Origin of the sequence: Klebsiella sp. K4, assembly GCF_014596785.2 — a bacterium.
Taxonomy (GTDB): Bacteria; Pseudomonadota; Gammaproteobacteria; order Enterobacterales; family Enterobacteriaceae; genus Klebsiella; species Klebsiella pneumoniae.
The window spans coordinates 1,941,237-2,054,659 of sequence record NZ_CP115021.1; the positions used below are offsets into that span (position 1 = coordinate 1,941,237).

The following is a 113,423-nucleotide window of genomic DNA, read 5'->3' on the forward strand; positions in this document are numbered from 1 at the left end:
ACAACCACAGGCAGGAAATAGCGACGATCAGGATCGCGCCATAGGTCAGACCGGTGAGGAAGAAAGGGGTGGCAGAATCTTTGCCATACAGCAGAATGAACTGGCCGGGAATAAACGCCGCGAGGAAGTTGGCCAGCTTACCAAAGATAGCTTTATAGCCGGTCAGTTTTGAACGCAGTGAGAAATCATCGGTCATCTCTGTCGCCAGCGTTTCATAAGGCACCATGATAGAGGTGTAGATGATCTCAAACACCACATAGGTGCTAAGGTAGTACCAGAAACTCAGGCCTTCCACCCACAGCAGCGGGTAGAACATCATCAGCGGAATACCGATTAGCAGAAAGAAACGCCGGCGGCCGAAGCGCTTGCCCAAGCGCGTTTTGCCAAAATTATCCGTCAGATAGCCCATCAGCGGGTTGCTGATAGCGTCAATGATGCTGGCGACGGAGAAGATAAATGAGGCCTCGATCAGCGTCAGGCCGCAAAAGGTCGTATAAAAATAGAGTAGCCATGCGCCGCTTATCGCCAGTGCGCCGCTCCCTAACAGATTTCCGCCGCCGTAGGCTAACTGATGGCGTAACAAGATCGGTCTTCCCTGCAGCCCTTCAGAGGCTGAAGCCGTGTATCTAGCCATAAAAAATAAACCTCGTGTTTTATATTTTTGAAACACTGTTTTTATATTTCTTTATGGTTCGTCAAAAAGTGACCGCGCTCACTAATCCCCCTTATGGGGTAACGGTGATGAGGGAATGGGATCGAGTTAAAACTTTTTTATTCTTGAAAGGAATAATAGGGGAGAAAAAATAGACGTAATGGATTAATAAACCGGGCGGGGCAGCGCAGACGCGCTCCCCCTGGCAGAGCGATAAAGGCTTGATTAATGCGCTTTCTGCGCTTCTCCAACGATAGCCATCAGACGCCGATCGGTCTGCTCCATCCCGAGACCGGCTTTATCGGCATTACGAATTTCCTCAAGCACGCTTTGCAATAGCAGGCCATCCTGCTGCTGCTCTTCCGCCAACAGCGTGAGAAACCGCCAGGTGCTGTCATCGCTTTGCGCTTTGGCTTCCTGAGCGAGACCGCTCAGCAGACGACTGCGCTGTTGGTAATCGCTCAGGGTTTGGGTAAACAGATCTTCCAGCGAGGTGCACTCAGGGTTACAGGCGTGGTCGGGATTGACGATCGGCCAGCTGCCGGCTTTTTTCAGGTAGTCAAATACGCGCATAGTGAGGGTGATGCTGCTTTGCGCGCGGGTGCGCAGAAACGTCGCGGCGCCGTCGAAGCGATGTCGGGCGCACCACTCACTTAAGTTCAGGTAAACGTTAGAGGCGTGAAACTCAAGATTCATTTGGGTGTTTAGCTTTTGTGCCATTCCTGGAACTGCCATAAAAAATATCCTTATTAACCGGGAAGGGGTTACTGGTGCGCGTCAGCGGATCCTGCGGATAACTACAAGATAAAATAGTGACACGCGGCACTGTTGCAGAATAATAAAACTCTACACATTCCGTATGAGTCGGGTATTTTTTCCATTTGCCGACGATTTAAGAATACTCGCTCAACGAAATTAAGAAAACTCTCAAGCGCGGTAATTTACGTTTTGTTACACCATTATTTGTGCAAACTACCAGGGCTGAGATTGTGCGCCGTTGGCAGGGGCTCGCTGGTTTCAGATTGGTTATAAGATATAAGTATTTGACTACGAGATTCGTCGTAGAAGAGAACGGAATAAGTTATTTCATTAGTAATGTTTCAGGTTGATGATCATTATTTTTATTTTTTGTTGCAGGCGCTTTTATCAAGAGGAATATATTTTTTCTATTCGGAATAAATTACGCCAAAGATCCGTTTTTTCGCGATATTAAGCGGGCCATGTGGCTCAGCGGTGCGAGGTGGGTTGCCATTTGAGTGGCGCACAGGCGATCGCCCGCAGCAACGCCGTCAATCGCTGATGATAACAGTGCTGTAACCCACCGTTAAACATCCTCTGACAACACAAGGATAAGCCTGCTGATGGTATAGATGATCCTGCTATGCCCCGGTAAAATTGTATGACAATTGTGTCATTTTTTATGTCATTTTTTGCTAAATGTATGTACGCAATTACTGTAATTCCGCGATGTGATAATGCTCTCGTATGGAGAAATAATTTCCGGGTATTACTACTCTAACAACGGCAGTGGGGAATGCGATTTTTCTAATGCCTTGTTTTGATGCCGATTAAATTGTTAATTCCGATTTTTCCCTACATGAAAGCGAATTAAAGCTGGAGTTTACCATGCACAAATTTACTAAAGCGCTGGCGGCCATTGGTCTCGCTGCGGTTATGTCACAATCAGCTATGGCGGAAAATCTTAAACTGGGTTTTCTGGTGAAACAGCCGGAAGAGCCATGGTTTCAGACTGAGTGGAAATTTGCTGATAAAGCAGGAAAAGATTTAGGCTTTGACGTTATTAAAATTGCGGTTCCGGATGGGGAGAAAACCCTGAATGCCATTGACAGCCTGGCGGCCAGCGGCGCGAAGGGCTTTGTCATCTGTACCCCCGATCCCAAGCTCGGGTCGGCGATTGTCGCCAAAGCGCGTGGCTATGACATGAAGGTGATTACCGTCGATGACCAGTTCGTCAATGCGAAAGGCAAACCGATGGAGAGCGTACCGCTGGTGATGATGGCGGCGAGCGAAATTGGCGCCCGTCAGGGGCAGGAACTCTATAAAGAGATGCAAAAGCGCGGCTGGGATGTCAAAGACACCGCCGTAATGGCGATCACCGCCGATGAGCTGGATACCGCGCGCCGTCGCACCACCGGCTCCATCGATGCCCTGAAGGCGGCCGGCTTCCCGGACGCGCAAATCTACCGCGTGCCGACAAAATCCAACGATATCCCGGGAGCGTTCGACGCCGGTAACTCGATGCTGGTCCAGCATCCGCAGGTTAAACACTGGCTGATCGTCGGGATGAACGACAACACCGTCCTCGGCGGCGTGCGCGCGACCGAAGGTCAGGGCTTTAAAGCTCCCGATGTGATTGGCATCGGCATCAACGGCGTGGATGCCGTTAACGAACTGTCGAAGGCGCAGCCGACCGGCTTCTATGGTTCTCTGCTGCCAAGCCCGGATATCCACGGCTACAAAACCAGCGAAATGCTCTACAACTGGGTCACCAAGGGCGTCGAGCCGCCGAAGTTCACGGCGGTGACCGATGTGGTGTTGATTACCCGCGATAACTTCAAAGAAGAGCTGGCGAAAAAAGGGCTGTAACAGCCTGATTAAACTGGCCCCCGCCGCGGCGCGGGGGCTGAGTGCAGAAGAGCGGAGTCGTTATGCAACAGTCTACCCCTTATCTCTCATTTCGCGGCATCACCATGACGTTCCCTGGCGTAAAGGCCTTGTCCGATATCAGTTTTGACTGCTACCCAGGACAGATCCACGCGCTGATGGGCGAAAATGGCGCAGGCAAATCGACGCTGTTGAAAATTCTCAGCGGCAACTATATCCCGACCGCGGGCCATCTGCAGATCGGCGGCCAGCAGATGGCATTCGCCAATACCATGGAGGCGCTGAACGCCGGCGTGGCAATTATCTACCAGGAGCTGCATCTGATCCCGGAGATGACCGTCGCCGAAAATATCTATCTCGGTCAGCTGCCGCACAGAGGCGGCATCGTCAATCGCTCGCTGCTCAACTATGAGGCCCGCCTGCAACTGGAGCATCTGGGTCTGGATATCGACCCGGAGACGCCGCTGAAATATCTCTCCATTGGTCAATGGCAGATGGTGGAGATTGCCAAAGCGCTGGCGCGTAACGCCAAGATTATCGCGTTCGATGAGCCGACCAGCTCGCTCTCCGCCAGAGAGATCGACAACCTGTTTCGCGTCATCCGCGAGTTGCGGGAGGAGGGAAGGGTCATCATCTATGTTTCACACCGGATGGAAGAGATTTTTGCCCTCAGCGATGCCATCACCGTCTTTAAAGATGGCCGCTACGTTTGCACCTTTGACGATATGCCGAGCGTCAGCCACGACGCCCTGGTCCAGGCAATGGTAGGCCGCAATCTGGGCGATATTTATGGCTGGAAGCCTCGCCCCTATGGCGAGGAGCGGCTGCGCCTGGAAGAGGTCAAAGCGCCGGGCGTGCGCACGCCGGTTAGTCTCTCGGTGCGCAGCGGTGAAATTGTCGGTTTGTTCGGACTGGTAGGTGCCGGGCGCAGCGAACTAATGAAAGGCCTGTTTGGCGGCACGCAGATAACCGGCGGTCAGGTGTATATCGATGGCCAGCCCGTCTCCATTCGCAAACCGGCCCAGGCCATCCAGGCCGGGATGATGCTGTGCCCGGAGGATCGTAAAGCGGAGGGGATTATTCCGGTGCATTCCGTGCGCGATAACATCAATATCAGCGCCCGGCGCAAGCATATTCACGCTGGCTGCCTGATCAACAACGCCTGGGAGGCGGACAACGCCGATCAACATATCCAGTCGCTGAATATTAAAACGCCGGGCCCGGAACAGCTGATTATGAACCTGTCGGGCGGCAACCAGCAGAAAGCGATCCTTGGCCGCTGGCTGTCGGAAGAGATGAAGGTGATCCTGCTTGATGAGCCAACCCGCGGCATCGACGTCGGCGCCAAACATGAAATTTACAATGTGATCTATGGCCTCGCCGCCTCCGGTGTCGCCGTGGTGTTTGCCTCCAGCGACCTGCCGGAAGTGCTGGGCGTCGCTGACCGCATCGTGGTGATGCGCGAAGGACAAATCGCCGGCGAACTGCTGCATGAAGAAGCCAATGAACAGCAGGCGTTAAGCCTTGCGATGCCAACAGTGAGCCAGGCTGTCGCCTGAGTAAGGAGTAAATGATGTCATCAGTGACTACGTCCGGGGCTACCCGCTCAACCTTTAGCTTTGCCCGCATCTGGGATCAGTTTGGCATGCTGGTGGTGTTTGCGGTGCTGTTTATCGGCTGTGTGATTTTTGTGCCCAACTTTGCTTCATTCGTCAATATGAAAGGGCTGGGGCTGGCGATCTCGATGTCCGGGATGGTGGCCTGCGGCATGCTGTTTTGCCTGGCCTCCGGCGATTTTGACCTGTCGGTGGCGTCGGTTATCGCCTGCGCCGGGGTCACCACCGCGGTGGTGATTAATCTCAGCGAATGCCTGTGGCTGGGGATCGCCGCAGGCCTGTTGCTGGGGGCGCTTAGTGGTCTGGTTAACGGCTTTGTCATTGCGCGCCTTAAGATCAACGCGCTGATCACCACGCTGGCCACCATGCAGATGGTCCGCGGCCTGGCCTATATTATCTCCGACGGCAAAGCGGTGGGGATCGAAGATGAACGTTTCTTCACCCTCGGCTATGCCAACTGGTTTGGTTTGCCGGCGCCGATCTGGCTGACCGTCGCCTGCCTGGTGGTTTTCGGATTATTACTAAACAAAACCACCTTTGGCCGTAATACGCTGGCTATTGGCGGCAATGAAGAGGCGGCGCGCCTGGCCGGCGTCCCGGTGGTGCGCACCAAGATTATTATCTTTGTGCTCTCCGGTCTGGTATCGGCCGCAGCGGGTATCATTCTGGCGTCGCGCATGACCAGCGGCCAGCCGATGACCTCGATTGGCTATGAGCTGATTGTTATTTCGGCCTGCGTGCTGGGCGGGGTGTCGCTGAAGGGCGGGATCGGCAAGATCTCCTACGTGGTGGCCGGGATCCTGATCCTCGGAACCGTGGAAAATGCGATGAACCTGCTGAATATCTCGCCATTCTCACAATACGTCGTGCGCGGGGTGATCCTGCTGGCGGCGGTGATCTTCGACCGCTACAAACAAAAAGCCAAACGTGCGGCCTGAATTTAAACCGAACTTTTTAGTTTACAGAGTAATTGCCGCCAGCGCCCGTTTCGCTGGCGGTAACTATCAAAAATGGCGAGGTTGGTCACACTGTCTATACTTACATGGCTCACATATAATTAACAACCAGCTTCGGCTGGCCATGATAAGGAGGAAACAGGGTGGATAACCAGATATCTGTACCGCCTGCGCTAACCGGAAACTACGCTTTTTTCTTTGACCTCGACGGTACTCTTGCCGATATCCAACCGCACCCCGATCAGGTGGTGATACCCGACAGCACGCTGCAGGCGCTCAATGCGCTGGCCCAGCAGCAGGGGGGCGCGGTGGCATTGATTTCAGGGCGCTCAATGGCTGAACTTGACGCGCTAACCCATCCCTGGCGGCTACCGCTGGCCGGCGTTCACGGGGCCGAGCGCCGTGATATCAATGGTAAAACCTACATCGTCTCTCTGCCGACAGCGCTGCGCGATGAGATCGCGGCTGAGCTGACGTCGGCGCTGGAAGCGCTCCCGGGATGTGAGCTGGAGAGTAAAGAGATGGCTTTCGCGCTCCACTATCGCCAGGCCCCGCAGCAGCAGAGCGCCGTGCTGGAGCTGGCGCAGCGGATTGTTCAGCGCTATCCGCTGCTGGCGTTACAGCTTGGCAAGTGCGTGGTGGAGATTAAACCCCGCGGCGTCAACAAAGGGGAGGCGATTACCGCGTTCATGCAGGAGGCGCCATTCGCCGGCCGCGAACCGGTTTTTGTCGGCGATGATTTGACCGACGAGGCGGGATTCAGCGTCGTTAATCAACTGCAGGGAATGTCGGTAAAAGTTGGCGCCGGGGAAACTCAGGCGCATTGGCGGTTGGCGGATGCCGCCGCTGTAAGGACGTGGTTGCAACATCTGGCGTATGACGCGCAAACCGAAAGGAGGGATGACCATGAGTCGTTTAGTCGTAGTCTCTAACCGTATCGCCTTACCGGACGATAAAAAATCGAGCGCTGGCGGTCTGGCCGTCGGCATCCTGGGGGCACTGAGAGCGGCGGGGGGTCTGTGGTTTGGCTGGAGCGGCGAGATTGGCGATGACCAGCAGCCGCTCAAGCAGGTCTCCCGCGGGAATATTTCATGGGCGTCGTTCAACCTTAATGAACGGGACCATGATGAATACTACAACCAGTTCTCTAACGCCGTGCTGTGGCCGGCTTTCCACTATCGCCTTGATCTGGTCAGCTTTCAGCGCGAAGCCTGGGAGGGATATCTGCGAGTTAACGCCATGCTGGCGGACAAGCTTCTGCCGCTGATTGAGCCAGACGATACGCTGTGGATCCATGATTACCATCTTCTGCCCTTCGCCAGCGAGCTGCGCAAGCGCGGGGTGAACAATCGCATCGGGTTTTTCTTACATATTCCGTTCCCGACGCCGGAGATTTTTAACGCTCTGCCGCCGCACGCTGAGCTGCTGGAGCAACTGTGCGATTACGATCTGCTGGGCTTCCAGACCGAAAGCGACAGAACCGCTTTTCTCGACAGCATTGCTATGCAGACTCGCCTATCCGACCTCGGCGATAAACGCTATCAGGCATGGGGTAAGGCGTTCAGTACCGAGGTTTATCCGATAGGGATCGATCCGGACGAAATTACGCGCAACGCTAAAGGTCCGCTGCCGCCGAAGCTGGCCCAGCTGAAGAACGAGCTGAAAAATGTGAAGAATATCTTCTCCGTGGAGCGTCTTGACTATTCGAAAGGGTTGCCGGAGCGATTCCTCGCCTACGAGACGCTGCTCGAGAAGTACCCTCAGCACCACGGCAAAATCCGTTATACCCAGATCGCACCGACCTCCCGCGGCGATGTGCAGGCCTATCAGGATATCCGCCACCAGCTGGAAACCGCAGCCGGACGCATCAACGGACAGTTTGGTCAGCTTGGCTGGACACCGCTCTACTATCTGAACCAGCATTTTGATCGTAAGCTGCTGATGAAGGTCTTCCGCTACTCTGACGTCGGGCTGGTGACGCCGCTACGCGATGGTATGAACCTGGTGGCGAAGGAGTACGTCGCGGCGCAGGATCCGGATAACCCTGGCGTACTGGTCCTGTCGCAGTTTGCCGGGGCGGCGCAGGAGCTGACCAGCGCCCTGATCGTCAATCCTTACGATCGCGACGAGGTTGCCGCCGCGCTGGATCGCGCGCTCAGCATGCCGCTGGCGGAACGTATCGCCCGTCATTCAGCGATGCTGGACGTGATCAGAGAAAATGATATTCATAACTGGCAGGCGCGCTTTGTCGAGGATCTGCAGCATATTTCACCGCGCAGCGAGGAGAGCCGTCTGCGGGGGAAGATAGCCACCTTCCCTAAACTGGCCTAGTTCAGGAAAAGGGCTAACCGGCGTTAGCCCTTTTCAAGGGAAACCAACAGGACATCAACGCCGCAGCTGCCGACGATACTTTTCGCCGAGCAGGTGGCGCGTGAGAAGAGGGAATGGTTGTGATTGCCGCAGATCACCAGATCAACACGGTGCGAGCGGCAGAAGTCCTTAATATGATGGCCTAGCTCGCCGCAGGCGATGGTCATTCTTTCTATTGGGTAGTCCGCGTGGCGAGCCAGCTCATTGAGAAACTCCCGCGTCTCTTCCTGCATCACTTCGCGCAGATTTTCCATCATCGGTGCGGCGAACTGGTTATACAGCTCCGGATCCGTAGCGAGGGTGATTAAGCTCACTTTCGCGTTAACGGGGCGGGCTATTGACACCGCTTTTTTAATTAACACCTGACTCTCCGGCGTTGGCGCGACGGCAACCAGCAGATGGGTATAAGGCATCTGGCCTCCTTGAGATACGCGGAATAACCCTTTCTTCCATTCTTTACTCCTGTTTCCCCGACTGCGCAAGGGCCGATCCCGTGATTTGCGAGCCTGTTCGTTAGTCGGCGACCTTCCAGCCAGATCACATCAGTGAACCTGTCTTTTGATTAAAAAGAAATGCCGTTTTATAAATGAGTGAAGTGGCGACGTCATCTCTTTGTCATTTTGCCACCGGCGACTGTTCCGTGGCAAAAGTACAAAGGTAACCTCCTTTCACAGCTTTTAGTGTAGCCAGGTACCCACTCCCTTCCGGTGGCAAATCCGGAACGATTGTCGGCGTTCTTTTAAAAAAAGACACAGGATCACGGCGATGAAAACACGAAAAATTGGACTGGCTAACTATCTGGCCTACGGCGCGGGCGATTTTCTCGGCGCCGGCACGACGGCGTTAACCGCCGCATGGCTGCTCTACTTTTACACGACCTTTTGCGGACTGACCCCGATTGAGGCCACGCTTATTTTTGCTGCCGCCCGCGTGCTGGACGCGGTGGTAAGCCCGCTGATGGGCTTTCTCACCGATAACTTTGGCACCACCTGGCTTGGTAAGCGCTTCGGCCGCAGAAAATTCTTTATTCTGCTCGGCATCCCCTGCGTATTCAGCTATTCAGCGATGTGGGTCGGCGAGATGGGCTTCTGGTACTACCTGGCGACCTATCTGCTGTTTGATATGGTCTATACCATGATTCTGGTGCCCTATGAGACGCTGGTGCCGGAGATGACCGATGACTTTAAACAGAAAACCAAATTCTCCGGCGCGCGCATTTCGATGGCGCAGATGTCGGCGATTTTAGCCTCCTTCCTGCCGGGGATCCTTCTCTCCTGGCTCGGCAAAGATAATGCCAGCTCGTTCTTCTATGCCAGTCTGGTGTTCTCGGTGCTGTGCGCGGTGATGCTGACTCTGGTCTGGTGTTTCACCTGGGAACGACCCCGGGAGGCGTGGTCGGAAGCGGCCCTGCGGGCGGAAGCGGAAAAACAAAACTTAACCCTTGCTCAGAGCCTCAATCGCCTGGTGATTGAGCTGAGTTCTACGCTGCGGATAAAAATTTTCCGCCAGCACCTCGGCATGTATCTGGGGGGCTATATCGCCCAGGACGTCTTCAATGCCGTGTTTACCTATTACGTAGTCTTTGTTCTGATGCAGGAAGCCGCCGTCGCCTCGAACCTGCTGGGGACGATGGCCATCTTCCAGTTTATTGCAGTAATCGCCATGATCCCGCTGTGCATTCGTTTTGGCCCCGCGCCGTCGTACCGCATGGTGGTGGTCCTGTTTGGCCTGAGCTCACTCTCCTACGCGCTGCTCTATTACGCCGGACTGAGCGACGTCTATTCCTTATTGCTGCTCATCTCTGCTGTCGCCGGACTGGGACGCGGCGGGATAAATTACGTACCGTGGAATACTTACACCTATATTGCCGACGTCGACGAAGCGATCACCGGCCAGCGCCGGGAGGGGATTTTTGCCGGCATCATGACCCTGACCCGCAAAGCCTCGCAGGCGGGGGCGGTGATGCTGGTGGGGATCATTATGCAGTTGTCGGGGTTTGTTTCCGGGCAAAAAATACAGCCTGAAGGGGTCAGCCATACCATTCTGCTGATCCTCAGCGTCGGCACTCTGGTGGTGTTAGCCTGCGGCTTCCTCGTCTCGCTGCGCTTCAAGCTCAACCTGCACACCCACAGCGTCCTGCGCAGCGAGACCCTCAGAATGCGCGAGCTCGGCTACGCTCAGTCGGAACAGACCAGTGCGGAACACCGTGCGGTGGTCGAGCTGCTGGCGGGGATGCCTTACGACTGTCTGTGGGGCAATAACAATATTGGCTATCTGAATCGTCATAAACCTGCTGCCCCGGCGCTCATTAAGGGCGGCGCTTTGAATTCGACATATACCCGAGGTTAACAACATGAAAGTTTGGCCGGTCAAACATAGCCCATTACTGCGTCAGCCTGAGCGTTTTATCGCCCGCAGCGAACTGCAGGCGCTGATCCGCAACGTGACGCAAAACCTGGTGAATATTAAGGATGAGAGCGGGCAATTTTTACTACGCCTGGATGACGGGCGCGTGATCGATACCAAAGGCTGGGCCGGCTGGGAGTGGACCCACGGCGTTGGGCTGTACGGCATCTATCAGTATTACCAGCAAACCGGCGATATCGAGATGCGTGATATCATCGATCGCTGGTTTGCCGACCGCTTCGCCGAGGGGGCAACGACCAAAAACGTCAATACTATGGCCCCGTTTCTGACCCTGGCTTACCGCTTTGAAGAGACCGGCCGTATGGCGTATCTGCCGTGGCTGGAGAGCTGGGCGGAGTGGGCGATGCACGAGATGCCGCGCACCGAGCAGGGCGGTATGCAGCACATGACTCTGGCGGAGGAGAACCATCAGCAAATGTGGGATGACACGCTGATGATGACCGTGTTGCCGTTAGCCAAAATTGGCAAGCTGCTTAACCGCCCCCAGTATGTGGAGGAGGCAACCTACCAGTTCCTACTCCATGTGCAGAACCTGATGGACCGGGAGACCGGGCTGTGGTTTCACGGCTGGAACTATGAGGGGCGGCATAACTTTGCCCGGGCGCGTTGGGCGCGGGGCAACAGCTGGCTCACCATGGTGATCCCGGATTTTCTGGAACTGGTGGATCTCCCCGAGGGGAACGCGGTACGGCGCTATCTGATTACAGTCCTCGACGCACAGATTGCCGCCTTGGCAAAATGCCAGGACGACAGCGGCCTGTGGCATACCTTGCTGGACGACCCGCACTCTTATCTTGAGGCCTCGGCGACCGCCGGCTTTGCCTACGGGATTCTCAAAGCGGTGCGCAAGCGTTACGTCGGGCAGCACTACGCCGGGGTGGCTGAAAAAGCGATTCGCGGAATTGTGCAGAATATTTCGCCGCAGGGGGAGCTGCTGCAGACCTCATTTGGCACCGGGATGGGGTCAGACCTCGACTTTTATCGCCAGATCCCGCTTACCTCGATGCCCTACGGTCAGGCGATGGCGATCCTTTGTCTGACGGAGTATCTACGCAAGTACTTCTGAGCAGGGCGCCCCGCTGGCGAGGCGCCGAATAAAACTAACCCGGCTTTCGCCGGGTTGCTTGTTACATACGCTCGACGGTTTCGATACCGAGGGTATCGAGACCCAGCTTGAGGGTTTTCGCCGTGAGCAGCGCCAGCTTCAGACGGCTGTTGCGGGTCTCTTCGCTTTCCGCGCTGAGGATCGGGCAGTGCTCGTAGAATCCGGAGAACAGGCCCGCCAGATCGTAGAGGTAGGCGCACATCACGTGCGGCGTCCCTTCGCGAGCGACCACGGAGAGGGTCTCTTCAAACTGCAGCAGGCGCGCGGCCAGCTGAGCTTCGCGATCTTCGGCGATGACCACCGGCGCGTCGATCATCGCGTTTTCGTCGATGCCGGCTTTGCGGAACACGGAGAGCACGCGGGTATAGGCATACTGCATATACGGCGCGGTGTTGCCTTCGAACGCCAGCATATTATCCCAGTCGAAGACGTAGTCGGTGGTGCGGTTTTTCGACAGGTCGGCATATTTAACCGCGCCGATACCCACCACTTTCGCCAGATTTTCCAGCTCGTCAGCCGACATATCCGGGTTCTTCTCGGCCACCAGGCGACGGGCGCGCTCCAGCGCTTCGTCCAGCAGATCCGCCAGCTTCACGGTACCGCCGGCGCGGGTTTTAAACGGCTTGCCGTCTTTCCCCAGCATCATACCGAACATATGGTGCTCCAGCGGCACGGAGTCCGGCACGTAGCCTGCCTTGCGCACGATGGTCCACGCCTGCATCAGGTGCTGGTGCTGACGAGAGTCGATGTAGTAGAGCACGCGGTCGGCGTGCAGCGTTTCATAGCGATACTTCGCACAGGCAATATCGGTGGTGGTATAGAGGTAGCCGCCATCCTTTTTCTGGATGATGACGCCCATCGGTTCGCCTTCCTTGTTTTTGTACTCATCAAGGAAGACCACGGTAGCGCCTTCGCTCTCAACCGCCAGCCCTTTGGCTTTCAGATCGGCGACGATCCCCGGCAGCATCGGGTTGTACAGGCTCTCACCCATCACGTCATCGCGGGTCAGGGTGACGTTCAGGCGATCGTAGGTGATCTGGTTTTGCGACATGGTGATGTCGACCAGCTTACGCCACATCTGCAGGAAGTACTCATCACCGCCCTGCAGCTTAACCACGTAGCTGCGCGCGCGCTCGGCGAAGGCTTCGTCTTCGTCATAGTGCTTTTTCGCTTCGCGATAGAAACCTTCGAGGTCGGCCAGGGCCATTTCGCCGGCGTTTTCCTGCTGCTGTTTTTCCAGATACGCGATCAGCATCCCGAACTGGGTGCCCCAGTCGCCGACGTGGTTGGCGCGGATCACCTTATGACCCAGGAACTCCAGGGTACGGACTGAAGCATCGCCAATGATGGTCGAACGCAGATGGCCGACGTGCATCTCTTTCGCTACGTTGGGTGCCGAGTAGTCGACGACGATAGTCTGCGCCTGCGGTTTCGTGACGCCCAGGCGCTCAGACTGCAGCGCGCGGTTGACGTTGTCCGCCAGAAACGCGGGGTCGAGGAAAATATTGATAAAGCCCGGCCCGGCGATTTCAACCTTGTTGGCAATGCCGTTGAGGTCAAGATGAGACAGTACCTGCTCTGCAAGTTGTCGCGGCGCCATACCCAGCTTTTTGGCGACAGCCATCACGCCGTTGGCCTGATAGTCGCCGAACTGAACTTTTGCTGACTGGCGGACCTGGGGTTCGCAATCGGCAGGCGCGCCTGCCGCGATCAGGGCCTGGCTGACTTTTTCTGAGAGAAGAGCCTGAATATTCACCGGAATACCTTACGTGTAATGCGCCTGCCCCCGAGGGAGGCGGCGCCATAATGTGGACAAATTAGGGCGGGAGTATACTGCATTTGTCCCCGTCCGTCAGCATTGCGCGCGGCGCGCCGGCGTGCGCAATCCATCGCCGGTCAGTTGCCCATCAGCGGGGCGGCGGTTGGTCCGCAGGCCGAAACACGGTAAATTACCTTTTCATTACTGACGAGCATTATTGACGAGCAAACCCATGGCAAACTGGCAGCAAAATGAACAACTGGCCGATATTACGGCGGATCTCCCGCGATTTTCCGATGCGCTTCAGCGCTTCACTGCGCGACTGGGACTGGAGATCGCCGGGCTCGACGCCGACCATATCTCCCTGCGCTGTCATCAGAATACCACTGCGGAACGCTGGCGCCGCGGTCTGGAGCAGTGCGGCACCCTGCTGTCGGAGAATATGATCAACGGCCGGCCCATTTGCCTGTTCAAACTGGCGGAGCCGGTCTGCGTGGCGCACTGGCGCTTCCATATCGTTGAGCTGCCGTGGCCGGGTGAAAAGCGTTATCCCCATGAAGGCTGGGAGCATATCGAAATCGTCCTGCCCGGCGATCCGGCAACCTTAAATGCCCGCGCGCTGGCGCTGCTGGCCGATGACGGACTCAGCCAGCCGGGGATCGTGGTCAAAACCAGCTCGCCGAAAGGGGAGCATGAGCGCCTGCCGAATCCTACCCTGGCGGTGACCGACGGCAGCGTGACAGTCAAATTTCATCCGTGGTCTATTGAACAAATCGTCGCCAGCGAGCAAGCCGATACGTAACAGTGTGAAGCCGCGCGGCGTCTGCCGCGTGAAATTGTGACATGCTGCAAAGGTTGTCTGGATCAGGGAGAGAGGAATGGCGGTACTGGAAGTGTGTTGCTACAGCATGGCGTGCGCCCGGGAGGCTGAGCGCTGCGGCGCCGATCGTATTGAGCTCTGCGCCGCGCCGCAGGAAGGGGGATTAACCCCCTCTTATGGGGTGCTGGTCTCGGCCCGCGAGGCGATTACTCTCCCGGTGCATCCGATCGTTCGCCCGCGCGGCGGCGATTTCTGCTACACCGAGGAAGAGTTCGCCGCGATGCTTAACGATATTCGCATGGTGCGGGATCTGGGCTTTCCCGGGCTGGTGACCGGCGTGCTGGATGCTGATGGCCAGGTCGATATCCCGCGGATGAAAAAAATAATGGCCGCGGCGGGGCCGCTGGCGGTGACCTTTCATCGGGCGTTCGATCTGTGCGCCGACCCGCGTCAGGCCTGGAAAACGCTGGGGACGCTGGGGGTCAAACGTATCCTGACTTCCGGTCAGCAATCCTCGGCGGAGAAAGGTATTTCATTAATTACGGAACTTATTGCCGCAGGGGATACTCCAATCATTATGGCCGGTGCGGGAGTCCGCGCCGCGAACCTGCCGCTGTTTCTGCAGGCGGGGGTGAAAGAGGTCCATAGCTCGGCTGGCCACTGGTTGCCGTCGGAAATGCGCTTTCGTCATCCGGGCGTTTCGATGTCAGCCGATCCCGATGCCGATGAATACAGACGCTACGCCGTGAATGGCGCAGCGGTGGCGGAGATGAAAAGGGTTATCTCCGCCTGGAGAAGTTAAACGGTTTTTTGCTGCACATCATGTCGCCCAATATGATGATTGCCCGTACCAGGCCCCTGCCCATTAAACAGGGGCCTTTTTTTATCTCGCTTTTTTCGCCAGCGACTGCTGGGTTTCCGGTTTGGTGGCAATGATCACAGCTCGTAATGGCGCCGGATAGCCTTCCACCGTTTTGCGCTGATCCTGTGGGTCGAGGAAATCGGCCAGCGATTCGGTCGTCATCCATTCGGTGCGTCGCTGCTCCTCTGTCGAGGTGACGCAGGCGTCGACGATGCGCACGTCAATAAACCCGCACTTCTCCAGCCACATTTTCAGGGCCGCCGCCGAGGGGATAAAATAGACGTTGCGCATTTGCGCATAGCGGTCGCCCGGAACCAGCACCGTATTTTCATCTCCTTCAACCACCAGCGTCTCCAGCACCAGTTCGCCCCCTGGCGCCAGCTGATCTTTCAGCTGCCACAGATGGTCCAGCGGCGAGCGGCGGTGGTAGAGTACGCCCATCGAGAACACGGTGTCGAAGGCCTCCAGCGCCGGCAGCTGCTCGATGCCCAGCGGCAGCAAATGCGCCCGCTGGTCGTTACCGAGCAGCTTACGCACCGCTTCAAACTGGCACAGGAACAGCTGGGTGGGATCGATACCGACCGCCAGATGTGCGCCGGCGCCGATCATCCGCCACATGTGATAGCCGCTGCCGCAGCCCACGTCGAGGATAGTCCGGCCAGTGAGATCGGACAGGTGCGGCAGAACGCGCTCCCATTTCCAGTCGGATCGCCATTCGGTATCGATATTGATGCCGTACAGCGAATAAGGGCCTTTGCGCCACGGCATCAGGTTTTTAAGCAGATTTTCGATCCGCCGCTGATGGCCTTCGCTGAGCGGCGTTTCGCTCTCGGCGGTGACGCTGTGCAGAAGATCCAGACGCCAGGGCGTTAGCTCCGGCAGAAATTCTACGGCGCGCTCCCATTCACGAAACTTGCCGTGCAGGGCATCGCGCTGCCAGGCGGCTACCTGGGCAGGCAGCGTCTCCAGCCAGTGAGACAGCGGGCTTTTGGCGATCAGCTGATAGAAGTTACTGAAGTCGATCATGCCTGCTCCCCGGCTTTCACGGCCACCAGCGAGCCAAAGTTAAAGCACTGGAACCACAGTTCGGCATGTTCAAACCCAGCCTGACGCAGGCGGGCTTTATGGGTTTCGACAGAGTCCGTCAGCATCACATTTTCCAGCATGCTGCGTTTCTGGCTGATCTCCAGTTCGCTGTAGCCGTTGGCGCGCTTAAAGTCATGATGCATATTGAACAACAGTTCGCCAACGTGGGCGTCTTCGAAGCTGAATTTTTCCGAGAGCACCAGCGCGCCGCCCCGATTCAGCCCCTGATAGACTTTATTGAGGATCGCCTGGCGATCGCCCGGCTCAAGGAACTGAATAGTAAAGTTCAGGATCACCAGCGAGGCGTTTTCAATGGTCACGTCGCGGATATCCCCTTCAATCACTTCGACCGGCGTCGGCGCTTTATAAGCGTCAATATGGCGACGGCAGCGCTCCACCATCGCGGGAGAGTTATCGATGGCGATAATGCGACAGCCCGGATGGCTAATATTGCGGCGCACGGAGAGGGTGGCGGCGCCCAGCGAACAGCCAAGATCGTAAACCTGAGTGTTGGGCTGAACGAAGCGCTCGGCCAGCATGCCGATCATCGAGATGATATTGGAGTAGCCGGGCACAGAACGCTGGATCATATCGGGGAAGACTTCAGCAACCCGTTCATCAAAGGTCCAGTCGCCGAGGCTGGCAATCGGCGCGGAAAAAAGCGTATCGCGGTGAGACATAACGTTAAACCCGAAAAAACGAAAACGGCGTATTGTGCGCTAACGGAGGGAGAAAACCAACTCCCAGGGCATATACCAAAGATTGGCCAGCACCATTAGCAACAACGCGCACCAGGTGGCGCTCATGCCGGAGCGGCGCCAGTAGTAGACGCGGTGATGAAAGCCCCAGGAGTGCATCAGTCGCCCGACAATCAATAAAATCCCGCAAACGTGCACCATCCAGGTCTGAGCGCCGTTCATCTCCATAAATAACAGCAAAATGAGGCCAATCGGCACATATTCGACGGCATTGCCGTGAACGCGGATGGCAACCTGCAGCTCGCTAAAGCCGCCGTCACCGTAGCCTACATGGTATTGGGTGCGCAGACGCACCACGTCAAATGAGAACTTCACTAACAATAACGCACCTAAAACGGCATACAGCGCGCTGACCATACGAAAACTCCCTTTAACTCTGGCAGATGGCTCCGGATATGATAGCAGGATATCAGAAAAGAGAAGATTGCTGCGGAATCGACGGCGCATTTCCTGCCGCCGGCAGGGCAGCGCGCAGGTCACCCCACAGGGTATCCACCAGCGCCGGGGCGAAAGCAATGTCCGGGGTATGCAGGAACAACCACGGGGTCCCCGACTGATGCCACTTCGCCAGGGTCTGAAGCCAGACGCGAAACAGTTCCCGGTTATGGGCCATATCGTCACCGCCGATAAACCGCACCATTGGCTGCCGGGCGGTCATCACCGCATGTACCGGCACCTTCGGTTTCTTTTGTTGGGCATCGAACATCGCCGGACTGGTGGCCGCAGCGCTATGGACAGGGCGGCTGTCGAGGATCACGCGGTTGACGTTACGCTCGTGCAGCCCGCGGTTGAGCTGCTGTTCCGCTTCCCCTTTGGCGAAAAACTCGGGATGACGAACTTCGACGCCGTAGGTGAAATCCTTCGGCAGTCCGTCGAGAAAATGCCATAGCGCGGGGAGATCGCGAGGACCGAACGTCGCCGGCAGCTGCAGCCAGTACTGGCCGATGCGCGAGGCCAGCGGCGCCAGGCGGGCAAAAAATTCACTGCTTAACTCGTCGCAATGGCGCAGGGCGGCCTGGTGCGAGATGGTGGCCGGAAATTTGAAGCAGAAGCGGAAGTCATCGTGAGTCTGTTCATACCAGCGGGCGACAATCTCCGGCTTCGGTAGCGCATACAGGGTGGTGTTGCCCTCCACGCAGTTAAAGTGGCGGGCGTACTCTTCAAGGCTGGTGATGCCAAGGCGCACCCATTTCGGGTGCGACCACTGGGGAAGCCCAATATAAATCATAGCGCCGTGAGGATCTCCTCGGTACTGCGCACCCGGCCGATGCGCGGGAAAATATGCGTCATACTGCCCTGATGCTGCTCGGCGGAGGCGGCGCTGCAGGCATCTTCGGCGATGACCAGGTTAAAACCCAGCTCCCAGGCATTGCGGGCGGTGGATTCGACGCCGATGTTGGTGGAGATGCCGCAGAGAATAATGGTGTCGATCCCGCGGCGGCGCAGCTGAAGCTCAAGGTCGGTGCCATAGAACGCGCCCCACTGGCGTTTGGTCACTTCGATATCGCTCTCCTGCTTACCCAGCGTGGCCGGGTAGGTCCACCAGTTTTCGGGCAGCGTATGCGCCCCGGCCTGAGCGTCGACAGGCTGTTTCAGCGCTTCGGCGAAATCGGCCGACCAGCCCACGCGGACCATGATGACCGGCGAACCCTGTTGCCGGCACTTGTCTGCCAGGCGAGCGGCGCGCGCCACCACCTCGTCAGCCCGATGCGGGCCGCCGGCGAAAGGCAGAATGCCTTCCTGCAGATCGATTACCACCAGCGCCGTGTTTTTTGCATTGAGTTCTAACATGGTATCCCCGTATCTTCATCTGTTGTCAGGCGGCTACAATACCTTTGCGGCTTCAGCAAAAGAGTAACAAATTTTGTTAATTTATGTGAGTGTGGACGTTAAGCGCGCAGCAAAGCAGCGTACATCGTGCGTCGGACTTATCGAACGACAGAATTTCCAGTATAATAGCCGCCTTTTTTCATTCAGTTGTGACATCAGCTAAAGCTGCGACCTCGTCGCCTGCAGGGCAGACGACAATCCGCCGACGGCTAAGTTAAGGGATATCTCATGCGTACAGAATATTGCGGACAGCTTCGACAGTCCCACGTTGGGCAGCAGGTGACTCTGTGTGGTTGGGTCAACCGCCGTCGCGATCTCGGTAGCCTCATTTTTATCGATATGCGCGACCGCGAAGGCATCGTTCAGGTGTTTTTCGATCCGGATCGTGCGGATGCGTTGAAGTTAGCCTCTGAACTGCGTAATGAGTTCTGCATTCAGGTCACTGGCACCGTTCGCGCGCGTGAAGAGAAAAACATCAACGCGGACATGGCCACCGGCGCTATCGAAGTGCTGGCTTCCGATCTGACGATCATTAACCGCTCAGAATCGCTGCCGCTGGACTCCAATCACGTCAACACCGAAGAAGCGCGTCTGAAATACCGCTACCTCGACCTGCGTCGTCCGGAGATGGCGCAGCGCCTGAAAACCCGCGCGAAAATTACCAGCTTTGTGCGCCGCTTTATGGACGACCATGGCTTCCTCGACATCGAAACCCCGATGCTGACTAAAGCCACCCCGGAAGGCGCCCGCGATTACCTCGTGCCTTCCCGCGTGCACAAAGGCAAATTCTACGCGCTGCCGCAGTCTCCGCAGCTGTTCAAACAGCTGCTGATGATGTCCGGCTTCGACCGCTACTATCAGATCGTCAAATGCTTCCGCGATGAAGACCTGCGTGCCGACCGTCAGCCTGAATTCACCCAGATCGACGTGGAAACCTCCTTTATGACCGCGCCGCAGGTGCGTGAGATCATGGAGGCGATGGTGCGTCAGCTGTGGCTGGAAGTGAAAGGCGTCGACCTGGGCGAGTTCCCGATCATGACCTTCGCCGAAGCCGAACGTCGCTATGGCTCCGATAAACCGGATCTGCGTAACCCGATGGAGCTGGTGGACGTCGCCGACCTGCTGAAGTTTGTGGAATTCGCGGTCTTTGCCGGCCCGGCCAACGATCCGAAAGGGCGCGTGGCGGCCCTGCGCGTCCCGGGCGGGGCCTCTCTGACCCGCAAGCTGATTGACGAATACGGCAACTTTGTGAAGATCTACGGCGCGAAAGGGCTGGCCTATATTAAAGTGACCGAGCGTGCCAAAGGCATGGACGGGATCAACAGCCCGGTGGCCAAATTCCTGACCGCTGAAATCGTGGAAGCGATCCTTGACCGCACCGGCGCGCAGGATGGAGACATGATCTTCTTCGGCGCCGACAACAAGAAAGTAGTGGCCGACGCGCTGGGCGCGCTGCGTCTGAAGCTGGGTAAAGACCTGAGTCTGACTGACGAGAGCAAATGGGCGCCGCTGTGGGTGATCGACTTCCCGATGTTCGAAGACGACGGCGAAGGCGGCCTGACGGCGATGCACCATCCGTTCACCTCGCCGAAAGATATGACCGCGGATGAGCTGAAAGCCGCCCCGGAAGAGGCTGTAGCCAACGCCTACGATATGGTTATTAACGGTTATGAAGTCGGCGGCGGTTCGGTGCGAATCCACCGCGGCGAGATGCAGCAGACCGTATTTGGTATTCTGGGCATTAACGAACAGGAACAGCGTGAGAAATTCGGCTTCCTGCTGGATGCGCTGAAGTACGGTACGCCGCCGCATGCAGGTCTGGCCTTCGGTCTTGACCGTCTGACCATGCTGCTGACCGGTACCGATAACATCCGCGACGTTATCGCTTTCCCGAAAACCACCGCGGCCGCCTGCCTGATGACCGAAGCGCCAAGCTTCGCCAATCCGGCGGCGCTCGGTGAGCTGGGTATTCAGGTTGTGGAGAAAGAGGCAAAAGCGTCTCTGGAGAACAAGTAATATGTCATTTAAGCTGCCCGTTTCGGTGCTGGTGGTCATTTACGCCGAAGATACGAAACGGGTGCTGATGTTGCAGCGGCGCGACGATCCCGCGTTCTGGCAGTCGGTCACCGGCAGCCTGGAAGCTGGAGAGACCGCGCTGCAGGCCGCCGCGCGTGAAGTAAAGGAAGAGGTCGCCATTGACGTTGCCTGCGAGCAACTGACCTTAATCGACTGTCAGCGCACGGTGGAGTTCGAGATATTTTCTCATTTGCGTCATCGCTATGCGCCGGGTGTAGAGCGCAATACGGAATTCTGGTTCTGTCTTGCGCTGCCTCATGAGCGGGAGATTACTTTCACCGAACATCTGGCCTATCGCTGGGTCAGCGCGACGGAAGCCGCTGCGCTGACCAAGTCGTGGAGCAACCGGCAGGCGATTGAAGAATTTGTAATTAACGCCGCCTGAAAGGGCGCGCTTTTTGGAGAGTTTTTTATGGCAGGTCATAGTAAATGGGCCAACACCAAACACCGCAAAGCGGCACAGGATGCCAAACGCGGTAAAATCTTTACGAAAATCATTCGCGAGCTGGTCACCGCCGCGCGTCTGGGCGGCGGCGATCCGGCTTCCAACCCGCGTCTGCGTGCGGCCGTTGATAAAGCGCTGTCTAACAACATGACTCGCGACACCCTGAACCGCGCCATCGCGCGCGGCGTCGGCGGCGATGAAGACGCGAACATGGAAACCATCATTTATGAAGGTTACGGCCCTGGCGGCACCGCGGTGATGGTGGAATGTCTGTCCGACAACCGTAACCGTACCGTTGCGGAAGTGCGTCACGCCTTCACCAAAACCGGGGGTAACCTCGGCACCGACGGTTCCGTCTCCTACCTGTTCAGCAAGAAAGGCGTTATCTCCTTCGAGAAAGGCGATGAAGACACTATCATGGAAGCGGCGCTGGAAGCAGGCGCAGAAGACGTGGTGACCTATGACGACGGCGCCATCGACGTCTACACCGCCTGGGAAGAGATGGGCGCTGTGCGCGACGCGCTGGAAGCCGCCGGCCTGAAAGCCGACGCTGCCGAAGTCTCAATGATTCCGTCCACCAAAGCGGATATGGATGCCGAGACGGCGCCGAAGCTGCTGCGTCTGATCGATATGCTGGAAGACTGCGACGACGTGCAGGAAGTGTACCATAACGGCGAGATCTCCGACGAGGTCGCAGCCACCCTGTGATGCAGCCGCATCCACGGTTAACCGGAGGCGCGTGATGGCTATTATTCTCGGCATTGACCCGGGGTCGCGCGTTACCGGTTATGGCGTGATCCGCCAGGTTGGGCGGCAGCTGAGCTATCTGGGCAGCGGATGCATCCGCACCAAAGTGGACGATCTGCCGTCGCGGCTGAAGCTGATCTACGCCGGGGTGACGGAGATCATCACCCAGTTCCAGCCCGACTATTTCGCCATTGAGCAGGTCTTTATGGCCAAGAATGCCGACTCGGCGTTAAAGCTCGGGCAGGCGCGCGGGGTGGCGATCGTCGCAGCGACCAATCAGGCGCTGCCGGTGTTTGAATACGCCGCCCGTCAGGTCAAGCAGACCGTGGTCGGGATTGGCAGCGCCGAAAAGAGCCAGGTCCAGCATATGGTGCGCACCTTGCTCAAGCTGCCCGCCAATCCGCAGGCGGATGCGGCGGATGCGCTGGCGATCGCCATCACCCATTGCCATGTCAGCCAGAATGCCGCTCAGATCAGCGAGACCCGGCTCAATCTGGCGCGGGGGCGCTTACGATAATCGCAAATCAGGCTGGATATCTATCCAGCCTTTTTTTATGATACCGCCAGATACTTAGACCATAACGCAGGAGCCCCACGTGATAGGCAGACTCAGAGGCATCATTCTCGAAAAACAACCCCCGCTGGTGTTGCTGGAAACGGCGGGCGTCGGCTATGAAGTGCACATGCCAATGACCTGCTTCTATGAGCTGCCGGAGGCCGGGCAGGAGGCGATCGTCTTCACCCACTTTGTGGTGCGTGAAGATGCCCAGCTGCTGTATGGGTTTAACAACAAACAGGAACGTACCCTGTTTAAAGAGTTGATTAAAACCAACGGCGTGGGACCCAAGCTGGCGCTGGCGATCCTCTCCGGCATGTCGGCGCAGCAGTTCGTCAACGCCGTTGAACGGGAAGAGGTCGCCTCGCTGGTGAAGCTGCCGGGGATTGGCAAAAAAACCGCTGAACGTCTGATCGTTGAGATGAAAGATCGCTTCAAAGGGCTGCACGGCGACCTGTTCACCCCGGCGGCCGATCTGGTGCTGACCTCGCCGGCAGGCCCAACGGCGGACGATGCCGAGCAGGAAGCGGTTGCCGCGCTGGTCGCGCTGGGCTATAAACCGCAGGAGGCCAGCCGGATGGTCAGCAAGATCGCGCGTCCGGACGCCAACAGTGAAACGCTAATTCGCGAAGCGCTGCGCGCTGCGTTGTGAGGTAAGGGATGATTGAAGCAGACCGGCTGGTATCGGCAGACAGCAGCGGCTTTGAAGAGGCCGCTGACCGCGCCATCCGCCCAAAATTGCTGGCAGAGTATGTCGGCCAGCCGCAGGTGCGTTCGCAGATGGAGATCTTTATCCAGGCGGCGAAGCTGCGCGGCGACGCCCTCGATCACCTGCTGATTTTTGGCCCGCCAGGGTTGGGGAAAACCACCCTGGCCAATATCGTCGCCAATGAAATGGGGGTGAATCTGCGTACCACCTCCGGCCCGGTGCTGGAGAAGGCGGGCGATCTCGCCGCGATGCTCACCAACCTCGAACCGCACGATGTACTGTTTATCGATGAGATCCATCGCCTCTCGCCGGTGGTGGAAGAGGTGCTCTATCCGGCAATGGAAGACTACCAGCTGGATATTATGATTGGCGAAGGTCCCGCGGCGCGTTCCATCAAGATCGATCTGCCGCCGTTTACCCTGATCGGCGCCACCACCCGCGCCGGTTCGTTGACCTCGCCGCTGCGCGATCGCTTTGGCATCGTGCAGCGTCTGGAGTTCTATCAGATCCCCGATCTGCAGCATATTGTCAGCCGCAGCGCCCGCCATATGGGGCTGGAGATGAGCGACGAGGGCGCGCTGGAAGTAGCCCGCCGTTCACGCGGCACGCCGCGCATTGCCAACCGTCTGCTGCGCCGGGTGCGTGACTTTGCGGAAGTGCGCCACGACGGCACCATCTCCGCCGATATTGCCGCCCAGGCGCTGGATATGCTTAACGTCGATGCGGAAGGGTTCGACTATATGGACCGTAAGCTGCTGCTGGCGGTGATAGATAAGTTCTTTGGCGGCCCGGTGGGGCTGGACAACCTCGCCGCCGCGATTGGCGAAGAGCGGGAAACCATTGAAGATGTACTGGAGCCCTACTTAATTCAGCAGGGCTTTCTGCAGCGTACGCCGCGGGGAAGAATGGCGACGGTGCGCGCCTGGAATCATTTCGGGATTACGCCGCCGGAAATGCCGTAGCGCGTTGCGGTTGAGCAGTTTATGGTGAAGCCCGGTCAGCAGCGTGACCGGGCTTTTTCATTTTCAGCTGGCGGCTTTTTTCGTCATGCTGAGAATAAACAGCACCGCGGCGCAGAGCACCACCGACGGCCCGGCCGGGGTATCGTAGAAAGCCGAGAAGGTTAACCCGCCGGTAACGGCCAGCATGCCCACGCCCACCGCTACGGCGGCCATCTGCTCCGGCGTACGGGCAAAACGGCGGGCGGTGGCGGCCGGGATAATCAGCAGGGAAGTAATGATCAGCGCCCCGACGAACTTCATCGCCACGCCGATAGTCAGGGCGGTGACCAGCATCAACAGCAGCTTGACCCGCTGCAGCTTCACGCCGTCGACAAACGCCAGGTCCGGACTGATGGTCATCGCCAACAGATTCCGCCACTGCCAGAGCAGAATGCCAATCACAATCACCACGCCAATGGCAATGGCGATCAGGTCCTGCGGCGTAACCGCCAGCAGATCGCCGAACAGGTACGCCATCAGATCGACGCGGACGTTAGACATCAGACTGACCACCACCAGCCCCAGGGACAGCGCGCTGTGCGCCATGATGCCCAGCAGGGTATCGATCGCCAGATGCGGTCGTTTTTCCAGCCACACCAGCCCGCCGGCCAGCAGCAGGGTCACGGCGATCACTGCATAGAACGGATTGACGTTAAGCAATAAACCGAAAGCGACGCCGAGCAGAGACGCATGCGCCAGCGTGTCGCCGAAATAAGACATGCGGCGCCAGACCACAAAGGAGCCCAGCGGACCAGCGGCGCAGGCCAGCATCATCCCGGCAAGCCAGCCAGGTAACAGAAGTTCAATCATTAGCGGCTGTTTCCCCGACGCAGTACAATTCGCCCCTGAAGGTCGTGGCGGTGATTATGGTGGTGGCGGTATATCCCCAGCTGTTCCGCGCCGCGCGGGCCGAACATGGAGATAAACTCCGGGTGCATGGAGACCACCTCCGGTGCGCCAGAGCAGCAGATATGCTGGTTCAGGCACAGAACTTCGTCGGTTTTGGCCATCACCAGATGCAGATCGTGGGATACCATTAGCACCGCGCAGTCCAGTTCATGGCGCAGCTGGTTGATAAGATCGTAGAGCGCCACCTGGCCGTTGACGTCAACACCCTGGGTCGGTTCATCCAGCACCAGCAGCTGCGGACGGTTGAGCAGGGCGCGGGCCAGCAGTACGCGCTGCGTTTCGCCGCCGGAGAGCTTTTGCATCGGCGCATCGATCAGATGCCCCGCCTGCACGCGCTTCAGCGCCGGCAGGATGTCGTCTTTACGGGTGCCCGGGCGCAAACGCAGGAAGCGGCTAACGGTCAGCGGCAGCGTGGCGTCCAGATGCAGTTTCTGCGGCACATAGCCGATGCGCAGGCGTGCGTCACGCTTGATAACACCCTCTGTCGGTGCTACCAGCCCGAGGACCACCCGCACAAGGGTCGATTTGCCGGCGCCGTTGGGGCCCAGCAGGGTTAAGATTTTGCCTGGCGTGAGAGCCAGCGAGATGTCAGACAACACGCGGCGTTGGCCAAAGGCCACCGAGACATTTTCCAGCGTTACAAGGTTTGTCATAGTAATTTAGGGGTTGCACAAGCTAGTGAATGTTATAATATCACATCACACTCACTTATTTCGATGACTAGACGCATTATGTTACATAAAAATACGCTTCTTTGCGCTGGACTTGGCGCTGTTTTTTTGTTCGCGCAGGTACCGCTGGCCAGCGCCGCCGTGGTGACTTCTATGAAACCGCTGGGCTTTATTGCGGCGGCCATCGCCGATGGGGTGACCGAGACCCAGGTGCTGCTGCCCGATGGCGCCTCCGAGCATGATTATTCCCTCCGTCCTTCTGATGTAAAACGCTTACAGAACGCAGACTTAGTGGTGTGGATTGGTCCGGAAATGGAAGCCTTTATGGATAAGTCGACGCAAAGCATTGCGGCGAATAAAAAGGTGACGATTGCCGAGCTGGATGGGGTCAAACCGCTGCTCATCACCGGGGCGGACGACGATGACGATCACCATGGTCATGGCCATGGCGCAGCAGAAAAAGGTGACGGCGATCACCATCACGGTATTTACAATATGCATCTGTGGTTATCCCCAGAGATAGCGCGGCTTTCGGCGGTTGCAATCCACGATAAATTATTGGAACTTATGCCGCAGAGTCGAGCCAAACTCGACAGCAACCTGCAGCAGTTCGAGACCGCGCTGGCGGCGACCGACAAGCAGGTGAGCAATGAGCTGGCACCGCTGAAAGGGAAGGGCTATTTCGTTTTTCATGACGCCTACGGTTACTTTGAAAAACACTACGGTTTGACCTCGCTGGGGCACTTTACCGTCAACCCTGAAATACAGCCCGGTGCGCAGCGTTTACACGAAATCAGAACACAACTGGTTGAGCAGAAAGCCACTTGCGTTTTTGCTGAGCCACAGTTCAGGCCAGCGGTTATCGAAGCTGTTGCCCGGGGCACGTCTGTGCGCATGGGGACCCTGGATCCACTGGGGACAGGAATTACGCTGGGTAAAACGAGTTACCCGCAATTCCTCACCCAACTGGCGAATCAGTATTCGAGCTGCCTGAAAGGAGATTAACGAGGAAGTGAATACGTGCAACAGATAGCCCGCGCTGTCACTCAGGCATTCAACAATTTGCCACGACCTCATCGCGTCATGCTGGGGTCGCTTAGCGTTCTTACCTTAGCGGTCGCCGTCTGGCGACCCTACATTTACCACCCGGAATCCGCCCCCATCGTCAGAACCATTGAACTGGAAAAAAGCGAGATCCGCTCCCTGCTGCCGGAAGCCTCCGAGCCGATCGACCAGGCCCCGCAGGAAGAAGAAGCCATTCCTCAGGATGAACTCGACGAGAAGGCCGATAGCGATGCCGGCGGTCACGAATATGTGGTGTCGACCGGCGATACGCTCAGCAGCATCCTGAACCAGTACGGTATCGATATGGGCGATATCGCCCAGCTCTCCTCCGCCGATAAAGAGCTGCGCAACCTGAAGATTGGCCAGCAGCTCTCCTGGACCCTGACCGCCGACGGCGATCTGCAGAGCCTGACCTGGGAGATGTCCCGCCGCGAGACCCGCACCTATACCCGTGTGGATAACGGTTTTAAAATGAGCAGCGAGCTGCAGAAAGGCGATTGGGTCAACAGCGTGCTGAAGGGCACCGTCGGCGCCAGCTTTGTCTCCAGCGCGCGTGATGCCGGGCTGACCAGCACGGAAATCAGCGCGGTGATCAAGGCCATGCAGTGGCAGATGGATTTCCGTAAGCTGAAGAAAGGCGACGAATTCTCGGTATTGATGTCGCGCGAAATGCTCGACGGCAAACGTGAGCAAAGCCAGTTACTCGGCGTGCGTCTTCGCTCTGACGGTAAGGATTACTATGCCATCCGCGCCGAAGACGGCAAATTCTACGACCGCAACGGGACGGGTCTGGCGAAGGGCTTTATGCGCTTCCCAACGGCGCGTCAGTTCCGCGTCTCCTCTAACTTTAATCCGCGTCGTCTGAACCCGGTCACCGGCCGCGTCGCGCCGCACCGTGGCGTCGATTTCGCGATGCCGCAGGGAACGCCAGTGCTGGCGGTGGGCGATGGTGAAGTAGTCGTGGCCAAACGCAGCGGCGCTGCCGGGTATTACGTCGCGATCCGCCACGGTCGCACCTATACCACTCGCTACATGCACCTGCGTAAGCTGTTAGTGAAGCCGGGGCAGAAAGTGAAGCGCGGGGATCGCATTGCGCTGTCGGGGAATACCGGACGCTCTACCGGGCCACACCTGCACTACGAAGTGTGGATCAACCAGCAGGCGGTCAACCCGCTGACGGCTAAGCTGCCGCGTACCGAAGGGCTGAGCGGTTCCGACCGGACCGACTATCTGGCGCAGGTCAAAGAGGTCGTTCCGCAGCTGCGGTTTGACTAACCACCGGTCAGTGGAAAGCCGGTGCCCCAGGGCGCCGGCTTTTTCTTTTGTAGGATACCCGACGTCTCGCTACACTATCCCATTATCTTGATTAAGCAGTCGATCTGCGGATTGGGCATGGAAACGAAAAAAAATAATATTGAGTTTATCCCTAAGTTTGAAAAATCCTTTTTACTGCCGCGCTACTGGGGCGCCTGGCTGGGGGTCTTTGCCTTCGCCGGTATTGCGCTGACGCCGCCATCCTTTCGCGATCCGCTCCTCGGCAAACTCGGTCGTCTGGTAGGGCGTCTGGCGAAAAGCTCGCGCCGCCGGGCGCAGATTAATTTGCTGTACTGCTTCCCGGAAAAAAGCGAGTACGAGCGGGAAGCGATTATCGACGCCATGTATGCCTCGGCGCCGCAGGCGATGGTGATGATGGCCGAGCTGGGCCTGCGCGATCCGCAGAAAATCCTTGCCCGCGTCGACTGGCAGGGGAAAGCGATCATCGACGAGATGCAGCGCAATAATGAGAAGGTGATTTTTCTCGTTCCGCATGCATGGGGTGTGGATATCCCGGCGATGCTGATGGCCTCCGGCGGGCAGAAGATGGCGGCGATGTTCCATAACCAGGGTAACCCGGTGTTCGATTACGTGTGGAATACCGTGCGTCGTCGTTTTGGCGGGCGTATGCACGCGCGCAACGATGGGATCAAACCGTTTATTCAGTCGGTGCGCCAGGGCTACTGGGGCTACTATCTGCCCGATCAGGATCACGGCGCCGAACACAGCGAGTTTGTGGATTTCTTTGCTACCTACAAGGCCACGCTGCCGGCGATTGGCCGCTTAATGAAAGTGTGCCGCGCCCGCGTCGTACCGCTGTTCCCGGTCTACGATGGCAAGACGCACCGCCTGACGGTGCTGGTGCGCCCGCCGATGGACGATCTGCTGGACGCTGACGATACGACCATCGCCCGGCGGATGAACGAAGAAGTGGAAGTGTTTGTTAAGCCGCACACCGAGCAGTATACCTGGATCCTGAAGCTGCTGAAAACGCGCAAGCCGGGTGAAATCGAGCCCTATAAACGCAAAGAGCTGTTCCCGAAAAAGAAATAAAAAAAGCCTCCGTCAGGAGGCTTTTTTATCTCTACCGTGCTTACTCGACGGTGAGGATACGGGTGGTGTTGGTGCTGCCGATGGTGCTCATCACGTCACCCTGGGTAACGACCACGAGGTCGCCGGAGACCAGATAGCCTTTGTCCCGCAGCAGATTGACGGCGTCGTGCGCGGCGGCCACCCCGTCATTCTGGCTGTCGAAGAACACCGGCGTCACCCCGCGGTAGAGGGCGGTCAGGTTCAGGGTGCGCTCGTGGCGGGAGAGGGCGAAAATCGGCAGACCGGAGCTAATGCGCGAAGTCATCAGCGCGGTACGGCCCGATTCGGTCATGGTGATGATGGCGGTGATGCCTTTCAGGTGGTTGGCGGCATACATCGCCGACATGGCAATTGCTTCTTCCACGTTGTCGAACTGGACGTCCAGACGGTGTTTGGAGACGTTGAGGCTAGGGATTTTTTCCGCGCCCAGACACACGCGCGCCATCGCGGCCACGGTTTCCGAAGGATACTGACCGGCAGCGGTCTCCGCGGAGAGCATCACCGCATCGGTACCATCCAGCACGGCGTTGGCCACGTCCATCACTTCCGCGCGAGTCGGCATCGGGTTGGTGATCATCGACTCCATCATCTGGGTGGCGGTGATGACGGAACGGTTCAGCTGACGGGCACGACGGATCAGCGCTTTCTGGATGCCCACCAGCTCAGGATCGCCGATCTCGACGCCGAGGTCGCCACGGGCAACCATTACCACATCGGAGGCGAGGATCACGTCGTCCATCGCATCCTGATCGCAAACCGCTTCGGCACGCTCAACTTTGGCGACGATTTTCGCATCGCAGCCGGCATCGCGCGCCAGGCGACGGGCGTAGTTCAGGTCTTCGCCGCAGCGCGGGAAAGAGACGGCCAGGTAATCGACGCCGATTTTAGCGGCGGTGACGATATCAGCTTTATCTTTGTCGGTCAGCGCTTCGGCAGACAGGCCGCCGCCCAGCTTGTTGATCCCTTTGTTGTTGGACAACGGGCCGCCGACGGTCACTTCAGTGAACACTTTCATCCCCTGAACTTCGAGGACTTTCAGCTGCACGCGACCATCGTCGAGCAATAAGATATCGCCCGGCACGACGTCCGCCGGCAGGCCTTTATAGTCGATCCCGACTTTCTCTTTGTCGCCTTCGCCTTTGCCAAGGTTTGCGTCGAGCAGGAATTTATCGCCGACGTTGAGGAAAATTTTGCCTTCTTTGAAGGTCGATACGCGAATTTTTGGTCCCTGGAGGTCGCCGAGGATGGCCACATGACGGCCCAGTTTTGCCGCAATCTCACGCACTTTGTCGGCACGGAGCTGATGATCTTCCGGGGTGCCGTGAGAGAAGTTCATACGTACTACGTTTGCGCCCGCGGCGATAACCTTTTCCAGGTTGTTATCGCGGTCAGTTGCCGGGCCTAAGGTAGTAACGATTTTGGTTCTGCGAAGCCTTCTGGACATGTAATACTCCGTTGACTGATACAACTTTGGTGTTGCGTGAACATGGATTCGGTAGCGCCAGCCTGCAACGTCGCACAGCCGGATCGTTATCGAAGGTGTAATGGGGTACTGCTTGTTATCAACTTTTATTGATTATCACTGGGTACGAATGGTTCTTTATCAAAACGCGATTCCTTCAGCGCTTCCTTGACCCTCTTCAAGTTATCTCTGAATTTTGCCCCCCGACGCAAGGTAAAGCCAGTCGCCAACACGTCAATGACGGTCAACTGGGCCAAACGGGAGACCATCGGCATATAGATGTCGGTATCTTCCGGCACATCAAGGGTAATGGCGAGCGTGGCTTCCCTGGCTAGCGGCGTACCGGCGGAGGTGAGAGCGATCACCATGGCATCGTTTTCACGAGCCAGCTGCGCCAGCTCCACCAGGCTCTTGGTTCTTCCGGTATGCGAGATAATCACCACCACATCATCGTCATCGCAATTCATACAGCTCATCCGTTGCAGGACAATGTCGTCGGAATAGATGACCGGCACGTTAAAGCGGAAAAATTTGTTCATCGCGTCGTGAGCGACCGCCGCTGAGGAGCCGAGGCCGAAAAAGGCGATTTTTTTGGCCTGAGTCAGCAGATCCACCGCGCGATTTACCGCCGACATGTCGAGAGAATGGTGCACCTGATCTAAACTCGCCATGGCCGATTCGAATATTTTTCCCGTGTATGACTCAACGCTGTCGTCTTCATCGACATTCCGGTTAACATAGAGCGTGCCGTGCGCAAGGCTCTGGGCCAGATGCAGTTTGAAGTCAGGGAATCCGCGGGTTTCGAGACTACGGCAGAAGCGATTGACGGTCGGTTCGCTAACCCCGGCCTCAAGGGCGAGGGCGGCGATGCTCGAATGAATGGCCTGCTCGGGGGTGGCGAGGATCACTTCCGCCACTTTGCGTTCAGATTTGCTAAGGTGTTCCAGTCGGGACTGGATTTTTTCCAGCATGTTCATTAGTAACAGGGCGCTCATCAATGGAAACGATTTCATTAATGGGTGAAATCATTGGGCGTTTTAGCAAGAATATACCCCTCCGCAAGCGCAAGCGGTGAGGAATGACGTGAAATGATGTTGTTTTTTTTCATTACATGATCAGGGTCGTATTTTACTGACCTGAACCAGGTACAAACAACGAACAATAACGGCCGAATGCCCAAATCATCGCCGAATGTTTTCACCCTGTGCGGTTTTACCGCCGCAAACGAAGGGGAAGGCTTTCGGGAAATACGTAAACACAGTACAGTGCAGTGTAAGAAAATTACAAATATAGCCTGGCAAAAGCACCAGACTATCAACTGAGGAGAATGACATGGCGGTAACGCAAACGGCCCAGGCATGCGACCTGGTCATTTTCGGCGCGAAGGGCGACCTGGCGCGGCGTAAATTGTTGCCTTCCCTGTATCAGCTTGAAAAGGCGGGCCAGATCCACGCTGACACCAGAATCATTGGCGTCGGCCGTGCCGACTGGGATAAAGCGGCTTATACCAAAGTCGTGCGCGAAGCGCTGGAAACCTTCATGAAGGAAAAAATTGATGAAGGTTTGTGGGATACCCTGAGCGGACGCCTGGAGTTCTGTAATCTTGACGTCAATGACACCAGCGGCTTCACCCGCCTGGGTGAGATGCTGGATCAAAAGAACCGTGTCACCATCAACTATTTCGCTATGCCGCCGAGCACCTTTGGCGCGATCTGTAAAGGGCTGGGCGAAGCGAAGCTTAATGCCAAGCCTGCGCGCGTGGTCATGGAAAAACCGCTCGGCACCTCGCTGGAAACCTCCCGTGAAATCAACGACCAGGTCGGCGAGTTTTTTGAAGAGTGTCAGGTCTACCGTATCGACCACTATCTCGGTAAAGAGACGGTCCTCAACCTGCTGGCGCTGCGCTTCGCCAACTCCCTGTTCGTCAATAACTGGGACTGCCGCACCATCGATCACGTCGAAATCACCGTCGCGGAAGAGGTGGGTATTGAAGGGCGCTGGGGTTACTTCGACCAGGCCGGGCAGATGCGCGACATGATCCAGAACCACCTGCTGCAGATCCTGTGCATGATTGCCATGTCGCCGCCGTCCGATCTCAGCGCCGACAGCATCCGTGATGAAAAGGTCAAGGTGCTGAAATCCCTGCGCCGTATTGACCGCTCCAACGTGCGCGAGAAAACCGTTCGCGGCCAGTATACCGCCGGCTTTGCCCAGGGCAAAAAAGTGCCTGGCTATCTCGAAGAGGAGGGGGCCAACAAGACCAGCAACACCGAAACCTTCGTGGCGATCCGCGTCGATATCGATAACTGGCGCTGGGCTGGCGTACCGTTCTATCTGCGCACCGGCAAACGTCTGCCGACCAAATGCTCAGAGGTAGTGGTTTACTTCAAAACCCCGGAACTGAATCTGTTTAAAGAGACCTGGCAGGAGCTGCCGCAGAACAAGCTGACCATTCGCCTGCAGCCGGACGAAGGGGTAGATATCCAGGTACTGAACAAAGTGCCGGGCCTCGATCATAAACATAACCTGCAGATCACTAAACTGGATCTGAGCTACTCCGAAACCTTCAACCAGACGCATCTGGCCGATGCCTATGAACGTCTGCTGCTGGAGACCATGCGTGGCATCCAGGCGCTGTTCGTTCGCCGCGACGAAGTAGAAGAGGCGTGGAAATGGGTTGACTCCATTACCGAAGCCTGGGCAGCCGACCGCGATGCGCCGAAACCCTATCAGGCCGGGACCTGGGGACCGGTTGCGTCGGTGGCCATGATCACTCGCGACGGTCGTTCATGGAACGAGTTCGAGTAAGGCTGGAGGCTAATCCGTCAGGGTTATTTTACCGGTAACATGATCTGACGCAGAAAGTCGCACGCTTTTTAATCTTTTAAGCCCCGTGAGGATTCACCCACGGGGCTTTTTTTATTACACTGCCTGCAGACATTTTGCCCCTGAGCGCTGGTGTTTGTGGCCTTTACCACGTCAACACGTCATCACGCAGCGGCCGGACAGATAAAAATTTGAGGAGCCTTTATGAATTCGACAATGTTACGGGTAACAAATCGCATTATCGAACGGTCGCGTGACACCCGCGCGGCTTACCTCGCAAGGATTAACCAGGCCAAAACCGACACCGTGCATCGTGCGCAACTGGCCTGCGGCAATCTGGCTCACGGATTCGCGGCCTGCCAGGCTGACGACAAAGCCTCCCTGAAGAGCATGTTGCGCAACAACATTGCCATCATCACCTCCTACAACGACATGTTGTCCGCTCACCAGCCCTATGAACACTACCCGGAGATCATCCGCAAAGCGCTGCACAGCGCCAATGCGGTCGGCCAGGTCGCCGGCGGCGTGCCGGCGATGTGCGACGGCGTAACGCAGGGGCAGGACGGGATGGAGCTTTCACTCCTGAGCCGCGAGGTGATCGCTATGTCCGCCGCCATCGGCCTGTCGCATAATATGTTCGACGGGGCCCTGTATCTCGGGGTCTGCGATAAAATTGTTCCCGGTCTGACCATGGCGGCGCTCTCATTTGGCCATCTGCCGTCGGTCTTTATTCCCTCCGGTCCGATGGCCAGCGGCCTACCGAATAAAGAGAAGGTTCGCATTCGCCAGCTGTATGCAGAAGGGAAAGTTGACCGTATGGCGCTCCTGGAGTCCGAAGCCGCCTCTTATCACGCGCCGGGGACCTGTACTTTCTACGGAACGGCGAACACCAACCAGATGGTGGTCGAATTTATGGGCATGCAGCTGCCGGGCTCGTCCTTTGTCCATCCGGATGCTCCGCTGCGGGAAGCGCTGACCGCCGCCGCCGCGCGCCAGGTCACCCGCATGACCGGCAACGGCAATGAGTGGATGCCGCTGGGCAAAATGTTTGACGAAAAAGTGGTGGTCAACGGCATCGTGGCGCTGCTGGCGACCGGTGGCTCCACCAACCACACTATGCACCTGGTGGCGATGGCCCGCGCGGCGGGAATTATCATTAACTGGGACGATTTCTCCGACCTGTCAGACGTGGTGCCGCTGCTGGCGCGCCTCTATCCCAACGGCCCGGCGGATATCAACCACTTCCAGGCGGCAGGCGGCGTTCCGGTACTGGTGCGCGAGCTGCTGAAAGGCGGCCTGCTGCATGAGGATGTTCACACCGTGGCCGGCTTTGGCCTGTCGCGCTACACCCTGGAGCCATGGCTGAATAACGGCGAGCTGGACTGGCGCGAAGGGGCGACAGCGCCATTGGACGACCAGGTCATCGCGACCTTTGAAAAACCATTCTCCCGCCACGGCGGCACCAAGGTGCTGAGCGGCAACCTGGGACGCGCGGTGATGAAAACTTCGGCGGTCCCGGTGGAGAACCAGGTGATTGAAGCGCCGGCGGTGGTATTCGAGAGCCAGCACGACGTGTTGCCGGCCTTTGAAGCGGGGCTGCTGGACAAAGACTGCGTGGTGGTGGTCCGTCATCAGGGGCCAAAAGCGAACGGGATGCCAGAATTACATAAACTTATGCCGCCACTTGGTGTATTATTGGACCGCCGTTTCAAAATAGCGCTGGTGACCGATGGCCGACTCTCTGGCGCCTCCGGTAAAGTTCCGTCAGCCATTCACGTCACGCCTGAAGCGTATGATGGCGGCTTGCTGGCGAAAGTGCGCGATGGCGATCTTATTCGCGTGAACGGACAGACGGGGGAACTGACGCTGCTGGTGGATGAGGCCGAACTGGCGGCGCGTCAGCCGCATATCCCTGACCTCAGCGCGTCGCGCGTGGGAACCGGTCGGGAGATGTTTGGGGCGCTGCGTGAGAAGCTCTCTGGCGCGGAGCAGGGCGCAACCTGCATCACTTTTTAAGACGATTTAATTTCTAGATCTGGCGAGAGAAAATCCTGATGAAAAACTGGAAAACAACAGCAGAAGCAATCCTCACCTCCGGTCCGGTTGTCCCGGTTATCGTAGTGAAAAAGCTGGAACACGCGGTACCGATGGCGAAAGCGCTGGTGGCGGGCGGCGTTCGCGTGCTGGAAGTTACCCTGCGCACCGAGTGCGCCCTGGAGGCGATCCGCGCGATTGCCAAAGAAGTTCCGGACGCGATTGTCGGCGCGGGCACGGTTACCAACGTTGAGCAGTTGAAAGCGGTAACGGAAGCCGGCGCGCAGTTCGCTATCAGCCCGGGTCTTACCGAATCCCTGCTGAAAGCGGCGACCGAAGACGGCACCATCCCGCTGATCCCGGGGATCAGCACGGTATCTGAGCTGATGCTGGGTATGCAGTATGGCCTGAAAGAGTTTAAATTCTTCCCGGCGGAAGCCAACGGCGGCGTGAAAGCCCTGCAGGCGATTGCGGGTCCGTTCGGCCACATTCGTTTCTGCCCGACCGGCGGTATCTCTCCGGCCAACTACCGTGACTACCTGGCGCTGAACAGCGTACTGTGCATCGGCGGTTCCTGGCTGGTGCCAGCCGACGCCCTCGAAGCCGGCGACTACGAGCGCATCACCACCCTCGCGCGAGAAGCGGTGGAAGGCGCGAAATAAACCACGCCTCCAGGTCAACAACCCGGTCTGCGGCAACGCGACCGGGTTTTTTGTCTTTACCCTTCGACGATGACCGCCGCGGCGGCGGCTTTAGCGCGCGCCACGGCCTCCTCAACCGAATCGGCGACGGCGAGGGTTACCCCCAGGCGGCGGGTACCGTCAATCTCCGGCTTGCCGAACAGACGCAGCTGCAGGCCAGCCCCGACGGCCGACTGCAGCTGGCCAAAGCTGACGTTCTGGCTGGACAACTGCGGAAGGATCACCGCGGAGGCGGCCGGACCATACTGGCGGATAGCGCCGACGGGTAGCCCGAGGAAGGCGCGAACGTGCAGGGCGAATTCCGAGAGATCCTGGGAGATAAGCGTCACCATCCCGGTGTCGTGTGGTCGCGGGGAGACTTCGCTGAAGATCACCTCGTCGCCGCATACGAACAGCTCCACGCCAAACAGACCATAACCTCCCAGCGCCAGCACCACCTTGCGGGCGATGGTCTGGGCACGCTCGAGGGCCAGGTCGCTCATCTGCTGCGGCTGCCAGGACTCGCGGTAGTCGCCGTCTTCCTGACGATGACCAACCGGAGCGCAGAAATGCACGCCATCGACAGCGCTGACGGTGAGCAGGGTGATTTCGAAATCGAAGTTCACCACCCCCTCGACGATCACCCGTCCGGCACCAGCGCGGCCGCCCTGCTGCGCATAGCGCCAGGCTTCGCTGAGCTGGTCAGCCGAGCGGATAAAGCTCTGGCCTTTGCCGGAGGAGCTCATCACCGGTTTAACGATGCATGGCAAACCGATCTCGGTAACCGCCGCGCGGAAGCCTTCTTCGCTGTCGGCAAAACGATAGCGGGAGGTGGGAAGCTGCAGCTCTTCCGCCGCCAGGCGGCGAATGCCTTCGCGGTTCATGGTGAGCTTTGCCGCCCGCGCCGTGGGGACCACTTTCTGCCCGGCCTGTTCCAGTTCGACCAGGGTGTCGGTAGCGATAGCTTCGATCTCCGGCACGATGTAATCGGGTTTTTCCTGTTCAATCAGGGCGCGCAGGCTCTCGCCGTGCAGCATATTGATGACGTGGGCGCGGTGGGCGACCTGCATCGCCGGGGCATCGGGGTAGCGGTCTACGGCGATGGTTTCAATGCCCAGACGCTGACATTCAATAGCGACTTCTTTACCCAACTCGCCGGAACCTAACAGCATAACTTTGGTGGCTGCCGGGCGCAGCGCGGTGCCTAATACAGTCATAACTCTCATCCGCAGTAAAAAAAGATGGCAGCGATTATAAACGAAAACGTTTGCGTATGTCTTTACGCGCGTAACGCGCGTGAGTTGAGTCCGAGAGGGAAATTTGCTATACTGTATAAAAATACAGTGTTGAGAGGCTGCAGTATGGCGGTTGAAATTAAATATGTGGTGATCCGCGAAGGTGAGGAAAAAATGTCTTTTGCCAGCAAAAAAGAGGCCGACGCTTACGACAAAATGCTCGATCTGGCAGAGGTGCTGAATGACTGGCTGGTGGCATCGCCGCTGGAGATGGATGACGTCCAGCGCGATACCATGGCGATGTGGCTGGCGGAGCGTAAAGAAGCGCTGCAGCATATCCTGCGAGTTGGCCGACTGCCGGAGCAAGAGACGCCTGCACAGGACGCCTCCGCGCCGTCGGCTACCGCCGAAACTTCTCCGGCGGGTGATGACGCCGTGCCGGCGGCCAAAGCGCGCAAAGCCAAGGCAGCCTGAACGCTGGCGGTCAGTCACTGGTCGGTCGGCCCCGATGCTGCCGTCGCACGTACCTTTGCGCATCTTTAGCCATATCTAACATTTCCTGACATCGCGTCGTTTAGGCTGATAACAGTGTTTGTCACCTGAGAGGAAAACCATGGCTAACTGGCTACATCAACTGCAGTCGCTGCTCGGGCAGCAGGGTGCGTCACCGTCCGGCGAGTCGTCAAAAGGGAGCGGCCTGCTGCCCGGCGCCATCGGTGGGCTGACCGGATTGCTGGTGGCCAGCAAATCGTCACGCAAATTGTTGGCGAAATATGGCACTAGCGCGCTGCTGGCAGGCGGCGGGGCGGTGGCGGGCACGGTGTTATGGAACAAGTATCAGCAGAAAATGCGCGCGCAGAATACGTCCGCACAGGCGCCTGAGACGGCAGCGGCGCCGACGGATGTCGATCCGCGCAGCGTGCGGCTGATCACGGCCCTGGTATTTGCCGCGAAAAGCGACGGTCATATTGATGACCACGAGCGGGCGAATATTGAAACTCAGCTGCGGGCGGCCAATATTGACGTTCAGGCCCGGGTGCTAATTGACCAGGCGCTAGCCCAGCCGCTGGATCCGCAGCGTCTCGCCGAGGGCATCATCGACCCGCAGGAGGCGCTGGAGATCTACTACGTCAGCTGCGCGGTGATTGATATCGACCATTTTATGGAGCGTAGCTACCTTAATGCGCTGGGAGACGCCCTGGCGCTGCCGAAAGATGTCCGGGCCGATATAGAACAGGATATCCAGTCACAAAAACAAGCGCTAAGCGTCTAAATCATCACGTTTCGCTTGCATCGCTCGCGTCTTTTGCCACCCTTATAGACACGTCATCATTCAGGCGCCACCCTGCGGCCTGAATGCTCTTGTGTCACGATAAAGCAGCAGAAGAATAACATGCCACCTAAAGCTAAACGGATCCCTCACGCCATGACCTTGCATGGCGATACACGCATCGATAATTATTACTGGCTGCGCGACGATGAGCGCGCGCGACCTGACGTGCTGGAGTATCTGCACGCGGAGAACGCTTACGGCAAGCAAGTGATGGATTCGCAGCTCAGCCTGCAGGAGCGTCTGCTGAAGGAGATTATCGACCGCATTCCGCAGCGGGAAGTCTCTGCCCCCTACAGTAAAAACGGCTTTCGCTACCGTCAGGTGTATGAGCCGGGCTGCGAATACGCTATCTACCAGCGGCAGTCGGTGCTGAAAGAAGAGTGGGATGAGTGGGAGATCCTGCTCGATGCCAACCAGCGTGCGGCGAAGAGCGAGTTCTACACCCTGGGCGGACTGGGCATTGCGCCCAACAACCAGCTAATGGCGGTGGCGGAAGATTACCTTTCCCGCCGCCAGTACGGCCTGCGCTTTTGCGACCTCAGCAACGGCGAGTGGTACCCGGAAATCCTCGAAAATGTCACCTCCGGCTTTGCCTGGAGCAACGATTCACGCTTTGTTTGGTATGTGCGTAAACATCCCACCACGCTGCTCCCTTATCAGGTCTGGCGCCACACCGTCGGGACACCGGCGCAGAGCGACGCGCTGGTCTACGAGGAAAAAGATGAGACCTTCTACGTCAGCGTGCATAAAACCACCTCCCAGCAGTTCGTGGTAATTTATCTCTCCAGCGCCACCACCAGCGAAGTGCTGCTGCTCAACGCCGAACTGCCAGACGCCGAGCCGGTCTGCTTTCTGCCACGGCGTAAAGATCATGAATACAGTCTTGATCACTATCAGCACGCTTTCTATCTTCGTTCCAACCGGGAGGGGAAGAATTTCGGCCTCTACCGTACCGTACTGCGTGATGAAGAACAGTGGACCACGCTGATCCCGCCGCGTCACGACGTGATGCTCGAAGGATTTACCCTGTTTACCGACTGGCTGGTTGTGGAAGAGCGTCAGCGTGGCCTGACCAGTCTGCGGCAAATTAACCGCAAGACCCGGGAGGTGGTGGGGATCGCTTTTGACGATCCGGCCTATGTCACCTGGCTTGCCTATAATCCGGAGCCCGAAACGTCGCGACTGCGCTACGGCTATTCCTCCATGACTACGCCGGATACGCTGTTTGAACTGGATATGGATACCGGCGAACGAAGAGTGATCAAACAGCAGGAGGTAAAGGGGCTGGATACGAGCTGCTACCAGAGCGAACACCTGTGGGTGACCGCCCGCGATGGCGTCGAAGTCCCGGTCTCTCTGGTCTACCATCGCGAACATTTTCGCAAAGGGAGCAACCCGCTGCTGGTCTATGGCTATGGCTCATATGGCGAGAGTATCGATGCCGATTTCAGCGCCAGCCGGCTGAGCCTGCTCAACCGCGGCTTTGTCTACGCCATCGCCCACGTCCGCGGCGGCGGCGAGCTGGGTCAGCAATGGTATGAAGACGGTAAATTCCTGTGTAAGAAAAATACCTTCAACGACTATCTGGACGTCTGTGACGCGCTGCTTGCCCAGGGGTACGGCGATCCGCGGCTCTGCTACGGCATGGGGGGCAGCGCCGGCGGAATGCTGATGGGCGTGGCCGTGAATGAACGGCCAGAGCTGTTCCATGGCGTGATAGCCCAGGTGCCGTTCGTCGATGTGGTGACCACCATGCTGGATGAAACTATTCCGCTGACCACCGGTGAATTTGAAGAGTGGGGAAATCCGCAGGATGAAACCTATTATCATTATATGAAAAGCTACAGTCCCTATGACGGCGTGAGGGCGCAGGCGTATCCCCACATGCTGGTGACTACCGGTCTGCATGATTCCCAGGTGCAATACTGGGAGCCGGCTAAATGGGTGGCGAAACTGCGGGAACTAAAAACCGACGATAACCTGCTGCTGCTCTGCACCGATATGGATTCCGGACACGGCGGAAAATCCGGGCGCTTTAAAAGCTATGAAGGGGTGGCGCTGGAGTACGCCTTTTTCATCGCCCTGGCGCAGGGGACACTGCCGGGAAAAGCGGCAGTGTAGGCGCTATTCCCCGAGGTAATGCCTGAGCGTCAGGCGCAGTTCGGGGCTCATGCGGTCGAGATTGTTGAATAACCAGCGCAGATAGCCTGGATCGTTTTCAGCAATCTCGGCGACGGCCTTACCCCGGTATTTGCCGAAGGTAAAAGTAGTCAGCAGCGCCGGCCGACCGGTGATATCGGCCATTTCGTCAGGGGTCCAGCCGGAAACATTGATGATATCCAGCAGCAGCGCGGCGGTGATATAGCAGTCATACAGGGCCCGGTGGTGATGCAGTCCCGGCGGCGTAGTCACGTTCAGCTTACGTGATTTATATAACCCCATATTGCTGTATTTGATTCCCGGCCACAGGCGTCGGGCCAGCTTCATCGTACAGATCCACTCGCCGTGCATCTCCGGCAACACCCGGCGATCGAAGCTGGCGTTATGCGCGACGTACCACCGGCTGCCATGATAGTGCGGAATAATCTCCTCAATCCACGGCTTATCGGCGACCATCTCTTCCGTGATCCGGTGGATAGCCATCGCCTGCGGGCTGATGGGCCGATCGGGACGCACCAGATGGCTCATGGGATTGGTAATTTGCCCGTCGACTATATCGACCGAGGCGATTTCAACGATGCCCCCCTGCAGGCCGCAGGTTTCGGTATCAATGACGCGCAGCATGGCTCGCTCCAGAGCAAAACAATAAGCGTAATGGAATTGGCCGGGCTTGCCAACCGACGGGGAGGAGGCGAGCGCGCATTATTTCTGTTTCGGCTCCCACGGTAGTCGCGAAAGGGAGACGGAGGCCAGCCGATGGGCGATCAGTCGTTCACGGAACCAGTCGCGCAGATGTGCAGGCTGTTCACGCTCGACTAAATCAGCGACCACCGGCATATTGTACCGCTCCTTAAAAGCAACGCCGGCGGCGGCGAGATCGACATTGACTTTATCCATCTCATCTTGCGAAATTTTGGCCAGATTTCTTTCCATCATCCACTCCACTCTGCTTATAAATCCGGTCAGGGCCAGATGCCTGGCTCGACTCTGGCATTATACAGGGTTATTCTCTGTGCTACAGACATAACAAAAGGGAATGACGAATATGCGACTTCTTGCTGGACGCGCGTTGCGCCTCTCCGTTGCGCTTGCCGGGATGTTAACCGCGGCGGGCGCCTTCGCCCACGCTCACCTGCAGCAGCAGATCCCGACCGCCGGGGCGCAGCTTTCAGCTTCCCCACAGACGTTGACGCTCAGTTTTTCCGAAGGTATTGAACCCGCATTCAGCGGCGTGACCGTCACCGGTCCGCAGCAGCATGCGGTGGCTACCGGAAAACTGACCCGCAGCGCCGATAATCCGGCCGAGGTCACGTTACCTTTGGCGGAAGTCTTGCCGCCGGGAGAGTACACCGTGGCATGGCATGTGGTCTCGGTGGATGGTCATAAAACCAAAGGGCAATATACCTTTAGCGTGAAGTAAGCGATGCTGACCGGGCTCTATATTACCCTGCGCTTTGGGCACTTTATCTCCCTGATGCTGGCTTTTGGCTGCGTGCTGTATGGTGCCTGGTGGGCGCCGGTACCGCTGAGACGCGTGCTGATGCTGCGCTTTTATCCACTACTGCGCCCGCTGCTACTGATCTGCGCGATCTCTACGCTGGCGCTGTATCTCCTGCAGGGAGGAATAATGGGCGAGGGCTGGACGGATGTCTGGCGACCCGCCGTCTGGCAGGCGGTGGCCGGGACCCGCTTTGGTGGAGTGTGGATCTGGCAGATCCTACTGGCGTGGATCGCGCTTGCGGTAGTGTGGATCCGTCCCCGTCACGGCGCCCGCCAGCTGGTGGCCCTGCTGGCGGCACAGCTGCTGCTTTCCGCCGGGGTAGGGCACGCCGCTATGCACGATGGTCTCACCGGCGTGCTGCAGCGGACAAACCACGCTGTGCATCTCTTCTGCGTCGCCAGCTGGTTCGGCGGTCTGTTGCCCTTTATCTATTGCCTGCACCTGGCGCAGGGGCGCTGGCGGCCGGCCGCGGTCTATACCATGGCGCGCTTTTCACGTTACGGGCATCTGGCCGTCGCCGGCACGATTGCCAGCGGAGCGCTCAATGCGCTGTTGATCCAGGGAGGATTGATTGGCGCATCGCCGTGGGGACGCATGTTGTTGATCAAATGTGCGCTGGTCGCCGGGATGGTGGTAATTGCGTTAGTGAACAGGTATGTTCTGGTACCGCGCATGTCGGCAAGCGGTTCGCAGGCGGAAAGCCTGATCCTGCGAACCACGCAGGCTGAAATAGGGCTGGGCGCGCTGGCGCTGCTGGCCGTCAGTCTGTTTGCCACCTGGGAACCTTATTGAATTAACTGGCAAAATCATGAAAAAAATTGTTCTGACCATGTTGTTACTGGCAAGCTCCGGGGCTGCTCTGGCAGCGCCACAAATTATCACCGTGAGCCGTTTTGAGGTGGGGAAGGAGAGCTGGGCGTTCAACCGGGAAGAGGTTATGTTGACCTGTCGACCGGGTAACGCGCTTTACGCCATCAACCCGAGCACGCTGGTCCAGTATCCGCTCAATGAGGTGGCTGAGCAGCAGGTCAAAGCCGGCAAAACCACCGCGCAGCCGATCTCAGCGATCCAGATCGACGATCCGCAGCATCCGGGACAAAAAATGAGCCTCGCGCCCTTTATCGAGCGAGCGCAGAAGCTCTGCTAAACTTTCTCGCTATCCTGCTGTAATAACATTAAAAAAACCGCCCTTGCCGGACAACGGCAGTGGCGGTTTTTTCGCTGGCAGGGGCCCCCTTTCCAGGAATTATGCAGCCACTTTGGCCGCGGACTGGAAAAGCTGACGCGTTAAACTATTCTTATAGTGCAAGGCGACTTAGCCTGCATTAATGCCAACTTTTAGCGCACGGCTCTCTCCCAAGAGCCATTTCCCTGGACCGAATACAGGAATCGTATTCGGTCTCTTTTTATCTTTATCTGTCTTCTTTCCCAAGAGCCAGCGACATCCTGTCAGTCAAACACCCGCTGGCCTCTGGATGTCCCGTTATAGCACACCGTTTTTAGCATACACAATTCATTTACACATAAATCGCATCCTGTGGAAGGGGAGGTGGCAAAGGTGGAACCGTAAACGAGGGCGGAGAAAAGAAAAAACCTGCACCTAAACAGGCCCGGCGTGCAGGTTAACTGGCGGGCCAACATCGGAAGCCTGCTAGTATACATATTTGTATGATAAATAAAATAAGCAAAATCTAAACGATTTGGCAATTCATGCGATTACACCTCGCCGGCTGACGAGGTGGCATAAATAATAAGCACGAGCACTTTTGCGGGCGGAAAATATTATTGCGGAACGCTGAATGTAGGGTATATCTGGCTTTCCAGATAGCAGAGCAATAGCCAAATTTCATCGCTGAAAATAAACCATATGCTCCCGAGCAGAATGACCGCCAGAATAATCAGCAGAAAAATTTCGGTTTTACTCATTATGCAAGCGACTATCCGGTGGCCTTCGGGGACCCTGATAGTAGCGAAATATTGACATAATAAGCAAACGCCATGTTGTAATTCGGCTTCACCGACAGTGCAATTTAGTCACCGGCATGCCGCTGCGTCAATATTGCCACCTGCTCCGTCAGCTGATCCAGCAGCTGGAATCGCCGCCGATATTCAGCCCGTTTTTTACTGGCGATACTCTCCAGCGATTTTCTTTCCAGACATAGCGGTAGCCGCCAGCGCCATGGGCTTTCCGGCTGGCCGTCGATAGACTGCCAGAACTCGTCGTAGCTGGCGTGGAAATGGCGGCCTTTGCTCAGGCGATAGCGCAGGGCGCGGAACACGTGACCGTTATCGCTGACGCCGTAAATAGCCGCGATTTGGCTGCGAGCGGCCAGCTGCCAGATAAACTCCAGCAGCAGGCGCTTCGGAAACAGGCCGTAGCAGGCGCGAGTCGCCTGCTTAATCACCTCATGAGAAACGTGACGTCGTGGCCCCTGCAGACCGCCGATAACCAGCTGCCAGGCATCGTGATCACGGGTTACGCTGAAGGTGGCGCTGGCCAGCAGGGTGTGGTCGCTGTCGCGCAGCCACAGAGTGGTTTCACCCTCACGTTCGGCTTTGCCTGCCGAGGAGGCATAAAGAGTAAACCGGCGGTCCTCTTTTCCGTTTAACGTCAGCAGCGGGACCTCAGACACCGCGGTCATAGCGTGCGCCAGCCGCGATCCGCGTAGGGTGTCGATATAACGATAATGGTTGATTACCGCCACCGCCCGCTGCCAGGCGTTGAGATCGCGGGTCAGATATTGACGGTGTACTTTGCCCGGCAGCGTAGCCTGCGCGGCCAGCAGCTGATTAAAATCATCCCGAGCGCTGAGCGCTTCCAGCATCGCTCTGGTGGCGTTATAAAATAAGGCCGTGCGCAGCAAAAACTTAAAGCGGTAATTTTTTTGCCGCCAGATGGGGGCAGGTGTCAATCTGCCCATCACCAGATCGGCAATAAGATGCGAGCGCGGCGCTAGCACGCCGGATGAATGCAGGCTATTGTCTGTCACGATAAACACCTCGTTGTGATTTCCCCCTATTTTAAAGCGAGCCACTGACAAGCTTAATCCTCTGGCGGACTATATTTGCCGTCTGTTTAAAATTGATTGAGGTGTAAATTAAATTCCGTGGACCTTTGCTGGAATTACCTATAATTACCGCTGAGAGGTAATTATATGTATCAACGTATTAACGGCAGCGACTGGCGTAATATATGGCTGATGGGCGATCTGCATGGCTGCTTTGTGCTGCTGATGAATCGCCTGCGTCAGTTGCGCTTTGATCCCTGGGCCGATCTGCTGATCTCGGTGGGCGATCTGATCGATCGCGGGCCGCAGAGCGCCGATTGTCTTGGCCTGTTGCGCTGTCGCTGGTTCAGGGCCGTTCGGGGGAATCATGAGCAGATGGCGCTGGAGGCGCTGGAGAGCGGAGATATGCGGCTCTGGCAGATGAACGGTGGCGACTGGTACGTCAAGGGCGATGCGCGGCAGCGGGCCGACGTCGATCGTCTGCTGGCGCACTGTCGGCGGCTACCGTTGATTATTGAAGTGCAATGCGGGAAAGCGCGGCATGTGATCGCCCACGCCGATTACCCGGCGCCGGTCTATCGCTGGCAGCAGCCGGTGGATCCCCAACGGGTACTATGGAGCCGCTATCGTCTGAGTGAACACCTGGCGGGGCGCCATGGCGCTATTGCCGGCGCGGACCATTTCTGGTTTGGCCATACGCCGCTTCAGGCGCGTTATGACCACGATAATCAACACTATATTGATACGGGCGCTGTGTTTGGTGGGACGCTGACGCTGGTGGCGCTGCAGTCGGTAGGCTAAAAGTCGCTGTATTCGCTGGCGGGTTGCCAGAAGCCATCAATAAAATCTTCTATCGGGTAGCAGCCACCGTGGCGGATCCGCTGATCCTCCATCGCCACTAAGCACTGCGTTTCCTCGCGGTAGACGTCAACCACAATGTCCTCGCAGCCGCCATCCAGATAGCAAATAAACAACACTAAGGCAAACATCCTGGCCTCATGCTCGGGTTCACATACTATTTAGTGTAGGGGATGACGGCGGGACGGGGAAATAAATAACCCGTCTCAGGCGACGGGTTCATTGGTGTCAGGCAAGGCGCATGACCCAGGCATCGGACTGGCGGTCGTAATGTTTACGGTAGAGAACGGAATGTTCGCCATTGAGAATCGCGGGCACGCTGGTGTCGGCATCCCAGGCGTCAAGCTGCATACATAAGTCTGGATCGGATTTGCAGGGTATGCTTAACGTTCGCTCACCCTGATGCTCACCGTGCAGTTCGGCATCGTCTATTTCGAACGCGCCGATGCGGACATTGGTTTTACTCATCGCTTCACCCCATTTTTCAGCTGAGTTGTGGTACGACCAGTTATGGCCGTTATTTTTCAGCGTAGTCAATGGGGCGAAAAGCGCCAGTCAAAAAGTGCGCATTTTTTGCGCGGCCTCACACCTTGCCGGCAAAAAGTTTTCCATCGCGCACCAGTTCGCGCGGATAGCTGTTCTTCAGTCGGGAGCCGACGCGCTTCGCCAGGCCCAGCGGAACGCCCTGGAAGGTCACAATGGTTTCATCCTGCCCAGGCGCGGTTTGCGGATAGACGTCGCGCCCGCGATACCATTCCTCCGCTTCCTCCTGCGACAGCTCGAAGGCGCGCTGCGGCGCGGCAAAGGCGATAACCGCCTCATGCTGCCAGCGGTACCCCTTATTGTGCAGTTCCGCCAGGCGCACGCCGATGCGAGAAAAGCGCACCTTGCCGAACAGGGGCTCCAAAGCCAGCGGAAACAGCCACAGCTCTTTATCCCGCTGCCACAGCGTATGGCCTGCGTCCCACTCCAGGCCAACAGCCCTGGCGGCGGCAGTTACCGCGGCGGCCTCCCGGTCCTTCAGCGGCGTAAACGGGAATTTACCGACCTTATAGCCTGGCGCCGGGAGCGGATCGATCGCCGCAGTTTTGCGCAACCTCGCGACAAAGAAGCCTTCGCAATCGTAAATTTGCGGAAAAACGTGCAGAAAACCTTCCGCGGTTAAGGCGTCGGCTGCGCCGGGAAACAACTCTCCCAGCGGCAGGATCTCCACCGCTTGCGGATAGCGGGACAGCAGCCACTCAATGACCGATTGATTTTCTTCACGATTCAGGGTGCAGGTGGAATACACCAGCGTCCCGCCAGGGCGCAGAGCATGGAAGGCGCTGTCGATAAGCTCGCGCTGAGTGGCGGCGATGTCGAGGTTGCTCTCCGGCGACCAGTTTTTCAGCGCGTCGGCGTCTTTACGTACAACCCCTTCGCCGGAGCAGGGGGCGTCAAGCAGGATGGCATCGAAGGTTTCGGGCAAGGCCGCGCCAAAAACCCGGCCGTCGAAGTGGGTCAGAGCGACGTTGCTGATGCCGCAGCGGCTGATGTTAGCATGCAGCACCTTCACCCGGCTGGCGGAGAATTCATTGGCGAGAATGCCGCCCGCGTTGCCCATTCGGGCTGCAATTTGGGTGGTTTTCGATCCCGGGGCGGCGGCAACGTCCATCACCCGTTCGGGCTGCCGGTTATCGGCGAACAGGGCGGCGACCGGCAGCATCGAACTGGCTTCCTGAATATAGAACAGCCCGCTGAGATGTTCGGCGGTACTGCCCAGCGGCAGCGCGTCGTCATCCTCTCGCTCGATCCAGAACCCCTCTGCGCACCAGGGCACCGGCGCGAGCTGCCAGCCGTAGGGGGCAACCAGAGAGAGGAAATCATCGACGCCAATCTTCAGCGTATTGACGCGAATACTGCGGCGTAGCGGGCGCTGACAGGCGGCGATAAAGTCGTCGAAAGAGAGATGCGCTGGCATCGCCGCGCGCATTTGAGCGAGAAACGCTTCAGGGAAATAGACAGTATTTTCAGCCACGGGCAGCGCACCACAGAAAAAAAGGGTGCGCAGTTTAGCACAAACGCCCCGGCGCGTGACACCGGGGCGTGCGGTTTACCCTCTCCCCGCGCCCGGCGTTGCCCGGGGCGGGAGAAGGGGGCATTACTGCGGCAGAGCGGTGCCCCACTCCCGCCACTCTTTCGGCTCGCTCTCCTGTAGCAGGAAGTGCTTGCCATCCTGGGCCTTCGGCGCCAGCGGCGTGCCCGGCGGCGTGGCAAAGGCGATCCCGCCGCGGATAAACTGATTGAAGGTACCGGTTTTCACCACCCCGCCAATCAGGCCGAAGTCGAGGCTGTAACCCGAGGCCAGCCAGAACACCGAGTTATTACGTACCAGGTACTGGTAGCGCTTACTGATGCGCAGCTTAACCATCACCCGGTCAGACATCGACCCCAGCGACAGTCCGGTAACCGTCCCGACTTCCAGTCCGCGGAACAGGACCGGCGTACCGATGCCAAGCGACCCCGCCTCCGGCGCTTCCACCACGATGTTCAGGCCGTCGATATAACGCGAATCGCTGATCGTCGTATCCTGGATCTCAAAATCGCGTCGTGCCGGGCCGCGGCCGGGCTCAACGTTGATGTAGGCCTGGAACAGGGTGTCGAGATGTTCCACGCCCGCGGCGGAGATTTGCGGAGTGATCACCGAGAAGCGGGTCCCGGCGCGGGCGAAGGTGCCGACGTATTCCGGATAGAGCACCGCTTTCGCCTGCACTTCGTTTTTGGCGGTGATTAGTTCCAGCGACTGGATTTGACCGATGTCGATGCCGAGATAACGAATCGGCATCCCGGCCGCCATCTTCCCGGCGTCGTACGCGTGCAGGGTGATTTGGCCGCCCACGGCGCGCGCCGCCGTTTCAGATGCATAAAGGATACGTTTGTTATTCAGCCGTGCTCCGGCGCTGCTGCCATTGAGGTTATCGAAACTGATCGCCCCTTTGATCGCGCGCGCCAGCGGCGAGGCCTGCACGGTGAGTCCGTTACCGTCAAGCTTGACCTTCGCACCGCCTTCCGCCCAGAAGACGCTGTTGTTGGTCAGCAGGTAGCGGTACTCCGGCTTGATATGCAGATCGATATCGAATGCATCCTTGCGCGGTTTGACGGCGATGATCTCGCCGACGGCGAATTTACGATACAGCACCACCGAGCCGGCCTGAACATCAGGCAGCGTCTCAGCAGACAGGCTCAGGGTAGTGGTCGGCACTTCGCTCAGGCTATTTTCCTGCGCCTTTTCAAGGTTAGCGTACAGCGGATAGCTGCTTTGCATTTTGCCTTTTTCGCCGGGGATCACCCTGATCCCGCCGTTCACCCATTCGCTGGCGCTGGCGCCCAGCACCTGCACGCCGTCGAGCCCCACTTTGACGTCCAGACGACTGTTAACCACAAATTTGCTGTCGCCGTGAATTAGATCGCGGTATTCAGGATCAATGGCAACCTGAAAGGTTACCCCTTTGGCCGTCAGTTTACGCTCCAGCACCTGGCCGACTTTTACTCCGTGCAGCACCAGCGGCTGACCGCCGTCGATGCCGTAGCTCTCCGGCGCCGAGAGGGTAACGGTGGCGACGTTGGGCTCATCCAGCAGCGCTTTATCCGCGGGCATTACCGAGAAGTGATTGCGTGGCTCGCCTTCGCCGGGCACCAGCTCAAAGGTATTGCCGGTGAGTAGGGTGCTAATGCTGGGGTTATCGAGGGAGAGCTTCGGCTTCTTCATCTGAATCAGCGTTTTCTCCCGCAGCAGCGTCACCACGCTCGGGTCGACGGTCATCTCGCCAGTAACTTTGCCGCCGGGGTTTAGATTCAGTTTGCTTAACTGGCCCACCTCCAGCCCCTGATACATGAGCGGCGTCGAGCCTGCTTTCAGTCCGTCGCCATCAGGCAGATCGAGGGTCACTACCACGCCGCGCTGGCTATGCGCCAGATCTTCATACAGGTGATATTCATCGTTTTGCGAGGCGACATGCGAATCGGCGGGGGAGTCAAAGGCGATGGCGCCGTTCACCAGCGCGGACAGGTTCTCCAGTTGCACTTTGGCCCCGCTCAGGCCGACGTCGGCCTTGACGCCTGAGACGTTCCAGAAGCGGCTGCCTTTTTTCACCAGATTGGTAAACCGGCGCTCAATTAGCACATCGATGGTCACCCCCTGATTATTGGCATTCAGGGAATAGTCATACACCCGCCCGACCGGGATTTTTCGGAAGTAGACCAGCGAGCCGCTGTTCAGAGAGCCAAGATCCGGCGCCTGCAGGTGGATCATTAGCTCGCCGTTGTTGATGCGGTATTTAGGTTGGGTGTCAAGGGCGACAAAGTGATCTTCGGGTTCACCCTTGCCCGGCATCATGCCGATGTAGTTCCCGCCCACCAGCGCATCGAGGCCCGATACGCCGGCCAGAGAGGCTTTCGGCGTGACCAGCCAGAACTGGGTCTCTTTGCGCAGCGCATCTTTCATATCGCGTTTGATGCTGGCCGAAACCTCAATCTTACTCAGATCTTTACTGAGGCTAATATCCTGGACGGTGCCGACTTCAACCCCCTGATAGCGGATCGGCGTCCGTCCCGGCACGATGCCGTTCGCGGACTGGAAATCAATCGTAATCGTCGATCCGCGATCGTCAAAGCTGGTCCAGATTAGCCAGGCGGCAATCAGCAACGCGATGACCGGCAGCAGCCAGAATGGCGAAATACGGCGTTTGGTTTTTATTCTGGCTTCAGTCTGCGAAGCGGGCGTTTCCTGACTCATGTGCGTCCCAAAGTAAGCGGCTGTCCAGCCATTCAACTGCAAGAATAGTTAAAATTACCGCGCCGCCAAAGTAAACCGCAGCCGGCCCCATGGTGAAGGCGAGGAGCTGATCGCGATTTATTAGCGACATGGTGAGTGAGATAACAAACAGATCCAGCATCGACCAACGGCCAATCCAGGTGATTAGCCGCAGCAGCAGGATGCGGGTGCGCAATCCCTGCTCGCACTTGAATTGTATGCTGAGCAGCAGGGTAAATAACACTATAACTTTGGTGAATGGCACCAAAATACTGGCGATAAACACGACCCCGGCAATGGCGATATTGCTGCTGGCCAGGGAGATGATCCCCGAGAGGATCGTGTCGTCCTGGCGCGCGCCGTTGACGTAGATGATGGAGATTGGCAACAGGTTGGCCGGAAAGAGGAAAACCAGCGAGGCAATCAGCGCCGCCCAGCTGCGCTGCAGGCTCTGCGGTCGGCGATGATGCAGCGGCGTGTGGCAGCGTCGGCAGCGGCCGCGCGCGTCGCGATAGCCGGTGTAATGGCAGCCGGTGCACACCTGCAGATTATTATCGGCGCGGGTCGCCGGACGCTCGGGATAGAAACGCTCCCATAGCTCTTCGACGTTCATATGAATAAGCGTCAGGATGCTCAACAACGTTAGGGAGATAAACGCCACCAGACCGATGCCCGGCTGCAGGAAGGCGTAATCCTGCACCTTGATGGAGGCGACGCCGATGCCCACCAGATAGATATCCAGCATCACCCACTCTTTAAGCTTGCCGAGCATCAGCAGCACCGGCCGCAGGTTCATCCCCAGCACATTGCCCAGCCAGAGATAGCTGATGGAGACCACCAGCAGCACCGGGGCGACCACCGCGCAAAACAGTACCATGGCGGCGGTAATCGGATCGCCCTGCGCGGTCATCTGCCAGATCCCCTGCAGGACGTTGGCGTCGATGCGTACGCCCAACAGATGCAGGCGCAGCAGAGGTTCAGACCAGGCAAAAGGCATGAGCAATAGCATCGCGAGGGCCATGCTGCCCAGGCGGGTCAGCGACCAGTCGCGACCATCGCGCACCTTCGCGTTACAGCGCGGACACCAGGCGCTTTGGTTGCGTTTGAGCACCGGTAAGCGGAAGAGCATGTCACACTGCGTACAGCGCTGATAATGCGCATAGGGAAGCGGCGTGCTGACGGTATGCACGACCATCTTTTTCGCAGGTTTGAGGGTGGGTGTTTTTATCGGCATTTATTACGTACAGGAATGAATGTATCTCACTATCTTAACCTATGAATGAATTCATCTTGAGCCCAAGCGCATTTAATGCTTATTTTAGTAGGCTGTACGTATCAGGCAGTAAGACAACAAAGTGAAGATATAATGAGCAAAACAGAATTTTACGCGGATCTGAACCGCGATTTCCAGGCATTAATGGCAGGTGAAACCAGTTTTCTGGCGATGATCGCCAATACCAGCGCGCTGCTGTTCGAGCGGCTGAGCGAGGTCAACTGGGCCGGTTTCTACCTTCTGGAAGGCGATACCCTGGTGTTGGGACCGTTCCAGGGCAAACTGGCCTGCGTGCGGATCCCGGTCGGGCGAGGCGTATGCGGCGCGGCGGTGGCGCAGGCTCAGGTCCAGCGCGTCGAGGACGTCCACGCCTTTGACGGCCACATTGCCTGCGATGCCGCCAGTAATTCGGAAATTGTCTTCCCTCTACGCGTGAATGGCCAGATTATCGGCGTGCTGGATATCGATAGTCCGGCTTACGGGCGCTTCACCGCTGAAGATGAGCAGGGGTTGCGCACGCTGGTCGAGCATCTGGAAAAACTCATTGCGGCCACGGATTATCAAAAAATCTTTACCCGTGTCGTGGGATAATCAACGGATAACGTAGCATTTAGCGAGGACGTCATTATAATGTCGCCTGTTCATGCCTGCGGCTTGTTGGCTACGTCCGTTGTAATCAGGAAATTTCATGGAAAATCAACCTAAGTTGAATAGCAGTAAAGAAGTTATCGCCTTTCTGGCCGAACGTTTCCCGCAGTGCTTTAGCGCTGAAGGTGAAGCGCGCCCCCTGAAAATCGGAATTTTTCAGGATCTCGTTGAGCGAGTGGGTGGTGAGATGAATCTCAGCAAGACCCAGCTTCGCGCTGCATTACGTCTCTACACGTCCAGCTGGCGTTATCTGTACGGCGTAAAAGCCGGCGCTATTCGCGTTGACCTGGATGGCAATCCGTGCGGCGAACTGGAAGAGCAGCACATTGCCCATGCGCGTCAGCAGCTGGAAGAAGCGAAAGCTCGCGTTCAGGCGCAGCGCGCAGCCCAGCAGGCGAAAAAACGCGAAGCCGCTGCGGCCGCAGGCCAGCAGGATGAAGGCGTTCGCCGCGAGCGTAAACCGCGTCCTCAGCAGCCGCGTCGTAAAGAAGGCACTGAACAGCGTAAACCGCGTCCTGTTGCGGCCAAAGCCCCGCGTGAAGAGCGTCTTACTCCGGTATCGGATGTTTCCGTTCTGACCGTCGGCCAGGCGCTGAAGGTAAAAGCAGGCAATAACGCCATGGACGCCACCGTTCTGGAAATCACCAAAGATGGCGTTCGTGTACAGCTGACTTCTGGTATGTCAATGATTGTACGCGCAGAACACCTGGTGTTCTGAAACGGAGGCCGGGCCAGGCATGAACACATTTTTTAAAATCACCGCGCTTGCGGGCCTGCTGGCAATAGCAGGCCATGCATTCGCTGTTGATGACATAACCCGCGCAGATCAAATCCCCGTGCTGAAAGAAGAGCCGCAGCACGCGACGGTAAGCGAGCGCGTGACGTCGCGCTTTACCCGCTCTCATTACCGTCAGTTTGATCTCGACAACGCCTTCTCGGCAAAGATTTTTGACCGTTATCTGAACCTGCTGGACTACAGCCACAATGTGCTGCTGGCCAGCGATGTGGCGAAGTTTGCGGCTAAAAAAGACCAAATTGGCGATGAGCTGCGCAGCGGGAAACTGGATGTCTTTTACGACCTCTACAACCTGGGGCAGCAGCGCCGCTTCGAGCGCTATCAGTATGCGCTGAAGGTGCTTGAACGTCCGATGGACTTTACCGGCAATGATAATTTCAACCTTGACCGCTCCAAAGCGCCGTGGCCAAAAGACGAGGCCGAGCTGAACAAGCTGTGGGACGCTAAGGTTAAGTTTGACCAGTTAAGCCTGAAGCTGGCGGGTAAAGACGATAAAGAGATCCGCGACACCTTAACCCGTCGCTATAAGTTTGCTATCCGTCGCCTGGCGCAAACCAACAGCGAAGATGTCTTCTCGCTGGCGATGACCGCCTTCGCTCGCGAAATCGATCCGCACACAAATTATCTGTCGCCGCGTAATACCGAGCAGTTCAACACCGAAATGAGCCTCTCACTCGAGGGGATCGGCGCCGTGCTGCAGATGGATGATGACTATACCGTCATTAATTCGCTGGTGGCGGGCGGTCCAGCCGCGAAAAGCAAAGCGATCAGCGTCGGCGATCGCATCGTTGGCGTTGGCCAGACCGGGAAGTCGATGGTTGATGTCATCGGCTGGCGTCTGGATGACGTCGTGGCGCTGATTAAAGGGCCGAAGGGCAGCAAGGTTCGTCTTGAAATCCTGCCGGCCGGTAAAGGAGCCAAGACGCGTATTGTAACGCTGACCCGCGAGCGCATTCGTCTGGAAGACCGTGCGGTGAAGATGTCGGTGAAAACCGTCGGGAAAGAAAAAGTCGGCGTGCTGGATATTCCAGGCTTTTACGTTGGCCTGACCGATGACGTGAAAGTGCAGCTGCAGAAGCTGGAAAAACAGAACGTCAGCAGCATCATCATTGACCTGCGCAGCAACGGCGGCGGAGCGCTGACAGAGGCGGTATCGCTCTCGGGTCTGTTTATTCCGTCCGGTCCGGTGGTGCAGGTGCGGGATAATAATGGCAAAGTGCGCGAAGACAGCGACAACGATGGCGTGGTTTATTACAAAGGGCCGCTGGTGGTGCTGGTTGACCGCTTTAGCGCCTCGGCGTCTGAGATCTTCGCCGCAGCGATGCAGGACTATGGCCGCGCGCTGATCGTTGGCGAACCGACCTTCGGTAAAGGGACGGTACAGCAGTATCGCTCGTTGAATCGTATTTACGATCAAATGCTGCGTCCGGAGTGGCCGGCGTTGGGTTCCGTCCAGTACACCATCCAGAAGTTCTATCGTATTAACGGCGGCAGTACGCAGCGCAAAGGCGTGACGCCGGATATCATGATGCCAACCGGCAATGAAGATCGCGAAACCGGCGAGCAGTATGAAGACAACGCGCTGCCGTGGGATAGCATCAACGCGGCCACCTATGTGAAGTCCGGGGATCTGACCCCGTTTGGACCGGAGCTGCTCAAGCGCCACGACGAGCGTATTGCGCAGGATCCTGAATTCCAGTACATCATGAAGGATATTGCCCGTTATAACGCGATGAAGGACAAACGTAACATCGTCTCTCTGAACTACGCCCAGCGTGAGAAAGAGAACGAAGAAGATGATGCGATTCGTCTGGCGCGGATTAACGATCGCCTGAAACGCGAAGGCAAGCCGCCGCTGAAAAAACTGGACGATCTGCCGAAGGATTACCAGGAGCCGGATCCGTATCTTGATGAAACGGTCCATATCGCGATAGACCTGGCGCATCTGGAGAAAGCGCGCCCGGCGGTGGAACCGCCGGCCAGCAAATAAGTTGCTAACGGGCACTCTGAGAGGTGCCCGTTTTTTTTGTGCGCGTTGTCATCGCCATTCAGCTCATCTAACAAAATGTCAACCTGCGCTGCCGCTGTCAGCAAGATGCTACAAAATGTAAAGTTGTGTTTTTATCGTGACTTAGCGGGGGCTGATGGTTGAAAATTGCAGCCTGACCCATACGATGTGGGTAATCGCATAGTGCGTTTTGTTAAATTGAGGTAAAAAGAAAATTATGATGCGAATCGCGCTTTTCCTGCTGACGAACCTGGCAGTGATGGTCGTGTTCGGGCTGGTGTTAAGCCTCACGGGGATCCAATCCAGCAGCATGACCGGTCTTCTGATTATGGCCCTGCTGTTCGGCTTCGGTGGTTCTATCGTTTCGCTGATGATGTCGAAGTGGATGGCGCTGAAGTCAGTGGGTGGGGAAGTGATCGAGCAGCCGCGCAACGAAACGGAACGCTGGCTGATGAATACCGTTGCGCAGCAGGCGCAGCAGGTAGGTATTGCCATGCCGCAGGTAGCTATCTATCACGCGCCTGACATTAACGCCTTCGCCACCGGCGCGCGTCGTGACGCCTCGCTGGTCGCCGTCAGCACCGGGCTGTTGCAAAACATGAGCCGTGATGAAGCGGAAGCGGTCATTGCCCATGAAATCAGCCACATCGCCAATGGCGATATGGTTACCATGACCCTGATCCAGGGGGTGGTGAACACCTTCGTTATCTTTATCTCCCGCGTTATCGCGCAGATTGCGGCCGGTTTCCTCGGCGGCAACCGGGAAGATGAAGGGGAGAGCAGCAATGGCAACCCGCTGATCTACTTCGCGGTCGCCACGGTGCTTGAGCTGGTGTTCGGTATTCTGGCCAGCATAATCACCATGTGGTTCTCGCGTTACCGTGAGTTCCATGCTGACGCCGGCTCGGCGCGTCTGGTAGGCCGCGAGAAGATGATTGCAGCCCTGCAGCGTCTGAAAACCAGCTATGAGCCGCAGGAAGCCAGCAGCATGATGGCGTTCTGCATTAACGGTAAAGCGAAATCCATGAGCGAACTGTTTATGACTCACCCGCCGCTGGATAAGCGTATTGAAGCCCTGCGTAGCGGTGAATATCTGAAATAATCTATCTTCTGACGCTGAAAACGAAAATCCGCAGCCCGCAAGCTGCGGATTTTTTTTACCGTCCGTCAGGCTGCGCGCGGCTGAGTGACCCGCAGACCGCTAATTAGCGCGGCGACGATAGCCAGGGTGCCGGCCAGCAGCAGGGCGGTGTGGGTGCCGTTGTTACCGAGCAAATTGAATAGCAGCGCCACCAGCGCCGCGCCGGTGCTCTGTCCGAGCAGGCGAGCGGTGCCCAGCATGCCGCTGGCGCCGCCGCTACGATGGCTCGGAGCCGAGGCGACGATGGTATGGTTGTTCGGCGACTGAAACAGCCCGAAGCCGGCGCCGCACAGCGCCATGCGCCAGATGATATCCAGATCGGAGGGCGACGAGGGCAGCAGCGCCAGGCCGAACAGGCCGCAGGCCATAATCAGCAGGCCGATAGCCCCCAGCAGCCCGGCATGACATTTCTCGATCAAATAGCCGGCCAGCGGCGCCATCACCATGGTCGCTAACGGCCACGGCGTTAGCAGCAGACCAGTCTCCACTTCGCTGCGCCCCATCATCGACTGCAGAAAAAAGGGCAGAGAGACCATCGCCAGCATCTGCGCGCAGAAGGAGCAGATGGAAGTGCAGATAGAGAGAGAGAAGAGTGGGATACGCAGCAGGTCGACCGGCAGCAGGGGGACGGGCATCGTGAGCTGGCGGCGAACGAAGAAGAACCCCACCACCAGCATAGCGGCGACCTCCGCCAGCACCAGCTGAGTGGACTGCCCCTGGGCGAAACCGCTCAGGGCGGTGATCAGCAGCCCGAAGGTAAGGGCGTTCATAATGGCGCTCGGCAGATCGAAGCGGATGATTTTGCTGCGCGCGCTGTTGGGCGGCAGAAAGCGCATGGCCAGAACAAAGGCGACGATGCCGAGAGGCACGTTAATTAAAAACAGCCATTGCCATGAGGCGAGGGAGAGGATCGCTGCGGCGATAGTCGGGCCTGCCGCCGAAGAGACGGCAACGACAAAGGAGTTAATGCCCATGCCGCGACCAAGAAAGCGCTGCGGATAAATCAGACGGATCAGCGCGGTGTTGACGCTCATCAGCGCGGCGCCGCCCAATCCCTGCGCGACGCGAGCGAAGGTTAGCATTTCGAGGCTACGCGACAGCGCGCAGGCCAGCGAGGTAAAGGTAAACACCACCAGGCCTATATTATAGATACGCCGATAGCCGACCATGTCGCCGAGGAAGGAGAGCGGCAGCAGGGCGATGACAATGGCGATTTGGTAGGCGTTAACGATCCAGATTGAAGCCGCCGGTGAGGCGTTGAGATCGCTGGCGATAGTCGGCAGCGCGACGTTGGCGATAGCCCCGTCGAGCACGGCCATGGTCAGCCCAAGCACGATGGTCAGAATGGCGCCATAGCGTTGCGGCAACGGCACGCCATCAGAAGAATTTTTATCCATGGTGAATATGAGTCTTAAATGAAACGGTTTTTTGAATGATGAGTTTAGCATTGATTAATTCGCAGTATGTCGCAGATTTGTAACGAAGTGGCAGAAGAATGATTGCGGCTCAGAGGCGGCGAATTTATAATAAAAACCGGTTCTAATTTTTATAAAACAGTTACGACGAGGTGATAAATGGCAGGTGCAGATTTGGATAAACAGCCAGATTCTGTCTCTTCGGTATTGAAGGTTTTCGGCATCCTACAGGCGCTGGGTGAAGAGCGTGAAATTGGCATTACCGAACTGTCCCAGCGCGTCATGATGTCGAAAAGCACCGTTTATCGCTTTTTACAGACCATGAAATCACTGGGCTATGTGGCACAGGAAGGAGAGTCTGAGAAATACTCTCTCACCCTCAAGCTGTTCGAACTGGGCGCGCGCGCGCTGCAGAACGTCGACCTGGTGCGCAGCGCCGATATTCAGATGCGCGAACTTTCGCGACTGACGAAAGAGACCATCCATCTTGGGGCGCTGGATGAAGACAGTATCGTCTACATCCATAAAATTGACTCGATGTATAACCTGCGGATGTACTCGCGTATTGGCCGCCGCAACCCGCTGTACAGTACCGCGATTGGCAAGGTGCTACTGGCATGGCGCGATCGCAGCGAAGTGGAGCAGATCCTCGACGGCGTGGAGTATAAGCGCAGCACCGAGCGGACCATTACCAGCACCGAGGAGTTGCTGAAAGTGCTGGATGGCGTTCGCGAGCAGGGCTATGGCGAGGATAATGAGGAACAGGAAGAGGGGCTGCGCTGCATTGGCGTGCCGGTGTTTGACCGTTTCGGCGTGGTCATCGCCGGGCTAAGCATCTCTTTCCCAACGCTACGTTTCTCTGAAGAACGCTTGCATGAATACGTGGCGATGCTCCACCAGGCGGCGCGTAAGATTTCTGAACAAATGGGATACAACGACTATCCGTTCTGAGGCGGCGGATAACGGGGTTGGCGACCGCGGCGCTACGTCGCGATCGCCGGTTCGATGTTAGCCGTTATCAACCACGGTTGTGCTTTTACGCAGCAGAGGGCAACTGCTGACGCCGATCACTCCGCTGTCGGAATGAACATAAAGTGCGGTGCTGACTCCGCGGGCGGTGAGGTATTGGCACTTAAGACCCAGACCGCCGACGTTTTCCTCACTGTGGAATAACACCCCATAACCGCTCAATAATACGCCAATCCATAAGATAGCCACCAAGATAATAGTACGAATGATTAATCGCATTGATGCCTCATTATTTGTATGATCCCTGGCGTGATTTTGACACGAACACGTTTTGAAACAAGTCGATGATTCCTAAACTTACCTTTCGTAATACAGTTAGCCGCGGTTTAAGAAGGCCGTGCTATCCTGGCGACATTGCGTACTGATGCGGAGAGTGGAGTGAAAAAATTACGGTGGGTTTTACTGATAGTCATCATAGCAGGCTGCCTGTTGCTGTGGACTCAGATGCTTAACGTAATGTGCGACCAGGATGTTCAGTTTTTCAGCGGCATTTGCACTATTAATAAATTTATTCCGTGGTAAGACATTTTTCTGCCGACTGATTTCCTTCTGCGCCGCGGGTGGTAGAATGAACGCCTTCTCTTTGAGGTGGTGAAATGAGTGAGTTACTAAATCCTGGGATTTTAAATCTGGCATCGCTGGCTGTGTCCGTGGCGCTGCTGCTTGTCGGTCTGTTGTTATGGTTCTTCGTCAACCGCGCCAGTTCGCGGGCGAATGAGCAGATAGAGCTGCTGCAAGCGCTGCTGGATCAGCAAAAGCGGCAGAATGCGCTGTTACGTCGCCTGTGCGAAGCTAATGCGCCAGAGAAAGAGGATGTGGCTGAGCCGACCGTCGCCGGCAAGGCGAAAGGGGAGGATGAGTTTATCCGCCTGGTAGCTGAACGTTAAGGCGCCCGACAGGTGTGCATCATAAGATGCGCACCTGCATGATAGCGGGCGGTAATATCTTATTCTTATTCCATTATTCCTTTCTTAGTGCAATATCCTCTTTATTACACGCTGTAAATAAAGTCATTCTCGCCGCGTTTATTGTTGGGTAACGTGACACTGTCATCTTTTTTTCATTATTAAGGTGCAGAATTAGCACTATTTTTAGCGTGACGACTAACAGGTTTTATTATCACTACACTGGCACGGCTTAGCGATTTTTAGTCTGGAGTTATAACGAATTATGCGCATCAATATTCACCGTTGCCCACCAGACCCTTACATCACAGCAGTTCGTGTACGGACATACCTGGACGAAGCGAAGTTGTTGAGCTATGGTAAAAAAGTTGCAGTAATGAGGCAGCGAATGGGCGGTATTGGCTTATGCTGTAGCGCCTTGCCAGGGGCGGCAAAGACGCATAAATGTGCAGGCGATCAAATGATTACCTTATAATTTGTGCGAACGATCGAGACACGTTTAAAAATGGCTTGCCATTATTTACGTAGTGTGTGATAACACGTTTCGGGTTAAACGAGGTACAGTTCTGTTTATGTGTGGCATTTTCAGTAAAGAAGTCCTGAGTAAACACGTTGTCGTTGAATACCGCTTCTCTGCCGAACCTTAAATTAGTGCCTCATGCAGTTATGTGTCAGTTTTATCTAGGTAAACGCCAGCAGGCGAAGAAAACAGTCTAAGGAATTTTGCAAATGGCAAAGATTAAAGGTCAAGTTAAGTGGTTCAACGAGTCTAAAGGTTTTGGTTTCATTACTCCGGCTGATGGCAGCAAAGACGTGTTCGTACACTTCTCCGCTATCCAGGGTAACGGCTTCAAAACTCTGGCTGAAGGCCAGAACGTTGAGTTCGAAATTCAGGACGGCCAGAAAGGTCCGGCTGCAGTTAACGTAACTGCTATCTGATACAAGACCACTCTTCTTGTATAAAAGCCTCGCCTGCGCGGGGCTTTTGCATTTTTATTGCAAAGCATGTCATTTTTCCCCCTCCCGTCGCGTCTTGTTGCAAATACTCAACTTTATTAGCATTGTGTAGCAGTCTGTTTTGCTAATTTTCTGTTAAATCAGTTGGTTGCAAAACAATGCCGGAGCTATGGTGCTAAAGAAAAAAACGAAGTCCGCCGCCAGTTTCACCCCGATTCGCTTCGGGTTACTGTGTGTGGCCATTCTCGGTTGTCTGGGGCTGCTGCTGGTCCGCGTGGGCTGGCTACAAATTATCTCCCCCGATAACCTGGTAAAACAAGAAGATATGCGCTCCCTGCGCGAAGAACCCGTAGCGGTAGAGCGGGGGATGATCAGCGACCGGGAAGGACGGCCGCTGGCGGTGAGCGTTCCGGTCAGTGCTATCTGGATCGACCCGCAGACCACTATGGAGAAGGGCGGTGTGGGCTATGGGCCCCGCTGGCAGGCGATGGCCGAAGCGCTGCACCTCAACCTCGGAGAGCTGGCCCAGCGGGTACAGAGTCATCCCCACGCTCGCTTTCTCTATCTGGCGCGTCAGATCAATCCCGAGCAGGCAGAGTGGATTGATAAACTGCATCTGCCGGGCGTTTACCTGCGCGATGAATCGCGACGGTTCTACCCGGCGGGCCACGTGGCTGCCAATCTGCTGGGCTTTACCAATGTTGATAATCAGGGCATCGAAGGGGTGGAGAAAAGCTTTAACGCCCAGTTGACCGGTAAACCCGGGCGACGTCTGGTGCGTAAAGATAAACATGGCAATGTCATTGAGAACATTACCGAAGTGCCGCCGGTTCCGGCGCATAATCTGCAGCTGAGTATTGATGAACGCCTGCAGACGGTGACGGAAGACGCCCTCGACAACGCCGTCCGCTGGAACAAAGCAGAGTCCGGGGCGGCGGTATTGATCAAAATTGATACCGGCGAGATCCTGGCGATGGCCAGCTATCCGGACTTCAATCCGAACAATCGCGATAGCGCGACGCTGGATGATTTTCGCAACCGGGCCATCAGCGACACCTTCGAGCCCGGGTCGACGGTCAAACCGCTGGTGATCATGACTGCGCTACAGCAGGGGATTGTCCAGCCAGACAGCGTGGTGGATACCCATCCGTTCGTCCTCGATGGCCATCGTATTCGCGATGTGGGCTATTATCCGGAGCTGAGCCTGACCGGGATCCTGCAGAAATCCAGCGATACCGGCGTGTCCCATCTCTCGCTCGCCATGCCGGTGCAGCATCTGATCGATACCTATAAAGCTTTCGGCTTTGGCGAACCGACGGGGCTGGGGTTGACCGGCGAAAGCGCCGGGCTGATGCCGCATCGCCGCTACTGGGGGCAACTGGATCGCGCCACCTTCGCCTTCGGCTATGGTTTGATGGTCACCCCGCTCCAGCTCGCCCACGTCTACGCCACCATCGGCGGCTTCGGCATTGCGCGACCACTGTCGATTACCCGCATCGATCCGCCGGTGATGGGCACGCGGGTGATGCCGGAGAGTATTGTGCATAGCGTGGAACATATGATGGAGAGCGTGGCGCTCCCGGGCGGGGGCGGTACCAAAGCGGCGGTACGCGACTACCGGGTGGCGGTAAAAACCGGCACGGCGAAGAAAATCGGCCCGGACGGCAAATATATCGATAAGTATGTGGCCTATACCGCCGGCGTGGCGCCCGCCAGTCGACCACAGTTCGCGCTGGTGGTGGTGATGAACGATCCGAGCAATGGTTCCTATTACGGCGGCGCTGTGTCCGCGCCGGTCTTCAGCCAGATCATGGGCGATGTCCTGCGGCTGGAGAACGTCATGCCGGACGGCATGCCGCAAGGGGCGGAGAATCTGATCGTAATGCACGATAGCCACCCACAGGGGCCGGCGCTGTAACAGTGGTCTGCAGGGGCGAATAGCGCTACACTTTCGCCCTTTCAGCAACACCGGAGCCGTCATGTCATACAGTTGCCCCCTTTGTCACGCGCCGCTCAGCCGTAGCGACAACCACTATTCCTGCCCGCAGCGGCACCAGTTCGATCTGGCGAAAGAGGGGTACGTCAATCTGCTACCGGTGCAGTTCAAGCGGTCGCGCGATCCCGGCGATAGCGCCGAAATGATGCAGGCCCGGCGGGCGTTCCTCGACGCCGGACATTATCAGCCGCTACGGGATGCTATCGCTGAGCGGCTGCGACATTACGCCCCTACGGATTTACTGGATATCGGCTGTGGCGAGGGGTATTACACCCACGCGTTTGCCGCCATCGCCAGCCGCAGCTGGGGGCTGGACGTGTCGAAGCCGGCGATCCGCGCGGCGGCAAAACGCTACCCGCAGGTGAATTTTTGCGTGGCCTCCAGCCAGCGCCTGCCATTTTCCGACGCTAGCTTCGACGCGGTAGTGCGCATTTACGCGCCCTGCAACGCCGAAGAGCTGGCGCGGGTGGTGCGTCCCGGTGGTTGGGTGATCACCGCCACGCCGGGTCCCCGTCACCTACTGGAGCTGAAAGGGGTGATTTACGATGAAGTTCGCCTGCATGAGCTGAAGACGGAAGCGATGCCGGGGTTCCGCCTGGAGGCTCAGCAGCAGCTGGCTTATCCGATGATCCTGACGGGAAGTGAAGCGCAGGCCCTGCTGCAGATGACGCCGTTCGCATGGCGGGCTAAAGCCGAAGTGCACGCCGCGCTGCGTCAGCAGCCGACCTTTGGTTGCCAGACCGATTTTATGATCCACTGCTGGCAGCGCGAAGCGTAAAGCTTAACCGGCGAAATGGCTCCAGAGGATTTCGCTGCCGATGCCAATCAGCACGATACCGCCGAGAATTTCGGCTCGTTTGCCAAGCAGCGGGCCGATAAAGCGACCGACCATCATCCCCAGCGTCGACATGATAAAGGTGGCGCAGCCGATCGCCAGCGCGGTGGTCACAATGCTGACCTGAAGGAAGGCCAGACCGACGCCGACGGCCATCGCGTCAAGGCTGGTGGCGAAGGCGGTGGTGACCAGAAGCCAGAAACCATGTCGGTGAGGCGCCTCGCACGCCTCGTCGCTGTCGCCGCGAAAACCTTCGACGATCATTCGCCCGCCGAGAAACACCAGTAAAATAAAGGCAATCCAGTGATTCCACTCGAGGATAAACTGGCTGGCCAGCATGCCAAGCCCCCAGCCGACCAGCGGCGTCAGGGTTTCAATGGCGCCAAAAATCAGCCCGGTGCGTACTGCCTCTGAAAATTTGGGTTTATGCAGGGTGGCGCCTTTGCCGATGGAGGCTGCGAAGGCGTCCATGGACATGCCGAAAGCGAGAAGAATGGTAGCGGATAAATTCATGTGCGTGTCCTGACCGGGGATAATCCATATGACACATCGCTGCCCCCAGTAAACATACGCGGAGCCGCTCAATGGCTGAGCAATACGTACAGCAGTGATGTATCTATGGTCTCGCCTGATTGAATCTCTTCAACCCGTACGTGCCACGTTTTGCAACGAGTATGTTGACACGTACATTTCCTGGCGGGCAGGAAATCGGCTACTCCCCAACGACGGGCGCAACCTTAACATATTTTTAGAATATAAAACAATAACAGAAGAGGTCTATTTTAATAACCAAATGATAACGATTTTCATTTAAATTTATAAGTGAAAAAATAGTTAATAAAAAAGATAAGGTTAGGCGGAAAATATAGCCGTGGCTATAATATTTCTCCGCTGCTAACGGGAATAATATAGCGCCGGCTATATTTTTAAGTCATTGAGTTGTAATGAGAAGTTTGTATATCTTCTCCAGATCGTCGATATTTCGTACGCGTATCAGCAGCCGCCGTTGCTCTAATTGCATCACCAGCACACCGTCCTCGGATAAATTCATCTCTTTAATCCGCTGATATTCTATCCACACGTTGGCGAAGAAAAAGCCGCGCGGTTTAAAAATGATTTTCGGCGTACGGATCCAGAATAAATAGAGCCCCATCAGTGCCAGCGCAGATAATAGCCAGGTGGTGATCGCCGTGCCGTGCTGGGTGATGTTGTTATAGATCAGAATGGCGGTGAGGCCGACAAAGATCATGCCGTCAACGCGACTGCGGCGAAGCAGAGGGATGGCCAGCAGTACCGGGCCGTTTCGCCTCGGCATAATAAACTGGTCATATATCGCGTAGGCCAGTAGCGCAAGGATAAACAGGATGATCACCAGGTCCGTGAAGGTCATTGCTTTGCGTTTCTCCTGATAAAAAAAAGCCGGGGGCAAGCCCCCGGCGTACAGCCTGGAAATTACAGACCCAGCAGGCCGACCGCATAGCCGGCGATACCGATGACGAAGAAGCCGACGATGATCCACAGTGGGTTAACTTTCTTACGCAGCAGCCACATACAGGCGAAGGTCAACAGCAGCGGCACCAGACCCGGCATCAGCTGATCAAGGATAGTCTGCACCGTGGTGACGTGAACCTGTCCGTCAGAGCCGGTGATTTTTGACACCACCATCGGAATGTTCACATGCGTCCACTTGTTAACCAGCGCCCCCATGACAAACAGGCCGAGGATTGACGCCCCCTCAGTCAGTTTCTGCAGGAAGCCGCCGCCCATATCTTTAACGATATCCACGCCTTTGCGATAACCATAGGCGACACCGTAGTAACGGGTCAGCAGACGCACCGCGTTGAACAGGATAAAGAACAGCAGAGGACCGAGCAGGCTACCGCTCATCGCGATCCCGGCGCCTAAGGCTGCAAACACCGGACGCACGGTACCCCAGAAGATCGGGTCGCCAACGCCGGCCAGCGGTCCCATCAGACCGACTTTGATGCCGTTGATAGCGCCATCGTCAATCTCTGCGCCATTGGCGCGCTGCTCTTCCATCGCCAGCGTTACGCCCAGTACCGGAGCGGCAACGTAAGGGTGGGTGTTGAAAAACTCAAGGTGACGCTTAATCGCCTGCTTACGCGCATCGTTGTTCTCCGGGTACAGACGACGAATCGCCGGAACCATAGAGAAGCAGAACCCCAGCGCCTGCATACGTTCGAAGTTCCATGAACCCTGGAACAGGTTAGAACGAATGAACACGCCACGAATATCACTCTGTGTGAGTTTTTTCTCGGTGGTATTTTTAGTCATATCAACCATTTCGCTCACCTGTTAGTCCAGTTCGTTATCGAGATCGTTGTTACCAGCCGCCTGAGCCGGCGCACCGGCGACGCGGTTATATTTCGGGCTCAGCTGGATGTAGAGGATTGCCATGACCGCACCAATCACGCCCAGGGCCACCAGGTTGAAGTTGGTGAAGGCGGCGGTGACGAAGCCGAGGTAGAAGAACGGCATCAGATAGCCTGCGCGCATCATGTTGATGACCATTGCATAACCGACAACCACGATCATACCGCCGGCGATGTTCAGACCGCTGGTGACCACTTCCGGGATAGCATTCAGCAGGCCCTGAACTTCGCTGGTGCCGACGGAAATCGCCACGATAACGGCCGGGATAGCGATACGCATCGCCTGCAGGAACAGGGACGAGACGTGCAGCCACGACAGGGCGGTCAGGTTGCCATTCTCCGCCGCTTTATCCGCCGCGTGCTGGAAGGCCACGGTGATGGTGCGCACGATGATGGTCAGCACCTGGCCTGCCGCCGCCAGCGGGATAGCCAGCGCGATACCGGCGCCGATGCTCTGATGGCCGGCAATAACCAGGACGGTGGAAATAATGGACGCCAGCGCGGCATCAGGGGCTACCGCCGCACCGATGTTCATCCAGCCCAGGGCTATCATCTCCAGCGTACCGCCGATGATAATACCGGTTTTCATATCGCCGAGAACGGCGCCGATCAGCGTACAGGCGATCAGGGGACGGTGGAACTGAAATTCATCAAGTACCGACTCCATACCCGCAATACACGCGACGATGAACACCAGCACAATCTGAAGAAGGGTAATCTCCATTGTACTTCTCCTGTTGATTAAGTCTTAAAGTGAAAACTGGGGCGCGATCCGCCGGGTTATTTATCAACCTTAGCGATCAGATCCATCATTTTCAGTTTCGGGTCGGTGGACACTTTACGTGCCTCCAGCTCGATACCGCGGGCGTTCAGCTTTTTAAACGCCTCAATATCTTTGGCATCGACTGAAATCGCGTTGTTAACCTGGGTTTTACCCTGGCGGAACGCCATACCGCCGATGTTGACGCTGGTGATTTTCACGCCGCCCTCGACGATACGTTCAACGTCGGTCGGGTTAGTAAACAGCAGCATAACGCGCTGTCCGGCATACTTGGGGTTGTTGTAGACGCGGATCATTTTGGCCACATCCACCACGTGAGCGGTGACGCCCGGCGGCGCAACCTGGGTCAGCAGAGTTTTACGCACGGTATCCGCGGCCACTTCATCACTGACAACGATGATGCGGGTAACGTTGGTCTCTTTGGTCCAGCGGGTGGCGACCTGACCATGGATCAGACGGTCGTCTATACGCGCAAGGCCAATTACCATGTAGTCGTTCGGGCCCATGGGTTTGGCCGGTGCGGCGGCTTTTGGCGCTGCGGCAGGCGCGGGCGCAGGGGCCGCTTTTTCCACCGGTTTGGCTTTAAGCGCTTTCACGCCTTCGCTGCCGGTTTCAACCGCTAAGGCGACCAGTTCATCAAAGGAAGGATCGTCGTCGCGGGCCATGAAGGTTTCCACCAGCATCGGGATATTGACGCCGGCGATAACTTCGTAATGCTCTTTATCGACGACAATGCGGCTCGCAGCGTTGAAAGGGCTGCCTCCCCATGTATCGACGAGAAACAGCACGCCTTTACTGGTATCCAGTTTTGCCAACTGGGCGTTGTATTTCTCGATCAACGTTTCGGCATTTTCACCCGGAACGAAATCGATCCAGCCAACGTTTTCCTGCTCGCCCAACAGCATTTCTGCTGTTTTCAGCAGCTGTTCTGCAGCCCAACCATGTGTGCCTATTACAATAGCAATCGTCACTTGCTACCTCCTTTATTATCGTGAATGCATCATCTGCTTTGATACATCCTGAATCACTCTTGAGGACAAAATCGATTCAGTTAGGGTGTAAGATAGAAAATAGTTACTACCGCGAATTATTTTAGACAGTGAAAAAATAATTAATGTGATGAAGATCCGTTAATCACGTATCGTCTGCGAATAATTTTGCAGCGCAAAAAATAGCCTTAGTTATTGCAAATTCAGGTAAATTATTTCCAATTTCGATCTATATTTTGCTATGTTTAACTTCCGTTTAATTACTCAGGAGTATAGGGCATAGCCCGCAGTATGGACCGTCATCGACGTCTTTTCACTTTCTGGCATCTGATTGCCACCTCTACGTATCCCGCATTTCTTTCAGCACCTGGTGTCGCGCCCCTGCATGGCATGGCGATGACTGACCTTGCCGCAAACCGGAGTCGTACATGGAATTGTTAATGGATCCCTCAATCTGGGCCGGCCTGTTGACGCTTATCGTTCTGGAAATTGTGCTCGGTATCGACAACCTGGTGTTTATTGCCATCCTGGCGGACAAACTGCCGCCGAAGCAGCGCGATAAAGCGCGTCTGATCGGCCTGTCACTGGCGCTGGTTATGCGCCTGGGGCTGCTGTCGGTCATCTCCTGGATGGTAACGCTGACGAAACCACTGATTACCATCGCCGATTTCTCCTTTTCCGGGCGCGATCTCATCATGCTGCTCGGCGGGATCTTCTTGTTGTTTAAGGCGACAACCGAGCTGCATGAACGGCTGGAAAACCGCCAGCACGATGCCGGTCACGGTAAAGGCTATGCCAGTTTCTGGGTAGTAGTATTGCAGATAGTGGTGCTGGATGCCGTCTTCTCCCTGGACGCCGTGATCACGGCGGTCGGGATGGTTAACCATCTGCCGGTGATGATGGCGGCGGTGGTGATCGCGATGATCTTGATGCTGCTGGCCTCCAAGCCGTTGACGCGCTTTGTCAACCAGCACCCGACGGTGGTCGTGCTCTGTCTGAGCTTCCTGTTGATGATTGGCCTTAGCCTGGTGGCGGAAGGGTTTGGCTTCCATATTCCAAAAGGGTATCTGTACGCGGCGATCGGTTTCTCGATCATTATCGAGTTCTTTAACCAGGTGGCGCGCCGTAACTTTGTTCGCCACCAGTCGACGCTGCCGCTGCGCGCTCGTACCGCGGATGCCATCCTGCGCCTGATGGGCGGCCGCAAACAGGCCTCCGTCAGCCATGACGCAGACAGTCCAGCCGCGGTGCCCGTTCCTGAGGGCGCCTTTGCGGAAGAAGAGCGCTACATGATTAATGGCGTGCTGACCCTGGCCCAGCGCTCCCTGCGCAGCATCATGACCCCGCGCGGAGAAATCAGCTGGGTCGACGCTGAACAGAGTGAAGATGAAATTCGTCGTCAGCTGCTGTCGTCGCCGCACAGCCTCTTCCCGGTCTGCCGCGGAGAGCTGGATGAAATCATTGGTATCGTGCGGGCGAAAGAGATGCTGGTGGCCCTGGAGTCGGGGGAAAACGTCGCGGCGCTGGCTTCTGCCTCCCCGGCAATTGTCGTTCCGGAAACGCTGGACCCGATCAATCTGCTCGGGGTCCTGCGTCGGGCGCGCGGCAGCTTCGTCATCGTAACTAATGAATTTGGCGTGGTGCAGGGGCTGGTCACGCCGCTGGACGTCCTTGAAGCCATCGCCGGTGAATTCCCGGACGCTGATGAGACGCCAGAGATTGTCATCGATGGCGATGGCTGGCTTATTAAGGGGTCGACCGACCTGCATGCGCTGCAGCAGGCGCTGGGGCTGGATCCACTGATCAATGACGATGAGGATATTGCCACCGTTGCCGGGCTGGTGATCTCCGCCAATGGTCATATCCCGCGCATTGGCGACGTCGTGTCGCTTCCGCCGCTGCATTTTACCGTAGTGGAAGCGAATGATTACCGGGTCGATCTGGTGCGCGCGGTGGTCACTCGTCCGCCGAGCGACGAAGAAGAGTAATCGCCAGGCTCGCCGGCCGCTGCGGCCGGCGAGTTATTCTGTCGTCTCACCCTCACCCTCACTCTCCTCCCTGCTGGCCAGCCACGCCGGGAACGCCTCCACCGGCATCGGCCGCGCATAATAAAACCCCTGCAGCACATCGACGCCGTGGCTACGCAGGTAGTTTTCCTGCTCCAGCGTCTCCACCCCTTCGGCAACGGTAACAATATGCAGGCGGTTGGCGAGGGCGATAATAATATCTGTCACCGTCGCGTTCACGCTATCTATGCCGACCGAGCTGGTGAACGAGCGGTCGATCTTCAAAACATCCGGGCGCAGCTTTTCCAGCCATGAGAGCGAAGTATTGCCGGTACCAAAATCATCGATCGCCAGCTGTACGCCTTTAAAGTGCAGATGTTCGGCCATATGCTGGTCGCCATCCTGCAGGACATCGCGTTCGGTTAGCTCGACCACCAGCTGCTGCACCGGATCCACGCTGAACCAGTAATTGTGCAGGTCGCGCAGCAGGAGTCCGTTAGCGAAATGGCGCGCGGCGACATTGATCGCGATGTGAAAATGGCGGTCGCGAGGAAAAGCGTCCAGGCGGCGAGCGGTTTCGGCAATCACATAGCGGGTGAGAGGGATGATCAGATTATTGCCTTCGGCGATGGGGATAAATACCTCCGGCGAAATCGTCCCACGGCGGGGATTATTCCAGCGCAGCAGGATCTCCACCCCGCAGCAGCGGCCGCTGCGCGCATCCTGCAGCGGCTGGCACCAGAGGGCAAACTCCCGGGCCGAAATGCCAAGGCTTATTTCCCGCGAGAAACTCATTCTGCCGGCGGTGGCCAGCCAGGCGATGCCGGTCATTAGCAGGCTAAAAATCAGCGCCAGCGGCAGCTCGCCGGGCAGCTCCTCAAGCGCAATCGCCGAGGCGCCAGGGCCGTTAATATTGACAGTAAACGGAAACTCCGTAGAGCGCTGGCGATAAATCACCGTGCCCTGCGGGACATGCGCTTTTTCGAGAAGCCCATGGCGGCTGCTAAAATAACGATCGCCAACCTGCAGGCTGACGTCGCTGATCAGGGCCGATTTTTCATTAAGAATTAAGGTTCCCAACAGCTCAATATTCACCACCAGCATCACGCCGTCCAGGCCGTTCTCCGCGGCTGGATACCATTGGATCAGTACCGGCGAGCCTTTGAGCAAGGAGCTGTCGTTCGAGAAGAGCAGCAGAGGGCGGGGCGCAGGAAGCGCGGGCTGCAGGCGATGTAAGTCCGCCTGTCGCGGGCCAAAAATACTGGAACAGTAAACGATACCTGACGTGACGAGGGCGACGGAACGAATGGTTTGCAACGAGGCCGCCATTTTGCGCAGCGTCAGATGGATATCAGGGCAGGGTTTGCCCACCAGAGGGAGCAGGGTGGCTCGCTGCGCGCTTAGCGGGCGCAAGATGTCATTGAGCGCCGCCACCCGTTGGCTGGCGGCCGTGCGAATATAATCTTCATTTACGCTGCGCTGCGAAATAAATCGGATGGCTAATGTGGCGCCCAGGGTCGCCAGGGCTACCAGCAGGCAGACAATAATGCGTTTGTGACGATAGGCCGTAATGACTTTTTGTGCAGTCTGCATGTGCGACACCCTGTCGACAGGACGAGTGGTTAAGCGTGGCTTATTTTATAGAGCAAGTGTAGTGGCAGAATATCGCCAGGTATAGAAAAAAGAAAATGCGCCGTTGAAGGCGCATCAGGGAGATTTCAGTCACCAGGGTTAACCCCCTGCGCGCTTTGCGGGCGCAGAGGGGCACGAAAAGTTTAGTCACACTGAACTTTAATCGCCAGGCCGCCGCGCGAGGTTTCGCGGTACTTGGCGTTCATGTCTTTACCGGTTTCATACATGGTCTCGATCACCTTATCGAGCGAGACGCGCGGTTCGCTGGTGCGGCGCATCGCCATTCGCGCGGCGTTGATCGCCTTGACGGAAGCGATGGCGTTACGTTCAATGCATGGCACCTGCACCTGGCCGGCGACCGGATCACAGGTCAGGCCGAGGTTGTGTTCCATGCCGATCTCCGCCGCCACGCAAACCTGTTCCGGGCTGGCGCCGAGCAGTTCAGCCAGGCCCGCCGCCGCCATCGAGCAGGCGACGCCCACCTCGCCCTGACAGCCGACTTCCGCGCCGGAAATGGACGCATTCATCTTATACAGCGCGCCGATCGCCCCGCAGGCCATAAAGTAGCGAATATAGATCTCCGGGCTGACGGACTCGATAAAGTGATCGTAATAGGCGAGTACCGCCGGAACGATGCCGCAGGCGCCGTTGGTCGGCGCGGTTACCACGCGACCGCCGGCGGCGTTCTCTTCATTGACCGCCAGCGCGAACATATTGACCCAGTCAACAACGTTCATTGGATCGCTGGAGAGCTTATCGCTGGCCACCAGCAGACGACGCAGCGCCGAGGCGCGACGCGGTACGCGCAGCGGGCCAGGCAGCACGCCCTCGGTGTTCATCCCGCGGTCGATACAGGCGCGCATGGTCTGCCAGACGTTGGCGAAATAATCCTCGATCTCTTTTTTGCTGTGCAGAGCCAACTCGTTCTGCATCACCATCCCGGAGAGCGACAGGCCAGTCTCTTTGCAGTAGGCCAGCATTTCCTGCGCCGATTTAAATGGGTAGGGCACCTGCAGTTCGTTGGCGTTTTCCTTGCCGAAGTGCTCTTCGTCGACAATAAAGCCGCCGCCGATCGAGTAGTAGGTCTTGCAGTAGATCTCTTTCTCGCCGGCCCAGGCGTGAATGGTCATGCCGTTTTCGTGCAGCGGCAGGTTGTCGCTGCGAAAACGCATGCCGTCATCCGCCGGGAAGTCGACCTCATGCTGGCCGTTGGCCAGCAGCAGACGACCGCGCGCTTCGACGTCACGGATAAAAGCCGGGATCGCGTCAATATCGACCGTATCGGGCTGATTGCCCGCCAGTCCCATGATAATGGCGATGTCCGTATGGTGGCCTTTGCCGGTTAATGACAGTGAACCGTAGACGTCAACCGCCACACGAGTCACTGCATTAAGCAATCCTTTTTCGACCAGGTCATCGACGAACTGTTTTCCGGCCTTCATCGGGCCAACAGTGTGGGAAGATGAGGGACCAATCCCCACCTTGAACATGTCGAATAGACTAATCACGATAATACTCCTGACAGGGTTACCGCGGGTGCGGTAACGATGTAATAACTGCGCATAGTGTAAGAGGGAAGCGCCCTGTCAGTTCAACTATTCACATGAATTAAACTAATGGCTAACCGCGATTTTACTAATAATGAGAGCGCCCTCTCATTATCAGTATAGCTAAGGACGTGCGCCAATTTGCAGCGCCAGCTCGCGAATGATCCCGGCGGTCATTCCCCAGACAAAATAATGCTGGTACCAGGAGAGCCAGACGCGGTGGTCGTTGCCCCGGCGGTGGATATCGAGTGGATGGTAGCGCCCAAGGCGCAGGGCTTCGGCGAGCGGCATTTCAAATACCGCGGAGACTTCGTCCTGGCTGGCGTGGTAGTGCAGATCCGGGGGAATAATGCCCACCACCGGCGTCACCTGAAAGCCGGTGACGCTGTCCACCGGCGGCAGGACGCCGATCACCTCGACCGCCTCCGGCGGGATCGCCACCTCTTCCTGAGCTTCGCGCAGGGCGGCGGCGATAAGCGTCGCGTCGGTATTATCTACTGCGCCGCCGGGAAAGGCGACCTGGCCGGCGTGCTTGCGCAGCAGCGGCGAACGCTGGGTCAGCAGCAGGCCGGGCTGCGGCCGGCGTACGATCGGCACCAGCACCGCCGCCTGCCGCTGATTGAGCGCATGGCGCGAAGGCTGCGGGCGCAGAAGCTGAAAGCGGGACAGAAAATCATCCAGATTAAGGGCGCGATCCGCCATGGTCTAGTTCTCCAGTTGCTGCAGGATACGATTAACTTTATCAAAAGTTTCCTGATATTCCGCCGCTTCCTCGCTATCCGCCACAATTCCGCCGCCGGCGGAGCAGTACAGCTGTCCCTGCCATGCCGTCAGGGTGCGAATGGTGATGCTGGTATCCATATTGCCGCAATAGCTCAGGTAGCCAATGCTCCCACACCAGGCGTTGCGACGCTGGGGCTCCAGTTCATCGATAATCTCCATCGCCCGCACTTTCGGCGCGCCGGTGATCGAGCCGCCGGGAAAGGCGGCGCGCAGCAGGTCGCTGGCGTGCAGCGTCATTGGCAGGCGGGCGGTGATGGTACTGACCAGATGATGGACCGCCGGGAACGGCTCCACCACGAACAGCTCGGGGACCCGCACGCTGCCCGGGACGGCGACGCGGCCGATGTCGTTGCGCATCAGGTCGACAATCATTAAATTCTCGGCGCGATCTTTCGGCGAATTCGCCAGCTTCTCAGCCTGCTGCGCATCTTCCGGCGGCGAATCGAGCCGCGGCAGGGTGCCTTTTATCGGCCGCGTCTGGATCTCCCCCTGGCGCAGCTGGATAAAGCGCTCCGGCGACAGGCTTAAAATCGCCCCTTCATCGAGGCGAATAAAGGCGCTAAAGGGGGCGCGGTTGACGGCGTTCAGCTGGCGGAAGGCCTGCCATTCATCACCGACGTAGCTGGCCTGAAAACGCTGGGCGAGGTTGACCTGATAGCAGTCGCCGCTGTGCAGATAGGCCTGTACCTGGCGAAATTTTTCGCCGTACTGCTGGCGGCTCATATTTGACTGCCAGGCAGAGGTCAGGGCGAAAGGTTTCATCGCCGGACGTGATTGCGCCAGCAGCCACTGGAAACGCCGCTGAGGATCGTCATAGCTGAGCAGCGATATCTGTTGGCGCTGGTGGTCGACGATAAGCGCCCAGTCATAGATCCCCACCGCCATATCCGCCAGCGCGATATCGGTCTGCGCGTGCGAAGGGAGACGCTCAAAGCGACGGCCCAGGTCGTAACCGAATAATCCCAGCGCGCCGCCGAGAAACGGCAGATCGTCATGGGGCTGCGGCGTGAACGGCTGACGATCCAACTGCTGCTGCAGGAGCTGCAGCGGATCTTCCGCTGAGACAACAACGGTTTCGCCGTCGTCGACCCACGTCTGTTCACCGCGCGTCAGCAGCGTGGCGCGCGGGGCAGCCACCAGAATATCAAAGCGGTTATGCGGATGGTCGGCAAAGCCGGAATGCAGCAGCATCGCCCAGGGCAGGGCGCTTAACGGCGCAAAATAGTGTTCGGCCGCATCCGGGCGCCAGGGCAGGGTAATAATCGCGGGGGACAACATCTTTCTCGATCCTGAACGTTGCCGCCCCTCTGGCGTAGTTGGGGACGGCGTGAAATAATTACGCCCCACAATGTAGCAGGAGTAAAAGATGTTTGCAGGTTTACCTTCGCTGAGCCACGAGCAACAGCAAAAAGCGGTCGAACGTATCCATGAGCTAATGGCTCAGGGGATAAGCAGCGGCCAGGCGATTGCCCTGGTGGCGGAAGAGCTGCGCGCAACGCATACCGGCGAGCAGATCGTCGCGCGCTTTGAAGATGAGGATGAGGACGAGTAATTACACCGCGGCGATAATTTTGATCTCAACTTTATACTGCGGGTTCATCAGCGTCGCTTCCACCGTGCAGCGCACCGGGGCGTGACCAGCCACCACCCACGCGTCCCAGGCTTTATTCATCGCCGCAAAGTCGCTTTTATCGGCGAGGAAGATGGTGGCGTCAAGAATACGCGACTTGTCGCTGCCCTGTTTTTCCAGCACCGCGTCAATCTGCGCCAGGGTATTGGCGGTCTGCTCGAAAGCGTCGGCATCGAGATTTGCCGGCACGCCGGTGTAGTACAGGGTCTGGTTGTGGATCACCACGTCTGACCAACGGGCTTCGGCATCAATACGCGTAATTGTCATTGCTTTTTCCTCTTTAAGCATTCCATTCGGCTGCGGCAAGACTGCCATAATGTGCCGCTCGCGTCACTACCCGGACTGGCGAAACGCCGTCCTCCCTGACATAATCACTGTCCAAATAACCAGGGGGCAATGTGATCGACGATTTTGCAGCAGACGGCCAGCTAGCCAAAGCCATACCGGGATTTAAACCGCGCGAGCCGCAGCGCCAGATGGCGGTGGCGGTCAGCGAAGCGATTGAGGCCTCCCGGCCGCTGGTGGTGGAAGCGGGGACCGGAACCGGTAAAACCTACGCTTACCTGGCGCCTGCGCTGCGGGCGAAAAAAAAGGTGATTATCTCCACCGGCTCGAAAGCGCTGCAGGATCAGCTTTACAGCCGCGATCTGCCCACCGTCGCCAAAGCGCTCAAATTCACCGGGAAACTGGCGCTGCTCAAAGGGCGTTCCAACTACCTGTGTCTCGAACGTCTTGAGCAGCAGGCGCTGGCGGGCGGCGATCTGCCGGTGCAAACCCTCAGCGATGTGATCCTCCTGCGCTCCTGGTCGAATCAAACCCAGGATGGCGATATCAGCACCTGCGCCAGCGTCGCGGAAGACTCTCAGGCCTGGCCGCTGGTGACCAGCACCAACGATAACTGTCTCGGTAGCGACTGCCCACTGTATAAAGATTGCTTCGTGGTGAAGGCGCGTAAAAAAGCGATGGACGCCGACGTGGTGGTGGTCAACCATCACCTGTTCCTGGCCGATATGGTGGTCAAAGAGAGCGGCTTTGCCGAGCTGATCCCCGAGGCGGAAGTGATGATCTTCGATGAAGCCCATCAGCTGCCGGATATCGCCAGTCAGTACTTTGGCCAGTCGCTCTCCAGCCGCCAGCTGCTGGACCTGGCGAAAGACATCACCATTGCCTACCGCACCGAACTGAAAGACACTCAGCAGCTGCAAAAATGCGCCGACCGCCTGGCGCAAAGCGCGCAGGATTTCCGCCTGCAGCTGGGAGACCCGGGCTACCGCGGCAATCTGCGCGAGCTGCTGGCGGACAGCCACATTCAGCGGGCGCTGCTGCTGCTCGATGACGCGCTCGAGCTATGCTATGACGTCGCCAAACTTTCGCTGGGCCGCTCGGCGCTGCTCGACGCCGCTTTTGAGCGCGCCACCCTCTATCGCGGGCGCCTGAAGCGGTTGAAAGAGATCAACCTGCCGGGCTACAGCTACTGGTATGAGTGTACCTCGCGCCACTTTACTCTCGCGCTGACGCCGCTGACCGTGGCCGAGAAGTTTAAAGAGGTGATGGCGCAGAAGTCGGGGAGTTGGATCTTTACCTCGGCGACGTTGTCGGTTAACGACGATCTGCATCACTTTACCGCCCGGCTGGGGATCGACGAGGCGCAGACTCTGCTGCTGCCGAGTCCCTTTGACTATCAGCACCAGGCGCTGCTCTGCGTGCCGCGCAACCTACCCCTGCCGAACCAGCCCGGCGCAGCGCGACACCTGGCGGCGATGCTCAAGCCGCTGATCGAGGCCAACGATGGTCGCTGCTTTATGTTGTGCACCTCGCACGCCATGATGCGCGATCTGGCGGAGCAGTTCCGCGCCACCATGACGCTACCGGTGCTGCTGCAGGGCGAGACCAGTAAAGGCCAGCTGCTGCAGCAGTTCGTCAGCGCCGGCAACGCGCTGCTGGTGGCTACCAGCAGCTTCTGGGAGGGAGTCGATGTGCGCGGCGACGCGCTGTCGCTGGTGATTATCGATAAGCTACCGTTCACCTCGCCGGACGATCCGCTGCTAAAAGCGCGAATGGAAGATTGCCGGCTGCGCGGCGGCGATCCCTTCGATGAAGTGCAGCTCCCGGATGCGGTGATCACCCTCAAGCAGGGGGTGGGCCGCCTGATCCGCGATATCGACGACCGCGGGGTGCTGGTGATCTGCGACAACCGGCTGGTGATGCGCCCCTACGGCGCGGTGTTCCTGGCCAGTCTGCCGCCGGCGCCGCGAACCCGCGATATCAGTCGGGCGGTGCGCTTTCTCGCCGTACCGCCGGCAAGGTAATCCGCACTAAAATGTGTTAAGCTGCGCGCCATTTTGTTAATTAGCGGTTCCCAATAGACTTCGGGCGGCATGGCGGCGGGTTGGCCGTTTGCCGGAAATCAGGCTGCCTGAAGGCCTGAACTATGTAACGAGAGCGTGACCACCCATGCGAATTTTGGCTATCGATACCGCCACAGAGGCCTGCTCCGCGGCTCTGTGGAATGATGGCACCCTTAGTGCTCATTTCGAAATTTGTCCCCGCGAACATACCCAACGTATCCTGCCGCTGGTGCAGGAGGTCCTCACCGAGAGCGGCACCACGCTGAGCGAGCTGGACGCGCTGGCCTTTGGCCGCGGTCCGGGCAGCTTTACCGGCGTGCGCATCGGCATCGGTATCGCCCAGGGGCTGGCGCTGGGCGCCGAACTGCCAATGATTGGCGTTTCCACGCTGGCCACCATGGCGCAGGGCGCCTGGCGCAAAACCGGCGCCACCCGTGTGCTGGCGGCCATTGATGCGCGTATGGGCGAAGTCTACTGGGCCGAGTACCAGCGCGACGAGCAGGGCGTCTGGCATGGCGAAGAGACGGAAGCGGTGCTCAAACCGGACGCGGTAGCCGAACGACTGGCACAGCTTTCCGGCGAATGGGCCACCGTCGGCACCGGATGGCAGGCGTGGCCGGATCTGGCGAAAGCGAGCGGACTGACCTTAAGCAGCGGCGAAATTGAATTGCCGGCGGCGGAGGATATGCTGCCGTTAGCCTGTTACCTGCTGGCGGCGGGGAAAACCGTGGCCGTGGAGAAAGCGGAGCCGGTTTATTTGCGAAACGAGGTGGCGTGGAAGAAACTTCCAGGCCGCGAGTGAATCTCAGTAACAAGAAGACTGAGAAAAGGAGTCGCATCATGGCGGGTCAAAAACAGGGCGTTCGCTGGCTGTTAGCCGCGGCGGTTGCCGTTGCGCTAAGCGGCTGCGTGTCAGTGCCGGATGCCATCAAAGGCACCAGCCCGACGCCGCAGCAGGATTTAGTGCGGGTGATGAACGCGCCGCAGCTGTACGTTGGCCAGGAAGCGCGCTTTGGCGGTAAGGTGGTCAATGTGCAAAACCAGCAGGGGAAAACCCGCTTAGAAATCGCCACCGTACCGCTGGACAGCGGCGCGCGGCCAGTGCTGGGCGAGCCGTCCCGCGGAAGGATTTTTGCTGACGTCAATGGCTTCCTCGATCCGGTGGATTTCCGCGGTCAACTAGTGACCGTGGTCGGACCGATCGCCGGGGTGGTTGACGGCAAGGTGGGCAGCACGCCGTATAAATTTATGCTGATGAACGCCACCGGCTACAAGCGCTGGAACGTAGTGCAGCAGGTGGTGATGCCTCCGCAACCTATCGACCCGTGGATGCTGGGTCCGCGCCCCTGGGGCTACGGCTATGGCGGCTGGGGCTGGTACAATCCCGGCCCTGCTGAGGTGAGAAACGTTGTAACCGAATGATTTTGTTGTTTATGTTAGTTCAAAGAAACAGCGGCCGGTCCGCTGTTTCTTTGTTTTCAGTCGAATAAGAAAAAAAATAGTGACGCGCTTCGCAACCTGCTCATTGCCTAATTAATAAACTGGTACGCTGAGTTAATATAATGTTAACAAAATGTATTATCCAGGGGCTGTGATGACGACGAATAACTATTTCAGAGGTGATGCAGTGAAAAAGGTTTGGCTAAACCGTTATCCCGCAGATGTTCCGGCGGAGATAAATCCTGACCGCTATCAATCCCTGGTTGAACTGTTTGAACATGCCACCACCCGTTACGCCGACCAACCGGCGTTTATCAATATGGGTGAAGTGATGACCTACCGTAAGCTGGAGGAGCGTAGTCGCGCCTTCGCCGCTTATCTTCAGGAGGGGTTGGGGTTACAGAAGGGCGATCGCGTGGCCCTGATGATGCCTAACCTGCTGCAGTATCCGGTGGCTCTGTTTGGCATCCTGCGCGCCGGGATGATCGTGGTTAACGTCAACCCCTTATATACCCCGCGCGAACTGGAGCATCAGCTCAACGACAGCGGCGCGGCGGCGATCGTCATAGTCTCCAACTTTGCCCATACCCTGGAAAAAGTGGTGGCGAAAACTCAGGTCCAGCATGTGATCCTGACGCGCATGGGCGACCAGCTTTCCACCGCCAAAGGTACGCTGGTGAACTTTGTGGTCAAGTATATTAAGCGCCTGGTGCCGAAGTACCATCTGCCGGACGCCATCTCGTTTCGCAGCGCGTTGCAGCACGGCTATCGCATGCAGTACGTCAAGCCGGAGATCGTTGCGGAAGATCTGGCGTTTCTGCAGTACACCGGGGGCACCACCGGCGTGGCCAAAGGTGCGATGCTAACCCACCGCAATATGCTGGCTAACCTCGAGCAGGTCAATGCCACCTACGGCCCGCTGCTGCATCGCGGCAAAGAGTTCGTGGTGACCGCGCTGCCGCTGTATCACATTTTCGCCCTGACCATGAACTGCCTGCTGTTTATCGAACTGGGCGGGCAAAATTTGCTGATCACCAACCCGCGCGATATCCCCGGGCTGGTGAAGGAGCTGGCGAAGTATCCTTTTACCGCCATGACCGGGGTCAATACCCTGTTCAACGCCTTGCTGAACAACAAAGAGTTCCAGCAGCTTGATTTCTCCTCGCTGCATTTGTCCGCCGGCGGTGGGATGCCGGTGCAGCAGGCGGTGGCCGAGCGCTGGGTAAAACTGACCGGGCAATATCTGCTGGAGGGCTACGGCCTGACAGAGTGTTCCCCGCTGGTCAGCGTTAACCCGCACGATATTGACTACCACAGCGGCAGCATTGGCCTGCCGGTGCCTTCCACCGAAGCCAAACTGGTGGATGATGATGATAACGAAGTGGCGCCGGGTCAGCCGGGCGAGCTCTGTATTAAAGGGCCGCAGGTGATGCTGGGCTACTGGCAGCGCCCTGACGCGACGGATGAGATTATCAAAGACGGCTGGCTGCACACCGGGGATATCGCGGTGATGGATGAAGAGGGGTTCCTGCGCATCGTCGATCGCAAAAAAGATATGATCCTGGTGTCGGGTTTTAACGTCTATCCGAACGAAATCGAAGATGTGGTCATGCAGCATAGCGGGGTGCTGGAAGTGGCGGCCATCGGCGTGCCGTCCGGCAGCAGCGGCGAAGCGGTGAAGATTTTCGTAGTCAAGAAAGATGCTGCGTTAACCGAAGAGGCGCTGATTACGTTCTGCCGTCGCCATTTGACCGGATACAAGGTGCCGAAGCTGGTGGAATTCCGTGACGAACTGCCGAAATCCAACGTCGGGAAAATTTTGCGGCGAGAACTGCGTGACGAAGCGCGCGCTAAAGTGGACAATAAAGGCTAAGTAACGAATGAGTCGCCTGACGCCGGCTACGCCGGCGTTTTTTATGGGCGCAAGTTAAGAGAGTATGCTTTGAACTATCAGATGATCACCACCGACGATGGCCTGCGCGCTGTCTGCGAAGCGGCAAGCGCGGCCACCGCCGTCGCTCTGGATACGGAATTTGTCCGCACCCGCACCTATTACCCGCAGCTGGGCCTGCTGCAGCTGTTCGACGGCCAGCAGGTCTCTCTGATCGATCCCTTGACGATTAACGACTGGGCGCCGATGCGCGACCTGCTGCTCAACCAGGATGTGACTAAATACCTGCATGCCGGCAGCGAAGATTTAGAAGTCTTCCTTAATGCATTTAACCTGATGCCGCAGCCGCTGATTGACACCCAGATCCTGGCGGCCTTTTGCGGCCGCCCAATGTCCTGGGGCTTCGCCTCAATGGTGGAAGAGTATTCCGGGGTAGCGCTGGATAAAAGCGAATCCCGCACCGACTGGCTGGCGCGCCCGCTGACTGAGCGTCAGTGTGAATATGCCGCGGCCGACGTCTGGTATCTGCTGCCGATCGCCAGCCAGTTAATGGCGGAGACCGATCGCGCTGGCTGGCTGCCGGCGGCGCTCGACGAGTGCCGCGTGATGCAGCAGCGTCGTCAGGAGGTGGTCGACCCGGCCGAGGCCTGGCGCGATATCGGCAACGCCTGGCAGCTGCGTACCCGCCAGCTGGGTTGTCTGCAGCTGTTGGCGGAGTGGCGCCTGCGCAAAGCGCGCGAGCGCGACCTGGCGGTAAACTTTGTGGTGCGGGAAGAGCATCTGTGGAGCGTGGCGCGCTATATGCCCACCAGCCTGGGCGAGCTCGACAGCCTCGGGTTGTCCGGTAGCGAAATTCGCTTCCACGGCAAAACGCTGATTAGCCTGGTCGAGAAAGCGCAGGCGCTGCCGGAGTCGGCCCTGCCGGCGCCGCTGCAGAACCTGATCGACATGCCGGGCTACCGCAAAGCCTTTAAAGATATTAAAGCGCTGGTGCAGGAAGTGAGCACAGAGAAGGGCGTAAGCGCGGAGCTGCTGGCGTCGCGTCGGCAGATCAACCAGCTGCTGAACTGGCACTGGCAGCTGAAAACGCAAGCCGGTGAACCTGAGCTGATTTCCGGTTGGCGCGGGGAGCTGATGGCCGAGCGGCTGAAGAGGCTGTTAAACGACTATCCGCGCTAGTTCGCGGCCAGGTTCAGACCATTAAAAAACCGGCGGCGCGTGGCGTAGCCGGTTTTTTTTCGCGAAAGCGCGACAGGTCAGGATTTCGACTCTTCCGTTTCGGGTAGGGTCACGTTCAGCTCAAGAATGGATATATCCCCGTCCCGCTGCTCCAGCTGCACGCTGACCATCTCCGGGTCGATCTGTACGTATTTACAGATCACTTCCAGGATATCTTTGCGTAACTGCGGCAGGTAATGCGGCTCCGCGTCTCCGCGGCGGCGCTCGGCGACGATGATTTGCAGGCGTTCTTTCGCAATATTAGCCGTGTTCTTTTTTCGCGAGAGAAAAAAGTCGAGTAAAGCCATAATTTATCCTCCGAACAGGCGTTTGAGGAATCCTTTCTTCTCTTCTTCAATGAAGCGGAAAGGGCGTTCTTCTCCGAGCAGACGTTCAACGGTATCGGCATAGGCTTTGCCTGCGTCCGAGGCGGCATCGAGGATCACCGGCTCACCCTGGTTGGATGCGCGCAGGACTGACTGGTCTTCCGGGATCACGCCTACCAGGTTGATGCGCAGAATTTCCAGCACGTCTTCCATGCTCAGCATATCGCCTTTATTAACGCGGCCTGGATTGTAGCGGGTCAGCAGCAGATGCTCTTTGATTGGCTCTTCGCCATTTTCCGCGCGGCGGGATTTAGAGGCGAGAATGCCAAGGATGCGGTCGGAGTCGCGAACGGAGGAGACTTCCGGGTTAGTGGTGATGATGGCTTCATCAGCAAAGTAAAGCGCCATCAGCGCACCGGTTTCAATGCCTGCCGGGGAATCACAGACGATGAAATCGAATTCCATTTTCTTCAGTTCTTCGAGAACCTTGTCGACGCCTTCGCGAGTCAGAGCGTCTTTATCCCGGGTCTGGGAAGCCGGGAGAATGTAGAGATTTTCCGTGCGCTTATCTTTAATCAGCGCCTGGTTCAGTGTGGCATCGCCCTGAATGACGTTGACGAAATCATAAACGACGCGACGTTCGCAGCCCATAATCAGGTCGAGGTTACGCAGGCCGATGTCGAAGTCGATAACGACGGTTTTCTTTCCCTTCTGGGCCAAACCTGTAGCGATGGCCGCGCTGGAGGTGGTCTTGCCAACGCCCCCTTTACCCGAAGTCACAACAATAATGCGTGCCATAGAAATTCCTTGTTAAAAAGGGATTAATTTAACGGTTGAATTGCCAAAGCGCTTTCACCTAAACGCAGGCGCGCCGCTTTGCCATAAAATTCGGCCGGGATGTTATCGCTCAGCCAATATTCCCCGGCGATGGAGACCAGCTCCGCCGCAAGGTGGGTACAAAATATCTGGGCGTCTCTGTCGCCACCGGCGCCTGCCAGCGCGCGTCCTCGCATCATGCCATATACATGGATATTTCCGTCAGCGATAAGTTCCGCACCGGCACTCACATGATTTGTAACAATAAGATCACAGTGTGGCGCATAAATGCGCTGACCGGAACGTACCGGCTGATCAATCAAACGCGTTTTTGTGATCTGACTAGCAACTGGCGGCGGCGGGGTGGGGTCGGACGGTGCCGGACGAGAGGCTTTTTCTTTCCCTTCGGTTAATAACGGGATGCCGGCGCGGTCGATTTCGGTTTTCAGGCGCGGAATTTTGCATCCGCTAACGCCCATAATACGTAAACCGGTCGCGGCGATAGCCTCGTTGATGGCGCGCCATTCTACCTCCTCCTCGATGCTGGCGATATTCACCACCACCGGAGCATGACGTAAAAAAGCGGGAGCCTGGGCGATTTTGTCTTCTAACGCCTGACGAATAACCTCGGGATTTGCATCGTGCAAATGAACGACAGATAACGTGAAGCTACTGCCTTTAAGTTCGATTGGCGTATTTGACATCCTGGCCTTACTCAATTTGCTGTTTATCAACCGCCGAAGTGCGGTGATATTCCGAAGACTAAAAGGCATGTTATAGTCACTCATATATTGAGGCAAGTGACCACGGGTCTAATTCCGAGTAAAACTATGTTTTGTGTGATCTATCGAAGTACTAAACGTGAACAAACCTATTTATACGTCGAAAAAAAGGACGATTTCTCGCGCGTTCCTGACGAGCTAATGCGCAGCTTTGGCACGCCGCAAATGGCGATGCTGCTGCCGCTGGATGGGCGCAAAAAACTGGTTAACGCCGATCTGGAAAAAGTGAAACAGGCGTTAAGCGAACAGGGCTATTACCTGCAACTGCCTCCGCCGTCTGAAAATCTACTAAAGAAACACCTGGCGGAACAGGGGAAACAATCCGATTAACCCACGAGGGAAAATAATGTACCAACATCATAACTGGCAGGGTGCGCTTCTGGATTATCCAGTAAGCAAAGTAGTGTGCGTCGGCAGTAATTATGCGAAACACATCAAGGAAATGGGCAGTGCGACGCCGGAAGAGCCGGTGCTGTTTATTAAACCTGAGACTGCGCTGTGCGATCTTCGTCAGCCGTTGGTGCTCCCTGAGGGGCTGGGCTCGGTGCATCACGAAGTCGAGCTGGCGGTGCTTATCGACAGCACGCTGCGTCAGGCGACGGAAGAGCATGTGCTTAAAGGGATTGCCGGCTATGGCGTCGCGCTGGATCTCACGCTGCGCGACCTGCAGGCGAAAATGAAAAAAGCGGGACAACCCTGGGAGAAGGCCAAAGGCTTCGATAACGCCTGTCCGATCTCCGGCTTTATCCCGGCCGCTGAGTTCCACGGCGACCCGCAGAATACGTCGTTAAGCCTGAAGATTAATGGCGAAGTGCGCCAGCAGGGCACCACTGCCGACATGATCCATAGGATTGTGCCGCTGATCGCCTATATGTCGCGCTTCTTTACCCTCAAAGCCGGGGATGTGATCCTCACCGGCACCCCGGAAGGCGTGGGGCCGCTGCACAGCGGTGACGAGCTGGAGGTCGGCTTCAACGGCCTGGCGCTCACTACCCGCGTGCTGTAAGCGCTATTTGCCGCCTTTTGGGGCGGCAAAACTTGCATCGGCGTGCCAGACTGGTTATAAGGTGCACCCTTAACTGGCAACGACGGACACTCCGATGAGCGAACAACCTTTCTGGCAACAAAAAACACTGGATGACATGAGCGACGCGGAGTGGGAATCGCTGTGTGACGGCTGCGGCCAGTGCTGCCTGCACAAGCTGATGGATGAAGACACTGACGAGATCTACTTCACCAACGTCGCCTGTCGTCAGCTCAATATCAAAACCTGCCAGTGTCGTAACTACGCGCGTCGCTTTGAGTATGAGCCGGACTGCATCAAGCTTACCCGCGAAAATCTGCCGACCTTCGAATGGCTGCCGCCGACCTGTGCCTATCGCCTGCTGGCGGAAGGCAAGCCTCTGCCGGCCTGGCACCCGCTGCTGACTGGCTCAAAAGCGGCGATGCACGGCGAACGCATCTCCGTTCGCCATATTGCGGTGCCTGAGTCCACGGTGGTCGACTGGCAGGACCATATCCTTAATCTGCCTGACAGGGCGCGCTAAGCGCCGTCACGCTTTCTTCGCGTGGAACAGCCCGTTTTCACCGTCGGTTTCTTCCGCCACCCAGAAGTGAATATTGAAGCGGGCGTCGTCACTGAGTTCGACGCGGTGCCAGTACTGCGGCGGACTGGTAGCAAACTGCCCGGCATGAATCACGACTTTTTTCTCCGGCTCCGTCGCCTGTTCATTGGCAAAACCGTAATAGGTCACCGTTCCCTCCATGACGCACAGCTGGCCGAAGACGCCAGCCGCGGTGTTGTGGTGGCTCAGCAGGGCGGCAGGGACATTCTCTTTGGTAAAGAATGGGGTGGAGCGTTTAACTTTCCAGTCTGTGGGGATCAGTAAAGATGACATGTGAGCTCCTGTGGGGTTTTAAAAGATGTATTTAATATGCGCCTTTTGGTGGCTGTGGTCAACCATAGACATGAAACGATTCAGCGATGCGCAGGAGGCATAAAAAAACGCCCCGCAGGGCGTTTCATTGTGGGCTGTACTCGCCGCGGCTTAACGACCAAACAGATCGCGTTTTTTCGCTTTGAAAGGCTGAGCAACGATCACCAGAATAGCGACCAGCAGATAGGCGGCGAAAATCCCCACCAGCCATTGCGGCATCTCCAGCGACAGGAACTGCCACTGACGTACTGAACAGTCTCCGGACGCAACGAAAACCTGCGGCAGCCATTTATCCAGCGGCAGCCAGGTTGGGAAGCGGGCGGCGAAATCGCAGGTCTGGAACGGTGAAGGGTGCAGCTGGATCATCGTATGCTCCCACGCCAGCTGTAGTCCGCGTATCGCGCTGTACAACCAGATTGCCATGGCGACATAGCGCAGCGGCGTTTTGGGGGCGATAGCGCCCACCAGTCCCGCGCCCATGATGCCGAACAGCGCGCAGCGTTCGTAAATACACATGACACACGGCTGCAGCAGCATCACGTGCTGGAACCACAGCGCGACAAGTTCGAGAATAAAAGCGGTCAACGCCATCAGGAGCCAGGCACCGCGTCCTCTTGAGCACTGGTTTAAATATTGCAACATAATCATTTCCCTGGAAGATGCTAAATCATGGCAGTGTAAACGAAAACCGAACCGACGCCAGAGGCGCGGCGGAAAATATTCCGTAACGGGTTATTGATGCGCCCGGGCGAACCCGGGCAAAAACTGACTCAGGGCAGGCTGGGCGTCACCAGCCAGCCGTGCGCCAGCAGCCAGTCGGTGACTGGCATCAGGGTGAACTCGACGCATAACAGGCCGACCAGCGTCAGTACGATGGTGTAGGGCAGCGCCATCCACACCATACGGCCATAGGAGAGCCTAATAAGCGGCGCCAGGGCGGAAGTCAGCAGGAAGAGAAACGCCGCCTGGCCGTTCGGGGTGGCCACCGAGGGCAGGTTGGTGCCGGTGTTGATCGCTACCGCCAGCATCTCAAACTGGGGCAGGCTGATGGCGCCATGTTCGAGCGCCGCTTTCGCTTCGTTGATGTAGACCGTGCCGACAAACACGTTATCCGAAATGGACGACAGCAGGCCGTTGAACAGATAAAACAGCGACAGCTGCGCGTGCGGCGAGGCCTGCAGGACAAACTCGATCACCGGCGTGAACAGCTGCTGATCGATGATAACCGCGACGATGGAGAAGAAGACCGTCAGCAGCGCGGTAAAGGGCAGCGCCTCGGTGAACGCCTTGCCAATGGCGTGCTCATCGGTAACGCCGGTAAAGGTGGTGGCGAGGATGATCACCGACAGGCCAATCAGGCCGACCTCAGCCAGGTGAAAAGCCAGGGCCACGATCAGCCAAACGCCAATGAGCGCCTGGGCAATCAGCCGCAGTCGCTCCTGACGGCTGCGCTGGGCGCGGCTGCGATCGTCAAACTCCTGCAGCACCTTGCGCACCGTCGGCGGTAGCGGTTCGCCGTAGCCAAACAGGCGATACTTTTCGACAAGCAGACAGGTTAACAGACCGCAGACCATCACCGGCAGGGTCACGGGCGCCATGCGAAGAAAGAACTCGCCAAAATGCCAGCCCGCGGCTTTGGCGATAATCAGGTTTTGCGGCTCGCCGACCATGGTCATGACGCCGCCGAGCGCGGTCCCGACGCCGGCGTGCATCATCAGGCTGCGCAGAAAGCCGCGGAACTGCTCCAGCACCTCACGGTAGTGCTGCTCGATATGGCTGTCATCGAGCAGGTCGCTATCGTCCGGGCGCGCCGAGGCGACGCGGTGATAGATGCCGTAGAACCCGACGGCGACGCTGATCACTACCGCCACCACCGTCAGCGCATCGAGAAAGGCCGAGAGGAAGGCGGCCGCCAGGCAGAAGGCCAGCGATAGCAGCATTTTGCTGCGGATCCCCAGCAGCAGGCGCGTAAACACGAACAGCAAAAGCTGTTTCATAAAGTAGATACCCGCCACCATGAACATCAGCAGGAGCAGCACCTCCAGATTGCCGGCGATCTCTTCCCGCACGTGCGCCGGGCTGGTCATGCCGATCAGCAGCGCCTCGATAGCCAGCAGACCACCCGGCAGCAGCGGATAGCACTTCAGCGCCATGGCGAGGGTAAAGATAAACTCGACCACCAGCAGCCAGCCGGCGACAAACGGCGCCACGGCGAACACCAGCGGATTTACGATTAAGAAAATGATTAATGCCAGCTTGTACCAGTCCGGCGACTGGCCAAGAAAATTGCGCCACAGCGCGCGGCCATAAGAAATTTCCACGACAGAATCCTTCCCCGTCAATGAGTGCATGGTTTTGTGCATAACGATTGGCAAGAGTACCAGTTGAGCAAAATGAGAAGCAACTTTCTTCGCGCCGCGCTGGCGGTTTGTGAAGATAAGGAAAAGCGCAAAGTAAAAGCGGAAAATGAAACGGCGATCCCTTTTTAATTCACTTGCCATGCTATCTGCGCTATAGCGGCTCTGGTATGATGAGTGCAATTGTAACGCTGTGTAATGGAAATCTTACTATGGTCATTAAGGCGCAGAGCCCTGCGGGTTTCGCGGAAGAGTACATCATTGAGAGTATCTGGAATAACCGCTTCCCTCCCGGATCGATTCTCCCCGCTGAACGCGAGCTTTCTGAGCTGATCGGTGTCACCCGCACAACCCTGCGCGAAGTATTGCAGCGTCTGGCCCGTGACGGCTGGCTGACCATTCAGCATGGTAAGCCCACTAAAGTGAATAACTTTTGGGAAACCTCAGGCCTGAATATCCTCGAAACGCTGGCGCGCCTCGATCACGACAGCGTACCGCAGTTGATTGATAATCTGCTCTCCGTGCGCACCAACATTTCCACGATTTTTATCCGCACCGCGTTTCGCCAGCATCCGGATAAAGCGCTGGCGGTCCTGGACAGCGCCCGGGAGGTGGAGGATCACGCCGACGCCTTCGCCGAGCTTGATTATAATATTTTCCGTGGTCTGGCGTTTGCCTCCGGCAACCCGATCTACGGTCTGATCCTCAACGGCATGAAGGGGTTGTATACCCGCATCGGCCGCCACTATTTCTCCAGCCCGGAAGCGCGCAGCCTGGCGCTCGGTTTCTATCATCAGCTGGCGAAAGTGTGTGAGGCTGGCCTGCATGACCAGGTTTACGAGCTGGTTCGTCGCTACGGCCATGACAGCGGCGAGATCTGGCACCGGATGCAGAAATCGCTGCCCGGTGATTTAGCCATGAATATGCGTTAAGCGGGCTTTTCGCGATCGATATACAGAACAAGGGGGCCAATGGCCCCCTTTGTTATTTTACTCGCCCCGCAATGCTATAGTGCGTTCGGCCGCGCCGGGCAGCGGTCCAACAGCTCAATGCTGCCGTCGGCGTTCTGCTGCTCCAGCAGCACATCGAACCCCCACAGACGATGCACATGCTTCAGCACTTCGCGCCGGCCTTTGTCCAGCGGGACGCGGTTGTGCGGCACATAGCGCAAGGTCAGCGATCGGTCGCCGCGCAGGTCAACGTTCCACACCTGGATGTTCGGCTCAAGATTGCTGAGGTTATACTGCGCGGAGAGCTTATTGCGGATCTCGCGATAGCCCTCTTCGTTGTGAATCGCCGAGATCTCCAGGTAATTGTTGTGATCGTCGTCGAGCACGGTAAAGAAGCGGAAATCGCGCATGATCTTCGGCGACAGGAACTGACTGATAAAGCTTTCATCCTTAAAGTCGCGCATGGCGAAATGCAGCGTTTCCAGCCAGTCAGAACCGGCGATATCGGGGAACCAGTACTTATCCTCTTCCGTGGGCGACTGACAGATGCGCTTGATGTCCTGGAACATGGCGAAGCCCAGCGCGTAGGGGTTAATCCCGCTGTACCACGGACTGTTGTACGGCGGCTGGAACACCACGTTGGTATGGCTGTGGAGAAACTCCAGCATAAAGCGCTCAGTCACTTTCCCTTCATCGTAGAGATGGTTGAGGATGGTGTAGTGCCAGAAGGTGGCCCACCCCTCGTTCATCACCTGGGTCTGTTTCTGCGGGTAGAAATACTGGCTGACTTTACGCACGATGCGCAGGATCTCGCGCTGCCACGGTTCGAGCAGCGGGGCGTTCTTCTCCATAAAGTACAGCAGGTTCTCCTGCGGTTCGGAAGGGTAGCGACGAGCGGATTCAATCGCTTTTTCCTCTTCGCGCTTCGGCAGGGTGCGCCACAGCATATTCACCTGGCTTTGCAGATACTCTTCCCGGCTTTTCTGCCGCGCTTTCTCCTCCTGCAGAGAGATTTTTTGCGGACGTTTATAGCGGTCGACGCCGTAGTTCATCAGCGCGTGGCAGGAGTCGAGCAGTTTCTCTACTTCGTCGACGCCATAGCGCTCTTCGCACTCGGTGATGTACTTACGGGCAAAGATCAGATAGTCGATGATCGAGCTGGCGTCGGTCCAGCTGCGAAACAGATAGTTATTTTTAAAAAACGAGTTATGCCCGTAGCAGGCATGGGCCATCACCAGCGCCTGCATGGTGATGGTGTTTTCCTCCATCAGGTAGGCGATACAGGGGTTGGAGTTGATGACTATCTCATACGCCAGACCCTGCTGACCGTGCTTATAGGCCTGCTCGGTCTCAATAAATTTTTTGCCAAACGACCAGTGCGGATAGTTGATGGGCATGCCGACGCTGGAGTAGGCGTCCATCATCTGCTCGGAAGTAATGACTTCGATCTGGTGCGGGTAGGTGTCAAGACGATAGAGCTTGGCGACCCGGTCCACTTCGGCCAGGTAGGTTTCCAGTAACTCGAACGTCCAGTCGGGTCCATCGCTTAAACGGGTGGTGTCCCTGTTCATGGAGTCAATCGTAGCCATTAGCGCGCCCTCGTTGTTGTTGGTTTTCTCTGAACGGAAAACCTCTAAACAAGCATAGAACACGGTGCAGCAAACTGTGCTGTACGCCAATCGCTTTTCTTCGCGATTTCCCCATCTCAAAGCCGTTTTTTTTCCTTGTTTGCAGAATTTAATGCTGGGTAAAAATAAAGCGCAGCATGAGATCGTAAATCTCACAGCGCAGGGCTGGTGCGGTTTGCTGTGAGTTAAGTCACCATAAATAAAGCGTATGTTGAATAATATTTTCAACTGAGTTATCAATTTGTAATTAGATGATTGTTCTTTAACTGTTACGGAGTCGCTATGCGTGTCGTCATACTGGGAAGTGGGGTGGTTGGGGTAGCCAGCGCGTGGTATTTGAGTCAGGCGGGTCATGACGTGACGGTCATCGACCGTCAGCCCGGTCCGGCAGAGGAGACCAGCGCGGCCAACGCCGGGCAGATTTCTCCCGGCTATGCGGCGCCCTGGGCGGCGCCGGGGGTGCCGCTGAAGGCGATCAAATGGATGTTTCAGCGCCATGCGCCGCTGGCGATCGGTCTTGACGGCACCTCGTTCCAGTTGAAGTGGATGTGGCAGATGCTGCGCAACTGCGACACCCGCCACTATATGGAGAACAAAGGCCGTATGGTGCGCCTGGCGGAGTACAGCCGCGACTGCCTGAAGGCGCTGCGCGACACCACCGGCATTCAGTATGAAGGGCGCCAGGGCGGGACGCTGCAGCTGTTCCGTACCGCCAAACAGTATGAAAATGCCACCCGCGACATCGCGGTGCTGGAGGACGCCGGCGTGCCGTATCAGCTGCTGGAAGCGAAGCGGTTGGCGGAGGTGGAGCCGGCGCTGGCGGAGGTCAGCCACAAACTGACCGGCGGCCTGCGCCTGCCAAATGATGAAACCGGCGACTGCCAGCTGTTTACCACCCGTCTGGCGGCGATGGCGGAACAGGCCGGCGTGACCTTCCGCTTCAACACCGCAGTGGATGCGCTGCTGCACGAGGGCGATCGCATTGCCGGGGTGAAATGCGGCGATGAGATTATCAAGGGCGACGCCTATGTGATGGCCTTCGGCTCCTACTCGACGGCGATGCTTAAAGGGCTGGTGGATATACCGGTCTACCCGCTGAAAGGCTACTCATTGACTATTCCGATCGCTCAGGAGGACGGCGCGCCGGTTTCAACTATCCTTGATGAGACTTACAAAATCGCCATCACCCGCTTCGATCAGCGCATTCGGGTCGGCGGCATGGCGGAGATCGTCGGTTTTAACAAAGCGCTGCTGCAGCCGCGTCGCGAAACCCTGGAGATGGTGGTGCGCGATCTGTTCCCGCGCGGCGGCCACGTGGAGCAGGCGACGTTCTGGACGGGCCTGCGGCCGATGACGCCGGACGGCACGCCGGTGGTCGGCCGCACAGCGTATAAAAATCTGTGGCTCAACACCGGCCACGGCACGCTTGGCTGGACCATGGCCTGCGGCTCCGGGCAGCTTATCAGCGATCTGATCTCCGGCCGCACGCCGGCGATCCCTTACGACGATCTGGCGGTTGCCCGCTACAGCCCCGGTTATACCCCGGCGCGCCCGCAGCACCTGCACGGCGCACACAACTAAGGAGCTTGCATGACCCGTCCGGTAGTGGCCAGCATCGACCTGCTGGCCTTGCGGCAGAATTTACAGATAGTGCGTCGCGCGGCCCCCGGGTCGCGCCTGTGGGCGGTGGTCAAGGCCAACGCCTACGGCCACGGCGTGGCGCGCGTATGGAGTGCGTTAAGCGCGGCGGATGGTTTCGCCTTGCTCAACCTGGAAGAGGCGATCCTGCTGCGCGAGCAGGGCTGGAAAGGCCCGATCCTGCTGCTGGAGGGCTTCTTCCATGCCGATGAGCTGGCGGTGCTGGATCAATATCGTTTAACCACCAGCGTCCACAGCAACTGGCAGATTAAGGCCCTGCAGCAGGCGAAGCTGCGCGCGCCGCTGGATATCTATCTCAAGGTGAACAGCGGCATGAACCGGTTGGGCTTTATGCCTGAGCGGGTCCACACCGTCTGGCAGCAGCTGCGGGCGATAAGCAACGTCGGCGAGATGACGCTGATGTCGCACTTCGCGGAGGCGGAGAACCCGCAGGGAATTGTCGAGCCGATGCGCCGTATCGAACAGGCGGCGGAGGGGCTGGATTGCCCGCGCTCGCTGGCCAACTCGGCGGCGACCCTCTGGCATCCGGAAGCGCATTTTGACTGGGTTCGTCCAGGCATCGTGCTGTATGGCGCGTCGCCTTCCGGGCAGTGGCAGGACATCGCCAACACCGGGCTGAAGCCGGTGATGACGCTGCGCAGCGAAATCATCGGCGTGCAGAACCTGCGCCCCGGCGAGGCGATTGGCTATGGCGGCCTGTACCGCACCACCCAGGAGCAGCGGATCGGCATCGTCGCCTGCGGCTATGCCGATGGCTATCCGCGGGTGGCGCCGAGCGGCACGCCGGTGCTGGTGGATGGCGTACGCACCACCACCGTTGGACGCGTATCGATGGATATGCTGGCGGTCGATTTAACGCCTTGTCCGCAGGCCGGGATCGGCGCGCCGGTCGAGCTGTGGGGCAAAGAGATTAAAATCGACGACGTGGCGGCCAGCAGCGGCACCGTCGGCTATGAGCTGATGTGCGCCCTGGCGCCGCGGGTGCCAGTTGTGACCCTGTAACCTATTCCGGGGCGGATCACTCCGCCTCGTCTTCCGCGACCCGCACCCCAACCTTCAGCACGTGATCGTTCTCTTTTTCAGCTACCGTCCACACCATCCCGGCGAACTCCACCTGGTCGCCCACCACCGGCGCGGCGCCCAACAGCTGCTGCACCACTTCCCCGAGCGACTGCTGATGCTCGCGGAACTCCTCACCGCCGTCGAGACCGTAGATTTGCGCCACATCGGCGAAGCGGGCCTCAGCATCAAGAATGAAGTCGCCGAAAAAGCGCTGATCGAGCGCCACCGGCGGCGACTGGCTGAACATTTTGCCCAGCGCCGGCAGGTCGTGCTCCCGACCAATAACGCACAGGATATCGCCTTCCCGCAGGCGGGTGCTGCCGGTGGGGTGCAGCAGGACATTGTTGCGAAACAGCGCGGCAATCCGCGTCTCCGGTGGCATGTGCAAGTCGCGCAGCGCCGCGCCGATGCACCACTTATCGGCCCCCAGCTGGTAGACAAACTGCTCCCACGGGTTTTCCGGGTGAATATCCAGCCCGACGCGGGAGATGGGCCAGCTGATGGGCGGCACCACCACTTTGGCTTTTTTCGCCGCCCACGACAGCGAAGTGCCCTGCAGCAGCAGCGATACCAGCACCACGAAGAAGGCGACATTGAAGAACAGGCGGGCGTTGTCCAGGCCGGCCATCATCGGGAACACCGCGAGAATAATGGGCACCGCGCCGCGCAGGCCAACCCAGCTGATAAACACCCGTTCGCGCAGGTTAAAGCCGCGAAACGGCAGCAGGCCGGCAAACACCGACAGGGGCCGGGCAATGAATATCATCCACATCGACAGCAGCAGCGCCGGGATAGCGATCGGCAGCAGGTCGGAGGGCGTCACCAGCAGGCCCAGCACCAGGAACATGGCGATCTGCGCCAGCCACGCCAGGCCGTCGAAGTTCTGCAGGATGCCGTGCCGGTTGCGGATCGGCCGGTTGCCCAGCAGAAAGCCGCAGAGATAGACGGCGAGGATACCGCTGCCGTCGAGGGAGGTGGTGACGGCAAAAATCATGATCCCGCCGCTCAGCGCCAGCAGCGGATAGAGGCCGGCAGGCAGCACGATGCGGTTAATCATCTGCAGCAGCAGGTAGCCGCCGCCGAGGCCGATGGCGATCCCGAGGCCGAACTGCTGAATGATATGCACGGCGAACATCCAGCTGAGGCCGGTTTGGTGCTGCTGGATCATTTCGATCAGGGTGATGGTCAGGAAGACCGCCATCGGGTCGTTACTGCCTGACTCTATCTCCAGCGTCGAGCCGACGCGCTCGTTGAGCCCCTTGCCGCCGAGCAGCGAGAAGACCGCCGCGGCGTCGGTGGAGCCGACAATGGCGCCGATCAGCAGGCCTTCGATCAGATCCAGCTTGAACAACCAGGCCGCCATCATCCCGGTCAGCGCCGAGGTGATCAGCACCCCAACCGTCGCCAGCGACAGCGCGGGCCACAGCGCGACGCGAAAGGAGCTGGCCTGGGTGCGCATCCCGCCGTCCAGCAGGATCACCGCCAGCGCCAGGTTACTCACCATATAGGCGAAGGGGTAATTGTCGAAGGGGATGCCGCCGATGCCGTCAATGCCTGCCAGCATCCCGATGGCCAGAAAGATGACCAGAATCGGGATGCCAAGGCGCGAAGAAAAGGAGCTCAATAAGATACTGCAGGTTACTAAAACAGAACCCAGAATAAACAGACTAATGACCGCAGCGGCGTCCAATGTTCACGTACTCCCTGACTGGCGTGAAAAAATGGCTAAAAGTGACACTATTTTAACAATTCGCAGGGGATCCGCCTATGCGTTCGGGAAATTTATTCTGTCAGCACCGGATGGCCGCCGATCGTCAGGGTGGTGGCCGTCGCCTGATTCACCAGGCGCGCGCGGGCGCCCAGCGGCAGGGTCACCGTGCGCTGCTCGTGGCCAAACTCCAGTCCGCTAATCAGCGGCAGGGGGAGCTGCTGGCGCAGATAATCAAAGACCTGCGGCAAATCGTATCCCGCGTCATAGTCGTTCGGCGCGCTGCCGGTGAAGCTGCCGAAGATCACCGCTTTCTGCGCCGCCAGCACGCCGCTGTGCAACAGCTGAAGCAGCATGCGCTCGACGCGGAACGGGTGCTCGTTGATATCCTCCACCACCAGGATGCCGTCGCGGATCGCCGGCAGCCACGGCGTGCCGATAAGCGAGGTCAGCATCGCCAGATTTCCCCCCCACAGGGTGCCTTCCACCCGGCAGTTCGGCCCTTCGCCCGGCCATTCGAGGGTGAATTCCGGCTGGCGTAGCGCCTGCCAGAAATGGTGCTCGGTAAACGGGTCGAGTGTCTCCGCGCCGAAGTTGCCGGCGAGCATTGGCCCGCTGAAGGTGATGACGTTGCCCATGGCCAGCAGGCCCGACTGGATAGCGGTGAAATCGCTGTGGCCGCAAATCAGCAGCGGGTCGCGCTGCTGGCGGGCAACCAGTCCCTGCCAGTCGATATGCGGCAGCAGGCGACTGGCGCCGTAGCCGCCGCGCACGGCGAGGACGATCCGGTTGCGGCCGGGCAACTGGGCCAGCTGGTTAATATCGGCCAGCCGTTCATGTTCAGTCCCGGCGAAACGCTGCTGCCGGCGGGGAATGACCTGCTGGTGGGCCACCTCGTGTCCGGCCTGCTGCAGACGCTCGACGCCGCGGGCTGCCGCCTGCTGGTTGATGCAATACCCGGATGGCGCGACCAGATAAAACTGAGACATGATAATTCCTTGCTATGAATGAAAGGGTTATGATGCCGCCTGGAATGGCGATTGTCATCTCCAGGTGGCTAACTTCAGTCCGCACCCGTCATCCTTCAGGTTGTCGGCAGGCGGGAGACGTACCGCGGCCGTCGTTCTGTAGCATGATGGCGTTTGGGTAGATAAGGATAGATGTGTGAAATTGAGATGGTTGCTTATTTTAGTCGTTTTTCTGGCCGGTTGTAGTTCGAAACATGATTACACTAACCCGCCGTGGAACCCCGAGGTCCCGGTGAAGCGGGCTATGCAGTGGATGCCGATCAGTGAAAAAGCCGGCGCCGCCTGGGGCGTGGATCCGCAGCTGATCACGGCGATCATCGCCATCGAGTCGGGTGGTAATCCTGCGGTGGTGAGTAAATCCGGCGCCGTCGGGCTGATGCAGCTCAAGCCGTCGACCTCCGGACGCGATGTCTATCGGCGGATGGGGTGGCGCGGCGAGCCGTCGGTCAGTGAGCTGAAAAACCCGGAACGTAATATCTCGATGGGGGCCGCCTATCTGAGCATTCTGGAGAACGGTCCGCTGGCGGGGATCAAAGACCCGCAGGTGATGCGCTATGCGGTGGTGGTCTCCTATGCCAACGGCGCTGGCGCGCTGCTGCGTACCTTCTCCTCGAACCGCCAGGACGCCATCGAGGAGATTAACGATCTCGACGCCGATGAGTTCTTCGAGCATGTGGTGAAAAAACACCCGGCACCGCAGGCGCCGCGCTATATCTGGAAACTACAGAAAGCGCTGGACGCCATGTAATCCCTCGTTTGGCCTCCGGTAGTCTCCCGGAGGCCACGTCCTCAGAAATCGTAGCCCACGGTGGCTATAACGCTGCGCTCTGCTCCCCAGTAACAGTTGCCGGTGCCATAGCAGCCGGAAATATACTCGCGGTCGCCGATATTGTTGGCGTTAACCTGCACATAAGCGCCTTTCAGCGTTGGCGACCAGACGCCGAGGTCGGCCCGCATCATGGCGTCCATCAGCGTGACCGACGGCAGCCGCGCGGTGTTGGCATCATCCGCCCACTGTTTACCGATGTAGCGGACGCCGGCGCCAACAGAGATCCCCGCCGGGAACTGATAGCGCGCCCAGAAGGAGGCCATCTGATCCGGGGTCAGCTGCGGCGTGTTATTGTCGGTCCCGTCTTTGGTGTCTTGGAAACGCAGACGATTCCAGGTATACGAGGCGATAGTACTCAGCTGCGGGGTGATCTGGTGGTGCGCTTCCAGCTCAACGCCCTGGGAATGGACCTTACCCGCCGGAATATAGGTGGCGGTGGCGATGTTCGGGTCGCGAGTGGCGACATCCTTTTGCGTCAGGTCGTAAATCGCGATGCTATAGAGATCGCTGCTGCCCGGCGGCTGGAACTTCAGGCCGGCTTCAACCTGTTCGGCGGTGGTCGGTTTCAACGGTTTGCCGTCCGCGCCCGGCAGCATCGCCGGAGTGATCGCCTGGCTGTAGCTCAGGTAGGGCGACAGACCGTTGTCCAGGGCGTACAACAGCGAGGCGCGGCCGCTGATATGGTCGTCTGAACGGCGGTTTGAGGTCCCCTGGGTATCGCTGACCTGCTGGGAAACGATGCGGTCGTAGCGGGCGGAAACATCCACATGCCAGCGGTTCCAGACCATCTCATCCTGCAGATACAGCCCGGTCTGGTAATAGCGGCGATTATTGTCGTCGCTGTAGGTAACGGTATGTCCAGTCTGCGCGGTATAGCCGCTAAACGGGTTAAGGGGCGCCGCGCCGCCGGCGCCGGTCCACAGGTCGTTACGGAAGCGATGATATTCGGCGCCGAGGATCAGGGTGTGCGCCAGGTCGCCTGTATTGAAATCGGCGCGCAGGCGGTTATCGGTTGACCAGCCGTCCAGCGAACCGCGCGAACCGCTGTAGCCGCGGGCCAGCATGTCGCTGTCATCTATCCAGCCGACCTGATAGACCTGATCGAGGGAGACGTTGGTATGGGTGTAGCTCCCGGCGGAATAGACCGACCAGACGTCGGTGAACTGGTGGTCAAACTCATAGCTGTAGATCTGCTGGCGGCGCTGATAGCCATCTCCCGGATCGCCTTCGTTGGTGCTGGGGGAGAGCTTACGGCCATTGTGCGCGTAGCGGGTGCCGTCCAGCGGCAAAGAGCCGTGGTAGCCGCCGGAAGGATCTTTTTGCAGATAGGCGCGCAGCAGCAGCGAGGTGTCGCTGTCCGGCTGCCACAGCAGGGAAGGCGAAATCGCGTAGCGCTCTTCGCGGGTATGGTCATACTGCGTGTCGCTGCTGCGGGTCATCCCGATCAGCCGCCATGCCCACTGGTCATTGATGGCGTCGGTGTAATCGAAGGCCGCGCCTTTGGTATTTTGCGTACCGCCGGTCAGGCGGATGTGGCCCTGCTGGCTGAACTGCGGACGTTTAGAAGTCAGGTTGACCACGCCGCCCGGCACGCTCTGCCCGTAGAGCGCGGAGGAGGGGCCGCGGATCACATCCACGCGTTCGATAAACCACGGGTCGATTTGCAGTACGTTATGGCTGCCGCCGTCGCTCATCAGGCGCATGCCGTCGAGGAACAGGTTATCGACGTCGCCGCCGTGGTAGCCGCGCAGGGAGATGGCGTCGAACCGGGTGGCGCCGCCGCCGAAGCTGGAGTAGACCCCCGGGGTATATTCCAGCGCCTGGCTGATGGTATTCGCCCCCTGATCCGCCATCTGCTGGCGGGTGACCACCGACACCGACTGGGCGGTAGTGATTAACGGCTGGTCGGTTTTCGTCGCCCCGAGCGAGGTGCTGGCGCTGTAGCCCTCCGTCGGCGCGCTGGCGGACGCCGGCGGGGTGGCAGTGACCACCACCGTCTCTTCGGCTTGCGCGGTGAAGGGGAGTGTGACCGCAAGGGCATACAGCAGCCCCGGGCGTTTTCGAGAAATAGCCACGTTCATAAGATCATCCTGAACCAACGCGGTCTGGTACTCCTGTACGCCGCCGCGTGAAAAACGAATCTGTCATTATTCGTTAAAAAGTAATGCGAATTATTATTGTTTGTATTTGTGCGATCAAGCGAAAAGGTGACCTGTTCAACGCGAGGGGGTGGGGAAGTGTTTCCCGCGAGCCGCAGAATGGGTCTGCGCGGGACGATAGTGACCAGAGAGACCGCTTCCCCCTACCGATTTTGGTAGGGGGCGGCGAAGCGTCAGGAGCCGGTCTTTTGCGGTTCCGCAGGGGCGGGGTCGTTAGCCGCGGGCGCCGCAACAGGTTTGTCCTGCGGTGAAGGGGTTGTCGCCGGACGGGTAGCGGGCAGCGCATCGCAGGGTTTCTCCTGCGGGCAGATCAGATCCAACATCTTCAGGGTGACGCCGTTGGTCCAGCCAAAGCCGTCCTGCAGCGGATATTCCCCGCCGCCGCCGCCGGTGCCGGTCGAGCTCACGTCATACTTCTCCACCAGCTTTTGCTTACTGTCATAGGTATGCTGCACGTTGGTCAGGAAGCGCCAGGTGACCTCCATGGCGATCTTCTGCTGACCATAGTTTTGCAGCCCCTCGACCGCCACCCACTGCAGCGGCGCCCAGCCGTTGGGAGCGTCCCACTGCTGGCCGCTGTTGACGGTGGTGGTGGTCAGCCCGCCGGGTTTAAGCAGGCGCGACTCGGCGGCGGCGGCCACTTTCGTCGCCCGCTCGCGTGACGCGGCATTGACGTACAGCGGGAACAGCGCCGCCGCGGTCAACTGATTGCGCACCTTGTGGCTTTTCAGATCGTAGTCGGCGTACCATCCCTCTTTATCATTCCACAGGTATTTCTCGATGGCCTGCTGGCGGGCGTTAGCCAGCGCATCGTACTGCGTAGCGCCAGCGCTGTCCCCGGATGCCTTGCTGGCGCGGGCGAGGGTTTTCTCCAGATGGAACATCAGGGCATTGAGATCGACCGGGACAATCGAGGTGGTGCGAATGGTGGCGAGCTGCTGCGGATTGTCCATCCAGCGGGAGCTGAAATCCCAGCCGGAGGCGGCGGCGGAGCGCAGGTCGCGATAGATCTCGGTTGCCGGACGATTCGGGTTGCTTTTGGCGGTTTTGACGTCGTCAAGCCAGGACTCGGGACGCGGGGTGTCGTTATCGTCCCAGTAGCGGTTGAGCAGCGCGCCGTCCGCCATCCGCACCGCCCGTTTGTCGGCGCTGCCGGGAGCCAGCGCGTCCGCTCCGGCCATCCAGTAGCGATACTCTTTCTCCAGCTGCGGCTGGTAGGTTTTCAGCACCTGGTCGCCATCGTGCGTCGCCAGCAGGCTCACCATAAAGGAGAAGAAGGGGGGCTGCGAACGGCTGAGATAATAGGTGCGGTTGCCGTTGGGGATATGGCCCCAGGCGTCAATTTCCGCGGCGAAGTTGGCGACCATATCCTCGACTTTATCCCAGTGACCGCTTTCGGCAAGACCCAGCATGGTGAAATAGCTGTCCCAGTAATAGACTTCGCGGAAACGTCCTCCGGGCACCACGTAGGGCTTAGGCAGCGGCAGCAGCGAGTCCCATTTTTCCACCTCGACGGTGCTGCGGGTCAGGACCGGCCACAGGCCATCGATATGTTGACGCAGAGTTTGCCCTTTGGGCGGCACATAGGTGTCGTTCTCTTTCGGCAGCGTGAAGTTCAGTTCGACGAAGTGGCGTAGGTCGAAGCTGGCCTGGTTTTTTTGCATCCGGTAATCGGCAAGGATCATCAGCGGATCGCTGTTAGGGATAGCGTCGGCGAAGGTTTTCTGATCGGCAAACAGCTTCGCGCTCTGGACATCATTGAACAGCGGGCCCAGCAGAATATCCGGCGAGGGGGGCGGCGCGGTTTTGCCGTCTTCCGCCTGAGCGTTCAGGCTCATCAGGGCGATCAGAGCGCCGCCGATCGCCAGGCGCAGGGAACAGGGCAAAGCAGCGGGACGACGTGCATCAGTACTCGTCATGGGGAGTTCTCCTTATCATTATCGACTGCGGGCCACGACGTTTGGCCATCCAAAAACCTTAGACGAATATCTGCCGCTGCGCGTGTCAGGGGTAACATTTTGCGCGAAAACAGAGGATTTACCTGCCAGGTCTCCTGAGACCGCCGCGGGCTGGGCCGCCTGGCTGAGGGCGCTGGCGTCCACGATGGCGCAAAAAACGTCGCCCTGCCTCACGACGGTGCAGCCGCCGCCGGGCGCGGGCGGCTGTTTTGGCGATTTTTTGCACAACCAGACGGCGGGGCTGAACCGATTTGCACAACGCCGCGGCGGCAGAGGACCTGGCATAATTAATGCTTATCTCTTAGCGGGATTACCACAAAGTGAGTACAACCGGAGGGGATAGCCATGATTAAAATTACGCTACCTGACGGGCATTATTATGACGAGATGCTGACCGCGCAGGGTGAACAGCGGCCGCACTATAATGCCTGGTGGCAATGGTTTCGCAATACCGATCAATTCTCTATCCGGCAGAAAAAAGCGCAAGCGGAACTGCTTTTTCACCGTATCGGCATCACCTTTAACGTGTACGGCGAGGATGAGGGGACCGAGCGGCTGATCCCGTTTGACAGCGTGCCGCGGATCATACCCGCCGGGGAGTGGCAGCGCATTGACCGCGGCATACGCCAGCGGGTGAAAGCGCTGAACGCCTTCCTCTATGACATCTATCATGAGCAGAATATCCTGCGCGCGGGGCTGATCCCGGCCGAGCAGGTGCTGGCCAACGAGCAGTATCAGCCGTGCATGCAGGGCATCAACCTGCCAAACAATACCTATGCCCATATCACCGGCGTCGATATGGTGCGCAATAACGACGGTCAGTACTACGTGCTGGAGGATAATCTGCGCACGCCGTCCGGCGTCTCCTACATGCTCGAAAACCGTAAGATGATGATGCGTCTCTATCCGGAGATGTTCGAGCAGCATCACATTGCGCCGGTGGAGCGCTACCCGAGCTACCTCCTGCAGACCCTGCGCGAAAGCTCGCTGGTGGATGATCCCTGCGTCGTGGTGATGACCCCGGGTCGCTTCAACAGCGCCTACTTCGAGCACAGCTTCCTGGCGCAGCAGATGGGGGTCGAGCTGGTGGAGAGCGCCGATCTGTTTATTAAAAACGGCGCGGTGTATATGCGCACCACCGAGGGGCCGCGGCGGGTGGATGTGATTTATCGCCGCATCGACGACGCCTGGCTCGACCCGCTGGCCTTCCGCGCCGATTCGATGCTCGGCGTCCCGGGGCTGCTGTCCGTCTATCGCGCCGGCGGCGTAGTGCTGACCAACGCCATCGGCACCGGGGTGGCTGACGACAAATCAATCTATCCGTACGTCCCGGAGATGATCCGCTTTTACCTCGGCGAACAGCCGATCCTCAGCAATATCCCCACCTGGCAGTGCCGGAAAGCGGAGGACCTGCGCTACGTGCTGAGCAATCTCGAGCTGATGGTGGTCAAGGAGGTCCATGGCGCCGGGGGCTACGGCATGCTGGTCGGCCCGCGTTCGACTAAAGAGGAGCGGGAGGCCTTCCGCCAGCGCCTGCTGGCCAATCCGGCCAACTATATCGCCCAGGACACCCTTGCGCTGTCGACCTGCCCCACCTTCGTTGATGAAGGGCTGTCGCCGCGGCATATCGATTTACGGCCCTACGTGCTGTCCGGGCAGGAGATGCGGCTGGTGCCCGGCGGCCTGACCCGCGTGGCCCTCACCGAAGGGTCGCTGGTGGTCAACTCGTCGCAGGGCGGCGGAACCAAGGATACCTGGGTGATGGAGGATGACGCATCATGCTAAGTCGTACGGCGAGTGAACTGTTCTGGATGGCCCGCTATCTCGAGCGGGCGGAGAGCTACGCCCGGGTGCTGGACGTGACCTGGAAATTATCAATGATCCCCCGCCACAGCCAGCAGTCGCGGGATCTGGCGCTACCGCTGAATTTGTCGATGACCCACGAGTTGTTTCAGGCGCGCCATGCCCGCTTTACCATGAGCAATCTGCTCAACTTTTTTGCCCTTGATGGCAACAACCCCTGCAGTATTTACAGCTGCGTGGAGATGGCGTGGAACAACGCGCACGCGGTGCGCGGCAGTCTGTCGGCCGAAGTGTGGGAGAGCATCAATGCCACCCGCATTGAACTGCGGACCCTCCGCCAGCAGGGGCTGGGCGAGCTGGGGAGCGACGGCTTTTTTGAGTGGGTGAAAGAGCGGGTGCATCTGTTTCGCGGGGCAGTGATCGGCACGCTGCTGCGCAACGACGCGCTGAGCTTTATCGGTATCGGCACCCTGATTGAGCGCGCCTTCGCCACCACCCAGCTGCTGCTGATTAAGGATCAACAGCTGACCAACGATCCGGACCCGGTGCGGGAATACTACCGGCTGGATACCCTGCTCAATGCGGTCAGCGCCCGCGAAGCTTACAACAGCCTCTACCGCCAGCCGGTCAGTCGCGAAACGGTGATGGAGCTGCTGATCCTGCGCAACGATATTCCGCGTTCGCTGCGCGCCAGCATTGCCGACCTGGTGGGCGAGCTGGAGAAGATCGCCAACGATCGCTCCTATCAACCGTTGCGCCTCGCCCATCAGCTCAACGTTGACCTGCGCTTCAGCACCCGTGACGACCTGGCGCAGGCGGACCTGCAGACCACCCTTAACGGGCTGCTGGCGAGAATTAACGCGCTGTCCGACAGCATCAGACAAACCTACCTGGAGGCCTTATGAAACTGGTCATCGATCATCTCACCCGCTATGGCTACGATGAAGAAGTGAAGTTTTCCACCCAGTATCTGCGCCTGACGCCGCGCAGTACCGCCCGGCAGACGATCACCGCCTGGACGCTGACCCTGCCGGACGGCGCGGCGGTGACCACTACCGACGGCTGGGGCAATGTGCTGCATGTGCTGACGCTGGATAACCCGCACAAGGAGATCACCATCCGCGCCAGCGGGATTGTCGATATCGCCGACGAAGGGGAGGAGACGCGTGATGAAGAGGCCGAGCTGCTGTCGCCGCTGGTTTTTCTGCGCTGTACGCCGCTAACCCGCGCCGATACGGCGATCCGTGAGTTTGCCCAGCGCCTCTATCGTCCCGATGCGGCGGAAGAGAGTCTGAATCAACTGATGGCGGATCTGCTGTTAAGAATGCCATACTCCCCCGGCGCGACCCAGGTGCAGGACTCCGCCGCCGACGCCTTCGCCCGCGCGAAGGGGGTGTGCCAGGATCATACCCATGTTTTTCTCGCCTGCTGCCGCGCGCTGGAGATCCCGGCGCGCTACGTCAGCGGCTATGTCTACAGCGATAACGCCCAGCATGTGGCGATGCATGCCTGGGCGGAAGTCTGGCTCGACGGCCGCTGGCTGTCGTTTGATATCACCAATAATACCCGTCGCCTGAATCAGCATTTACGGCTGGCGACCGGGCTGGATTATCTCGACGCCTGCCCGGTACGGGGCACCCGGCTGGGCGGCGGCGGGGAGATTATGTTAACTAACGCTGAAGTGCGCGAACACAGCCAGCAGGCGCAGCAGCAATAATACGGGAATAACCGCAATGACCTACTGTGTGGCCATGTGCCTGGCGGATGGACTGGTGTTTGCTTCCGACTCCCGCACCAACGCGGGCGTCGACCATATTGCCACTTTTAAAAAGCTGCACGTTTTCCATCAGGAGGGGGAACGGGTGCTGGTGCTGCAATCCGCCGGCAATCTGGCCACCACCCAGAGCGTGATAAGCCTGCTCAGCGCGCGCATCCGTACCCAGCAGGAGCCGAATCTGATGCAGGTCACTTCCCTCTACGACGCCGCGATGCTGATCGGTAAAACGCTGCTGGAGGTGATCCAGCGCGACAGCAGCAACCAGCAGACCTGCAGTAACACCAACTTCAACTGCAACCTGCTGCTTGGCGGCCAGATCGCCGGCGAAACCCATCGTCTGTTCCATATTTATCCGGAGGGCAACTTTATTGAAGCCACCCGCGACACGCCTTATTTCCAGATTGGCGAAAGCAAATACGGCAAACCGATCATCGATCGGGTGCTGACCATCGACACGCCGCTGGAGCAGGCGATGTGCTGCGCGTTGATCTCCATTGATTCGACGCTGCGCAGTAATCTGTCCGTCGGCCTGCCGCTGGATACGCTGCTCTACCGCAGCGGCAGCTTCAGCAGTGCCGGGCAGCATCGCATCACCGACAGCGATCCCTACTTCAACCGCATTCGCAAGGCGTGGTCCGAAGGGCTGTTGCACACCTTCCAGACTCTGCCGACCTGGACGCCAGCGGAGCGGGAAGATGAGTAGTCGCTGTGACGCTCCGCCGGTATCGTCGGCGCGAAGGCGGGTAAGGCGCTGGAGTCCTTTAGTATCCTCGACCTGGCGGTAAAATTTCAGCAACAGCGGTAAATAAATTAACGACAGGCCGCACGGATTGTAGGCCGGGCAAGGCGTCGCCGCCGCCCGGCACAAAAGCGGCGCCGCTGTCCTTGTCCGGCGGCGCTGCGCCTGCACCGGCCTGGATGGCCCGGGGAGGGGTTATCCCGTAGGCCCGGCAAGCGCAGCGCCGCCGGGCGATGGACCTGTTTAAACACCGCCAACCTGTTGCGCCATGGACGGTATTCTCTTTGCCCTGCTGAAAACAAACGCGCTTTTTGGCAAAGCTAAGTCAATTAAATACTTTGTTATTTAACGTGTTATCTCACATCTTCGGTGGGAATGTGGCAACACGGCAAGGTATCGGAAGTGACGGAAAAGAAGACGGCTGTCTATGTGGATGACCAACAGCGCATCCTGATCCGCCAGCTGGCGCGCGGCTGGCTGTGGCGCAGCGAGCTGCCGACCTGGCTGCTGATTGTGACGGTTTACGGCGGCTGGTTTGCCTGCGTGGCGGGCTGGCGGACGCTGGGACTGTTTCCGGCCACGCTGCTGTTGATCTGGTTTACCGCCTGGTATATGTCCTTACAGCATGAGCTGATCCATGGGCATCCCACCCGGCTGGCATGGTTTAACCAGCTGTTGGGGACGCTGCCGCTGGCGGTCTGGTATCCCTATGGCGTCTACCGCGACAGCCACCTGGCGCACCATCGCAACCATCTGCTGACGCACCCTGAGGATGACCCCGAATCGTACTACGTAACGGCGGAAAGCTGGCAGCGCTTCTCAGCCTGGCAGCGCCGCCTTATCCACCTGCGCAACACCTTCTGGGGGCGTCTGCTGCTGGCGCCGATGATGGATATTATTCACACCCTGAACAGCGCGCTGTGGGCTTTCCGCGAGGGCGACCGCCGCGCTATCGCCATGTGGAGTCTGCATCTGTTGCTGCTGACGGGCCTGCTGACCTGGATGGCGGCGCAGGGTTTTTCTCCGCTGTGGTTTGTGCTGGCGGTGAGCTACCCGGCGCTGGCCCTGACCAAAGTACGCTCTTTTCTCGAACACCGCGCCGCGGATGACCCGCTGGCCCGCTCGGTGATCAACGAGGCCGGGCTCCCCTGGCGGGTGCTGTTCCTCAATCTCAACTACCATGCGGTGCATCATGATCTGCCAGGGGTCCCCTGGTACGCTTTGCGTCAACTGTATCTGCATCGCCAGGCGGCGTATCTGCAGCGTAATCAGGGGTTCCTGGTGCGCGGGTACGGCGAGTGGCGACGCCATTTTAGCCGCCGGGCGGTGGCGGTGAACGCCCATCCGGGCTTTGGCGAGCAGGCGCAGGCGGGAGGAGAACATGGCTGAACGCATGACCTTTCCGATGTATGCCATCCACCGTCAACAGACCCAGGCCCTGTGGCAGGCGGTGCAGTCGCTGCTGGACGAACGCGGCGTGATGGTGGCGGGGGACCCTCCGGCGGCTGACCCCGGGGATCTGCTGGCTCACTGGCGCCAGCCGACGCTGTTGCTGAGCCAGACCTGTGGCTACCCGCTGGTGACCCAATTGCCGGAGGTGCAGACGGTGGGCTGCTTCCACTACGCTGCGCCCGGTTGCGAAGGGCGCCGCTATCGCAGCCTGCTGGTGGTCCGCGAAGCGGATAGTCACCGGATGCTGGGGGACTTTTTTGGCCGTCGGGCGGTGTGCAATGCCGAGCACTCGCAGTCCGGCTACAACGTACTGCGTAAAATGGTCGCGCCGCTCTCCCGGGAGGGGCGTTTTTTTTCAGCGGTGATGTTCAGCGGCAGCCATCGGCAGTCGCTGCGTGAGCTGCAGCAGGAAAACGCCGATATCGCCGCCATCGACTGCGTGACCTACGCGCTGCTGCAGCGCCATCAGCCGCAGGCTCTGGCTGGCCTGGTGGCGATCGGCTGGAGCCCGGCCGCGCCAGGGCTGCCGCTGATCACCGCCGGCGCCACCCCGGCGGCGACGCTGAATAGCCTGCGCGAGGCGCTCCAGCAGCTGGTAAGCGATGATCGCTATCGTTCCCTGTGCGACGCCTTGCTGATCTGCGGCTATAGCGATATGTCGCGGGAGGCCTATGCGCCGCTGCTGGCGTGGCGGGATGAGGCCGCGGCGCTGGGGGTCAGCCAGCTATAGGCGAAATGCCTGGGCCAGCGATCTGCGCCGGGGCGGGCTATAGCGGCTGGTCCCACGGCTGGGCGCTGAGATCCATTCGCAGATAGGAAGAGAGCAGGTCGACAGCCAGCTGGTCGCTCATCAGCTGCTCGTTAAGCTGCTGGCGCAGCCGCGGGATCATCTCTTCACGATAGGCCGGGTCGTTGTTTTATGGATTTGTGATCGGCAACACAAATGACTCTCCAATGGCCGTCGTAAAAGATAAATTACCAGGGTTGATTTTAATCAAAGTATGACCAACTGCGCTATGGCGGAAAAAAGATCGCTGCCTATCGCGACCCAAAAGAAAAATTGTGAATTTAATGTTTCTTTGGTGTAAATAATGACCGTGCATTTTCCCCAACCGCCGGGGATAAAATGTGATGCCCGACCGGCTTGTCGTTAAATAATGGCGTTTATTACGTCTGCTTTTTATTCTTTACAGCATTAATTTAATTTTCGGCTTTCTTCTCACCCTGATAGCGCGGGTCGAATAACGTACAAAAGGCGTATTTTTTATCGCCATTTCGCCGTCGATGTTATCGCCATCAATTATTTTTATCCCCGCATTCGGCCACGGCAAAAGGCGCGCAAATAGCGTTCATGATGCTTTTAATATATTGATTTTACTTTACTTATTCTGGCTCGTGGATCCTGCTTATCCGCCGCGGCGGAGCCTTTGTGAGAGCTCTCACATAACCCGGCAATTGCGATTTGTTACACTTTCCGCCGTCAACAAAGGAATGAAAGTGAGACGTGATGAATACTTTTTCTCTGCCTAAAACACAGCATCTGGTAGTTTTCCAGGAAGTGATCCGCAGCGGGTCAATCGGGGCCGGAGCAAAAGCGTTAGGACTCACTCAGCCGGCGGTCAGTAAAATTATTGGCGACATGGAGAGTTATTTTGGCAGCGAATTAATCGTCCGGCGAAATACCGGCGTCTCGCTCACCGAGGCCGGGCAGGTATTTCTCAACTGGTCAGAAGCGATCACCCGTGAAATGAAAAATATGGTCAATGAAATGAATGCTCTGACCAACAGCGCGGTGGTGGATGTCTCCTTTGGTTTCCCTTCGCTGGTCGGGTTTACCTTTATGTCGGAGATGGTGCATCAGTTTAAAATGACTTTCCCCAAGGCGCGGGTCTCGATGTATGAGGCGCAGCTCTCCGCCTTTTTGCCGGCAATCCGCGACGGGCGCCTCGACTTCGCCATCGGGACGCTGAGCGATGAGATGAAACTGCAGGACCTGCACGTCGAGCCGCTGTTTGAGTCTGAGTTTGTGCTGGTGGCGAACCGGGCGCGGATCGGCAACGGCACCGTCCGCCTGGCCTCGCTCCAGCACGAGCAGTGGGTGCTGCCGGAGACCAATATGGGCTACTACAGCGAACTGCTGACCACCCTGCAGCGCAGCGGTATCCGCCGTGAAAATATCGTTAATACCGATTCGGTGGTGACGATCTATAACCTGGTGCTCAATGCCGATTTTCTGACGGTGATCCCCTGCGACATGACCACGCCGTTTGGCTCGAGCCAGTTTGTCACCATCCCCATTAAAGAGGCCTTGCCGGTGGCGCGCTATGCGGCGGTATGGTCGAAAAATTACCGGTTAAAAACCGCCGCGGCGTCGCTGGTGGAGATGGCGAAACACTATTCCTCGGGGCAGGGCAACCGCCACTGGCAGCCATTACAAATTATTGCGTAACTGAAAGTCGTTAAATAATCCAACACACGTCCTCGCTGTTATCAGCAGGATGACGCCCGGTCATTGACTTTATATTAAGATACAGAGGCCATAATGCATATTACCTACGATCTTCCGGTATCTATTGACGATATTCTCGAAGCGAAACAACGCCTCGCGGGAAAAATATATAAAACAGGCATGCCCCGTTCGAATTATTTTAGCGAGCGCTGCCAGGGCGAAATATTTCTTAAATTCGAAAATATGCAGCGCACGGGTTCATTTAAAATTCGCGGCGCCTTTAATAAACTGTGCGGTTTAACCGCGGCGGAAAAACGCAAAGGGGTGGTGGCCTGCTCAGCGGGCAACCACGCCCAGGGCGTCTCGCTCTCCTGCGCCATGCTCGGCATTGACGGGAAAGTAGTGATGCCGAAAGGGGCGCCGAAATCGAAAGTTGCCGCCACCTGTGATTATTCGGCGGAAGTGGTGCTACATGGCGATAACTTTAACGATACCCTCGCCAAAGCCAGCGATATTGTTGAACTTGAGGGCCGCATTTTTATTCCCCCCTATGACGACCCGCAGGTTATCGCCGGGCAGGGGACGATTGGACTCGAAATATTAGAAGATCTGTATGACGTGGATAATGTCATCTTGCCCATTGGCGGCGGCGGCTTAATTGCCGGTATCGCGATTGCGATTAAATCCATTAACCCGACAATCCGCATTATCGGCGTGCAGTCGGAGAATGTTCACGGCATGGCCGCCTCCTGGTATGCCGGGGAAATCACCAGCCATCGCCACGCCGGCACCTTAGCCGATGGTTGCGACGTCGCCCGCCCGGGGAAACTGACCTATGAAATCGCCCGCCAGCTGGTGGATGACATCGTCCTGGTGAGTGAGGACGACATTCGCCAGAGCATGGTCGCCTTAATTCAGCGCAATAAAGTGATCACCGAAGGGGCCGGGGCGTTAGCCTGCGCCGCGTTATTAAGCGGCAAACTCGACAGCTATATCCAGAACCGCAAAACGGTCAGCCTGATTTCCGGGGGCAATATCGATCTCTCCCGGGTATCGCAAATTACCGGTTTTGTTGACGCTTAATTCAATACATAAGTGAGGACAGGATATGAGTACGACTGAGAGCATTGCATCCAGCCAGACAAGCCTTTCGTCCTGGCGTAAATCTGACACCACCTGGACCCTGGGCCTGTTTGGCACCGCTATCGGCGCCGGGGTGCTGTTTTTCCCGATCCGCGCCGGCTTCGGCGGGCTGATCCCGATCCTGGTGATGCTGGTGCTGGCCTATCCCATCGCCTTTTATTGCCATCGGGCCCTGGCCCGGCTATGCCTGTCGGGGGCTAACCCCTCCGGCAATATCACCGAAACGGTGGAAGAGCATTTTGGCAAAACCGGCGGGGTGGTGATCACCTTTCTGTACTTCTTCGCCATCTGCCCACTGCTGTGGATTTATGGCGTCACGATCACCAATACCTTTATGACTTTCTGGGAGAACCAGCTGCAGATGCCGGCTCTCAACCGCGGGGTGGTGGCGCTGCTCCTGCTGCTGCTGATGGCGTTTGTCATCTGGTTTGGTAAAGACCTGATGGTCAAGGTGATGAGCTATCTGGTGTGGCCGTTTATCGCCAGCCTGGTGGTGATCTCCCTGTCCCTGATCCCCTACTGGAATAGCGCGGTGATTGACCAGGTCAACCTCAGCGATATCGCCTTAACCGGTCACGACGGCATTCTGGTGACGGTATGGCTGGGCATCTCCATCATGGTGTTCTCCTTCAACTTCTCGCCGATCGTCTCCTCGTTTGTGGTCTCCAAACGCGAAGAGTATGAAGCGCAGTTTGGCCGCGAGTATACCGAACGCAAATGCTCCCAGATCATCTCCCGGGCCAGCATGCTGATGGTGGCGGTGGTGATGTTCTTCGCCTTCAGCTGCCTGTTTACCCTCTCACCGCAGAACATGGCGGACGCCAAGGCGCAGAATATCCCGGTGCTCTCCTATCTGGCGAACCACTTTGCCTCGATGTCGGGCACCAAATCCACCTTTGCCACCCTGCTGGAGTATGGCGCGTCGATCATCGCCCTGGTGGCCATCTTCAAATCGTTTTTCGGCCACTATCTCGGCACGCTCGAGGGGCTGAACGGTCTGATCCTGCGCTTTGGCTATAAAGGGGATAAAACCCGGGTCTCCAGCGGCAAGCTCAATACCCTGAGCATGGTGTTCATCATGGGCTCGACCTGGGTGGTGGCCTATGCTAACCCCAATATCCTCGACCTGATTGAGGCCATGGGCGCGCCGATTATCGCCTCGCTGCTGTGCCTGCTGCCGATGTACGCCATTCGTAAAGCGCCTTCGCTGGCCAAATACCGTGGCCGTCTCGATAACCTCTTTGTGACCGCCATTGGTCTGCTGACCATCCTCAACATCGTTTACAAACTGTTCTAATCCGGCTCAGGCCACGCGGAGTACAACATGACTGAATTTCCGGTAGTACTGGTGATTAACTGCGGCTCGTCGTCAATCAAATTTTCCGTCCTGGACGCCGCCAGCTGCGACTGCCTGCTCAACGGCGTGGCCGAGGGCATCAACGCGGAACGGGCGTCTCTCTCGCTCAACGGCGGCGAGCCGGTGGCGCTGGCGCAGCGCGGCTACGAAGGCGCCCTGCAGGCGATTGCCGGAGCATTAGCCCAACGCGACCTCATCGACAGCGTGGCCCTGATTGGCCACCGCGTCGCCCACGGCGGCGACCTGTTCACCGAGTCGGTCATTATTAGCGAGGAGGTTATCAATAACATTCGCCAGGTATCGTCCCTGGCCCCGCTGCATAACTACGCCAGTCTCAGCGGCATCGCCTCGGCGCAGCGGCTGTTCCCGGAGGTGATGCAGGTGGCGGTCTTTGATACCAGCTTTCACCAGACCCTGGCCCCGGAAGCTTTTCTCTATGGTCTGCCGTGGGAGTATTACCAGAATCTCGGGGTACGCCGCTACGGTTTCCACGGCACCTCGCA

113 protein-coding genes and 4 pseudogenes (2 of these 117 cut by a window edge) are annotated in these 113,423 nt (G+C 57.9%); 68 read left to right on the plus strand and 49 right to left on the minus strand.

Annotated features, from left to right (window positions below):
• Nucleotides 1-583, minus strand: the 5' portion of a protein-coding gene (locus tag IB144_RS09600) for an MFS transporter (RefSeq protein ID WP_002911522.1). It extends 929 nt beyond the left edge of the window; the window shows 583 of its 1,512 coding nt (coding positions 1-583); its start codon is at nt 581-583; its stop codon lies beyond the left edge, outside the window.
• Nucleotides 584-648: 65 nt separating this feature from the next.
• On the opposite strand from IB144_RS09600, the gene IB144_RS09605 reads away from it, so the two are divergent.
• Nucleotides 649-807: a succinate dehydrogenase gene (locus IB144_RS09605; protein WP_004148869.1), complete on the plus strand. Its 159-nt coding sequence runs from the start codon at nt 649-651 to the stop codon at nt 805-807.
• Between the two features lie 70 nt (nt 808-877).
• Here the strand turns inward: IB144_RS09605 and IB144_RS09610 are convergent, their stop codons facing one another.
• Entirely contained in the window at nt 878-1,387 is a 510-nt protein-coding gene (locus IB144_RS09610; RefSeq protein ID WP_004175413.1) for a non-heme ferritin-like protein, read from the minus strand.
• Nucleotides 1,388-1,821: 434 nt separating this feature from the next.
• Nucleotides 1,822-1,917 (minus strand): annotated as a pseudogene (locus IB144_RS09615) (hypothetical protein); the annotation flags it as partial.
• 361 nt (nt 1,918-2,278) lie between these two features.
• Between IB144_RS09615 and IB144_RS09620 the strand changes: the two are divergent.
• From IB144_RS09620 to otsA, 5 genes are all read left to right on the plus strand, one after another.
• Nucleotides 2,279-3,259 carry an arabinose ABC transporter substrate-binding protein gene (locus tag IB144_RS09620; protein WP_002911518.1) on the plus strand — a complete coding sequence of 327 codons (981 nt, stop codon included), beginning with the start codon at nt 2,279-2,281 and terminating at the stop codon, nt 3,257-3,259.
• 62 nt (nt 3,260-3,321) lie between these two features.
• On the plus strand, nt 3,322-4,836 hold the full coding sequence (gene araG, locus IB144_RS09625; protein ID WP_002911516.1) for an L-arabinose ABC transporter ATP-binding protein AraG: 1,515 nt from the start codon (nt 3,322-3,324) through the stop codon (nt 4,834-4,836).
• A gap of 14 nt (nt 4,837-4,850) precedes the next feature.
• Nucleotides 4,851-5,831 (plus strand): L-arabinose ABC transporter permease AraH, encoded by a 981-nt coding sequence (araH, locus tag IB144_RS09630; RefSeq protein WP_065888605.1) that lies wholly within the window; start codon nt 4,851-4,853, stop codon nt 5,829-5,831.
• Nucleotides 5,832-5,992: 161 nt separating this feature from the next.
• Nucleotides 5,993-6,781 (plus strand): trehalose-phosphatase, encoded by a 789-nt coding sequence (otsB, locus tag IB144_RS09635; protein ID WP_002911505.1) that lies wholly within the window; start codon nt 5,993-5,995, stop codon nt 6,779-6,781.
• Nucleotides 6,756-8,180, plus strand: a complete 1,425-nt coding sequence (gene otsA / locus IB144_RS09640) for an alpha,alpha-trehalose-phosphate synthase (protein WP_004175414.1) — start codon at nt 6,756-6,758, stop codon at nt 8,178-8,180. The genes otsB and otsA overlap by 26 nt, the downstream gene beginning before the upstream one ends.
• Before the next feature lie 23 nt (nt 8,181-8,203).
• Here the strand turns inward: otsA and uspC are convergent, their stop codons facing one another.
• Complete coding sequence (gene uspC, locus IB144_RS09645) at nt 8,204-8,632, minus strand: universal stress protein UspC (RefSeq protein ID WP_002911500.1); 429 nt, start codon at nt 8,630-8,632, stop codon at nt 8,204-8,206.
• Nucleotides 8,633-8,984: 352 nt separating this feature from the next.
• On the opposite strand from uspC, the gene IB144_RS09650 reads away from it, so the two are divergent.
• Both IB144_RS09650 and IB144_RS09655 read left to right on the plus strand, forming a co-directional pair.
• The gene (locus IB144_RS09650; RefSeq protein WP_002911499.1) at nt 8,985-10,568 is read left to right on the plus strand and encodes an MFS transporter; all 1,584 of its coding nucleotides are present in this window, start codon (nt 8,985-8,987) and stop codon (nt 10,566-10,568) included.
• A gap of 4 nt (nt 10,569-10,572) precedes the next feature.
• Nucleotides 10,573-11,712: a glycoside hydrolase family 105 protein gene (locus IB144_RS09655; protein WP_004184668.1), complete on the plus strand. Its 1,140-nt coding sequence runs from the start codon at nt 10,573-10,575 to the stop codon at nt 11,710-11,712.
• 61 nt (nt 11,713-11,773) lie between these two features.
• Here IB144_RS09655 and argS read toward each other — a convergent pair whose 3' ends face one another.
• Entirely contained in the window at nt 11,774-13,507 is a 1,734-nt protein-coding gene (gene argS, locus IB144_RS09660; protein ID WP_004151452.1) for an arginine--tRNA ligase, read from the minus strand.
• A 235-nt stretch (nt 13,508-13,742) separates the two neighbouring features.
• On the opposite strand from argS, the gene IB144_RS09665 reads away from it, so the two are divergent.
• Entirely contained in the window at nt 13,743-14,312 is a 570-nt protein-coding gene (locus IB144_RS09665) for a VOC family protein (RefSeq protein WP_002911491.1), read from the plus strand.
• A gap of 76 nt (nt 14,313-14,388) precedes the next feature.
• Nucleotides 14,389-15,132, plus strand: a complete 744-nt coding sequence (cutC, locus tag IB144_RS09670; protein WP_065888604.1) for a copper homeostasis protein CutC — start codon at nt 14,389-14,391, stop codon at nt 15,130-15,132.
• 81 nt (nt 15,133-15,213) lie between these two features.
• Here the strand turns inward: cutC and cmoB are convergent, their stop codons facing one another.
• Genes cmoB through IB144_RS09695 form a run of 5 tightly spaced genes read right to left on the minus strand, consistent with a single transcriptional unit; the run spans nt 15,214 to nt 18,827 of the window.
• Entirely contained in the window at nt 15,214-16,218 is a 1,005-nt protein-coding gene (gene cmoB, locus IB144_RS09675; protein WP_004151451.1) for a tRNA 5-methoxyuridine(34)/uridine 5-oxyacetic acid(34) synthase CmoB, read from the minus strand.
• Nucleotides 16,215-16,958, minus strand: a complete 744-nt coding sequence (cmoA, locus tag IB144_RS09680; protein ID WP_004184666.1) for a carboxy-S-adenosyl-L-methionine synthase CmoA — start codon at nt 16,956-16,958, stop codon at nt 16,215-16,217. Before cmoA ends, cmoB begins: the two co-directional genes overlap by 4 nt.
• A gap of 39 nt (nt 16,959-16,997) precedes the next feature.
• A complete protein-coding gene (locus tag IB144_RS09685; protein WP_002911484.1) occupies nt 16,998-17,393 on the minus strand; it encodes an MAPEG family protein in 396 nt (131 codons plus the stop codon).
• Between the two features lie 52 nt (nt 17,394-17,445).
• Entirely contained in the window at nt 17,446-18,264 is an 819-nt protein-coding gene (locus tag IB144_RS09690) for a DUF72 domain-containing protein (RefSeq protein WP_065888603.1), read from the minus strand.
• Entirely contained in the window at nt 18,261-18,827 is a 567-nt protein-coding gene (locus IB144_RS09695) for a hydrolase (protein ID WP_004145564.1), read from the minus strand. The genes IB144_RS09690 and IB144_RS09695 overlap by 4 nt, the downstream gene beginning before the upstream one ends.
• Before the next feature lie 267 nt (nt 18,828-19,094).
• On the opposite strand from IB144_RS09695, the gene aspS reads away from it, so the two are divergent.
• From aspS to ruvB, 6 genes are all read left to right on the plus strand, one after another.
• Nucleotides 19,095-20,882 carry an aspartate--tRNA ligase gene (aspS, locus tag IB144_RS09700; RefSeq protein WP_065888602.1) on the plus strand — a complete coding sequence of 596 codons (1,788 nt, stop codon included), beginning with the start codon at nt 19,095-19,097 and terminating at the stop codon, nt 20,880-20,882.
• A gap of 1 nt (nt 20,883) precedes the next feature.
• Complete coding sequence (gene nudB, locus IB144_RS09705; RefSeq protein ID WP_002911477.1) at nt 20,884-21,327, plus strand: dihydroneopterin triphosphate diphosphatase; 444 nt, start codon at nt 20,884-20,886, stop codon at nt 21,325-21,327.
• Between the two features lie 27 nt (nt 21,328-21,354).
• Nucleotides 21,355-22,095 carry a YebC/PmpR family DNA-binding transcriptional regulator gene (locus IB144_RS09710; protein ID WP_002911459.1) on the plus strand — a complete coding sequence of 247 codons (741 nt, stop codon included), beginning with the start codon at nt 21,355-21,357 and terminating at the stop codon, nt 22,093-22,095.
• A gap of 34 nt (nt 22,096-22,129) precedes the next feature.
• A complete protein-coding gene (gene ruvC / locus IB144_RS09715; protein WP_002911456.1) occupies nt 22,130-22,651 on the plus strand; it encodes a crossover junction endodeoxyribonuclease RuvC in 522 nt (173 codons plus the stop codon).
• Nucleotides 22,652-22,730: 79 nt separating this feature from the next.
• The gene (gene ruvA, locus IB144_RS09720) at nt 22,731-23,342 is read left to right on the plus strand and encodes a Holliday junction branch migration protein RuvA (RefSeq protein ID WP_002911454.1); all 612 of its coding nucleotides are present in this window, start codon (nt 22,731-22,733) and stop codon (nt 23,340-23,342) included.
• Nucleotides 23,343-23,350: 8 nt separating this feature from the next.
• Nucleotides 23,351-24,361, plus strand: a complete 1,011-nt coding sequence (gene ruvB, locus IB144_RS09725; RefSeq protein ID WP_004148860.1) for a Holliday junction branch migration DNA helicase RuvB — start codon at nt 23,351-23,353, stop codon at nt 24,359-24,361.
• A 63-nt stretch (nt 24,362-24,424) separates the two neighbouring features.
• Here the strand turns inward: ruvB and znuB are convergent, their stop codons facing one another.
• Both znuB and znuC read right to left on the minus strand, forming a co-directional pair.
• The gene (gene znuB / locus IB144_RS09730; RefSeq protein ID WP_004212745.1) at nt 24,425-25,210 is read right to left on the minus strand and encodes a zinc ABC transporter permease subunit ZnuB; all 786 of its coding nucleotides are present in this window, start codon (nt 25,208-25,210) and stop codon (nt 24,425-24,427) included.
• On the minus strand, nt 25,210-25,929 hold the full coding sequence (znuC, locus tag IB144_RS09735) for a zinc ABC transporter ATP-binding protein ZnuC (protein ID WP_004197828.1): 720 nt from the start codon (nt 25,927-25,929) through the stop codon (nt 25,210-25,212). The genes znuB and znuC overlap by 1 nt, the downstream gene beginning before the upstream one ends.
• A gap of 111 nt (nt 25,930-26,040) precedes the next feature.
• On the opposite strand from znuC, the gene znuA reads away from it, so the two are divergent.
• The 3 genes from znuA to lpxM all read left to right on the plus strand — a co-directional run bounded on the left by znuA (nt 26,041) and on the right by lpxM (nt 29,412).
• Entirely contained in the window at nt 26,041-26,985 is a 945-nt protein-coding gene (gene znuA / locus IB144_RS09740; RefSeq protein ID WP_004199391.1) for a zinc ABC transporter substrate-binding protein ZnuA, read from the plus strand.
• Between the two features lie 15 nt (nt 26,986-27,000).
• A complete protein-coding gene (gene mepM, locus IB144_RS09745; protein WP_004148858.1) occupies nt 27,001-28,320 on the plus strand; it encodes a murein DD-endopeptidase MepM in 1,320 nt (439 codons plus the stop codon).
• 117 nt (nt 28,321-28,437) lie between these two features.
• Nucleotides 28,438-29,412 (plus strand): lauroyl-Kdo(2)-lipid IV(A) myristoyltransferase, encoded by a 975-nt coding sequence (lpxM, locus tag IB144_RS09750; RefSeq protein ID WP_004175421.1) that lies wholly within the window; start codon nt 28,438-28,440, stop codon nt 29,410-29,412.
• 40 nt (nt 29,413-29,452) lie between these two features.
• Here lpxM and pyk read toward each other — a convergent pair whose 3' ends face one another.
• Together pyk and IB144_RS09760 are read right to left on the minus strand one after the other, a co-directional pair.
• Entirely contained in the window at nt 29,453-30,895 is a 1,443-nt protein-coding gene (pyk, locus tag IB144_RS09755) for a pyruvate kinase (protein ID WP_002911440.1), read from the minus strand.
• 125 nt (nt 30,896-31,020) lie between these two features.
• Nucleotides 31,021-31,926, minus strand: coding sequence for a MurR/RpiR family transcriptional regulator (locus IB144_RS09760; RefSeq protein WP_004145555.1), 906 nt, complete (start codon nt 31,924-31,926; stop codon nt 31,021-31,023).
• Between the two features lie 159 nt (nt 31,927-32,085).
• On the opposite strand from IB144_RS09760, the gene IB144_RS09765 reads away from it, so the two are divergent.
• The 4 genes from IB144_RS09765 (at nt 32,086) to IB144_RS09780 (ending at nt 36,435) form a co-directional block, all read left to right on the plus strand.
• Nucleotides 32,086-32,235, plus strand: a complete 150-nt coding sequence (locus tag IB144_RS09765; RefSeq protein WP_004145554.1) for a hypothetical protein — start codon at nt 32,086-32,088, stop codon at nt 32,233-32,235.
• A gap of 10 nt (nt 32,236-32,245) precedes the next feature.
• On the plus strand, nt 32,246-33,721 hold the full coding sequence (zwf, locus tag IB144_RS09770; RefSeq protein ID WP_002911427.1) for a glucose-6-phosphate dehydrogenase: 1,476 nt from the start codon (nt 32,246-32,248) through the stop codon (nt 33,719-33,721).
• 222 nt (nt 33,722-33,943) lie between these two features.
• On the plus strand, nt 33,944-35,755 hold the full coding sequence (edd, locus tag IB144_RS09775) for a phosphogluconate dehydratase (protein ID WP_002911425.1): 1,812 nt from the start codon (nt 33,944-33,946) through the stop codon (nt 35,753-35,755).
• Nucleotides 35,756-35,793: 38 nt separating this feature from the next.
• Nucleotides 35,794-36,435, plus strand: coding sequence for a bifunctional 4-hydroxy-2-oxoglutarate aldolase/2-dehydro-3-deoxy-phosphogluconate aldolase (locus IB144_RS09780; RefSeq protein ID WP_065888601.1), 642 nt, complete (start codon nt 35,794-35,796; stop codon nt 36,433-36,435).
• Between the two features lie 56 nt (nt 36,436-36,491).
• Here the strand turns inward: IB144_RS09780 and purT are convergent, their stop codons facing one another.
• A complete protein-coding gene (gene purT, locus IB144_RS09785) occupies nt 36,492-37,670 on the minus strand; it encodes a formate-dependent phosphoribosylglycinamide formyltransferase (protein WP_004151450.1) in 1,179 nt (392 codons plus the stop codon).
• Nucleotides 37,671-37,814: 144 nt separating this feature from the next.
• Here purT and IB144_RS09790 point away from each other — a divergent pair, with 144 nt between their 5' ends.
• The 3 genes from IB144_RS09790 to ptrB all read left to right on the plus strand — a co-directional run bounded on the left by IB144_RS09790 (nt 37,815) and on the right by ptrB (nt 41,142).
• On the plus strand, nt 37,815-38,162 hold the full coding sequence (locus tag IB144_RS09790) for a YebG family protein (RefSeq protein ID WP_004175424.1): 348 nt from the start codon (nt 37,815-37,817) through the stop codon (nt 38,160-38,162).
• Between the two features lie 139 nt (nt 38,163-38,301).
• Nucleotides 38,302-38,961 carry a tellurite resistance TerB family protein gene (locus IB144_RS09795; protein WP_065888600.1) on the plus strand — a complete coding sequence of 220 codons (660 nt, stop codon included), beginning with the start codon at nt 38,302-38,304 and terminating at the stop codon, nt 38,959-38,961.
• A 120-nt stretch (nt 38,962-39,081) separates the two neighbouring features.
• Entirely contained in the window at nt 39,082-41,142 is a 2,061-nt protein-coding gene (ptrB, locus tag IB144_RS09800) for an oligopeptidase B (protein ID WP_004151449.1), read from the plus strand.
• Nucleotides 41,143-41,145: 3 nt separating this feature from the next.
• Here ptrB and exoX read toward each other — a convergent pair whose 3' ends face one another.
• Nucleotides 41,146-41,805: an exodeoxyribonuclease X gene (gene exoX, locus IB144_RS09805; protein ID WP_004145547.1), complete on the minus strand. Its 660-nt coding sequence runs from the start codon at nt 41,803-41,805 to the stop codon at nt 41,146-41,148.
• Nucleotides 41,806-41,883: 78 nt separating this feature from the next.
• Nucleotides 41,884-42,114 carry a DNA polymerase III subunit theta gene (locus IB144_RS09810; protein WP_002911406.1) on the minus strand — a complete coding sequence of 77 codons (231 nt, stop codon included), beginning with the start codon at nt 42,112-42,114 and terminating at the stop codon, nt 41,884-41,886.
• A 112-nt stretch (nt 42,115-42,226) separates the two neighbouring features.
• On the opposite strand from IB144_RS09810, the gene yobA reads away from it, so the two are divergent.
• Genes yobA through IB144_RS09825 form a run of 3 tightly spaced genes read left to right on the plus strand, consistent with a single transcriptional unit; the run spans nt 42,227 to nt 43,829 of the window.
• The gene (yobA, locus tag IB144_RS09815) at nt 42,227-42,601 is read left to right on the plus strand and encodes a CopC domain-containing protein YobA (RefSeq protein WP_016529032.1); all 375 of its coding nucleotides are present in this window, start codon (nt 42,227-42,229) and stop codon (nt 42,599-42,601) included.
• Nucleotides 42,602-42,604: 3 nt separating this feature from the next.
• Nucleotides 42,605-43,474 (plus strand): copper homeostasis membrane protein CopD, encoded by an 870-nt coding sequence (copD, locus tag IB144_RS09820; protein WP_065888599.1) that lies wholly within the window; start codon nt 42,605-42,607, stop codon nt 43,472-43,474.
• Between the two features lie 16 nt (nt 43,475-43,490).
• Entirely contained in the window at nt 43,491-43,829 is a 339-nt protein-coding gene (locus IB144_RS09825; RefSeq protein WP_065888598.1) for a YebY family protein, read from the plus strand.
• A 635-nt stretch (nt 43,830-44,464) separates the two neighbouring features.
• Here the strand turns inward: IB144_RS09825 and IB144_RS09830 are convergent.
• Nucleotides 44,465-44,608 carry an Ecr family regulatory small membrane protein gene (locus tag IB144_RS09830; RefSeq protein ID WP_002911398.1) on the minus strand — a complete coding sequence of 48 codons (144 nt, stop codon included), beginning with the start codon at nt 44,606-44,608 and terminating at the stop codon, nt 44,465-44,467.
• A gap of 104 nt (nt 44,609-44,712) precedes the next feature.
• Nucleotides 44,713-45,681, minus strand: coding sequence for a VirK/YbjX family protein (locus tag IB144_RS09835; protein WP_004151446.1), 969 nt, complete (start codon nt 45,679-45,681; stop codon nt 44,713-44,715).
• A gap of 156 nt (nt 45,682-45,837) precedes the next feature.
• Between IB144_RS09835 and pphA the strand changes: the two genes are divergently transcribed.
• Nucleotides 45,838-46,491 carry a protein-serine/threonine phosphatase gene (pphA, locus tag IB144_RS09840; protein ID WP_014343242.1) on the plus strand — a complete coding sequence of 218 codons (654 nt, stop codon included), beginning with the start codon at nt 45,838-45,840 and terminating at the stop codon, nt 46,489-46,491.
• Here pphA and IB144_RS09845 read toward each other — a convergent pair.
• The 5 genes from IB144_RS09845 to yebS form a co-directional block, all read right to left on the minus strand.
• Nucleotides 46,488-46,679, minus strand: a complete 192-nt coding sequence (locus IB144_RS09845; protein ID WP_002911395.1) for a YebW family protein — start codon at nt 46,677-46,679, stop codon at nt 46,488-46,490. The genes pphA and IB144_RS09845 overlap by 4 nt on opposite strands.
• A gap of 97 nt (nt 46,680-46,776) precedes the next feature.
• Complete coding sequence (locus IB144_RS09850; RefSeq protein ID WP_002911393.1) at nt 46,777-47,016, minus strand: YebV family protein; 240 nt, start codon at nt 47,014-47,016, stop codon at nt 46,777-46,779.
• Between the two features lie 115 nt (nt 47,017-47,131).
• Nucleotides 47,132-48,565 carry a 16S rRNA (cytosine(1407)-C(5))-methyltransferase RsmF gene (gene rsmF, locus IB144_RS09855; protein WP_032415191.1) on the minus strand — a complete coding sequence of 478 codons (1,434 nt, stop codon included), beginning with the start codon at nt 48,563-48,565 and terminating at the stop codon, nt 47,132-47,134.
• Nucleotides 48,566-48,688: 123 nt separating this feature from the next.
• Complete coding sequence (locus IB144_RS09860) at nt 48,689-51,322, minus strand: PqiB family protein (RefSeq protein ID WP_002911388.1); 2,634 nt, start codon at nt 51,320-51,322, stop codon at nt 48,689-48,691.
• Nucleotides 51,291-52,574, minus strand: coding sequence for a membrane integrity lipid transport subunit YebS (gene yebS, locus IB144_RS09865; protein WP_002911387.1), 1,284 nt, complete (start codon nt 52,572-52,574; stop codon nt 51,291-51,293). Before yebS ends, IB144_RS09860 begins: the two co-directional genes overlap by 32 nt.
• A 132-nt stretch (nt 52,575-52,706) precedes the next feature.
• Here yebS and IB144_RS09870 point away from each other — a divergent pair.
• The 4 genes and pseudogenes from IB144_RS09870 (at nt 52,707) to htpX (ending at nt 57,167) form a co-directional block, all read left to right on the plus strand.
• Nucleotides 52,707-53,220 (plus strand): annotated as a pseudogene (locus IB144_RS09870) (GAF domain-containing protein).
• 81 nt (nt 53,221-53,301) lie between these two features.
• Entirely contained in the window at nt 53,302-53,979 is a 678-nt protein-coding gene (gene proQ, locus IB144_RS09875) for an RNA chaperone ProQ (protein ID WP_065888597.1), read from the plus strand.
• Nucleotides 53,980-53,998: 19 nt separating this feature from the next.
• Complete coding sequence (prc, locus tag IB144_RS09880; protein WP_065888596.1) at nt 53,999-56,047, plus strand: carboxy terminal-processing peptidase; 2,049 nt, start codon at nt 53,999-54,001, stop codon at nt 56,045-56,047.
• A gap of 235 nt (nt 56,048-56,282) precedes the next feature.
• A complete protein-coding gene (gene htpX, locus IB144_RS09885) occupies nt 56,283-57,167 on the plus strand; it encodes a protease HtpX (protein ID WP_002911381.1) in 885 nt (294 codons plus the stop codon).
• 65 nt (nt 57,168-57,232) lie between these two features.
• On the opposite strand, the gene IB144_RS09890 is transcribed toward htpX, so the two are convergent.
• Entirely contained in the window at nt 57,233-58,603 is a 1,371-nt protein-coding gene (locus tag IB144_RS09890) for an MFS transporter (protein ID WP_149359022.1), read from the minus strand.
• 177 nt (nt 58,604-58,780) lie between these two features.
• Here IB144_RS09890 and kdgR point away from each other — a divergent pair, with 177 nt between their 5' ends.
• Nucleotides 58,781-59,572 (plus strand): DNA-binding transcriptional regulator KdgR, encoded by a 792-nt coding sequence (kdgR, locus tag IB144_RS09895; protein ID WP_002911378.1) that lies wholly within the window; start codon nt 58,781-58,783, stop codon nt 59,570-59,572.
• Between the two features lie 57 nt (nt 59,573-59,629).
• Here kdgR and IB144_RS09900 read toward each other — a convergent pair whose 3' ends face one another.
• Nucleotides 59,630-59,869 carry a YobH family protein gene (locus tag IB144_RS09900; RefSeq protein WP_004145533.1) on the minus strand — a complete coding sequence of 80 codons (240 nt, stop codon included), beginning with the start codon at nt 59,867-59,869 and terminating at the stop codon, nt 59,630-59,632.
• 159 nt (nt 59,870-60,028) lie between these two features.
• Between IB144_RS09900 and mgrB the strand changes: the two genes are divergently transcribed.
• From mgrB to rlmA, 6 genes and pseudogenes are all read left to right on the plus strand, one after another.
• Nucleotides 60,029-60,172, plus strand: coding sequence for a PhoP/PhoQ regulator MgrB (mgrB, locus tag IB144_RS09905; protein WP_002911375.1), 144 nt, complete (start codon nt 60,029-60,031; stop codon nt 60,170-60,172).
• Nucleotides 60,173-60,246: 74 nt separating this feature from the next.
• Nucleotides 60,247-60,537, plus strand: coding sequence for a YebO family protein (locus IB144_RS09910; RefSeq protein ID WP_002911374.1), 291 nt, complete (start codon nt 60,247-60,249; stop codon nt 60,535-60,537).
• Nucleotides 60,538-61,127: 590 nt separating this feature from the next.
• A pseudogene (locus IB144_RS09915) lies at nt 61,128-61,199 on the plus strand (DUF2627 domain-containing protein); the annotation flags it as partial.
• Nucleotides 61,200-61,284: 85 nt separating this feature from the next.
• Entirely contained in the window at nt 61,285-61,494 is a 210-nt protein-coding gene (gene cspE, locus IB144_RS09920; protein WP_001062678.1) for a transcription antiterminator/RNA stability regulator CspE, read from the plus strand.
• 187 nt (nt 61,495-61,681) lie between these two features.
• The gene (gene ftsI / locus IB144_RS09925; protein ID WP_002910924.1) at nt 61,682-63,430 is read left to right on the plus strand and encodes a peptidoglycan glycosyltransferase FtsI; all 1,749 of its coding nucleotides are present in this window, start codon (nt 61,682-61,684) and stop codon (nt 63,428-63,430) included.
• A 61-nt stretch (nt 63,431-63,491) separates the two neighbouring features.
• Nucleotides 63,492-64,286: a 23S rRNA (guanine(745)-N(1))-methyltransferase gene (rlmA, locus tag IB144_RS09930; protein ID WP_149359021.1), complete on the plus strand. Its 795-nt coding sequence runs from the start codon at nt 63,492-63,494 to the stop codon at nt 64,284-64,286.
• Between the two features lie 3 nt (nt 64,287-64,289).
• Here the strand turns inward: rlmA and mntP are convergent, their stop codons facing one another.
• From mntP to manX, 5 genes are all read right to left on the minus strand, one after another.
• Nucleotides 64,290-64,856: a manganese efflux pump MntP gene (mntP, locus tag IB144_RS09935; protein WP_002910921.1), complete on the minus strand. Its 567-nt coding sequence runs from the start codon at nt 64,854-64,856 to the stop codon at nt 64,290-64,292.
• A gap of 418 nt (nt 64,857-65,274) precedes the next feature.
• On the minus strand, nt 65,275-65,733 hold the full coding sequence (locus IB144_RS09940) for a DUF986 family protein (RefSeq protein ID WP_002910920.1): 459 nt from the start codon (nt 65,731-65,733) through the stop codon (nt 65,275-65,277).
• Nucleotides 65,734-65,795: 62 nt separating this feature from the next.
• On the minus strand, nt 65,796-66,647 hold the full coding sequence (locus tag IB144_RS09945) for a PTS mannose transporter subunit IID (RefSeq protein WP_004145526.1): 852 nt from the start codon (nt 66,645-66,647) through the stop codon (nt 65,796-65,798).
• Nucleotides 66,648-66,659: 12 nt separating this feature from the next.
• Complete coding sequence (locus IB144_RS09950) at nt 66,660-67,460, minus strand: PTS mannose/fructose/sorbose transporter subunit IIC (protein WP_002910918.1); 801 nt, start codon at nt 67,458-67,460, stop codon at nt 66,660-66,662.
• Between the two features lie 56 nt (nt 67,461-67,516).
• The gene (gene manX, locus IB144_RS09955; RefSeq protein WP_002910917.1) at nt 67,517-68,488 is read right to left on the minus strand and encodes a PTS mannose transporter subunit IIAB; all 972 of its coding nucleotides are present in this window, start codon (nt 68,486-68,488) and stop codon (nt 67,517-67,519) included.
• Between the two features lie 446 nt (nt 68,489-68,934).
• Here manX and yoaE point away from each other — a divergent pair, with 446 nt between their 5' ends.
• On the plus strand, nt 68,935-70,494 hold the full coding sequence (gene yoaE / locus IB144_RS09960) for a CNNM family cation transport protein YoaE (protein WP_004145524.1): 1,560 nt from the start codon (nt 68,935-68,937) through the stop codon (nt 70,492-70,494).
• Between the two features lie 33 nt (nt 70,495-70,527).
• Here yoaE and IB144_RS09965 read toward each other — a convergent pair whose 3' ends face one another.
• The 4 genes from IB144_RS09965 to pabB all read right to left on the minus strand — a co-directional run bounded on the left by IB144_RS09965 (nt 70,528) and on the right by pabB (nt 75,752).
• Nucleotides 70,528-72,105: an EAL domain-containing protein gene (locus IB144_RS09965; RefSeq protein WP_040216157.1), complete on the minus strand. Its 1,578-nt coding sequence runs from the start codon at nt 72,103-72,105 to the stop codon at nt 70,528-70,530.
• A gap of 182 nt (nt 72,106-72,287) precedes the next feature.
• Nucleotides 72,288-73,652, minus strand: coding sequence for an L-serine ammonia-lyase (sdaA, locus tag IB144_RS09970; protein WP_004151445.1), 1,365 nt, complete (start codon nt 73,650-73,652; stop codon nt 72,288-72,290).
• 162 nt (nt 73,653-73,814) lie between these two features.
• A complete protein-coding gene (locus tag IB144_RS09975; protein ID WP_004180429.1) occupies nt 73,815-74,393 on the minus strand; it encodes a CoA pyrophosphatase in 579 nt (192 codons plus the stop codon).
• Between the two features lie 3 nt (nt 74,394-74,396).
• Nucleotides 74,397-75,752, minus strand: a complete 1,356-nt coding sequence (gene pabB / locus IB144_RS09980; RefSeq protein ID WP_065888595.1) for an aminodeoxychorismate synthase component 1 — start codon at nt 75,750-75,752, stop codon at nt 74,397-74,399.
• Between the two features lie 88 nt (nt 75,753-75,840).
• On the opposite strand from pabB, the gene IB144_RS09985 reads away from it, so the two are divergent.
• Nucleotides 75,841-76,026: a YoaH family protein gene (locus tag IB144_RS09985; protein ID WP_004145519.1), complete on the plus strand. Its 186-nt coding sequence runs from the start codon at nt 75,841-75,843 to the stop codon at nt 76,024-76,026.
• Here the strand turns inward: IB144_RS09985 and IB144_RS09990 are convergent, their stop codons facing one another.
• Nucleotides 76,027-76,371 carry a RidA family protein gene (locus IB144_RS09990; protein ID WP_002910910.1) on the minus strand — a complete coding sequence of 115 codons (345 nt, stop codon included), beginning with the start codon at nt 76,369-76,371 and terminating at the stop codon, nt 76,027-76,029. It abuts the gene before it with no gap.
• 131 nt (nt 76,372-76,502) lie between these two features.
• Here IB144_RS09990 and IB144_RS09995 point away from each other — a divergent pair, with 131 nt between their 5' ends.
• The 5 genes from IB144_RS09995 to rnd all read left to right on the plus strand — a co-directional run bounded on the left by IB144_RS09995 (nt 76,503) and on the right by rnd (nt 82,962).
• On the plus strand, nt 76,503-78,413 hold the full coding sequence (locus IB144_RS09995; protein WP_020324955.1) for an ATP-dependent DNA helicase: 1,911 nt from the start codon (nt 76,503-76,505) through the stop codon (nt 78,411-78,413).
• Between the two features lie 145 nt (nt 78,414-78,558).
• The gene (gene tsaB, locus IB144_RS10000; protein WP_004151443.1) at nt 78,559-79,254 is read left to right on the plus strand and encodes a tRNA (adenosine(37)-N6)-threonylcarbamoyltransferase complex dimerization subunit type 1 TsaB; all 696 of its coding nucleotides are present in this window, start codon (nt 78,559-78,561) and stop codon (nt 79,252-79,254) included.
• A gap of 38 nt (nt 79,255-79,292) precedes the next feature.
• A complete protein-coding gene (locus tag IB144_RS10005; RefSeq protein ID WP_002910905.1) occupies nt 79,293-79,874 on the plus strand; it encodes a Slp family lipoprotein in 582 nt (193 codons plus the stop codon).
• Nucleotides 79,875-80,079: 205 nt separating this feature from the next.
• Nucleotides 80,080-81,765, plus strand: a complete 1,686-nt coding sequence (gene fadD / locus IB144_RS10010) for a long-chain-fatty-acid--CoA ligase FadD (protein WP_002910904.1) — start codon at nt 80,080-80,082, stop codon at nt 81,763-81,765.
• Between the two features lie 81 nt (nt 81,766-81,846).
• Entirely contained in the window at nt 81,847-82,962 is a 1,116-nt protein-coding gene (rnd, locus tag IB144_RS10015; protein WP_020324960.1) for a ribonuclease D, read from the plus strand.
• 77 nt (nt 82,963-83,039) lie between these two features.
• Here the strand turns inward: rnd and minE are convergent, their stop codons facing one another.
• From minE to minC, 3 genes are read right to left on the minus strand one after another with little or no spacing between them, the layout of a single operon-like run.
• Entirely contained in the window at nt 83,040-83,309 is a 270-nt protein-coding gene (gene minE, locus IB144_RS10020) for a cell division topological specificity factor MinE (RefSeq protein ID WP_002910902.1), read from the minus strand.
• Nucleotides 83,310-83,312: 3 nt separating this feature from the next.
• A complete protein-coding gene (gene minD, locus IB144_RS10025; RefSeq protein WP_002910900.1) occupies nt 83,313-84,125 on the minus strand; it encodes a septum site-determining protein MinD in 813 nt (270 codons plus the stop codon).
• Between the two features lie 23 nt (nt 84,126-84,148).
• On the minus strand, nt 84,149-84,847 hold the full coding sequence (gene minC / locus IB144_RS10030) for a septum site-determining protein MinC (RefSeq protein ID WP_004180423.1): 699 nt from the start codon (nt 84,845-84,847) through the stop codon (nt 84,149-84,151).
• Between the two features lie 126 nt (nt 84,848-84,973).
• On the opposite strand from minC, the gene IB144_RS10035 reads away from it, so the two are divergent.
• The 3 genes from IB144_RS10035 (at nt 84,974) to IB144_RS10045 (ending at nt 86,472) form a co-directional block, all read left to right on the plus strand.
• The gene (locus tag IB144_RS10035) at nt 84,974-85,255 is read left to right on the plus strand and encodes a YcgL domain-containing protein (RefSeq protein ID WP_002910898.1); all 282 of its coding nucleotides are present in this window, start codon (nt 84,974-84,976) and stop codon (nt 85,253-85,255) included.
• A gap of 16 nt (nt 85,256-85,271) precedes the next feature.
• On the plus strand, nt 85,272-85,931 hold the full coding sequence (locus IB144_RS10040) for a fumarylacetoacetate hydrolase family protein (RefSeq protein WP_020324951.1): 660 nt from the start codon (nt 85,272-85,274) through the stop codon (nt 85,929-85,931).
• Between the two features lie 94 nt (nt 85,932-86,025).
• Nucleotides 86,026-86,472 (plus strand): YcgN family cysteine cluster protein, encoded by a 447-nt coding sequence (locus tag IB144_RS10045; protein WP_002910896.1) that lies wholly within the window; start codon nt 86,026-86,028, stop codon nt 86,470-86,472.
• 6 nt (nt 86,473-86,478) lie between these two features.
• Here IB144_RS10045 and IB144_RS10050 read toward each other — a convergent pair whose 3' ends face one another.
• The 3 genes from IB144_RS10050 to nhaB all read right to left on the minus strand — a co-directional run bounded on the left by IB144_RS10050 (nt 86,479) and on the right by nhaB (nt 89,183).
• Nucleotides 86,479-86,823, minus strand: a complete 345-nt coding sequence (locus IB144_RS10050; protein ID WP_020324966.1) for a DUF1971 domain-containing protein — start codon at nt 86,821-86,823, stop codon at nt 86,479-86,481.
• A 150-nt stretch (nt 86,824-86,973) separates the two neighbouring features.
• Nucleotides 86,974-87,504, minus strand: a complete 531-nt coding sequence (gene dsbB, locus IB144_RS10055; RefSeq protein WP_002910894.1) for a disulfide bond formation protein DsbB — start codon at nt 87,502-87,504, stop codon at nt 86,974-86,976.
• A 128-nt stretch (nt 87,505-87,632) separates the two neighbouring features.
• The gene (gene nhaB / locus IB144_RS10060; protein WP_004180420.1) at nt 87,633-89,183 is read right to left on the minus strand and encodes a sodium/proton antiporter NhaB; all 1,551 of its coding nucleotides are present in this window, start codon (nt 89,181-89,183) and stop codon (nt 87,633-87,635) included.
• Between the two features lie 36 nt (nt 89,184-89,219).
• Between nhaB and IB144_RS10065 the strand changes: the two genes are divergently transcribed.
• A complete protein-coding gene (locus IB144_RS10065) occupies nt 89,220-89,351 on the plus strand; it encodes a hypothetical protein (RefSeq protein WP_004163532.1) in 132 nt (43 codons plus the stop codon).
• 80 nt (nt 89,352-89,431) lie between these two features.
• Nucleotides 89,432-90,151, plus strand: a complete 720-nt coding sequence (gene fadR, locus IB144_RS10070) for a fatty acid metabolism transcriptional regulator FadR (RefSeq protein WP_002910890.1) — start codon at nt 89,432-89,434, stop codon at nt 90,149-90,151.
• A 74-nt stretch (nt 90,152-90,225) separates the two neighbouring features.
• Here the strand turns inward: fadR and IB144_RS10075 are convergent, their stop codons facing one another.
• On the minus strand, nt 90,226-91,758 hold the full coding sequence (locus IB144_RS10075) for a SpoVR family protein (RefSeq protein WP_002910889.1): 1,533 nt from the start codon (nt 91,756-91,758) through the stop codon (nt 90,226-90,228).
• A gap of 76 nt (nt 91,759-91,834) precedes the next feature.
• Between IB144_RS10075 and IB144_RS10080 the strand changes: the two genes are divergently transcribed.
• The 3 genes from IB144_RS10080 to dadX all read left to right on the plus strand — a co-directional run bounded on the left by IB144_RS10080 (nt 91,835) and on the right by dadX (nt 94,458).
• A complete protein-coding gene (locus IB144_RS10080) occupies nt 91,835-91,981 on the plus strand; it encodes a hypothetical protein (protein WP_065888623.1) in 147 nt (48 codons plus the stop codon).
• A gap of 98 nt (nt 91,982-92,079) precedes the next feature.
• Nucleotides 92,080-93,378, plus strand: a complete 1,299-nt coding sequence (locus tag IB144_RS10085; protein WP_149358892.1) for a D-amino acid dehydrogenase — start codon at nt 92,080-92,082, stop codon at nt 93,376-93,378.
• 9 nt (nt 93,379-93,387) lie between these two features.
• The gene (dadX, locus tag IB144_RS10090; protein ID WP_002910887.1) at nt 93,388-94,458 is read left to right on the plus strand and encodes a catabolic alanine racemase DadX; all 1,071 of its coding nucleotides are present in this window, start codon (nt 93,388-93,390) and stop codon (nt 94,456-94,458) included.
• A 16-nt stretch (nt 94,459-94,474) separates the two neighbouring features.
• Here dadX and IB144_RS10095 read toward each other — a convergent pair whose 3' ends face one another.
• Both IB144_RS10095 and ldcA read right to left on the minus strand, forming a co-directional pair.
• Entirely contained in the window at nt 94,475-96,208 is a 1,734-nt protein-coding gene (locus tag IB144_RS10095) for a potassium/proton antiporter (protein WP_002910885.1), read from the minus strand.
• Between the two features lie 92 nt (nt 96,209-96,300).
• A complete protein-coding gene (gene ldcA / locus IB144_RS10100; RefSeq protein ID WP_004175466.1) occupies nt 96,301-97,215 on the minus strand; it encodes a muramoyltetrapeptide carboxypeptidase in 915 nt (304 codons plus the stop codon).
• Nucleotides 97,216-97,390: 175 nt separating this feature from the next.
• On the opposite strand from ldcA, the gene emtA reads away from it, so the two are divergent.
• Nucleotides 97,391-98,002: a membrane-bound lytic murein transglycosylase EmtA gene (gene emtA / locus IB144_RS10105; RefSeq protein ID WP_002910846.1), complete on the plus strand. Its 612-nt coding sequence runs from the start codon at nt 97,391-97,393 to the stop codon at nt 98,000-98,002.
• A gap of 41 nt (nt 98,003-98,043) precedes the next feature.
• Here emtA and IB144_RS10110 read toward each other — a convergent pair whose 3' ends face one another.
• Together IB144_RS10110 and IB144_RS10115 are read right to left on the minus strand one after the other, a co-directional pair.
• Nucleotides 98,044-100,164, minus strand: a complete 2,121-nt coding sequence (locus IB144_RS10110) for a TonB-dependent siderophore receptor (RefSeq protein WP_004175467.1) — start codon at nt 100,162-100,164, stop codon at nt 98,044-98,046.
• Between the two features lie 251 nt (nt 100,165-100,415).
• Nucleotides 100,416-102,161, minus strand: coding sequence for an alpha,alpha-trehalase (locus IB144_RS10115; RefSeq protein ID WP_004211063.1), 1,746 nt, complete (start codon nt 102,159-102,161; stop codon nt 100,416-100,418).
• Nucleotides 102,162-102,345: 184 nt separating this feature from the next.
• Between IB144_RS10115 and IB144_RS10120 the strand changes: the two are divergent.
• From IB144_RS10120 to IB144_RS10150, 7 genes and pseudogenes are all read left to right on the plus strand, one after another.
• Nucleotides 102,346-102,474 (plus strand): annotated as a pseudogene (locus IB144_RS10120) (biopolymer transporter TonB); the annotation flags it as partial.
• Nucleotides 102,475-102,545: 71 nt separating this feature from the next.
• The gene (locus tag IB144_RS10125; protein WP_065888593.1) at nt 102,546-103,985 is read left to right on the plus strand and encodes a circularly permuted type 2 ATP-grasp protein; all 1,440 of its coding nucleotides are present in this window, start codon (nt 102,546-102,548) and stop codon (nt 103,983-103,985) included.
• Nucleotides 103,979-104,908: an alpha-E domain-containing protein gene (locus IB144_RS10130; protein ID WP_002910835.1), complete on the plus strand. Its 930-nt coding sequence runs from the start codon at nt 103,979-103,981 to the stop codon at nt 104,906-104,908. The genes IB144_RS10125 and IB144_RS10130 overlap by 7 nt, the downstream gene beginning before the upstream one ends.
• Nucleotides 104,905-105,720 (plus strand): transglutaminase family protein, encoded by an 816-nt coding sequence (locus IB144_RS10135; RefSeq protein WP_002910832.1) that lies wholly within the window; start codon nt 104,905-104,907, stop codon nt 105,718-105,720. The genes IB144_RS10130 and IB144_RS10135 overlap by 4 nt, the downstream gene beginning before the upstream one ends.
• Nucleotides 105,721-105,736: 16 nt before the next feature.
• Nucleotides 105,737-106,483 carry a proteasome-type protease gene (locus IB144_RS10140; RefSeq protein ID WP_019705163.1) on the plus strand — a complete coding sequence of 249 codons (747 nt, stop codon included), beginning with the start codon at nt 105,737-105,739 and terminating at the stop codon, nt 106,481-106,483.
• A 438-nt stretch (nt 106,484-106,921) separates the two neighbouring features.
• A complete protein-coding gene (locus tag IB144_RS10145; protein ID WP_026008344.1) occupies nt 106,922-107,908 on the plus strand; it encodes a fatty acid desaturase in 987 nt (328 codons plus the stop codon).
• Nucleotides 107,901-108,701: a PhnD/SsuA/transferrin family substrate-binding protein gene (locus tag IB144_RS10150; RefSeq protein ID WP_004189318.1), complete on the plus strand. Its 801-nt coding sequence runs from the start codon at nt 107,901-107,903 to the stop codon at nt 108,699-108,701. Before IB144_RS10145 ends, IB144_RS10150 begins: the two co-directional genes overlap by 8 nt.
• Nucleotides 108,702-108,738: 37 nt before the next feature.
• Here the strand turns inward: IB144_RS10150 and IB144_RS10155 are convergent, their stop codons facing one another.
• Both IB144_RS10155 and IB144_RS10160 read right to left on the minus strand, forming a co-directional pair.
• Complete coding sequence (locus IB144_RS10155; protein WP_004145488.1) at nt 108,739-108,861, minus strand: nitrilotriacetate monooxygenase; 123 nt, start codon at nt 108,859-108,861, stop codon at nt 108,739-108,741.
• Nucleotides 108,862-109,158: 297 nt separating this feature from the next.
• Nucleotides 109,159-109,302 (minus strand): hypothetical protein, encoded by a 144-nt coding sequence (locus tag IB144_RS10160; RefSeq protein WP_004219597.1) that lies wholly within the window; start codon nt 109,300-109,302, stop codon nt 109,159-109,161.
• 176 nt (nt 109,303-109,478) lie between these two features.
• Here IB144_RS10160 and tdcA point away from each other — a divergent pair, with 176 nt between their 5' ends.
• The 4 genes from tdcA to tdcD form a co-directional block, all read left to right on the plus strand.
• Nucleotides 109,479-110,420, plus strand: coding sequence for a transcriptional regulator TdcA (gene tdcA / locus IB144_RS10165; RefSeq protein ID WP_002910764.1), 942 nt, complete (start codon nt 109,479-109,481; stop codon nt 110,418-110,420).
• A 93-nt stretch (nt 110,421-110,513) separates the two neighbouring features.
• The gene (gene tdcB / locus IB144_RS10170; RefSeq protein ID WP_032441318.1) at nt 110,514-111,503 is read left to right on the plus strand and encodes a bifunctional threonine ammonia-lyase/L-serine ammonia-lyase TdcB; all 990 of its coding nucleotides are present in this window, start codon (nt 110,514-110,516) and stop codon (nt 111,501-111,503) included.
• A gap of 25 nt (nt 111,504-111,528) precedes the next feature.
• Nucleotides 111,529-112,860, plus strand: coding sequence for a threonine/serine transporter TdcC (tdcC, locus tag IB144_RS10175; protein ID WP_004200322.1), 1,332 nt, complete (start codon nt 111,529-111,531; stop codon nt 112,858-112,860).
• 27 nt (nt 112,861-112,887) lie between these two features.
• Nucleotides 112,888-113,423: the start of a propionate kinase gene (tdcD, locus tag IB144_RS10180; RefSeq protein ID WP_029602072.1), read on the plus strand. The gene runs 673 nt beyond the window's last position; only the first 536 of its 1,209 coding nucleotides appear in the window; its start codon is at nt 112,888-112,890; its stop codon lies beyond the right edge, outside the window.

Excerpts from the sequence above, each read along its gene's own strand:
- IB144_RS09610 (WP_004175413.1), bottom strand. The coding sequence starts at position 1,387 with ATGGCAGTTCCAGGAATGGCACAAAAGCTAAACACCCAAATGAATCTT.
- IB144_RS09620 (WP_002911518.1), top strand. The coding sequence starts at position 2,279 with ATGCACAAATTTACTAAAGCGCTGGCGGCCATTGGTCTCGCTGCGGTT.
- araG (WP_002911516.1), top strand. The coding sequence starts at position 3,322 with ATGCAACAGTCTACCCCTTATCTCTCATTTCGCGGCATCACCATGACG.
- araH (WP_065888605.1), top strand. The coding sequence starts at position 4,851 with ATGTCATCAGTGACTACGTCCGGGGCTACCCGCTCAACCTTTAGCTTT.
- otsA (WP_004175414.1), top strand. The coding sequence starts at position 6,756 with ATGAGTCGTTTAGTCGTAGTCTCTAACCGTATCGCCTTACCGGACGAT.
- uspC (WP_002911500.1), bottom strand. The coding sequence starts at position 8,632 with ATGCCTTATACCCATCTGCTGGTTGCCGTCGCGCCAACGCCGGAGAGT.
- IB144_RS09650 (WP_002911499.1), top strand. The coding sequence starts at position 8,985 with ATGAAAACACGAAAAATTGGACTGGCTAACTATCTGGCCTACGGCGCG.
- IB144_RS09655 (WP_004184668.1), top strand. The coding sequence starts at position 10,573 with ATGAAAGTTTGGCCGGTCAAACATAGCCCATTACTGCGTCAGCCTGAG.
- IB144_RS09665 (WP_002911491.1), top strand. The coding sequence starts at position 13,743 with ATGGCAAACTGGCAGCAAAATGAACAACTGGCCGATATTACGGCGGAT.
- cutC (WP_065888604.1), top strand. The coding sequence starts at position 14,389 with ATGGCGGTACTGGAAGTGTGTTGCTACAGCATGGCGTGCGCCCGGGAG.
- cmoB (WP_004151451.1), bottom strand. The coding sequence starts at position 16,218 with ATGATCGACTTCAGTAACTTCTATCAGCTGATCGCCAAAAGCCCGCTG.
- cmoA (WP_004184666.1), bottom strand. The coding sequence starts at position 16,958 with ATGTCTCACCGCGATACGCTTTTTTCCGCGCCGATTGCCAGCCTCGGC.
- IB144_RS09685 (WP_002911484.1), bottom strand. The coding sequence starts at position 17,393 with ATGGTCAGCGCGCTGTATGCCGTTTTAGGTGCGTTATTGTTAGTGAAG.
- IB144_RS09690 (WP_065888603.1), bottom strand. The coding sequence starts at position 18,264 with ATGATTTATATTGGGCTTCCCCAGTGGTCGCACCCGAAATGGGTGCGC.
- IB144_RS09695 (WP_004145564.1), bottom strand. The coding sequence starts at position 18,827 with ATGTTAGAACTCAATGCAAAAAACACGGCGCTGGTGGTAATCGATCTG.
- aspS (WP_065888602.1), top strand. The coding sequence starts at position 19,095 with ATGCGTACAGAATATTGCGGACAGCTTCGACAGTCCCACGTTGGGCAG.
- nudB (WP_002911477.1), top strand. The coding sequence starts at position 20,884 with ATGTCATTTAAGCTGCCCGTTTCGGTGCTGGTGGTCATTTACGCCGAA.
- IB144_RS09710 (WP_002911459.1), top strand. The coding sequence starts at position 21,355 with ATGGCAGGTCATAGTAAATGGGCCAACACCAAACACCGCAAAGCGGCA.
- ruvC (WP_002911456.1), top strand. The coding sequence starts at position 22,130 with ATGGCTATTATTCTCGGCATTGACCCGGGGTCGCGCGTTACCGGTTAT.
- ruvB (WP_004148860.1), top strand. The coding sequence starts at position 23,351 with ATGATTGAAGCAGACCGGCTGGTATCGGCAGACAGCAGCGGCTTTGAA.
- znuB (WP_004212745.1), bottom strand. The coding sequence starts at position 25,210 with ATGATTGAACTTCTGTTACCTGGCTGGCTTGCCGGGATGATGCTGGCC.
- znuA (WP_004199391.1), top strand. The coding sequence starts at position 26,041 with ATGTTACATAAAAATACGCTTCTTTGCGCTGGACTTGGCGCTGTTTTT.
- lpxM (WP_004175421.1), top strand. The coding sequence starts at position 28,438 with ATGGAAACGAAAAAAAATAATATTGAGTTTATCCCTAAGTTTGAAAAA.
- pyk (WP_002911440.1), bottom strand. The coding sequence starts at position 30,895 with ATGTCCAGAAGGCTTCGCAGAACCAAAATCGTTACTACCTTAGGCCCG.
- IB144_RS09760 (WP_004145555.1), bottom strand. The coding sequence starts at position 31,926 with ATGAAATCGTTTCCATTGATGAGCGCCCTGTTACTAATGAACATGCTG.
- IB144_RS09765 (WP_004145554.1), top strand. The coding sequence starts at position 32,086 with ATGCCCAAATCATCGCCGAATGTTTTCACCCTGTGCGGTTTTACCGCC.
- zwf (WP_002911427.1), top strand. The coding sequence starts at position 32,246 with ATGGCGGTAACGCAAACGGCCCAGGCATGCGACCTGGTCATTTTCGGC.
- edd (WP_002911425.1), top strand. The coding sequence starts at position 33,944 with ATGAATTCGACAATGTTACGGGTAACAAATCGCATTATCGAACGGTCG.
- IB144_RS09780 (WP_065888601.1), top strand. The coding sequence starts at position 35,794 with ATGAAAAACTGGAAAACAACAGCAGAAGCAATCCTCACCTCCGGTCCG.
- purT (WP_004151450.1), bottom strand. The coding sequence starts at position 37,670 with ATGACTGTATTAGGCACCGCGCTGCGCCCGGCAGCCACCAAAGTTATG.
- IB144_RS09790 (WP_004175424.1), top strand. The coding sequence starts at position 37,815 with ATGGCGGTTGAAATTAAATATGTGGTGATCCGCGAAGGTGAGGAAAAA.
- IB144_RS09795 (WP_065888600.1), top strand. The coding sequence starts at position 38,302 with ATGGCTAACTGGCTACATCAACTGCAGTCGCTGCTCGGGCAGCAGGGT.
- ptrB (WP_004151449.1), top strand. The coding sequence starts at position 39,082 with ATGCCACCTAAAGCTAAACGGATCCCTCACGCCATGACCTTGCATGGC.
- exoX (WP_004145547.1), bottom strand. The coding sequence starts at position 41,805 with ATGCTGCGCGTCATTGATACCGAAACCTGCGGCCTGCAGGGGGGCATC.
- IB144_RS09810 (WP_002911406.1), bottom strand. The coding sequence starts at position 42,114 with ATGGAAAGAAATCTGGCCAAAATTTCGCAAGATGAGATGGATAAAGTC.
- yobA (WP_016529032.1), top strand. The coding sequence starts at position 42,227 with ATGCGACTTCTTGCTGGACGCGCGTTGCGCCTCTCCGTTGCGCTTGCC.
- copD (WP_065888599.1), top strand. The coding sequence starts at position 42,605 with ATGCTGACCGGGCTCTATATTACCCTGCGCTTTGGGCACTTTATCTCC.
- IB144_RS09825 (WP_065888598.1), top strand. The coding sequence starts at position 43,491 with ATGAAAAAAATTGTTCTGACCATGTTGTTACTGGCAAGCTCCGGGGCT.
- IB144_RS09830 (WP_002911398.1), bottom strand. The coding sequence starts at position 44,608 with ATGAGTAAAACCGAAATTTTTCTGCTGATTATTCTGGCGGTCATTCTG.
- pphA (WP_014343242.1), top strand. The coding sequence starts at position 45,838 with ATGTATCAACGTATTAACGGCAGCGACTGGCGTAATATATGGCTGATG.
- IB144_RS09845 (WP_002911395.1), bottom strand. The coding sequence starts at position 46,679 with ATGTTTGCCTTAGTGTTGTTTATTTGCTATCTGGATGGCGGCTGCGAG.
- IB144_RS09850 (WP_002911393.1), bottom strand. The coding sequence starts at position 47,016 with ATGAGTAAAACCAATGTCCGCATCGGCGCGTTCGAAATAGACGATGCC.
- IB144_RS09860 (WP_002911388.1), bottom strand. The coding sequence starts at position 51,322 with ATGAGTCAGGAAACGCCCGCTTCGCAGACTGAAGCCAGAATAAAAACC.
- yebS (WP_002911387.1), bottom strand. The coding sequence starts at position 52,574 with ATGCCGATAAAAACACCCACCCTCAAACCTGCGAAAAAGATGGTCGTG.
- proQ (WP_065888597.1), top strand. The coding sequence starts at position 53,302 with ATGGAAAATCAACCTAAGTTGAATAGCAGTAAAGAAGTTATCGCCTTT.
- prc (WP_065888596.1), top strand. The coding sequence starts at position 53,999 with ATGAACACATTTTTTAAAATCACCGCGCTTGCGGGCCTGCTGGCAATA.
- htpX (WP_002911381.1), top strand. The coding sequence starts at position 56,283 with ATGATGCGAATCGCGCTTTTCCTGCTGACGAACCTGGCAGTGATGGTC.
- IB144_RS09890 (WP_149359022.1), bottom strand. The coding sequence starts at position 58,603 with ATGGATAAAAATTCTTCTGATGGCGTGCCGTTGCCGCAACGCTATGGC.
- kdgR (WP_002911378.1), top strand. The coding sequence starts at position 58,781 with ATGGCAGGTGCAGATTTGGATAAACAGCCAGATTCTGTCTCTTCGGTA.
- IB144_RS09900 (WP_004145533.1), bottom strand. The coding sequence starts at position 59,869 with ATGCGATTAATCATTCGTACTATTATCTTGGTGGCTATCTTATGGATT.
- IB144_RS09910 (WP_002911374.1), top strand. The coding sequence starts at position 60,247 with ATGAGTGAGTTACTAAATCCTGGGATTTTAAATCTGGCATCGCTGGCT.
- cspE (WP_001062678.1), top strand. The coding sequence starts at position 61,285 with ATGGCAAAGATTAAAGGTCAAGTTAAGTGGTTCAACGAGTCTAAAGGT.
- ftsI (WP_002910924.1), top strand. The coding sequence starts at position 61,682 with ATGGTGCTAAAGAAAAAAACGAAGTCCGCCGCCAGTTTCACCCCGATT.
- rlmA (WP_149359021.1), top strand. The coding sequence starts at position 63,492 with ATGTCATACAGTTGCCCCCTTTGTCACGCGCCGCTCAGCCGTAGCGAC.
- mntP (WP_002910921.1), bottom strand. The coding sequence starts at position 64,856 with ATGAATTTATCCGCTACCATTCTTCTCGCTTTCGGCATGTCCATGGAC.
- IB144_RS09940 (WP_002910920.1), bottom strand. The coding sequence starts at position 65,733 with ATGACCTTCACGGACCTGGTGATCATCCTGTTTATCCTTGCGCTACTG.
- IB144_RS09945 (WP_004145526.1), bottom strand. The coding sequence starts at position 66,647 with ATGGTTGATATGACTAAAAATACCACCGAGAAAAAACTCACACAGAGT.
- IB144_RS09950 (WP_002910918.1), bottom strand. The coding sequence starts at position 67,460 with ATGGAGATTACCCTTCTTCAGATTGTGCTGGTGTTCATCGTCGCGTGT.
- yoaE (WP_004145524.1), top strand. The coding sequence starts at position 68,935 with ATGGAATTGTTAATGGATCCCTCAATCTGGGCCGGCCTGTTGACGCTT.
- IB144_RS09965 (WP_040216157.1), bottom strand. The coding sequence starts at position 72,105 with ATGCAGACTGCACAAAAAGTCATTACGGCCTATCGTCACAAACGCATT.
- IB144_RS09975 (WP_004180429.1), bottom strand. The coding sequence starts at position 74,393 with ATGGCGGATCGCGCCCTTAATCTGGATGATTTTCTGTCCCGCTTTCAG.
- pabB (WP_065888595.1), bottom strand. The coding sequence starts at position 75,752 with ATGTTGTCCCCCGCGATTATTACCCTGCCCTGGCGCCCGGATGCGGCC.
- IB144_RS09985 (WP_004145519.1), top strand. The coding sequence starts at position 75,841 with ATGTTTGCAGGTTTACCTTCGCTGAGCCACGAGCAACAGCAAAAAGCG.
- IB144_RS09990 (WP_002910910.1), bottom strand. The coding sequence starts at position 76,371 with ATGACAATTACGCGTATTGATGCCGAAGCCCGTTGGTCAGACGTGGTG.
- tsaB (WP_004151443.1), top strand. The coding sequence starts at position 78,559 with ATGCGAATTTTGGCTATCGATACCGCCACAGAGGCCTGCTCCGCGGCT.
- IB144_RS10005 (WP_002910905.1), top strand. The coding sequence starts at position 79,293 with ATGGCGGGTCAAAAACAGGGCGTTCGCTGGCTGTTAGCCGCGGCGGTT.
- rnd (WP_020324960.1), top strand. The coding sequence starts at position 81,847 with ATGATCACCACCGACGATGGCCTGCGCGCTGTCTGCGAAGCGGCAAGC.
- minE (WP_002910902.1), bottom strand. The coding sequence starts at position 83,309 with ATGGCTTTACTCGACTTTTTTCTCTCGCGAAAAAAGAACACGGCTAAT.
- minD (WP_002910900.1), bottom strand. The coding sequence starts at position 84,125 with ATGGCACGCATTATTGTTGTGACTTCGGGTAAAGGGGGCGTTGGCAAG.
- minC (WP_004180423.1), bottom strand. The coding sequence starts at position 84,847 with ATGTCAAATACGCCAATCGAACTTAAAGGCAGTAGCTTCACGTTATCT.
- IB144_RS10035 (WP_002910898.1), top strand. The coding sequence starts at position 84,974 with ATGTTTTGTGTGATCTATCGAAGTACTAAACGTGAACAAACCTATTTA.
- IB144_RS10040 (WP_020324951.1), top strand. The coding sequence starts at position 85,272 with ATGTACCAACATCATAACTGGCAGGGTGCGCTTCTGGATTATCCAGTA.
- IB144_RS10045 (WP_002910896.1), top strand. The coding sequence starts at position 86,026 with ATGAGCGAACAACCTTTCTGGCAACAAAAAACACTGGATGACATGAGC.
- IB144_RS10050 (WP_020324966.1), bottom strand. The coding sequence starts at position 86,823 with ATGTCATCTTTACTGATCCCCACAGACTGGAAAGTTAAACGCTCCACC.
- dsbB (WP_002910894.1), bottom strand. The coding sequence starts at position 87,504 with ATGTTGCAATATTTAAACCAGTGCTCAAGAGGACGCGGTGCCTGGCTC.
- fadR (WP_002910890.1), top strand. The coding sequence starts at position 89,432 with ATGGTCATTAAGGCGCAGAGCCCTGCGGGTTTCGCGGAAGAGTACATC.
- IB144_RS10075 (WP_002910889.1), bottom strand. The coding sequence starts at position 91,758 with ATGGCTACGATTGACTCCATGAACAGGGACACCACCCGTTTAAGCGAT.
- IB144_RS10085 (WP_149358892.1), top strand. The coding sequence starts at position 92,080 with ATGCGTGTCGTCATACTGGGAAGTGGGGTGGTTGGGGTAGCCAGCGCG.
- dadX (WP_002910887.1), top strand. The coding sequence starts at position 93,388 with ATGACCCGTCCGGTAGTGGCCAGCATCGACCTGCTGGCCTTGCGGCAG.
- ldcA (WP_004175466.1), bottom strand. The coding sequence starts at position 97,215 with ATGTCTCAGTTTTATCTGGTCGCGCCATCCGGGTATTGCATCAACCAG.
- IB144_RS10110 (WP_004175467.1), bottom strand. The coding sequence starts at position 100,164 with ATGAACGTGGCTATTTCTCGAAAACGCCCGGGGCTGCTGTATGCCCTT.
- IB144_RS10115 (WP_004211063.1), bottom strand. The coding sequence starts at position 102,161 with ATGACGAGTACTGATGCACGTCGTCCCGCTGCTTTGCCCTGTTCCCTG.
- IB144_RS10125 (WP_065888593.1), top strand. The coding sequence starts at position 102,546 with ATGATTAAAATTACGCTACCTGACGGGCATTATTATGACGAGATGCTG.
- IB144_RS10130 (WP_002910835.1), top strand. The coding sequence starts at position 103,979 with ATGCTAAGTCGTACGGCGAGTGAACTGTTCTGGATGGCCCGCTATCTC.
- IB144_RS10135 (WP_002910832.1), top strand. The coding sequence starts at position 104,905 with ATGAAACTGGTCATCGATCATCTCACCCGCTATGGCTACGATGAAGAA.
- IB144_RS10140 (WP_019705163.1), top strand. The coding sequence starts at position 105,737 with ATGACCTACTGTGTGGCCATGTGCCTGGCGGATGGACTGGTGTTTGCT.
- IB144_RS10150 (WP_004189318.1), top strand. The coding sequence starts at position 107,901 with ATGGCTGAACGCATGACCTTTCCGATGTATGCCATCCACCGTCAACAG.
- IB144_RS10155 (WP_004145488.1), bottom strand. The coding sequence starts at position 108,861 with ATGATCCCGCGGCTGCGCCAGCAGCTTAACGAGCAGCTGATGAGCGAC.
- tdcA (WP_002910764.1), top strand. The coding sequence starts at position 109,479 with ATGAATACTTTTTCTCTGCCTAAAACACAGCATCTGGTAGTTTTCCAG.
- tdcB (WP_032441318.1), top strand. The coding sequence starts at position 110,514 with ATGCATATTACCTACGATCTTCCGGTATCTATTGACGATATTCTCGAA.
- tdcC (WP_004200322.1), top strand. The coding sequence starts at position 111,529 with ATGAGTACGACTGAGAGCATTGCATCCAGCCAGACAAGCCTTTCGTCC.